Annotated in this window: 99 protein-coding genes, 2 rRNA genes and 3 pseudogenes (1 of these 104 running past the window's edge); 63 read left to right on the plus strand and 41 right to left on the minus strand. The window is 72.3% G+C overall.

What is annotated here, in order from left to right:
- Both DQ384_RS02665 and rrf read left to right on the plus strand, forming a co-directional pair.
- Positions 1-87, plus strand: a 23S ribosomal RNA gene (locus DQ384_RS02665); the annotation flags it as partial.
- A gap of 110 nt (positions 88-197) precedes the next feature.
- Positions 198-314, plus strand: a 5S ribosomal RNA gene (rrf, locus tag DQ384_RS02670).
- A gap of 652 nt (positions 315-966) precedes the next feature.
- On the opposite strand, the gene DQ384_RS02675 is transcribed toward rrf, so the two are convergent.
- The 4 genes from DQ384_RS02675 to DQ384_RS02690 all read right to left on the minus strand — a co-directional run bounded on the left by DQ384_RS02675 (position 967) and on the right by DQ384_RS02690 (position 6,732).
- Positions 967-2,523 carry a phosphodiester glycosidase family protein gene (locus DQ384_RS02675; protein WP_245966217.1) on the minus strand — a complete coding sequence of 519 codons (1,557 nt, stop codon included), beginning with the start codon at positions 2,521-2,523 and terminating at the stop codon, positions 967-969.
- Between the two features lie 496 nt (positions 2,524-3,019).
- The gene (locus DQ384_RS02680; RefSeq protein ID WP_220182747.1) at positions 3,020-4,138 is read right to left on the minus strand and encodes a DmpA family aminopeptidase; all 1,119 of its coding nucleotides are present in this window, start codon (positions 4,136-4,138) and stop codon (positions 3,020-3,022) included.
- A complete protein-coding gene (locus DQ384_RS02685; protein ID WP_114027072.1) occupies positions 4,135-5,745 on the minus strand; it encodes a PucR family transcriptional regulator in 1,611 nt (536 codons plus the stop codon). The genes DQ384_RS02680 and DQ384_RS02685 overlap by 4 nt, the downstream gene beginning before the upstream one ends.
- Before the next feature lie 174 nt (positions 5,746-5,919).
- On the minus strand, positions 5,920-6,732 hold the full coding sequence (locus DQ384_RS02690) for a TetR/AcrR family transcriptional regulator C-terminal domain-containing protein (protein WP_220182748.1): 813 nt from the start codon (positions 6,730-6,732) through the stop codon (positions 5,920-5,922).
- A gap of 73 nt (positions 6,733-6,805) precedes the next feature.
- Between DQ384_RS02690 and DQ384_RS02695 the strand changes: the two genes are divergently transcribed.
- The 5 genes from DQ384_RS02695 to DQ384_RS02715 all read left to right on the plus strand — a co-directional run bounded on the left by DQ384_RS02695 (position 6,806) and on the right by DQ384_RS02715 (position 14,413).
- Entirely contained in the window at positions 6,806-8,338 is a 1,533-nt protein-coding gene (locus DQ384_RS02695; protein ID WP_220182749.1) for an MFS transporter, read from the plus strand.
- A gap of 250 nt (positions 8,339-8,588) precedes the next feature.
- A complete protein-coding gene (locus DQ384_RS02700; RefSeq protein WP_114027073.1) occupies positions 8,589-9,887 on the plus strand; it encodes an aspartate aminotransferase family protein in 1,299 nt (432 codons plus the stop codon).
- An 8-nt stretch (positions 9,888-9,895) separates the two neighbouring features.
- Complete coding sequence (locus DQ384_RS02705; protein WP_114027470.1) at positions 9,896-11,407, plus strand: CoA-acylating methylmalonate-semialdehyde dehydrogenase; 1,512 nt, start codon at positions 9,896-9,898, stop codon at positions 11,405-11,407.
- A gap of 139 nt (positions 11,408-11,546) precedes the next feature.
- Positions 11,547-12,833, plus strand: a complete 1,287-nt coding sequence (locus tag DQ384_RS02710) for an extracellular solute-binding protein (RefSeq protein WP_147268609.1) — start codon at positions 11,547-11,549, stop codon at positions 12,831-12,833.
- A gap of 317 nt (positions 12,834-13,150) precedes the next feature.
- On the plus strand, positions 13,151-14,413 hold the full coding sequence (locus tag DQ384_RS02715) for a saccharopine dehydrogenase family protein (protein ID WP_114027075.1): 1,263 nt from the start codon (positions 13,151-13,153) through the stop codon (positions 14,411-14,413).
- A gap of 31 nt (positions 14,414-14,444) precedes the next feature.
- Here the strand turns inward: DQ384_RS02715 and DQ384_RS02720 are convergent, their stop codons facing one another.
- The 3 genes from DQ384_RS02720 to DQ384_RS02730 form a co-directional block, all read right to left on the minus strand.
- On the minus strand, positions 14,445-14,696 hold the full coding sequence (locus DQ384_RS02720) for a hypothetical protein (RefSeq protein WP_114027076.1): 252 nt from the start codon (positions 14,694-14,696) through the stop codon (positions 14,445-14,447).
- A gap of 87 nt (positions 14,697-14,783) precedes the next feature.
- A complete protein-coding gene (locus DQ384_RS02725; RefSeq protein ID WP_114027077.1) occupies positions 14,784-15,644 on the minus strand; it encodes a sensor histidine kinase in 861 nt (286 codons plus the stop codon).
- Between the two features lie 213 nt (positions 15,645-15,857).
- Entirely contained in the window at positions 15,858-16,523 is a 666-nt protein-coding gene (locus DQ384_RS02730) for a response regulator transcription factor (protein ID WP_114027078.1), read from the minus strand.
- A 270-nt stretch (positions 16,524-16,793) separates the two neighbouring features.
- Between DQ384_RS02730 and DQ384_RS42030 the strand changes: the two genes are divergently transcribed.
- The 3 genes from DQ384_RS42030 to DQ384_RS02745 are packed head-to-tail and all read left to right on the plus strand — an operon-like array spanning position 16,794 to position 19,612.
- Positions 16,794-17,093: a circadian clock KaiB family protein gene (locus tag DQ384_RS42030; protein ID WP_220182750.1), complete on the plus strand. Its 300-nt coding sequence runs from the start codon at positions 16,794-16,796 to the stop codon at positions 17,091-17,093.
- A gap of 2 nt (positions 17,094-17,095) precedes the next feature.
- Complete coding sequence (gene kaiC / locus DQ384_RS02740; protein WP_114027080.1) at positions 17,096-18,541, plus strand: circadian clock protein KaiC; 1,446 nt, start codon at positions 17,096-17,098, stop codon at positions 18,539-18,541.
- Positions 18,542-18,577: 36 nt separating this feature from the next.
- Positions 18,578-19,612 carry a PAS domain-containing sensor histidine kinase gene (locus DQ384_RS02745; protein WP_181870989.1) on the plus strand — a complete coding sequence of 345 codons (1,035 nt, stop codon included), beginning with the start codon at positions 18,578-18,580 and terminating at the stop codon, positions 19,610-19,612.
- On the opposite strand, the gene gabT is transcribed toward DQ384_RS02745, so the two are convergent.
- Positions 19,609-20,985: a 4-aminobutyrate--2-oxoglutarate transaminase gene (gene gabT, locus DQ384_RS02750; protein WP_114027082.1), complete on the minus strand. Its 1,377-nt coding sequence runs from the start codon at positions 20,983-20,985 to the stop codon at positions 19,609-19,611. The two genes, DQ384_RS02745 and gabT, sit on opposite strands and share 4 nt — an antisense overlap.
- Before the next feature lie 118 nt (positions 20,986-21,103).
- Here gabT and DQ384_RS02755 point away from each other — a divergent pair, with 118 nt between their 5' ends.
- A complete protein-coding gene (locus tag DQ384_RS02755) occupies positions 21,104-22,609 on the plus strand; it encodes a PucR family transcriptional regulator (protein ID WP_114027083.1) in 1,506 nt (501 codons plus the stop codon).
- Here DQ384_RS02755 and DQ384_RS02760 read toward each other — a convergent pair.
- A complete protein-coding gene (locus DQ384_RS02760; RefSeq protein WP_114027084.1) occupies positions 22,606-23,250 on the minus strand; it encodes a TetR/AcrR family transcriptional regulator in 645 nt (214 codons plus the stop codon). The two genes, DQ384_RS02755 and DQ384_RS02760, sit on opposite strands and share 4 nt — an antisense overlap.
- A gap of 230 nt (positions 23,251-23,480) precedes the next feature.
- On the opposite strand from DQ384_RS02760, the gene DQ384_RS02765 reads away from it, so the two are divergent.
- Positions 23,481-24,908: an aldehyde dehydrogenase family protein gene (locus tag DQ384_RS02765; protein WP_114027471.1), complete on the plus strand. Its 1,428-nt coding sequence runs from the start codon at positions 23,481-23,483 to the stop codon at positions 24,906-24,908.
- Positions 24,909-24,975: 67 nt separating this feature from the next.
- Here DQ384_RS02765 and DQ384_RS02770 read toward each other — a convergent pair whose 3' ends face one another.
- Together DQ384_RS02770 and DQ384_RS02775 are read right to left on the minus strand one after the other, a co-directional pair.
- Entirely contained in the window at positions 24,976-26,097 is a 1,122-nt protein-coding gene (locus DQ384_RS02770) for a trypsin-like serine peptidase (protein WP_114027085.1), read from the minus strand.
- Positions 26,098-26,148: 51 nt separating this feature from the next.
- Complete coding sequence (locus DQ384_RS02775; RefSeq protein WP_114027086.1) at positions 26,149-27,252, minus strand: trypsin-like serine peptidase; 1,104 nt, start codon at positions 27,250-27,252, stop codon at positions 26,149-26,151.
- Positions 27,253-27,543: 291 nt separating this feature from the next.
- Between DQ384_RS02775 and dxr the strand changes: the two genes are divergently transcribed.
- The 8 genes from dxr (at position 27,544) to DQ384_RS02815 (ending at position 36,188) form a co-directional block, all read left to right on the plus strand.
- Positions 27,544-28,767 (plus strand): 1-deoxy-D-xylulose-5-phosphate reductoisomerase, encoded by a 1,224-nt coding sequence (gene dxr / locus DQ384_RS02780; RefSeq protein WP_114027087.1) that lies wholly within the window; start codon positions 27,544-27,546, stop codon positions 28,765-28,767.
- 195 nt (positions 28,768-28,962) lie between these two features.
- On the plus strand, positions 28,963-30,132 hold the full coding sequence (gene ispG / locus DQ384_RS02785) for a flavodoxin-dependent (E)-4-hydroxy-3-methylbut-2-enyl-diphosphate synthase (RefSeq protein ID WP_114027088.1): 1,170 nt from the start codon (positions 28,963-28,965) through the stop codon (positions 30,130-30,132).
- A 185-nt stretch (positions 30,133-30,317) separates the two neighbouring features.
- Positions 30,318-31,367: a PP2C family protein-serine/threonine phosphatase gene (locus tag DQ384_RS02790; protein ID WP_114027089.1), complete on the plus strand. Its 1,050-nt coding sequence runs from the start codon at positions 30,318-30,320 to the stop codon at positions 31,365-31,367.
- Positions 31,368-31,542: 175 nt separating this feature from the next.
- Positions 31,543-33,132, plus strand: coding sequence for an alpha/beta hydrolase (locus DQ384_RS02795; protein WP_114027090.1), 1,590 nt, complete (start codon positions 31,543-31,545; stop codon positions 33,130-33,132).
- Between the two features lie 48 nt (positions 33,133-33,180).
- Positions 33,181-34,023, plus strand: a complete 843-nt coding sequence (locus tag DQ384_RS02800) for a GNAT family N-acetyltransferase (RefSeq protein WP_114027472.1) — start codon at positions 33,181-33,183, stop codon at positions 34,021-34,023.
- 96 nt (positions 34,024-34,119) lie between these two features.
- Positions 34,120-34,872, plus strand: a complete 753-nt coding sequence (locus DQ384_RS02805) for a HipA family kinase (RefSeq protein ID WP_114027091.1) — start codon at positions 34,120-34,122, stop codon at positions 34,870-34,872.
- Positions 34,869-35,258 (plus strand): DUF3037 domain-containing protein, encoded by a 390-nt coding sequence (locus DQ384_RS02810; RefSeq protein ID WP_114027092.1) that lies wholly within the window; start codon positions 34,869-34,871, stop codon positions 35,256-35,258. Before DQ384_RS02805 ends, DQ384_RS02810 begins: the two co-directional genes overlap by 4 nt.
- Before the next feature lie 105 nt (positions 35,259-35,363).
- The gene (locus tag DQ384_RS02815; protein WP_114027093.1) at positions 35,364-36,188 is read left to right on the plus strand and encodes an LLM class F420-dependent oxidoreductase; all 825 of its coding nucleotides are present in this window, start codon (positions 35,364-35,366) and stop codon (positions 36,186-36,188) included.
- Positions 36,189-36,278: 90 nt separating this feature from the next.
- Here DQ384_RS02815 and DQ384_RS02820 read toward each other — a convergent pair whose 3' ends face one another.
- The 3 genes from DQ384_RS02820 to DQ384_RS02830 form a co-directional block, all read right to left on the minus strand.
- A complete protein-coding gene (locus DQ384_RS02820) occupies positions 36,279-37,625 on the minus strand; it encodes an alkyl sulfatase dimerization domain-containing protein (protein ID WP_114027094.1) in 1,347 nt (448 codons plus the stop codon).
- Positions 37,626-37,715: 90 nt separating this feature from the next.
- Positions 37,716-40,349 (minus strand): LuxR C-terminal-related transcriptional regulator, encoded by a 2,634-nt coding sequence (locus tag DQ384_RS02825; protein WP_114027095.1) that lies wholly within the window; start codon positions 40,347-40,349, stop codon positions 37,716-37,718.
- A 240-nt stretch (positions 40,350-40,589) separates the two neighbouring features.
- Positions 40,590-41,354: a CHAP domain-containing protein gene (locus DQ384_RS02830; protein WP_114027096.1), complete on the minus strand. Its 765-nt coding sequence runs from the start codon at positions 41,352-41,354 to the stop codon at positions 40,590-40,592.
- Positions 41,355-41,640: 286 nt separating this feature from the next.
- Here DQ384_RS02830 and DQ384_RS02835 point away from each other — a divergent pair, with 286 nt between their 5' ends.
- A complete protein-coding gene (locus tag DQ384_RS02835; RefSeq protein ID WP_114027097.1) occupies positions 41,641-42,282 on the plus strand; it encodes a PaaI family thioesterase in 642 nt (213 codons plus the stop codon).
- 8 nt (positions 42,283-42,290) lie between these two features.
- Here the strand turns inward: DQ384_RS02835 and DQ384_RS02840 are convergent, their stop codons facing one another.
- Complete coding sequence (locus DQ384_RS02840; RefSeq protein ID WP_220182752.1) at positions 42,291-43,352, minus strand: alpha/beta hydrolase; 1,062 nt, start codon at positions 43,350-43,352, stop codon at positions 42,291-42,293.
- Positions 43,353-43,520: 168 nt separating this feature from the next.
- On the opposite strand from DQ384_RS02840, the gene DQ384_RS02845 reads away from it, so the two are divergent.
- Positions 43,521-45,434: a phosphatidylglycerol lysyltransferase domain-containing protein gene (locus DQ384_RS02845; protein ID WP_114027099.1), complete on the plus strand. Its 1,914-nt coding sequence runs from the start codon at positions 43,521-43,523 to the stop codon at positions 45,432-45,434.
- Between the two features lie 422 nt (positions 45,435-45,856).
- Positions 45,857-47,311: an MptA/MptB family glycosyltransferase gene (locus tag DQ384_RS02850; protein WP_114027100.1), complete on the plus strand. Its 1,455-nt coding sequence runs from the start codon at positions 45,857-45,859 to the stop codon at positions 47,309-47,311.
- On the opposite strand, the gene DQ384_RS02855 is transcribed toward DQ384_RS02850, so the two are convergent.
- A complete protein-coding gene (locus tag DQ384_RS02855) occupies positions 47,301-48,863 on the minus strand; it encodes an NsdA family TPR-like regulatory protein (protein WP_114027101.1) in 1,563 nt (520 codons plus the stop codon). The genes DQ384_RS02850 and DQ384_RS02855 overlap by 11 nt on opposite strands.
- A gap of 338 nt (positions 48,864-49,201) precedes the next feature.
- Here DQ384_RS02855 and DQ384_RS42625 point away from each other — a divergent pair.
- A pseudogene (locus DQ384_RS42625) lies at positions 49,202-49,525 on the plus strand (ATP-binding protein); the annotation flags it as partial.
- A gap of 131 nt (positions 49,526-49,656) precedes the next feature.
- Here DQ384_RS42625 and DQ384_RS02865 read toward each other — a convergent pair.
- The 4 genes from DQ384_RS02865 to DQ384_RS02880 form a co-directional block, all read right to left on the minus strand.
- Positions 49,657-50,010: a VOC family protein gene (locus tag DQ384_RS02865; RefSeq protein ID WP_181870990.1), complete on the minus strand. Its 354-nt coding sequence runs from the start codon at positions 50,008-50,010 to the stop codon at positions 49,657-49,659.
- Positions 50,011-50,130: 120 nt separating this feature from the next.
- On the minus strand, positions 50,131-52,497 hold the full coding sequence (locus tag DQ384_RS02870; protein ID WP_114027104.1) for a serine/threonine-protein kinase: 2,367 nt from the start codon (positions 52,495-52,497) through the stop codon (positions 50,131-50,133).
- A 384-nt stretch (positions 52,498-52,881) separates the two neighbouring features.
- A complete protein-coding gene (locus tag DQ384_RS02875) occupies positions 52,882-54,069 on the minus strand; it encodes a serine hydrolase domain-containing protein (protein ID WP_114027105.1) in 1,188 nt (395 codons plus the stop codon).
- 193 nt (positions 54,070-54,262) lie between these two features.
- Positions 54,263-54,784, minus strand: a complete 522-nt coding sequence (locus DQ384_RS02880) for a MarR family winged helix-turn-helix transcriptional regulator (RefSeq protein ID WP_220182754.1) — start codon at positions 54,782-54,784, stop codon at positions 54,263-54,265.
- Positions 54,785-54,845: 61 nt separating this feature from the next.
- Here DQ384_RS02880 and DQ384_RS02885 point away from each other — a divergent pair, with 61 nt between their 5' ends.
- A complete protein-coding gene (locus DQ384_RS02885; protein ID WP_114027106.1) occupies positions 54,846-56,138 on the plus strand; it encodes an amidohydrolase family protein in 1,293 nt (430 codons plus the stop codon).
- Positions 56,139-56,165: 27 nt separating this feature from the next.
- Here the strand turns inward: DQ384_RS02885 and DQ384_RS02890 are convergent, their stop codons facing one another.
- From DQ384_RS02890 to DQ384_RS02905, 4 genes are all read right to left on the minus strand, one after another.
- On the minus strand, positions 56,166-56,798 hold the full coding sequence (locus DQ384_RS02890; RefSeq protein WP_114027107.1) for a MerR family transcriptional regulator: 633 nt from the start codon (positions 56,796-56,798) through the stop codon (positions 56,166-56,168).
- A gap of 173 nt (positions 56,799-56,971) precedes the next feature.
- Complete coding sequence (locus tag DQ384_RS02895) at positions 56,972-57,781, minus strand: SAM-dependent methyltransferase (protein ID WP_114027108.1); 810 nt, start codon at positions 57,779-57,781, stop codon at positions 56,972-56,974.
- Between the two features lie 223 nt (positions 57,782-58,004).
- The gene (locus DQ384_RS02900; RefSeq protein ID WP_114027109.1) at positions 58,005-58,688 is read right to left on the minus strand and encodes a DNA alkylation repair protein; all 684 of its coding nucleotides are present in this window, start codon (positions 58,686-58,688) and stop codon (positions 58,005-58,007) included.
- Positions 58,685-59,422, minus strand: a complete 738-nt coding sequence (locus DQ384_RS02905; protein ID WP_114027110.1) for a TetR/AcrR family transcriptional regulator — start codon at positions 59,420-59,422, stop codon at positions 58,685-58,687. Before DQ384_RS02905 ends, DQ384_RS02900 begins: the two co-directional genes overlap by 4 nt.
- A 148-nt stretch (positions 59,423-59,570) precedes the next feature.
- On the opposite strand from DQ384_RS02905, the gene DQ384_RS02910 reads away from it, so the two are divergent.
- The 9 genes from DQ384_RS02910 to DQ384_RS40910 all read left to right on the plus strand — a co-directional run bounded on the left by DQ384_RS02910 (position 59,571) and on the right by DQ384_RS40910 (position 69,081).
- Positions 59,571-60,737, plus strand: a complete 1,167-nt coding sequence (locus DQ384_RS02910; RefSeq protein WP_114027111.1) for an acetyl-CoA C-acyltransferase — start codon at positions 59,571-59,573, stop codon at positions 60,735-60,737.
- Positions 60,738-61,016: 279 nt separating this feature from the next.
- Entirely contained in the window at positions 61,017-62,762 is a 1,746-nt protein-coding gene (locus tag DQ384_RS42630; RefSeq protein WP_181870991.1) for a glycoside hydrolase family 3 protein, read from the plus strand.
- Between the two features lie 141 nt (positions 62,763-62,903).
- Positions 62,904-63,818 (plus strand): SDR family oxidoreductase, encoded by a 915-nt coding sequence (locus DQ384_RS02920; RefSeq protein ID WP_114027112.1) that lies wholly within the window; start codon positions 62,904-62,906, stop codon positions 63,816-63,818.
- A gap of 267 nt (positions 63,819-64,085) precedes the next feature.
- Positions 64,086-65,546, plus strand: coding sequence for an MBOAT family O-acyltransferase (locus tag DQ384_RS02925; RefSeq protein WP_114027113.1), 1,461 nt, complete (start codon positions 64,086-64,088; stop codon positions 65,544-65,546).
- Positions 65,547-65,548: 2 nt separating this feature from the next.
- Positions 65,549-66,553: an alginate O-acetyltransferase AlgX-related protein gene (locus DQ384_RS02930; RefSeq protein WP_114027114.1), complete on the plus strand. Its 1,005-nt coding sequence runs from the start codon at positions 65,549-65,551 to the stop codon at positions 66,551-66,553.
- Positions 66,520-66,786, plus strand: coding sequence for a hypothetical protein (locus tag DQ384_RS02935; protein ID WP_114027115.1), 267 nt, complete (start codon positions 66,520-66,522; stop codon positions 66,784-66,786). The genes DQ384_RS02930 and DQ384_RS02935 overlap by 34 nt, the downstream gene beginning before the upstream one ends.
- A gap of 56 nt (positions 66,787-66,842) precedes the next feature.
- Positions 66,843-67,184 carry a PadR family transcriptional regulator gene (locus DQ384_RS02940; protein ID WP_114027473.1) on the plus strand — a complete coding sequence of 114 codons (342 nt, stop codon included), beginning with the start codon at positions 66,843-66,845 and terminating at the stop codon, positions 67,182-67,184.
- Complete coding sequence (locus tag DQ384_RS02945) at positions 67,181-68,125, plus strand: hypothetical protein (protein WP_114027116.1); 945 nt, start codon at positions 67,181-67,183, stop codon at positions 68,123-68,125. The genes DQ384_RS02940 and DQ384_RS02945 overlap by 4 nt, the downstream gene beginning before the upstream one ends.
- On the plus strand, positions 68,122-69,081 hold the full coding sequence (locus DQ384_RS40910) for a hypothetical protein (protein ID WP_181870992.1): 960 nt from the start codon (positions 68,122-68,124) through the stop codon (positions 69,079-69,081). The genes DQ384_RS02945 and DQ384_RS40910 overlap by 4 nt, the downstream gene beginning before the upstream one ends.
- Positions 69,082-69,171: 90 nt before the next feature.
- On the opposite strand, the gene DQ384_RS02955 is transcribed toward DQ384_RS40910, so the two are convergent.
- The 4 genes from DQ384_RS02955 to DQ384_RS02970 form a co-directional block, all read right to left on the minus strand.
- Positions 69,172-69,594, minus strand: coding sequence for a hypothetical protein (locus DQ384_RS02955; protein WP_114027118.1), 423 nt, complete (start codon positions 69,592-69,594; stop codon positions 69,172-69,174).
- Between the two features lie 76 nt (positions 69,595-69,670).
- Positions 69,671-71,065, minus strand: a complete 1,395-nt coding sequence (locus DQ384_RS02960) for an FAD-binding oxidoreductase (protein WP_114027119.1) — start codon at positions 71,063-71,065, stop codon at positions 69,671-69,673.
- Between the two features lie 519 nt (positions 71,066-71,584).
- Positions 71,585-71,785: a DUF397 domain-containing protein gene (locus tag DQ384_RS02965; RefSeq protein WP_114027120.1), complete on the minus strand. Its 201-nt coding sequence runs from the start codon at positions 71,783-71,785 to the stop codon at positions 71,585-71,587.
- Positions 71,776-72,597: a helix-turn-helix domain-containing protein gene (locus DQ384_RS02970; protein WP_181870993.1), complete on the minus strand. Its 822-nt coding sequence runs from the start codon at positions 72,595-72,597 to the stop codon at positions 71,776-71,778. The genes DQ384_RS02965 and DQ384_RS02970 overlap by 10 nt, the downstream gene beginning before the upstream one ends.
- Before the next feature lie 160 nt (positions 72,598-72,757).
- On the opposite strand from DQ384_RS02970, the gene DQ384_RS02975 reads away from it, so the two are divergent.
- From DQ384_RS02975 to DQ384_RS02990, 4 genes are all read left to right on the plus strand, one after another.
- Positions 72,758-73,324, plus strand: a complete 567-nt coding sequence (locus DQ384_RS02975; RefSeq protein WP_114027122.1) for an ATP-binding protein — start codon at positions 72,758-72,760, stop codon at positions 73,322-73,324.
- A gap of 142 nt (positions 73,325-73,466) precedes the next feature.
- A complete protein-coding gene (locus DQ384_RS02980) occupies positions 73,467-74,921 on the plus strand; it encodes a DHA2 family efflux MFS transporter permease subunit (protein ID WP_114027474.1) in 1,455 nt (484 codons plus the stop codon).
- Positions 74,922-74,996: 75 nt separating this feature from the next.
- On the plus strand, positions 74,997-75,668 hold the full coding sequence (locus tag DQ384_RS02985; protein ID WP_114027123.1) for a TetR/AcrR family transcriptional regulator: 672 nt from the start codon (positions 74,997-74,999) through the stop codon (positions 75,666-75,668).
- 96 nt (positions 75,669-75,764) lie between these two features.
- Positions 75,765-76,613 carry an ATP-grasp domain-containing protein gene (locus DQ384_RS02990; protein WP_245966220.1) on the plus strand — a complete coding sequence of 283 codons (849 nt, stop codon included), beginning with the start codon at positions 75,765-75,767 and terminating at the stop codon, positions 76,611-76,613.
- Positions 76,614-76,668: 55 nt separating this feature from the next.
- On the opposite strand, the gene DQ384_RS02995 is transcribed toward DQ384_RS02990, so the two are convergent.
- The 6 genes from DQ384_RS02995 to DQ384_RS03020 form a co-directional block, all read right to left on the minus strand.
- The gene (locus tag DQ384_RS02995) at positions 76,669-77,070 is read right to left on the minus strand and encodes a type II toxin-antitoxin system VapC family toxin (protein ID WP_114027124.1); all 402 of its coding nucleotides are present in this window, start codon (positions 77,068-77,070) and stop codon (positions 76,669-76,671) included.
- Positions 77,067-77,300: an antitoxin gene (locus DQ384_RS03000; RefSeq protein ID WP_147268610.1), complete on the minus strand. Its 234-nt coding sequence runs from the start codon at positions 77,298-77,300 to the stop codon at positions 77,067-77,069. The genes DQ384_RS02995 and DQ384_RS03000 overlap by 4 nt, the downstream gene beginning before the upstream one ends.
- Positions 77,301-77,454: 154 nt before the next feature.
- Entirely contained in the window at positions 77,455-79,980 is a 2,526-nt protein-coding gene (locus tag DQ384_RS03005) for a M14 family zinc carboxypeptidase (RefSeq protein ID WP_114027126.1), read from the minus strand.
- Positions 79,981-80,109: 129 nt separating this feature from the next.
- On the minus strand, positions 80,110-80,868 hold the full coding sequence (locus tag DQ384_RS03010; RefSeq protein WP_114027127.1) for an SDR family oxidoreductase: 759 nt from the start codon (positions 80,866-80,868) through the stop codon (positions 80,110-80,112).
- A gap of 33 nt (positions 80,869-80,901) precedes the next feature.
- Positions 80,902-81,516, minus strand: coding sequence for a flavin reductase family protein (locus tag DQ384_RS03015; RefSeq protein WP_114027476.1), 615 nt, complete (start codon positions 81,514-81,516; stop codon positions 80,902-80,904).
- Between the two features lie 627 nt (positions 81,517-82,143).
- On the minus strand, positions 82,144-82,488 hold the full coding sequence (locus DQ384_RS03020) for a hypothetical protein (RefSeq protein ID WP_114027128.1): 345 nt from the start codon (positions 82,486-82,488) through the stop codon (positions 82,144-82,146).
- 150 nt (positions 82,489-82,638) lie between these two features.
- On the opposite strand from DQ384_RS03020, the gene DQ384_RS03025 reads away from it, so the two are divergent.
- From DQ384_RS03025 to DQ384_RS03040, 4 genes are all read left to right on the plus strand, one after another.
- Positions 82,639-83,388: a GntR family transcriptional regulator gene (locus tag DQ384_RS03025; protein WP_114027129.1), complete on the plus strand. Its 750-nt coding sequence runs from the start codon at positions 82,639-82,641 to the stop codon at positions 83,386-83,388.
- A gap of 246 nt (positions 83,389-83,634) precedes the next feature.
- On the plus strand, positions 83,635-84,249 hold the full coding sequence (locus DQ384_RS03030; protein WP_114027130.1) for a GNAT family N-acetyltransferase: 615 nt from the start codon (positions 83,635-83,637) through the stop codon (positions 84,247-84,249).
- Between the two features lie 130 nt (positions 84,250-84,379).
- Positions 84,380-85,060: a copper homeostasis protein CutC gene (locus DQ384_RS03035; protein WP_114027131.1), complete on the plus strand. Its 681-nt coding sequence runs from the start codon at positions 84,380-84,382 to the stop codon at positions 85,058-85,060.
- Between the two features lies 1 nt (position 85,061).
- The gene (locus DQ384_RS03040) at positions 85,062-86,246 is read left to right on the plus strand and encodes a DUF6986 family protein (protein WP_114027132.1); all 1,185 of its coding nucleotides are present in this window, start codon (positions 85,062-85,064) and stop codon (positions 86,244-86,246) included.
- Between the two features lie 16 nt (positions 86,247-86,262).
- On the opposite strand, the gene DQ384_RS03045 is transcribed toward DQ384_RS03040, so the two are convergent.
- A complete protein-coding gene (locus DQ384_RS03045) occupies positions 86,263-87,603 on the minus strand; it encodes an FAD-dependent oxidoreductase (RefSeq protein ID WP_114027133.1) in 1,341 nt (446 codons plus the stop codon).
- A 325-nt stretch (positions 87,604-87,928) separates the two neighbouring features.
- On the opposite strand from DQ384_RS03045, the gene DQ384_RS03050 reads away from it, so the two are divergent.
- Positions 87,929-89,677 carry a proline--tRNA ligase gene (locus tag DQ384_RS03050; RefSeq protein ID WP_114027134.1) on the plus strand — a complete coding sequence of 583 codons (1,749 nt, stop codon included), beginning with the start codon at positions 87,929-87,931 and terminating at the stop codon, positions 89,675-89,677.
- 160 nt (positions 89,678-89,837) lie between these two features.
- Here the strand turns inward: DQ384_RS03050 and DQ384_RS03055 are convergent, their stop codons facing one another.
- From DQ384_RS03055 to DQ384_RS42045, 3 genes are all read right to left on the minus strand, one after another.
- On the minus strand, positions 89,838-90,032 hold the full coding sequence (locus DQ384_RS03055; protein WP_114027135.1) for a DUF4236 domain-containing protein: 195 nt from the start codon (positions 90,030-90,032) through the stop codon (positions 89,838-89,840).
- 62 nt (positions 90,033-90,094) lie between these two features.
- Positions 90,095-90,592 (minus strand): ferritin-like domain-containing protein, encoded by a 498-nt coding sequence (locus tag DQ384_RS42040; RefSeq protein WP_220182757.1) that lies wholly within the window; start codon positions 90,590-90,592, stop codon positions 90,095-90,097.
- Positions 90,589-91,104, minus strand: a complete 516-nt coding sequence (locus tag DQ384_RS42045) for a hypothetical protein (RefSeq protein ID WP_220182758.1) — start codon at positions 91,102-91,104, stop codon at positions 90,589-90,591. Before DQ384_RS42045 ends, DQ384_RS42040 begins: the two co-directional genes overlap by 4 nt.
- A gap of 182 nt (positions 91,105-91,286) precedes the next feature.
- On the opposite strand from DQ384_RS42045, the pseudogene rimP reads away from it, so the two are divergent.
- The 17 genes and pseudogenes from rimP to alc form a co-directional block, all read left to right on the plus strand.
- Positions 91,287-91,757: pseudogene (gene rimP, locus DQ384_RS03065) on the plus strand (ribosome maturation factor RimP); the annotation flags it as partial.
- 146 nt (positions 91,758-91,903) lie between these two features.
- On the plus strand, positions 91,904-92,953 hold the full coding sequence (gene nusA, locus DQ384_RS03070) for a transcription termination factor NusA (RefSeq protein WP_114027138.1): 1,050 nt from the start codon (positions 91,904-91,906) through the stop codon (positions 92,951-92,953).
- Positions 92,937-93,230 (plus strand): YlxR family protein, encoded by a 294-nt coding sequence (locus DQ384_RS03075; protein ID WP_114027477.1) that lies wholly within the window; start codon positions 92,937-92,939, stop codon positions 93,228-93,230. The genes nusA and DQ384_RS03075 overlap by 17 nt, the downstream gene beginning before the upstream one ends.
- A 211-nt stretch (positions 93,231-93,441) precedes the next feature.
- A complete protein-coding gene (gene infB / locus DQ384_RS03080; RefSeq protein ID WP_425451413.1) occupies positions 93,442-96,687 on the plus strand; it encodes a translation initiation factor IF-2 in 3,246 nt (1,081 codons plus the stop codon).
- A 101-nt stretch (positions 96,688-96,788) separates the two neighbouring features.
- The gene (locus DQ384_RS03085; RefSeq protein ID WP_114027140.1) at positions 96,789-97,088 is read left to right on the plus strand and encodes a DUF503 domain-containing protein; all 300 of its coding nucleotides are present in this window, start codon (positions 96,789-96,791) and stop codon (positions 97,086-97,088) included.
- A gap of 68 nt (positions 97,089-97,156) precedes the next feature.
- Positions 97,157-97,654 carry a 30S ribosome-binding factor RbfA gene (gene rbfA / locus DQ384_RS03090; protein ID WP_114027478.1) on the plus strand — a complete coding sequence of 166 codons (498 nt, stop codon included), beginning with the start codon at positions 97,157-97,159 and terminating at the stop codon, positions 97,652-97,654.
- Positions 97,651-98,691: a DHH family phosphoesterase gene (locus tag DQ384_RS03095; RefSeq protein ID WP_114027141.1), complete on the plus strand. Its 1,041-nt coding sequence runs from the start codon at positions 97,651-97,653 to the stop codon at positions 98,689-98,691. Before rbfA ends, DQ384_RS03095 begins: the two co-directional genes overlap by 4 nt.
- Before the next feature lie 36 nt (positions 98,692-98,727).
- Complete coding sequence (gene truB / locus DQ384_RS03100; protein WP_114027142.1) at positions 98,728-99,657, plus strand: tRNA pseudouridine(55) synthase TruB; 930 nt, start codon at positions 98,728-98,730, stop codon at positions 99,655-99,657.
- Between the two features lie 365 nt (positions 99,658-100,022).
- Entirely contained in the window at positions 100,023-100,958 is a 936-nt protein-coding gene (locus DQ384_RS03105; protein WP_114027143.1) for a GntR family transcriptional regulator, read from the plus strand.
- Positions 100,959-100,990: 32 nt separating this feature from the next.
- A complete protein-coding gene (locus DQ384_RS03110; protein ID WP_114027144.1) occupies positions 100,991-102,670 on the plus strand; it encodes an APC family permease in 1,680 nt (559 codons plus the stop codon).
- 73 nt (positions 102,671-102,743) lie between these two features.
- Positions 102,744-104,858 carry a PfkB family carbohydrate kinase gene (locus DQ384_RS03115; protein ID WP_114027145.1) on the plus strand — a complete coding sequence of 705 codons (2,115 nt, stop codon included), beginning with the start codon at positions 102,744-102,746 and terminating at the stop codon, positions 104,856-104,858.
- Positions 104,855-105,649, plus strand: coding sequence for a nucleotidyltransferase family protein (locus DQ384_RS40915; protein ID WP_181870995.1), 795 nt, complete (start codon positions 104,855-104,857; stop codon positions 105,647-105,649). Before DQ384_RS03115 ends, DQ384_RS40915 begins: the two co-directional genes overlap by 4 nt.
- Positions 105,636-106,595, plus strand: coding sequence for a metallophosphoesterase family protein (locus DQ384_RS03125; protein ID WP_114027146.1), 960 nt, complete (start codon positions 105,636-105,638; stop codon positions 106,593-106,595). The genes DQ384_RS40915 and DQ384_RS03125 overlap by 14 nt, the downstream gene beginning before the upstream one ends.
- Positions 106,570-107,178: an LOG family protein gene (locus tag DQ384_RS03130; protein WP_114027147.1), complete on the plus strand. Its 609-nt coding sequence runs from the start codon at positions 106,570-106,572 to the stop codon at positions 107,176-107,178. Before DQ384_RS03125 ends, DQ384_RS03130 begins: the two co-directional genes overlap by 26 nt.
- The gene (allB, locus tag DQ384_RS03135) at positions 107,175-108,566 is read left to right on the plus strand and encodes an allantoinase AllB (protein ID WP_114027148.1); all 1,392 of its coding nucleotides are present in this window, start codon (positions 107,175-107,177) and stop codon (positions 108,564-108,566) included. Before DQ384_RS03130 ends, allB begins: the two co-directional genes overlap by 4 nt.
- On the plus strand, positions 108,563-109,306 hold the full coding sequence (locus DQ384_RS03140) for an aspartate/glutamate racemase family protein (protein WP_114027149.1): 744 nt from the start codon (positions 108,563-108,565) through the stop codon (positions 109,304-109,306). The genes allB and DQ384_RS03140 overlap by 4 nt, the downstream gene beginning before the upstream one ends.
- Entirely contained in the window at positions 109,303-110,637 is a 1,335-nt protein-coding gene (gene alc / locus DQ384_RS03145) for an allantoicase (RefSeq protein WP_245966221.1), read from the plus strand. The genes DQ384_RS03140 and alc overlap by 4 nt, the downstream gene beginning before the upstream one ends.
- A gap of 78 nt (positions 110,638-110,715) precedes the next feature.
- Here alc and DQ384_RS03150 read toward each other — a convergent pair whose 3' ends face one another.
- Entirely contained in the window at positions 110,716-110,958 is a 243-nt protein-coding gene (locus DQ384_RS03150; protein WP_114027150.1) for a PPC domain-containing protein, read from the minus strand.
- Between the two features lie 21 nt (positions 110,959-110,979).
- A pseudogene (gene tnpA, locus DQ384_RS03155) lies at positions 110,980-111,427 on the minus strand (IS200/IS605 family transposase).
- A gap of 61 nt (positions 111,428-111,488) precedes the next feature.
- Here tnpA and DQ384_RS03160 point away from each other — a divergent pair.
- Entirely contained in the window at positions 111,489-112,631 is a 1,143-nt protein-coding gene (locus DQ384_RS03160; protein ID WP_245966222.1) for an RNA-guided endonuclease InsQ/TnpB family protein, read from the plus strand.
- A gap of 53 nt (positions 112,632-112,684) precedes the next feature.
- Here DQ384_RS03160 and DQ384_RS40225 read toward each other — a convergent pair whose 3' ends face one another.
- Complete coding sequence (locus DQ384_RS40225) at positions 112,685-113,056, minus strand: hypothetical protein (RefSeq protein ID WP_147268611.1); 372 nt, start codon at positions 113,054-113,056, stop codon at positions 112,685-112,687.
- A gap of 376 nt (positions 113,057-113,432) precedes the next feature.
- Here DQ384_RS40225 and DQ384_RS03165 point away from each other — a divergent pair, with 376 nt between their 5' ends.
- The gene (locus DQ384_RS03165) at positions 113,433-114,389 is read left to right on the plus strand and encodes a LysR family transcriptional regulator (protein WP_114027481.1); all 957 of its coding nucleotides are present in this window, start codon (positions 113,433-113,435) and stop codon (positions 114,387-114,389) included.
- Between the two features lie 163 nt (positions 114,390-114,552).
- On the plus strand, positions 114,553-115,343 hold the 5' portion of the coding sequence (locus tag DQ384_RS03170; RefSeq protein WP_114027152.1) for a bifunctional riboflavin kinase/FAD synthetase. It continues 160 nt past the right edge of the window; only the first 791 of its 951 coding nucleotides appear in the window; it begins with the start codon at positions 114,553-114,555; the stop codon falls past the right edge of the window.

Genomic DNA, 115,343 nt, shown 5'->3' on the forward strand with positions numbered 1-115,343 from the left:
CAGGTGATGACTGGGTTGATAGGCCGGGTGTGGAAGCATCGTAAGGTGTGGAGCTGACCGGTACTAATAGGCCGAGGACTTGACCACAGAGCATGCTCGCGTCCACTGTGTGATCTCAGAGACAGCAAACCTGAGACCCGCACCATTCCACGTCTGGCGTGGTGTTGTGTGTGCTTGGTTTGTGTGTTTCGCGGGGTTACGGCGGTTTTAGCGGAAGGGAAACACCCGGTTACATTCCGAACCCGGAAGTTAAGCTTTCCAGCGCCGATGGTACTGCACCGGGGACGGTGTGGGAGAGTAGGACACCGCCGGACAATCTTTGTATGACGCAGGAAGGCCATCCGAGGTTTCGGGTGGCCTTCCTGCGTTTCCGGGGAAGCTCGAAACCACCGCCCTCCGGCGCCCGCCGTGTTGCCGGTGTGCCGACGTCCACTGTGGCTGTGGCTGTGTGTGTCGTGTTCCCACGCTCCGGGTGCTGACGGTTTCCGCGTGCCGCGGGAGGATGGGTCTCCCCGTTTTCTTCCCCGTTCCCGTTCCGTGGGTTCTGGCTTATGGGTGTTTCCGGGGTGGCGGGTGCGGGCTGGGGTTTGGTGTCAGCCGGGTTCTGGAGGGGGGTGTCCCTTTTCCGGGGCCCGGCTTTTGCATGTCCGGGGCCGGCGCGGGGCCGGAGGAAGGCCGGCGGGTGGCGGGTGCCGGTGGCGGGTGCCGGTGGCGGGTTGCCGGTGGGCCGCCGTATCAGGCGCCGGGTTCGCCGACCCGCGTCCCGCCGCGCCGGCGCCAATGGAGACGAGCCCTACGGCGGAGACTCGAGACGGTCCCTCCATGGAGGGGGGAGGGTGGGCGGTCCTTCCCTGTAGAGGGAGGGTGGTCGCTCATGTGGAGAAGGGGAAGGCGATCTGCCCCGCAGTCCCCTTAGTGGAGAACCCGCGGTCTCCTTAGCGGAGGAGGGCATGGGGGTTGGTGGGGTCAGGGGGTTACTAGGAGGGCGTCGCCTACGCCACGTTCGGTGCCGTCGGAGGGGTGGTTCACTACCTTGCCGTTGACGACCATGGCGCTGGAGCCGCCGCCGTCGAGGTTGATGGCCTGGCGGGCGCCGAGCCAGAGCATGAGCTGGGCGGCTTCCACCATGGAGGCTCCGACGGTGACGCCGGGCTTGCGGCCGTCGACGACGGCGAGGATGAGCCGGCCGGACTTGGTGACGCCCGCGAGGGTACGCGGGTGGCGGCGCAGGATCATGTTGACGTTGGCGTGCCCGTCGGCCTTGGCGGTGACGTGCTCGGTGCCGTCGCGGACGAGTCCGACGCCGCCTCCGATGATGCTGGTCTCGGGGGTGAGGGGGATGGACTTGCCGGAGCGCAGGTCGGTCACCTTGGAGGTGATGTCGAGCGTCCACTGCTCCCAGGCGTGGGACCAGATCCAGTCGGACATGATGCCGGTGCCGTGCAGCACGCGGGTGCCGGGTTGGACGGGCCCGCCGGCGGGGCGGAGTTCCAGCACCTGGCCGTTGGCGTCGAGGACGGCCTCGGCCCCGTCGTCGGCAGGGGTGTCGGCGCCGAACTCCTCGGTGTAGAGGATCAGCTCGTCGGGTTTCGACGCCCGGTTGACGCCGGTGATTCCGGTGCGCTCGCCATCGGCGGAGGTGGCGGTGACGCTGGTGCTCACCTCGGTGATCCGCGCGGAGCGGCCCTTGAGGATGAGCGCGCTGCGGCCGGGAACGGCCTCGCTGAGCAGGCGGCCGTCCACCACGGAGATGCCGACGGGCTCGCCGCGCAGGTGCTTGTCGGTGTGGATGTTGAAGAACCCGCCGTTCACGGCGGCGATGGCCTTGGCCTGCTTGGCCATCGCGGAGGGCCTCTCCTGCTTGGCGACGTTCACGCCCACGCTGGAGTGGTAGGAGCCGCGGAAGTCGCGAGGGTCTATGGTGAGGACGCGGACGTCCCAGGGGCCGGTGGACTGGACGCCGTCGTCGCCGAGGAAGTCCACCTTCGCCGTGACGCCGGCCTCTTTGAGCTGCTTCACGACCTTGTCCGCTTCCTTGCGCTCCTTTACGGTCCACAACCCGGTACGGACCATGTAGCCGATGCTTGCCGGGTAGTCGGCGACCTCGGGACGCGTGAACTGCTGGACGCTGACCTCGAACCCGGCCGCGCGGACCGATTCCGCCGCCGCCTCCGCTTGGGCGCGGGTGCCGTAGTCCTTGCCCTTCATCAGGACCGACACCGTGTAGCCATCCGTGGCGCTGCCGTGGACGAGCGTGAACAGGTCGATGCCGGGGGCGACGGCCGTGTGCGTCTGGTCGGCGAGCCCGGGCGGGCCGAGCGGGAAGTCGGTCCTGGGGAGCTCCACGCGCGACGCGGGGGCCGCCGTCCCGGCGAGGGCCACGGACGGGGCGCCGGCCACGAGGAGGGACAGGGAGAGAAGGCCGGCGCGGAGGCGGCGTCGCGCCGGATGGGACGACCCCTGGGGGCGCGGCGTCAACGGCCCTTGGGGGCGCGGCGTCAGGCGCGGCATCGGACGTGGCATCAAGGGCTCCCGGGGGGTGATCGCATCCTTGCCGCACCATGGTCTTGGCTGGGACACGCCGAGCGCCCGGGAACACGCCGACGTCTATGAGAATGTAACCGACTGTTATCCGCCATCCGGAAATGTTCTATTAAGTGTTGAATTCCTCCTCTGTGCTGGGCTGTGAGCGTTACAACTGGTGAATGCGCTGCTAACCGGCACGCCGTGGCCCGTGTTCACCGACGCTCGGCTCCGGCGGGTCGTTGGGGTCTTCGGCGCCGTCGCCGCCTGGCCGCGGCGGGCCAGTGCGCTGTCCCGCGACGTTCACCGGGTGACGGACCATGCGGCGGCACCGGATTCGCCGTAACGGTCCCCGCCGACCGGGCGCCGAATGAGGCCGATTGAGAAGGACCGCAGCGAGAGGACGGGACCTGGGCGTCGTGACTAGACACCGCACCGGGGACGCGACGACCGGTCCCCGAGGCCGGTCACCTTACGAGACCGGTGGACGGCACGCTCACGTGAGCAGGGCGGCCAAGCGCTTGCCGTCCAGACCATGGGCGGTGACGCCGTCGGCGCCGGTCATGGTGCCGGCGGCCACCAGGGCGTTGACGATGGCCTCCTCGGTGGCCTCGATCACGGCGTAGAACAGCGGGTTGATGTGGTCGTCGGCGAGGACGGACACCTGGAAGGTGCGCGGCGGGTCGGCGTCCAGGGCGTTGGTGGGCAGGTCGCGGTTGCCGGTGGAGAAGCACAGGAACCCGTCGCCGCTGGAGTTCTCGCCCGCGCCGCCCGTGCGCCCGACGCCCAGCCCGGCACGCCGGGCGAGCCGCCGGCACTGGTGGGGGAGCAGCGGGGCGTCGGTGGCGACGATGCCGATGATGGACCCCGCGCCCTCGTAGGACGGGCGCGGCATCGCGGGGCGCGGCACGTCGTCCAGCTCGCGTCCGACCGGCACGCCGTTGACGGTGAGCCGGTCACGGATGCCGTGGTTGGCCTGGACGAGCACGCCCACGGTGTAGCCGCCGTCTCGCTCGGGGAGCACGCGCGAGGCGGTGCCGATGCCGCCCTTGAAGCCGTGGCAGATCATGCCGGTGCCGCCGCCGACCGCGCCCTCGGCCACCGGGCCGCCGGAGGCCGAGGCGTGGGCGGCCTTGACGTGCTCGGGCCTGACGTGCCGGCCGTCGATGTCGTTGAGGGTGCCGTCCCAGGTCTCGCCGACCACGGGCAGGGACCAGGCCTGACGCCCCTTGCCGAGGGAGGCGACCTCGATCTCGACGATGGTGTCGCGGACCACGCCCACGGAGGCGGTGTTGGTGATGCCGATCGGCGAACCGAGCAGGCCGAACTCGTCGAGGAACGCCATGCCGGTGATCTCGCCGTTGCCGTTCAGCCAGTGGTAGCCCGCGTACAGGGGCTCGTCGAAGGCGGAGCCGCCGTGCGGGAGCACCATCGTCACGCCCGTGCGCACGGGGCCGCGGCCGACGACGCGGGGTCCGTCGCCCTCGATGAGGGTGGTGTGGCCGACCTTGACGCCGGCGACGTCGGTGATCGCGTTGTACCGGCCTGGGGTGCCGGTGCCGATCACGATGCCGTGGTCACGTGCCCGCATGGCCGTCGTCTGGCCGTGGCTCACCGGATCTCCCTTCGGAACGACTCCAGCGCCAGCAGGGCGACGTGGAGGGACAGACAGGATTCGACGTCGTCGAGGTCGGTGTCGAGGATGCGTTCGAGGCGGCGCAGCCGGTCGTAGAAGGCGGGCCGCGACAGGTGGGCGCGCTGGGCGGCGACGGCCTTGTTGCGCCCGGCGTCGAGGTAGGTGCGCAGGATGCCGGTCAGGTCGCCGCCGCGGTGGGCGTCGTGGGCGAGCAGCGGGCCGAGCTCGCGCTCGGCGAAGGTCTGCAGCCGGGCGTCGTCGCGCAGTAGGTGGAGCAGGCCGCGCAGCCGGAGGTCGGGCAGGCGGTAGTACGGGCGGCGGTCGGGCTGGCGCGCGGCGGCCTCGGCGACCTGCTCGGCCTCCAGGAAGCTGCGGCGCACGTCCCGCACGGACTCGACGACGGAGCCGGCGGCGAGGACGAACGGCGTGGCGAACGCCGTGCGGAGGCGTTCGGCGAGCGAGGTGAGGGCGGTCTCGGCGGCGGTGCGCGGCGGCAAGGGGAGCAGGACGCCGACGCGGTTCTGGTCCAGGGCGCCGACCAGTGCGGGCAGCTTCGCGTCCCGGCAGGCCGCGGCGGTGGCCTCGGCGAGCTCGCCGAGCTGCGCCTGGAGGTTGAGCGCGGTGTCGGTCGGGTCGGTGAGCCGCAGCACCACGCTGATGAGCTTCCTGCCGGTGAGCGGGACGCCCACCGCGCGGGCGCGGGCGGCGGCCTCGTCGGGGTCGGAGTAGGCGTGGGTGAGGATGCCGGTGATGATCGTGCCGTGCGCCTGGCGCTCCAGGCTCTCCTGGTGCCGTTCGAGGAGGCGGCCGAGGGCGAGCGTCGTCGCGGCGCGTTCGGCGAGGACGATGTCGCGGGGGCCTGGCGGGGCCTCGCAAAGGAGGATGAGCCGCCCCCAGTCGTGGCCGCGCGCGCCGACCATGGTGACCAGCCAGCCGGAGGAGGGGTCGTACGCCGTGCGCTCGTGGGGGGCGACGGCGCGGGAGCGGGCCTCCCAGTTGGCGAGGAGCGCGCCGGTATCGCGACCGGCGGTCTCGCAGGCGAGCACCTGGTGGGCGAGGTTCTCCAGCAGCGCCGGCCGGGCGGACAGGCGGGAGACCTGGGTGAGCACCTCGGCGGGTGAGGCCCCCTCGACCGACAGCTCGGTGAACACCTCGTGGAGCTGCTCGGAGGCGCGCAGCTCTTCGAGCTGGATGTCGATGATGCGGGCGTGCACGGACTCGGTGATCTGCACGAACGGGGTCTCGCGGCTGAGCGTCACCAGGGGCAGACCATGGGTCTCCGCGGACTCGACGACCGCGCGGGGCAGCTCGCGGATGAACCTGCGGCCGAGTTCGACGATGAGGCCGGAGGCGCCGACGGCGGCGAGGTCGGCGATGTAGTCGGCCAGCTTGTCGGGTTCCTCGGGCAGGGCAACCCCCGTGGTGAGGATCAGCTCTCCGCCGCGCAGCAGGTGGGCGATGTCGCTGACCTCGCCGACGTGGACCCAGCGGACGCGGGTGTCCAGCCGGTCGGCGCCGGCGACGACGCGCGGGCTGCCTCGGCGGACGGCGTCCAGTGCGAGGACGTCGGCCAGGGTCGGTAGCATATGTCCGAGCGTAGCCGATCACGATGTAAGAACGACCGCCCACTACCTGACAGGGTGACGGTATCCGTGCACGTCAGCGCGCGTCCGCACGGTCACCGTACGTGCCGTCCGCCACCCCTGGCGGCCATCGTGATCACCGTGGGTGATCGCGAGCGCCGCAGGGGCCGCCGCGGTTCAGCCGCGTCCGGCGGCGTCGACGGCGGCGTCGACGGCGGGGGACGCCGATGACGGATCCGGTGGCTTGGACTCGTCCAGATGCCACCGTAGCCGGACCTCCAGGCCGTCGAGCATGGCGACCAGGCCGAAATCGAAGGTGAGGCTTTTGGCGACCCCCATGTCGCTGAAGTCCTCGGTGGAGTAGCGGGCCAGCATGTCGGGGTAGTCGGCCGCGGCGACCTCGACCTGCCGCATCAGGTTCGTCAGCCACTCGTCGGCGCCGGCCTCCGAGCGCGCGACCATGTTGAGCCAGGTCACCTCGGGCGTCGTGGCGCCGAGCGTGTAGGAGACCACGGCGCCGACGGCGTAGTCCAGGGTCTTGCCGGTGAAACCCGCTTCCTCGAACGCGGTCATCAGCGTGTTGTTGACCGCCAGGGCGTTCGGCCCGAAGCTGGGCAGCACGCCGAGCAGCGGCACCATCCAGGGATGCTTGAGCATCGCCTGGCGCATCCCGTAGGCGAACACGGCCGCCGCGTCCCGCCAGCTCGCCGGCTCGGTGAGTTCGGGGATCCTGACCTCGCCGTACACCTCGTCGAGAACCAGCTCCAGCAGCTCGTCCTTGTTGGACACGTGCCAGTAGATGCTGGTGGCGCCCGCGCCGAGCCTGGCGCCCAGCTTGCGCATGCTGAGCGCCTCCATGCCCTCGGCGTCGAGGAGCTCCAGCGCCGCCCGGACGATCTGCTCGCGGCTCAGGGCGGGATGCTCGCGCCCACGCCTGGGCGGCGGGGTCTCGCGGGCCCAGACCGAGATGAACGGGGGCTTGGTCGCCACGTATGAGCCTCCTTCGTTCGCTCAAGGATAAAACCACTCGCACACTGTCCGATCCTCATCGTACGCTGTGCGAGTGACTTCGAACACTGTACGAGAAGCCGGGCACGGCGGTGCCCCGGAGAAGAACCCCCGCCGCTGGTGGATCCTCGGCGTCCTGTGCCTCAGCCTGCTGGTGCTCGTCGTCGACAACACGGTGCTGAACCTGGCGATCCCGTCCCTCATCCGTGACCTGGGCGCGACGCCCTCGGACATCCAGTGGATCATCGACGCCTACATCCTGGTGTTCGCCGGCCTGTTGCTCACCGCGGGCAGCCTGTCCGACCGGTACGGCCGGAGGCGCTTCCTGATCATCGGGCTCGCCCTGTTCGGCGGCGCCTCGGTGGTGGCGATGCTGGCGCAGGAGCCGTGGCAGCTCGTCGGCGCGCGGGCGCTCATGGGCGTCGGCGGCTCGTTCCTGATGCCGAGCACGCTGTCCATCCTGATCACCGTCTTCGACGAGTCCGAGCGCCGCAAGGCGTTCGCCGCCTGGAGCGCGGTGGCCATGGTCGGCGTGATCGCCGGGCCGACGCTCGGCGGCTTCCTTCTCGAGCACTATTGGTGGGGCTCGGTCTTCCTGCTCAACGTGCCGATCGCGGCCCTCGCGATCGTGGCCGCGGTGCTGCTGATGCCGGAGTCCCGCGCGCCCGCCCGTCCCACCGACCCGTTCGGCGCGCTGCTGTCCACGGTGGGCATGACGGGCCTGGTCTACGCGGTCATCGCGGCTCCCCGCGCGGGCTGGACCTCGACGGGCACGCTGGTCGCGCTCGCGGTCGCCGTGGTCGCGCTCGGGATCTTCGTGTTCTGGGAGCGCAGGTCGGAGCACCCGATGCTCCCGCTGGAGCTGTTCCGCGACCGCAACTTCCGGGGCTCGTCGTTCTCCATCGTGCTGCTGTCGTTCGGCACCGGCGCGCTGCTGCTGATGCTCACGCAGTACCTGCAGTTCGTCCTCGGCTACGGGCCGATGCGGGCGGGCCTCGCACTGCTGCCGTACGCGGTGGCGGCGGCCCTGTTCAACGCCGTCGGCGCCGGGCTCGGTCAGCGGGTCAGCAACCGCCTGCTGATCGCGGGCGGCATGGTGATCATGGCCGTGGGCTTCGTGGTGATCGCCCTCATCGGCCCGGGCGATGGGTATGTCAAGCTCATCGCCGGCCTGCTGATCATGGGCGTCGGCGGCGGTCTCGCCGGGCCGGCCGCGTACACGACGCTGCTCGGCGCGGTGCCGCCGGAGCACGCGGGGGTGGGGTCGGCGCTCAACGACACCGTCCAGCAGGTCGGCATGGCGCTGAGCGTGGCGGTCCTCGGCAGCGTGCTCGCCGGGATCTACACCGCGCAGATGCCGGACGGCGCCCCGGCGGCGGCCAGGGACTCGATCGGCGCGGCGCTGGCGTCCGGCGACCCGGGGCTGGCGCGGGCGGCCAAGGATGCGTTCGTGTCCGCGATGTCCTTCGGCTCGTGGGTCGACGTCGCCCTGACGCTCGCCGCGGCCGTGCTGGCCTTCACCATGCTGCGGCCCCGGGCGACGCCCGCCGCCGCGGTCGCCGACCGCCAGACCGAGACCGTCGCCTGACCCTCCGCGACGGCACGCCTTCCAGCCGAGCCCCCGTCCCCGGCACGTGACGGCCCGCTGCGCGCGGGCCGCCGTCCGGGGGCGGGGGCCGTCACGTGTGCACGGAGGCCTGCGTCTGATATGTCAGGACATTATGTCCACAGGGTCACAGGACAATAGAAGCAACGGGTTGCCAGCATGTAATGTGAACTCGCGGTACGCCGACATGTTGGGGGTAATGCCCATGGCGATAAATCGACATAATCAGGCTATGTCCGACCTTCTTGCGCGCCATCGTGCGGTCATGCCCAACTGGTTGTCCATCTACTACGACGAGCCCATCGAGATCGTGCGGGGGAAGGGCAACCGCGTCGTCGACGCCGAAGGCCATACCTACCTGGACTTCTTCGCCGGCATCCTCACCAACATGATCGGGTACGACGTGCCCGAGGTGCGCGAGGCCGTGGAGCGCCAGATCGCCACGGGCGTGGTGCACACCAGCACCGTCTACCTGCTGCGCGGCCAGATCGAGCTCGCCGAGAAGATCGCCAGACTGTCGGGCATCGAGAACGCGAAGGTCTTCTTCACCAACTCCGGCACCGAGGCCAACGAGACGGCCCTGCTGCTCGCGACCTACGCCCGCAGGTCCGACCAGGTGCTCGCCATGCGGCAGAGCTACCACGGCCGCAGTTTCGGCGCGCTGTCGGTCACCAGCAACCGCTCCTGGAAGAACAACTCCCTGTCGCCGCTCAACGTGCACTTCCTGCACGGCGCCGACCGCCACCTTCCCCAGTTCCGCGGCCTCTCCGACGCCGAGTACATCGAGGTCTGCGTCGAGGACCTGCGGCACGTGCTCGCCACGGCCGTGTCCAACGACGTCGCCGCGCTGATCGCCGAGCCGATCCAGGGCGTGGGCGGCTTCACCATGGCCCCCGACGGCCTGTTCAAGGCGTACAAGGAGGTGCTGGACGAGGAGGGCATCCTCTTCATCTCCGACGAGGTGCAGACCGGATGGGGCCGCACGGGCTCGGCCTTCTTCGGCATCCAGAACCACGGCATGACGCCGGACATGATGACCTTCGCCAAGGGCCTCGGCAACGGGTTCGCGGTCGGCGGCGTCGTGGCCCGCGGCGACCTGATGGACGGCCCGCACGCGATCGGCCTGGCGACCTTCGGCGGCAACCCGATCTCCATGGCCGCCGCCAACGCGACGCTCGACTACGTCCTCGACCACGACCTGCAGAGCCGCGCCGCCGTCACCGGCAAGATCCTCATCGACGGCCTGCGCGAGGCCAAGGGCCGCCTGCCCATCGTGGGCGACGTCCGCGGCAAGGGGCTGATGTTCGCCGTCGAGCTCGTCGACCCCGCGACCGGCGCCCCCGCGCCCGCGCTGGCCGGCCGGTTCATGGAGGAGACCAAGAAGCTGGGCCTGCTCGCGGGCAAGGGCGGCCTGTACGGCAACGCGCTGCGCATGGCGCCCCCGCTGACGCTCACCGAGGACGAGGCGCGCGAGGGCCTGGGCATCATCCTCAGCGCGCTGGAGACGATCAACGAGGAGGCGGGCAAGTGACGGCCTCCGTGCCGAAGCGAGTCGGTCACTGGATCGGCGGCGCGCAGGCGGACGAGCCGTCCGTCCGCCGGGCGGAGATCTTCAACCCCGCGACCGGCGAGGTGAGCGGGCACGTCGATCTCGCCTCCGCGCAGGAGGTGGACGCGGCGGTCGCGACGGCGGCGGCGGCGTTCCCGGCGTGGCGGGACGCCTCGCTGGTCAAGCGCGCGCAGGTGCTGTTCCGCTTCCGCGAGCTGATGTACGCCCACCGGGACGAGCTGGCCGCGCTGATCAGCTCCGAGCACGGCAAGGTGCACTCCGACGCGCTCGGCGAGGTCGCCCGGGGCCTGGAGGTCGTGGAGTTCGCCTGCGGCATCCCGCACCTGCTCAAGGGCGGCTTCTCCGAGAACGTCTCCACGAACGTGGACTCCTTCTCCATCCGCCAGCCGCTCGGGGTGGTGGCCGGCATCACGCCGTTCAACTTCCCGGCGATGGTGCCGATGTGGATGTACCCGGTGGCGATCGCCTGCGGCAACACCTTCGTCCTCAAGCCGTCCGAGCGCGACCCGTCGGCGTCGCTGCTGATGGCGCGGCTGTGGAAGGAGGCCGGTCTGCCCGACGGCGTGTTCAACGTCGTGCAGGGCGACAAGGAGGCCGTCGACCGCCTGCTCGAGCACCCCGACGTGCGCGCCGTCTCGTTCGTCGGCTCCACGCCGATCGCCCGGTACGTGTACGAGACCGGCACCCGCAACGGCAAGCGGGTGCAGGCGCTCGGCGGCGCCAAGAACCACATGCTGGTGCTGCCGGACGCCGACCTGGACCTGGTGGCCGACGCCGCGGTCAACGCGGGGTTCGGGTCGGCGGGGGAGCGCTGCATGGCGATCTCGGTCGTGCTCGCGGTGGACCCGGTCGGCGACGAGCTGGTCGACAAGGTCGTCCAGCGGGTCGGCGAGCTGACGATCGGCCCCGGCGACGACCCGGAGTCGCAGATGGGGCCGCTGGTCACGCGGGTGCACCGGGACAAGGTCGCGTCCTACCTCGACACGGCGGTCGCCGAGGGCGCCAAGCTGGTGGTCGACGGGCGCGAGACCCAGGTCAAGGGCGGCACGACGGCCGCCGGGACGCCCGGCTTCTGGCTCGGGCCCACGGTCATCGACCAGGTGCGGCCGGGGTCGGTCGTCCACAGGGACGAGATCTTCGGCCCGGTCCTGTCGATCGTGCGGGTGTCCTCCTACGAGGAAGGGCTGAAGATCATCAACGACGTCGAGTACGGCAACGGCACGGCCATCTTCACCAACGACGGGGGCGCCGCCCGGCGCTTCCAGAACGAGGTCGAGGTGGGCATGGTCGGCATCAACGTGCCGATCCCCGTGCCGATGGCGTTCTACAGCTTCGGCGGCTGGAAGGCCTCGCTGTTCGGCGACACGCACGTGCACGGCACCGAGGGCGTCCACTTCTACACGCGCGGCAAGGTGGTCACGTCCCGCTGGCTCGACCCGAGCCACGGCGGCGTCAACCTCGGGTTCCCCACCAACAAGTGACGCGCTCCCCAGGCTGAGGCCTGGGATTCCGCCCGTGCCGCATGGCGATCATGCGGCACTTCGGTGTTTTCCTCGGCCGCGCCCGGCTAGGCTGCTCGCAACGACGGTGCGGACATACGGTGCGGACAAGGGGGCCCGCGTGACGAAGGTCAGAGGACGTCGTACCGGCCTGACGGCGGTGGCCGGGGCCGCCGCGATGCTGCTCGCCGGGTGCGGGGCCGTGAGCAGCGCGTCCGAGCGTACCGGGGTGGCGCCCTCGCGGACCGGCCCGACGTCCCCCGCCCCCTCCGCCTCGCCGAGCCCGGCGACGCCTGCTCCTGGCGCGTCCGCCACTCCGAGGCCCACGGCGCCCGGGCGCGGTGAGGGCGCGCTCACCGTCCTGGCCGGCCGTGGGTACGCCGAGTACGGCGCGAGCGACTCGGCGGTCAACTGGGTGGGGGAGTTCGAGCGCGGCTCCGGGTGCAAGGTGAACCTGCGCTACCCGCAGCCCGGCACCGACGGCATGGACAAGCTGGTGTCCCAGGGCGCGTTCGACGTCGTCTCGGCGCCTCCGGAGGTCGCGGGCCGGTTGATCGCCGAGAGGAAGGCCGCGCCGCTGACCACCTCGCTCCTCCCGTACTACCAGCAGATCCCCGAGTGGCTGCGCGACCAGCGCGCGTTCACCTCCGGCGGCAAGGTGTACGGGGTGCCGTACCTGTGGGGATACCACCTGACGCTGTACGACGCCGGCGCGCTGTCGCGGGCGCCACAGGACGCGCCGTACTCCGACCGCGGCCCCGTCATGCTGAGGGACAGCCCGATGTCCATCGCCGACGCCGCGCTCGTGCTGAAGAAGCGGCGGCCCGCGCTGGGCGTGGAGGACCCGTTCCAGCTCACCCGGCAGCAGTTCGACGCGGCCGTGTCGTTGCTCGCCGAGAAGAAGGACGCCGGGCGGTCGTACTGGACGAACCCCGTCGAGGCGGTGCAGGGCTTCACGGGAGGCGGCGTGCGGGTCGAGCGCGCACTGCCCTACACGCTCGCGGTCGCGGGCGGCGCCGGGCGGCAGGTGAAGGCCGTGGACGAGCGGGGGACGACGACCGGGTGGGTCGACTCGTGGATGATCTCGGCGCAGGCGGCGGCGCCCAACTGCGCCTACCGGTGGATCGACTGGGTCAGCTCGGCCAAGCCGCAGCAGCAGGCGGCCGCGTGGAACGGGCTCGCCCCCGCCAACCCCCGGGCCTGCTCCTACGACCCCAAGGGCACCGCGGGCCAGGCCGCGCGCGCCGCCCTGGCCGCCCGTGTGTGCGACGCCTACGGCGTGGACGACGACGCGCGGATCGCGAAGATCGACTTTGCCGTTCGCCCATCCAAGGATTGCGGCGGCCGGGACGGGGAATGCACCGACTATGCCGACTGGGCCGCGGCCTGGCAACGGCTCGTCGGATAGACGGGGTCATCTTGGACAACGCGTGAGAAGACCGCGGGCGCGCCCGTTCCCCCGCTGGGCGCCGCCCGCCCCTGGCGCTCCGGATCATCCCCCCGAGTCCGGAGCGCCTTCTCGCGGCGTGCCGTGTGCGCGTGGGTGCGCGGCTCTTCTCGACGTGTGATCCGTGCCCCGAAGGGCCCGTGACGGGCGTTCTCCCCGGTGGTCGCCGGGCCGTACGACGAAATCCGCATTGCCGGCCCGGCCGTCCGTAGTTCTTTGCTGACTGGTCGACCAGCCAGTATTGAATGGTCGACCAGTCAGTTGGTACCGTCGATGACATGCGCATTCTGCTCGTAGGCGCAGGTGGCGTGGGGTCCGCAGTGGTCCCCATCGCCGCGCGCCGGAAATTCTTCGAACACATCGTCGTCGCCGACTATGACCGCTCACGCGCCGAGGCAGTGGTCTCCAAACAGGTCCTTTCCGGGCCCGCTCCCGGACGAGACGCCCTTCGGTTCAGCGCCATCGGCCTGGACGCCTCCGACCAGGACGCGGTGGAGGCGGCCCTTCGCGAGCACGCGTGCGACGTGCTCTTCAACGCCGTCGACCCCCGGTTCGACATGCCCCTGTTCAGGGCCGCGCTGAACGCCGGCGCGCACTACCTCGACATGGCCATGTCCCTGTCCCGGCCGCACCCCAGCCGGCCGTACGAACTGCCCGGCGTCAAGCTCGGCGACGAGCAGTTCGCGCTGTCGGCGGCCTGGGAGGACAAGGGGCTGCTCGCCCTGGTCGGCATGGGCGTCGAGCCGGGCCTCGCCGACGTCTTCGCCCGGTACGCCGCCGACCACCTCTTCGAGAGCATCGACGAGATCGGTATCCGCGACGGGGCCAACCTGGTCGTCGAGGGCCCGGACGGGGAGGAGGCGTTCGCGCCCACCTTCTCCATCTGGACCACGATCGAGGAGTGCCTCAACCCGCCCGTCGTCTGGGAGGACGGCGGCTGGCACACCACCGAGCCGTTCAGCGAGCCCGAGGTCTTCGACTTCCCCGAGGGCATCGGCCCGGTGGAGTGCGTGAACGTCGAGCACGAGGAGGTGCTGCTCGTCCCCCGCTGGGTGAAGGTCCGCAAGGTGACGTTCAAGTACGGCCTCGGCGCGGAGTTCATCGACGTGCTGCGCACCCTGCACAAGCTCGGCCTGGACTCCACCGAGCCCGTGCGCGTGCGAGGCATTTCGGTGTCGCCCCGCGACGTCGTGGCGGCCTCGCTGCCCGACCCGGCGACGCTCGGCGAGCGGATGCGCGGCAAGACCTGCGCGGGCACCTGGATCAAGGGTGTCGGCAAGGACGGTGAGCCGCGCGAGGTCTACCTGTACCACGTGGTCGACAACGAATGGTCGATGCGCGAGTACGGCGCCCAGGCGGTGGTCTGGCAGACGGCGGTCCACCCCGTCGTCGCGCTGGAGCTACTCGCGCGCGGCGAGTGGAAGGGCGCCGGTGTCCTCGGCCCCGAGGCGTTCGAGCCCGAGCCGTTCCTGGCGCTGCTGAACGAGTACGGCTCTCCCTGGGGGATGCGCGAGGGGTCTCCGGGCGTGGCCGGCGGCTGACGCGGGCCGCGGGCGCGCCGCCGGGCGGTGATCAGGGGAGAGCGGCCCTCTTGGGCGAAGAGGGGCTGTGCCGAGGCGCGGGCGTGGCGGGGAGCAGGGCCTTCGCGCAGTCCTCGCACGCCATGACGGGGGCGCCGCCGGGTAGCCTGCCCACCCGGACCCGAGGCCGCGGCCACTTCTTGTGGCAGACGACGCAGGCGTCCCCGTCGCGCTGGGGGCCGGTGAGATCTTCTGGGTCGAACGTCAGGTTCAGCCGTGCCGTCGCGGTCGGATCCCGGCTCATCACGCTCCTGTGGATCGAGAAACATATACCCGAACCGTTATAGCGCCATTACCCTTAGTGATCGACTACGGCGACGTCAAGAATGGATCAAATCGGGGCTCTAGCCCGGATTCCGGCCGGCGGGAGTCTCTTGGCCGGCCAGCGGAAGCCGGAGCGTGAAACGCGCCCCGCCGATGGGCGCGTCCTCGACGGACAGGATCCCGTGGTGGCGTCGGCGATCTCGCGCGCGATGGCGAGGCCGAGGCCGGTGCCGCCGCGGTCCCGGCCGCGGGGGCCGCACAACCGGGTGAAGCGCTCGAAGACGCGTTCCCGGTCGGCCTCGGCGATGCCGCATCCGTCGTCGGAGACGGCCAGTTCCCCGGTGCCGTCGTGGCGGGTCACGTCGACCGCCACGACGCTCCTGGCGTACCGCTGGGCGTTGTCCAGCAGGTTGGTGAGCAGGCGGCCGATCTGGATGGGGACGATGTCGACGTGGACCTCCTGGTCGAGCCGCGTCCGCAGGGCGATCTTGTCCATCCGGCGGGAGACCTCCGCCTGGACCAGCAGCGCCAGGTTCACGGGCCTTCGCTCGGCCGGCGTGTTCCCGTTGAGCCGCGACAGCAGGAGCAGGTCGCCCATGACCGCCTCCATGCGGTCGATGTCGTCCAGCGCGTGCGTCAGGACCTCGTGCAGGTCCTGCTCACCGGGGTGGAGAAGGGCTTCTTCCAGTTGCGCGCGCAGTCCGGCCAAGGGGGTGCGCAGTTCGTGTGAGGCGTCGGAGGCGAAGTCACGCTGCCGGCGCAGTGCCCGGTTCAGCCCCCCCAGAGTGGAGGTGACGGTGCGGATGGTGCGGTCGATCTCGTCCTCGCCCGGATGCGCGGGCGTCATATCGGACGAACGCCGGGATTCTGCCGGCATGTCGATCGCGTCGATGTAGTCGCACAAACGTGTCAAGCGTCGCAGGTCCATGTCCTTCCTCCCTCGGCGCGCGCCCACCGGACACCGGGGCGTGTGGATCGCCGGTGAGGTGCATGTCGCGCGTGCCCGTCGGACACGGTGACGGCCCGCCGACGTCGTGCGACGGGGTCCTGTCCAGACATGTCGACCACGCTAGAGGTTCGGCCGATGGCCCGCGACCCTCATGTGGTCCGAACACACCCCTCAGATGGGCTGAACGTGGGCTCAGCGGGGGGAGTGCGGGCCGGGCATCAGGCCGGTGCGGATGGCCACGACGACCGCTTCGAGCTGGCTGTGCGCGCCCAGCTTCGTCATGAGGTTCTTGACATGGCCACGGGCCGTGTGCGGGCTGACGACGAGGCGTCCGGCGATCGACCGGGGATCGAGCCCCTCGCCCATCAGGCCGAGGACCTCCAGCTCGCGGTCGGTCAGCATGGCCCAGTTCCCCCGCACGGCCTGGTGCGGCCCGGCGGGGGCGAGGTGGGCGAGGAGCGCTTTGAGTGTCCGGCCCTCGACCATGATGATCTTCTCGTCGGCCGCGGCGCGGATCGCGCGGAGGATGTCGGGGAACGCGGCGTCCTTGGCCAGGAACCCGGCCGCGCCCGCCGCCGCCGCGGCCGTGAACAGGCCGGGGTCGACGTCGGCGGTCAGGATGAGCACACGGGCCCGCGGCCGTGACGCCTTGATCCGCCGGGTGCCCTCGATACCGTCGAGGTCGGGCAGATGCACGTCCATGAGCACGACGTCGGGGTGCCGTGCCTCCGTGAGGGCGAGCGCGTCCCCCACGGTCGGGACGGCGCCCACGCAGTCCATGTCGGGCTGCGCGCCGATCGCGATCTCCAGCGCTCCGGCCAGCGCCCGCTGGTCCTCGACGACGAGAACCCGGGTCATCGGCGGGCTCCGCTCGGTCCCATCGTGCGCCTCCGCTCCGCGGCCCTGTGGCCCACCATCGGGCTGACAAAAAGGATAAATAGCTTTAAATCGGGCATCTCCGCTTTGATGGGAGACGCCGGGGTGTCCGCACGCTTCGTCCAACGGTCCTGGTCACGACGTTACGCGCGGTACGTCGCGGCGATCGAGGCGGGCCGGTCGCAGAGGTCTTCGCGAGGTGGGGGTGTCGGTGGCGATGACGCATCCGGGGGCGGGACGGCGGGGGCTCGCGTGACCGTCTACTCCTTCCGGCTGTATGTGGCGGGCAAAACCGAGCGGTCCCAGACCGCGGAGGTCAACCTGCGCTTCCTGTGCGACTCAAGGCTTCCCGGCGGGTACGAGGTCGAGATCGTCGACGCCTCCGAACGCCCCGACCTGGCGGAGGACGGGCGCATCCTCGCCACGCCCACGGTGGTCCGGCTCGCGCCGCTCCCTCAGCGACGGGTGATCGGGGACCTGTCCGACCACGGCCGCGCCGCCGTCGCCCTCGGCCTGCCGGCCGCGGACGAGCTGCCCCCGGATAGGCGGTGACGATGACCGGCGGCGACGCGATCAAGCGGGTCCCCACGGGGATCAACGGATTCGACCAGATCGCCCTGGGCGGCCTCCCCGCGTGCAGGTCCACGCTGGTGAGCGGCACCACCGGCAGCGGCAAGACGCTGTTCGCCGTCGAATTCCTCGCGCGTGGCATCACGACCTTCGACGAGCCCGGGGTGTTCGTCACCTTCGAGGAGACCTCCGCCGACATCCGGCGCAACTCGGCCTCGCTGGGCTTCACGATCGACCGGTGGGAGGGCGCGGGGAAGTGGGCGTTCGTCGACGTGTCGGCGAGCCTCGGCGAGGAGGAATCGGCCGTCGGCGCCTACGACTTCGGCGCGCTGCTGTCGCGCGTCGGGCACGCCGTCCGCAGGACCGGAGCCCGTCGCGTCGCGGTCGACTCGCTGGGCTCGATCTTCCTGCGCTTCGCCGACGTCGGGATCGTCCGCCACGAGCTGGCCCGGATCGCCGGCGCGCTCGAGGAACTGGGAGTGACCTCGGTGGTCACCGCCGAGCGGCCCGAGGAGTACGACGGCGTCACCCGCTACGGGGTCGAGGAGTTCGTGTTCGACAACGTCATGATCCTGCGCAACGTCCTGCGGCGGCAGCGGCGCAGCCGCACCATCGAAATCGTCAAGTTCCGCGGCGCGCAGCACCGCACCGGCGAATGGGTCTTCACCATCGACGGGCGGGAGGGGATCGTTGTCGTCCCGATCGCGTTCCTCGCCTCTCGTGAGACCGCGTCATCGGCCCGCGTCTCCTCCGGCAACGCCGAACTGGACCGGATGTGCGGCGGCGGCTTCTTCCGGGACGGGATCGTGCTGGTCAGCGGGCCCTCCGGCGCGGGCAAGACGTTGACGGGGCTCGCCTTCACCGCCGCCGGGGTCGCCGCGGGGGAGCGCTGCCTGCACTGGAGCTTCGACGAGACGCGCGAGCAGCTCGTGCGCAACGCCGGCGGCTGGAACCTCGACCTCGCGGCCATGGAGGCGTCCGGTCTGCTCAGGATCGTGTCCGGGTACCCGGAGGCGGCGTCGCTCGAAGACCACTTCCTGGAGATCAGGCGGGCCGTCGAGGAGTTCGCGCCCGCCCGGCTCGTCGTCGACCCGCTGTCCGCGCTGGAGCGCGTCGCCAGCCCGAAGGCGCTGCTGGACTTCGTGCTCGCGCTGACGGCCATCCTGCGCCGCCGCGAGATCACGACGCTGTACGTGTCGGCGCCCGGCGGGCGGTTCACGCCGGTGGACCCTCCGGTGATCGCGGGTCTGGTGGACATCTCGATCATGTTCCGGTACACCGAACGCGACGACGAGATCCGGCGTGCCATCGCGGTCCTCCAGTCGCGAGGTTCCGCCCACGATCACCGCATCCGCGACGTCACCATCGACGGCACCGGCATGCACATCGGCGAGGGCATGCGAAACGGCACCCCGGACGGCGCGAAGTGAGGCCTGATGAAGGATCGCCGGCCTGACCGAAGGCCCGTGACGGACGCCGAGCCGGGAAGGGCCGGCGACGCGAGGTCCGGCGGCGACATCAGCCAGGTGATCGTCTCGGCCTCCGCCGACGGCATCGTCGCGGTCGACGAGCGGGGGATCATCCGGCTGTGCAACCCCGCCGCCGCCGACCTCTTCGCCCGCTCGACGCGCGAGCTCATCGGCACCCAGTTCGGCTTCCCCATCGTGGCGGGCGAGTCGGCCGAGATCGACCTGATGCTTCCCGGCGGGGGCAGGCGCGTGGTCGAGATGCGGGTCACCGCCACGATCCTGGAGGGCGAGCGGCTGTACGTCGCGGCGCTGCGCGACATCACGCGCCACACGCACGCCGAGCGGGAACTCGAGGCGGCCCTGGACCGCCAGAACATCGTGGTGGCCATCGCGGCCCACGAGCTGCACAACCCCCTGGCCACGATCAGCGTGCTGGTGGACGTGCTGCGCGACCGCGTGGCCGCGCTCGCCGAGGAGCAGCGGGCCGACATCGTCGACCGCATCGCCGGCCGCGTGGCCCGCCTGCAGAGCCTGGTCCGCAAGCTCCTCATCGCCTCGACCATCGACATCGGCGGCGTGTCCGGCGCCGCGGAGCGCGTGCCGGTGCTGGAGTTCATGCTCGAACAGCTCGGCGAACTGGACGGGGGGTCCCAGGACGTCCACCTGTCGTGCAGCCCCGACCTGGTGGCCCTCGTGGACCGCCAGGAGTTCTCCGCGATGCTCGGCAACTACCTGGAGAACGCCTTCGCCTACGGGCGCCCGCCGGTCGAGGTGTCGGCGGTCGAGCGGGCGGGCTGGGTGGAGGTCCGGGTGCGCGACCACGGCGCGGGCGTGCCCGAGGCGTTCGTGCCCTGGCTGTTCGAGCGTTTCAGCCGTGAGCCGGGGGTCGAACGGGAGACCGAGGGAACGGGGCTCGGCCTGTGGATCGTCCGCAGCCTCGCCCGGGCCAATGGCGGCGACGCCTGGTACGAACCCGACGCGGACGGCTGCTTCTGTCTCCGCCTGCGGCGCGGTGACGCCCGGTCCGCCTAGAGCGCCGAGAGCGCCTTCTCCAGGATCGACAGTCCTTCTTCGAGCAGGGCGTCGGAGATCGCGAGCGGGGGCAGGAAGCGCAGGACGTTGCCGTAGGTGCCCGCGGTGAGGACCACCAGGCCCTCGGCGTGGCAGCGGCGGGCGATCTCGCCGGTGACGGCCGCGTCCGGCTGCTTGGAGCCCGGCACGACCAGCTCGATCGCGATCATCGCGCCGCGCCCGCGCACGTCGCCGATGACGTCGAATCGCTCGGCCAGCGCGCGCAGCCGGGGCAGCATGACGGCCTCGACGCGCCGGGCCCGCTCCACCAGGCCCTCCGCCTCGATCGTCTCCAGCACGGCCAGCGCGGCCTCGCAGGCCAGCGGGTTGCCGCCGTAGGTGCCGCCGAGGCCGCCCACGTGGACGGCGTCCAGCAGCTCGGCCCTGCCGGTGACGGCGGCGAGGGGCAGGCCGCCCGCGATGCCCTTGGCGGTGCAGATGATGTCGGGGACGATGCCCTCGTCCTCGCAGGCGAACAGGTGGCCGGTGCGGGCGAAGCCGGTCTGCACCTCATCGGCGACGAACACGATGCCGTTGGCCTTGGCGTACTCGGCGAGCCTGGGCAGGAAGCCGCGGGCCGGCACGACGAAGCCGCCCTCGCCCTGGATCGGCTCGATCACGATCGCCGCGACGTTGGCCGCGCCGATCTGCTTGTCGATCGCGTCGATGGCCTGCGCCGCGGCCTCCTCGGCGCAGTTCTCCGGGCCGGTGGGCCAGCGGTACGGGTAGGCCATGGGCATGCGGTAGACCTCGGGGGCGTACGGGCCGAACCGGTGCTTGTACGGCATGTTCTTCGCCGTCAGCGTCATGGTCAGCAGCGTGCGGCCGTGGTAGCCGTGGTCGAACACCACGACGGCCTGGCGGCCGGTCGCGTGCCGGGCGACCTTCACGGCGTTCTCGACGGCCTCCGCGCCCGAGTTCAGCAGGAACGAGCGCTTCTCGTGGTCGCCGGGGGTGAGCCGGTTGAGCTTCTCGCACACCTCGACGTACGCCTCGTACGGCGTGACCATGAAGCAGGTGTGGGTGAAGTCGGCGACCTGCCGCTGGACCCGCTCGACCACGCGCGGCGCGGCGTTGCCGACCGTGGTGACGGCGATGCCGGAGCCGAAGTCGATGAGGGAGTTGCCGTCCGCGTCCACGACCACGCCGCCGCCCGCGTGGGTGACGAAGACCGGCAGGGTGGTCCCGATGCCCGGCGGCACGGCTGCCTGCTTGCGCGCGAACATCTCCCGCGACCTCGGGCCGGGGATCTCGGTGACCAGGCGGCGCTCCTGCGGGAGCGAGGGGCCGCCGTGCGCGAAGGGCTGCTCGTGTGCGTCACGCTCGGTGCTCATGCTCCGACCGTACGGCCACCGGCTCAGGATGCCGATCGGGCGACATGGCACAATAAGGCCATTCTCCTTATCCAAGTTGTACAAGCTTGTGCTGATTTCGAGGGGGTCGGGGGACTCGATGGCTCCGAGCTTGCGGCGGGTGACGGCGATGCCGCCGCTGCGCCTGCGGGTTCGCGCGGCGCAGGACGCGCTGGACCGGCCGGTGCGCTGGGTGGCCGTCAGCGAGCTGGAGGACCCGACGCCGTTCCTGGAAGGCGACGAGCTCCTTCTGACCACCGGGATGCGGCTCGGCCCTCACGACGCCGAGTCCTATATATCCAGGCTTGTCGTCCGGGGCGTGGCCGGGCTCGGGTTCGGCGTCGGCCTGGGTCACGAGGAGGTGCCCCCCGCGTTCGTCGAGGCCGCCGCCGGCGCCGGGCTGCCGCTCGTCGAGGTACCCCGGGAGACGCCGTTCATCGCGATCGGCAAGGCCGTCAGCGAGATGCTCGCGGCCGAGCGGTACGAGGAGCTGAGCGACGCCTTCGCCGCCCAGGGACGGCTCACCCGCGCCGCGCTGCGGGCCGGGGGCACGGACGCGGTGGTGGAGCGGCTCGCCAGGGAGATCCACGGCTGGGCCGTGCTGCTCGACGACGCCGGCGACGTGATGTGCGCGGCCGGTGAGGGCGCCGCCGCGGGGGCGGAGGCCGCCCGGGGGGAGGTGCGCAGGCTCCTGGCCCCCGGCGCGCCCTCCAGCCTGGCCGTCTCAGGGCCGTCCGAGCACGTGATCGTTCAGCCCCTCGGCGACCGGCCGCGCGTCAGGGGGTTCTTCGCCGTCGGCGCCGAGCGGCCGTTCTCGCCGGTCGGGTACACCGTCGTCAACACCGCGGGCTCCCTGCTCACCCTCGCGCTCGAACAGGAACGGGTGCGGCTCGCCGCCACGCGCCGGGTCCGCGCGGCCGCGCTGCGCCTGCTGCTCACCGGGGACCGGCGGTCGGCCGAGGAGGTCCTGGAGGCGGCGGGCGGCCCCGAGCCCCACCGGGCCGGGCGGCCCGGTCCGGGGACCGGCCTCCCGGACGGGCGGCTCGTGGTGCTGGCCTGCGAGCCGCGCGACGCCGAAGCGCTCCAGGACGCGCTGCCCGCCTTCGCCGCGCCGTGGGGAGACGACCTCGTCGTGGCGCTCGCCGCCCAGGACGACGCCGAGCCGGTCATCGCGCTTGCCTCGCAGCACGGCCGGGTGGGGGCGAGCGGGCCGGTCGCGGCGCCGGACGTCGCGGCCGGGCTCGACCAGGCCCGGCGGGCGCTGGCGTCCGCGGCCCCCGTCATGCGGTTTCCCGACCTCGCCGGCCAGGGGCTGCTGTCGCTGGTGGACCCCGGCATGCTCGCGGGCTACGCGTCCTCGCTGCTGGCCCCGCTGCGGGAGTACGGCTCGCGCGCCGACCTGGTGGAGTCGCTGCGCGCGTACCTCGCCTGCAACGGCCACTGGGACGCGGCGGCGCAGCGGCTCGGCGTCCACCGGCACACCCTGCGTTACCGCATGCGGCGGGTGCGCGAGCTGCTCGGCCGCGACCTGGACGAGCCCGCCGTGCGCGCCGAGCTGTGGATCGCCCTGTCCGCGCCGGAGCCGGGTACCGGCCGGCGGGGCTAGAGGGGGATCGGGAGGCTGTCCTTGTGGACGAGATAGCGGCTGATGGCGGCCAGCGTCACGGACAGGTAGACCCGTTCGTCCCTGAGGTGACCGGCACGTTCCAGGCTGACGGCCCCCTGCGCCGCGGCCCAGAGGCAGTCGGCGATCTTGCGCGGCTGGGTGGGGACCAGGTACCCGGCGGTGATGCAGTCGGCGATGGCGCGGTCGAGGGCGTTGACCGCGGCCCTGGCCAGCGTGCGCGCCCGCTCGCTCGGCTCGAAGCCCGGGATCGCCTTCTCGAACATGACGCTGTAGTAGCCCGGCTCGGCCAGGCACGCCTCGCGGTAGGCGGGGCCGAGCGAGGTGAGGTACTCCAGCGGGTCGGGGTGGCGCGGCACCGCGGCGAGCCGGCGCCGGAAACGTTCGAAGCCTTCGAGATAAAGCGCCTCGGCGAGCCCTTCCTTGTTGCCGAACATCGTGTAGACGACCGTGGTGGAGCAGCCGGCCTCGCTGGCGATGCGGCGTACGGTAAGGCTGTCGGCGCCATGGGTCAGAAGGAGGTCCCCCGCCACCTGGATGAGACGGTTGCGTAACTCGTCATGGGACGTCTGGTTGCCCAGTGCGTACGCCCCTTGGAGACCCAGCGGCGCCGGCGAACCCATGAGCGACCCAGACCCTTCTCACCAAGGGTCCCCGCGCGGACCCGCATGGGGACTTAACCACGTGTCAGAGGCTTCAAACCGACATGCAATAGAAAACATTCTGAAATTGCGGCATGTCTGTTACAGAAAGGGGAAGTACCGTGTCTTATGCGGATTGTAGCGGTCTCCCCGGCCGCTTGTCCGTAGTGGAGTGGGGGCTCCCTCCGGCTACGTGACATACGGTCATGGTCATGGACGTACGCCCCTTCTGGCTCGCCGGTTCGCCCGCCCGGGGCGAGGCGGAGCTCACGGTGACCAACCCCCACGACGGCCGCGTCGCCGGCATCGCCTCGGTGCCGACGCCCGAGCAGACCGAGCAGGCCCTGGCCGCCGCGCACGCGGTCCGCAAGGAGGCCGCGGGCCTGCCCATCCACGTACGCGCCGAAGCCCTCGCCCACGTGTCGCGGCGCCTGGCCGAGCGCGCCGAGGAGATCGCCGCGCTGATCAGCGCCGAGAACGGCAAGCCTATCTTCTGGGCGCGCGGCGAGGTCGGCCGCGCGGTCGCGACCTTCCGCGTCGCCGCCGAGGAGACCCGCCGCTTCAGCGGCGTCACCCAGCGCCTCGACACCGAGGCCGCCGCCACCGGCCGGCTCGCCTACATCACCCGGCAGCCGCACGGCCCGGTCCTGGCGATCACACCCTTCAACTTCCCGCTCAACCTGGTCGCCCACAAGGTGGCCCCGGCCATCGCCGTCGGCGCGCCGGTGATCGTCAAGCCCGCGCCCGCCACCCCGCTGTCGTCCCTGCTGCTCGGCGAGCTGCTCGCCGAGACCGGGCTGCCCGCGGGCATGTTCTCGGTCCTGCCGGTGCCCAACGACCGCGCCGGCGCCCTGGTCGAGGACCCGCGCCTGCCGGTGGTGTCGTTCACGGGCTCGGGGCCGGTCGGGTACGCCATCCAGGACCAGGTGCCGCGCAAGCACGTCACGCTGGAGCTCGGCGGCAACGCCGCGGCGGTCGTGCTCGCCGACGCCGACCTGGACTGGGCCGCGAGCCGCGTCGCCCTGTTCTCCAACTATCAGGCCGGCCAGAGCTGCATCGCCGTGCAGCGGGTGATCGTCGAGGAGTCCGTGCTGGAGGCGTTCACGCCCAAGCTGCTCGCCGCGGTCGACGCCCTGGTCGTCGGCGACCCGGCCGACGAGAAGACGCAGGTGGGGCCGCTGGTGTCGGTGCAGGCCGCCGAGCGGGTCGAGCAGTGGATCAACGAGGCCGTCGAGGGCGGCGCCCGCGTCCTGGCCGGCGGCGGCAGGGACGGGGCCACCGTCGCGCCGACCGTCCTCGCGGACGTGCCCGCGGGCGCCAAGGTCGTGTGCGAGGAGGTCTTCGGCCCGGTGCTGGTCATCCAGCCGGTCGCCTCGGCCGACGAGGCGTTCGCCGCCGTCAACGACTCGAGGTTCGGCCTGCAGGCCGGAGTGTTCACCCGCAGCCTCGACCTCGCCTTCCGCGCGAACAAGGAGCTGGAGGTCGGTGGGGTGATCATCGGCGACGTGCCGTCGTACCGCGCCGACCAGATGCCCTACGGCGGGGTCAAGGAGTCCGGCGTCGGGCGCGAGGGCGTGCGCTCGGCGATGGAGGACTTCACCTACGAGAAGGTGATGGTGCTCACCGGGCTGGTCCTCTAGGCATCTCGCGGCGGGGCCGCCGTCCGGGCGGCGGCCGCCGTGCCGCACTGAGATCTGTTCAGTTCGCTCAGGCGCGCTCGGCCGTATCGAACAGCCGCCGCGCCTCGTCGCCGAAGTACGGGCCGTACATCGTGCCCGGGTCGTCGCTGTACTTGAAGCTGCTGACCGAGGTGACCACCCCCTGGCCCGTCGCGGAGTCGAAGGAGCTCAGCCAGGGGCCGCCGCTGGAACCCGCCGTGAGGTCGCAGCGCATGCCCTGGTCCTTGGTCTGGTTGTGCGGGTCGCCGTGGAGGCCGCCCGAGCAGTAGACCAGGTGCTCGCCGTCGAAGGGCGGGTCGGCGGGGAAGCCGAAGCCGAACGCGCGCAGGCCGCGTGGCTGGTTGAACCCGATGTCCTGGCCGCCCACCACCTCGTTCAGGTGGCCGCGCTCCGAGGGGTTCAGCGCGACCATGGCGAGGTCGTGGCTGTCGTCGCCCCGCTGCGACCACGCCTCGGGCACGAACACGCGCCGGGCCGTGAAGACGCCGTACGGCCTGCGCCCCGACTCGTACCCGGGGACGAACGTCCAGTTCTCGGCCCAGACGCCCACGCCGTCCTTCACGCAGTGCCCGGCCGTGACCACGACGTCCAGGTTTCGGCTGCGCACCGCGCCCGCCGAGCAGACGTAGTCGACGCCGCGCATGGTGAGGAACACCCGGCCGGTCGTGCGCGTCACCGCGCCGCCGGCCGCCCACCGCGCGCCGGTGACGCCCACGCGCGCCCCCGTCGCGCCCATGCGGCGGTCGCCCGGCCTGGAGGGGACGCCCGGCGGCGGGCCGAGGAACGTAGGCGCCGACGCCAGGCGCAGCGGGGCGCCCCGGGGGACGGCGCCGGACGCCAGGGCGCCCAGCGTGGAGACCGGGCCCAGCAGGCCGGCGGGCAGCGCGCGGGCCATGCGCCGCGCGGTCCAGTACCCGAGCACGCGGCGCCGCTCGGCGGGGGTGCGCGCCGCCGCGTGCTCGACGACGCCGGAGGACCGCAGGGGCCCGGCGAGGGAAGCGGGGGGAGAGGCGGGCATCGGGGAGAGGGACGTCCGTTCGTTCCTCGTGACGGCGTCCCCGGCCGCGCGCGAGGCCGCCGGGCCGCCGGGCGGGGCGCCCAGGAGCCCGGCGGCGAGCACCGCGGCGATCAGGGGGAGGATCGGGGTCATGGCTCCCGAGTCTGAACCACCGTCCGTGCCCTCGCGGATACTTTCGGTAAATCAGGTGGCGTCGGCGTTCTGGGCGGCCGTGTAGACCGCCTGGGCCTCGGGGCCGAAGTACGGGCCGAACATCCAATAGGGCGCGAAGTTGTACTTGAAGCTGTTCACCGAGTTCAGCGTGCCCGTCCCCGTGCGCTCGTTGAAGCTCAGGAACCAGCCGCCGCCGCTGGAGCCGCCGGTCATGTCGCAGGTGAGCCCCTGGTCGGTCGAGATCAGGTAGTCCTCGAACACCCTGCCGCTGCAGTAGACCAGCCTCGACCCGTCGTACGGGCTCGCGGCCGGGTACCCGAAGGCGTACATCTGGCGGCCCCGGGCCTGGTTGAACGCCACGCCCTGCCCGCCGACGACGTCGGTGAGCGACTCGCCGTTCAGGGGGGCGACGACGGCGGCGGCCATGTCGTAGTTCATGTCCTCGCTCGCGTTCCACTGCGGGGTGGTGAGCAGGTTGGTGGCCACCCACGTGCCGTACGGGCGGGCGCCGGCGTTGTAGCCGGGGACGAAGACCCAGTTGGTGTGGAAGGCGCCGCCGAGCTTCACGCAGTGCCCCGCCGTGATCACGACGCTCTTGTTCGCGCTGGTGACGGCGGTGCCCGAGCAGGAGGCGCTGCGGCCCTGGTAGGTGAAGAAGACCCGTCCCTCGGTCTTCGCGATCGCGCCGCCCGCCGTCCACGAGGCCCCGGGGGAGCGGGCCGAGACCACCGAGGCGGCCGTGGGGCTGGGGCTGGGCGAGGCGGACGCGGAGGGGGTCGGCGACGCGGTCACCGGGGGCGGGGCAGTGGACGGCGCGGGGGACGGCTCGGCGTCCGCGCGCCTCGGGCCGGCGGAGCCGGGCGTGATGATCATGCCGGCGCCGCTGGGGGCGACGGTCGTGCGCCCGCCGCGCGTGCGGACGAGGTCGAGGGGCTTGGCGGCGGCCATCTTCGCCGGCGTCCAGAACTTCTTGACGACGCGCTGCTCGGGCGTGGTGTCGGCCGCGTCGTGGACGATGGGCCTAGGCGTGGCGGGCGGCCTGGCGGCGTCGGCGGCCGGGGCGGTCAGCACGATCCCCGCCGCCACGGGGGACAGGGCGAGAACGGGGATGAGACGTCGTGCCGTGCGGTGCATACGGGTCCTCCTGGTGGTCGCGCTCGCCGGGCGGGCGGAGGCGGGGCGGCGCGCCGGCCGGGGGCGGCATGGCGCGTGCTCCGTCGTGCCCGGCTTCCGCATTTTCGGGTGCCGTGTCTGACGCGGGACCGTAGTGCGGCTGATTGCCGCATTTCTCGTGATTCACCGAGACCGGTATGGCGGGATTCGGGCATTGAGCTGCTGTTTTCCCACCTGTCGCTCTGGTGACCGTTCGATGGCCATGCGGAGGGGACGGGGAGGGGACGCGGCGGGCGGGCCGATAATGGGGGCATGCAGACCCCAGTCGCGGTTCCGGACGGCCTCGCGGGCCCCGCCGACCTCCCTGGCCCGTACGAGCCCCGCTCGATCGTCGTGCTCGGCTCCACGGGGTCGGTGGGAAGCCAGGCGCTCGACGTGATCGAGCGCGAGCCCGGCCGCTTCCGGGTCGCCGGGCTGGTCGCGGGCGGCGGCAGGCCCGACCTCCTCGCGCGCCAGGTCGAGCGGTTCCGTCCCGAGGTCGTCGCCGTCGCCGACGAGCGCGCCGTCCGGGCGGTCCGCGAGGCCGTCGGCGGGGTGCCGGTGCTGGCGGGGGCCGAGGGCGTCGCCGAGGTCGCCGCCTGGCCCTGCGACATCGTGATGAACGGCATCACCGGCGCGGTCGGGCTCACCTCCACGCTGGCCGCGCTGGCGGCGGGGCGGGTGCTGGCGCTGGCCAACAAGGAGTCGCTGATCATCGGCGGCCCGCTGGTGAAGCGGGCGGCCGGCCCGGGGCGCATCCTGCCGGTCGACTCCGAGCACTCCGCGCTCGCCCAGTGCCTGTGGGCGGCCGGTCCGGACGGCTACGACCCCGGGGCGGTGCGGCGGCTGGTCGTGACGGCCAGCGGCGGGCCGTTCCGCGGCCGCACGCGCGCGGAGCTGAAGGACGTGACGCCCGAGCAGGCACTCAAGCACCCCACGTGGGACATGGGGACGGTGATCACGATCAACTCGGCCACGCTGGTGAACAAGGGCCTGGAGGTGATCGAGGCGAACCTGCTGTTCGACATCCCCTTCGACCGCATCACCGTCGTCGTCCACCCGCAGTCCGTCGTCCACTCGATGGTCGAGTTCGTGGACGGCTCGACGATCGCGCAGGCCAGCCCGCCGGACATGCGGCTGCCGATCTCCCTGACGCTCGGCTGGCCCGCCCGCGTCCCCGGCGCCGCGCGGCCGGTCGACTGGACCGCCGCCCACACCTGGACGTTCGAGCCCCTGGACGACGAGGCGTTCCCGGCCGTGGCGCTGGCCCGGCACGTCGGCGCCCTGGGCGGCACGGCGCCCGCCGTCTACAACGCGGCCAACGAGGTGTGCCTGGAGGCGTTCCTCGCCGGGCGGCTGCCGTTCCTCGGCATCGTCGACACGATCGAGGCGGTCGTGGGTGAGCACAGCGTCTCGGGGTCGGTGGAGTCGGTGGAGGAGGTCTTCGAGGCGGACGCCTGGGCACGTGCGCGGGCCCGCGAGCTGACGGGCGCGTAGGGACCACCAGGGGCGGGAGATCAGGGACAAGTCCGGACACCTCACGCCTAAAGCCGTGAGGTGGGGCGATGTAGCCTCTTGATCCTCGAAGGCCACTTATGTGGTTATCTCAGTGTCCGGAACCCTGTGGTGCGCCGGGTTACCTAGACTGGACGGGTCTGAGCGCGTAGCCGAGCGACCAAGGTGCTGGAAAAGATGACATCTGTTGATCTGGGCATTCCCGCGGTACGGAGCAAGCCGATCGCCACGCGGCGGGTGTCGCGGCAGATCATGGTGGGGTCCGTGCCCGTGGGCGGCGACGCGCCGGTTTCGGTGCAGTCGATGACCACCACGCTCACCGCCGACGTGAACTCCACCCTGCAGCAGATCGCCGAGCTCACGGCCTCGGGCTGCCAGATCGTCCGGGTCGCGGTCCCCTCGCAGGACGACGCGGACGCGCTGTCGGCCATCGCGCGCAAGTCGCAGATCCCGGTGATCGCCGACATCCACTTCCAGCCGAAGTACGTCTTCGCGGCGATCGACGCCGGGTGCGCGGCCGTCCGGGTGAACCCGGGCAACATCAAGAAGTTCGACGACAAGGTGGGCGAGATCGCCAAGGCGGCCGCCGACGCCGGGGTGTCCATCCGCATCGGCGTGAACGCCGGGTCGCTCGACCCCCGCCTGCTGGCCAAGTACGGCAAGGCGACGCCCGAGGCGCTGGTCGAGTCCGCGCTGTGGGAGTGCTCGCTGTTCGAGGAGCACGGCTTCCGCGATCTCAAGATCTCGGTCAAGCACCACGACCCGGTCGTGATGATCCAGGCCTACCGCCTGCTCGCCGCCAAGTGCGACTATCCGCTGCACCTCGGGGTCACCGAGGCCGGCCCCGCGTTCCAGGGCACGATCAAGTCGGCCGTCGCGTTCGGGGCCCTGCTGGCCGAGGGCATCGGCGACACCATCCGCGTGTCGCTCTCCGCCCCTCCGGTCGAGGAGGTCAAGGTCGGCATCGGCATCCTGGAGTCGCTGAACCTGCGCGAGCGCGGCCTCGAGATCGTCTCCTGCCCCTCGTGCGGCCGCGCCCAGGTCGACGTCTACACCCTGGCCGAGCAGGTGCACGCCGGGCTCGACGGGCTGAAGGTCCCGCTGCGGGTCGCCGTGATGGGCTGCGTCGTCAACGGCCCCGGCGAGGCCCGCGAGGCCGACCTCGGGGTCGCCTCCGGCAACGGCAAGGGCCAGATCTTCGTCAAGGGCGAGGTCGTCAAGACCGTCCCCGAGTCCCAGATCGTCGAGACCCTGATCGAGGAGGCCCTGCGCCTCGCCGAAGAGATGGGCGTCGACGTCGACCTGGACGACGAGGACGCGCCGGGCCCGGAGGTCGTCGTCCGCTGATCCGAGGCGCGCCCGCCCCCGCGCCGGGCGGGCGGTGCCCGTCGTATGCCGGGCCTGTCGGGGAGGTCCCAGCTTCGGATGGCCCAGCCGTCCTGAGCGGTCGCAGGCTGGTGTATGCAGGAAGGGTGCGGTTTCGGCAAAGGGCGTCGGATTTCTCCCGGACATGGCTGTCCGGCAGCACCCTGGTGGCCATTCCGCTCGCACTGATCGTGGTCATCGCGATCGCCGACATCATCACCCCGGCCACGATCCAGCTCAGTCCCTTGCTGGTCGCCGCCCCCGCGGTCACCGCCTCCTTCGCGGGGCCGAAGCCCACCGCGCTGATCGGCGCGGTCGCCGTCGCCGTCCAGGTCCTGCTCGACGTGCGCGCCGAGTCCCTCGGCTTCGGCGGCGCGCAGACGCAGCTCGCGGCACTGGCGCTGGTGTCGGCGTTCCTGGTGCTGTTCGCCACGGTCATCGACCGGCACCGCGAGGAACTCGTACGGGTCCGCTCGGTGTCGGAGGCCGCGCAGCGGGCGCTCCTGCGGCCTCTTCCCGCGCGGCTCGGGTCGCTGCGGGTGGCGTCCATGTACCTGGCCGCCCAGCGGGAGGCGCAGATCGGCGGCGACCTCTACGCCGCCGCCCGCTCGGGAACCGGATCCCGCCTGCTGATCGGGGACGTCCGGGGCAAGGGGCTGCCCTCGGTCTCGGACGCCGCCCTGCTGCTCGGCGCGTTCCGCGAGGCGGCCCGCCGTCAGGCCACGCTGCCGGAGATCGTGCAATACCTGGACGAGAGCGTCCGGACCGACCTGGAGGAGCACGCCGAGGAGTCCGGTGAGATCTCGGAGAACTTCATCACCGCCGCCATCCTGGAGATCCCCGAGGACAAGCCGGTGGTCCACCTGATCGACTGCGGGCACCCGCCGCCGTTGCTGATCCGCGACGGGCAGATAGCGACCCTGCAGGTCGCGGCGCCCGCGCCGCCGCTCGGCCTCGGTGAGCTCGGTGACAGGGCCTACCTCGCCGAGACCTTCGACTTCAAGCCGGGCGACACCCTCCTGCTCTACACCGACGGCGTCGTCGAGGCCCGCTGCCCCTCCGGGGGCTTCTACCAGCTCGCCGACCGGCTCGCCTCCTGGCCGTGCGGCGGTCCCGAGACGCTGGTCGCGCACGTCCGCGACGACCTGCTCGCCTACGTCGGCGGGCGGCTCGGGGACGACGCGGCCATGGTCGCCATCCAGCGCCTCCCCGTCTGAGGCGTCTCCTCGCGGGCCGCTGAAGCGCCGTCCTGCCCCGTCCCGGGGACCTGCTCCCGGCGGCTACAATGAGCAATCGCACGACTACGGATCGGTAAACTTCGGCTCGTGCGGACGGTCGGGGGGCGGTCCCATCGGGGAGCATCGCCTCTGTCCCAGGAGCGGAGGAGCAAGGGTGAGACGTGTTCTCGGAGTGGTCGTGGGCGTGGCGGTGCCGGTCGTGCTGGTCGCCGGCCTCACGACAGGGGCGCGGGGCGCGGCCGCCGCACCCCGCGACGCGGTGGCGTGGGGGTCCTGCCCCGGGTCGAAGACGGCGGCGACGGTCGAGTGCGCGACCGTGAACGTGCCACTGGACCCGTCCAAGCCGGACGGGCCCACCATCGCCCTCGCCGTCAACCGCATCAAGGGCTCGGCCTCGCACGACCACAACGGCCTCGGGGTGCTGCTGGTCAACCCCGGCGGCCCGGGGGCGTCGGGGGTGACGCTGGCGCGGTACGTAGCGGCCGCGTTGCCCAAGGACGTCGCCGCCCGCTACGACGTGATCGGTTTCGACCCGCGCGGCGTCGGGGCCAGCGAGCCGGCGCTGAGCTGCGTCGACCCCAAGAAGCACTTCGCCGCCCCCCGCCCCGACCAGGTGCCGCGCGACGACGCCGCGGCGGGGGCGCTGGTGGCCAAGGCGAAGGCGTACGCCGAGGCGTGCGGGGCCCGCTGGTCGTGGCTGCTGCCGCACCTGACCACCGAGAACTCCGCCCGCGACATGGACGCGATCCGCCAGGCGCTCGGCGAGCAGAAGATCAGCTACCTCGGCTACTCCTACGGCACCTACCTCGGGTCGGTGTACGCGACGCTGTTCCCGAACCGGGTGCGGCGGCTGGTGCTGGACAGCGTGGTCGACCCCCAGGGCGTGTGGTACGACGCGAACATCGCCCAGGACTACGCCTTCGACCGGCGCCACCGCGACTTCCTGGCCTGGGTCGCCCGCCACAACGACACCTACCACCTCGGCCGCACCCAGGCCGAGGTCTCGGCGGCCTACACCGCCATGCGCGACCGGCTCGCCGCCGGGCCGTCCGGCCCGGTGGGGCCGAGCGAGCTGGACGACATCTTCACCGTCGGCGGGTACACCGACATCGTCTGGCCGCAGCTCGGCGCCGCCTTCGCCGCCTACGCCAAGAAGGGGCAGGCCGACGGGCTGGTGACGGCCTACCGCCAGCACGTCGACCACGACGCGGCGGCCGAGAACAACTACGCCGTGTACCTCGCGGTCCAGTGCCGCGACGCCGAGTGGCCCCGCGACTGGGCGCGCTGGACGGCCGACACGGTCAAGGTGAACGCCAAGGCGCCGTTCATGGCCTGGGCGAACGCCTGGTACAACGCGCCGTGCGCCTTCTGGCCGGAGAAGGGCGGCACCCCCGTCCGCGTCGGCGACACCGCCGCGCACCTGCCGCCCATCCTGCTCGTCCAGTCCCGCCATGACGCCGCCACCCCGTACGCCGGCGCGCTGCGCGTGCGCGCCCGGTTCCCGAGCGCGCGGCTGCTCCAGGAGGGCGGCGGCAACCACGGCGTGTCGCTCGGCGGCAGCGCCTGCGTCGACCGCCACCTGGCCGCGTACCTGCGGGACGGAAGTGTCCCGGGAGGCGCCGCGCGGCAGGCGGGACGCAGGCCGGACGCCACGTGCGCCGCCGGGCCGGAGCCCCGGCCGCTGCCCTCGGCGGCGCGCGGGCGCGGCCACCTGCGGCTGACCAAGGTGATTGTCGGCCAGTAGGGTCGGTTCGTTCCAAAATCTGGCCCGTCGCGTAGGCTAATGCGCGTGATGCTGCGAACATCGGCGTCGCGCGTGCTCGACGACCAGGACCGCGACGAGGTGCTCACGATCCTCGACGCGGACCCCGTCGCCAACGTCTTCGTCGCCTCCCGGGTGCGGTCGGTCGGGCTCAGCCCGGCCCGTCTCGGTGGGCAGATGTGGGGGTTCGGCCCGCGCGGCGGGATGACGTCTCTGTGCTACTCCGGGGCCAACCTGGTGCCGGTCAACGCGGGGCCCGAAGCCGTCCAGGCGTTCGCGGACCGCGCCCGCAGGCAGGGCCGCCGGTGCTCCTCGATCGTCGGCCCCGCCGAGGCCGTGGAGAGGCTCTGGGAGCGTCTGGAGCCGTACTGGGGCCCGGCGCGGGCGATCCGCTGGGCCCAGCCGGTCATGGCGACCTCCTCGCCGTCCCCCGTGCCACCGGACCCGCTGGTACGCCGGGTCCGTCCCGATGAGTTCGCCACGCTGCTGCCCGCATGCGTGGCGATGTTCACCGAGGAGGTCGGCATCTCTCCCGACCTCGGGGACGGCGGCGCGCTCTACCGCTCCCGCGTGGCCGAGCTGATCCGCATCGGCCGCTCGTACGCCCGCATCGAGGACGGCCAGGTCGTCTTCAAGGCGGAGGTCGGGGCGGTGACGCCACAGGTGTGCCAGATCCAGGGCGTGTGGGTGCATCCGGACCGGCGGGGCCAGGGGCACGCGGTCGCGGGCATGGCGGCGGTCGTCGACCAGGCGCTGCGGCACTTCGCGCCGGTGGTCTCGCTGTACGTGAACGACTTCAACGTCGCCGCGCGGGCCGCGTACCGCAAGGTGGGCTTCAAAGAGGTCGACACCTTCATGTCCGTCCTGTTCTGAGGAGGTCGGTCCGGTGCCGAGCGGCCGCTTCCTTCCCCCGCGGTGGGGGGAGCGGCCGGGGACGGGCGGTCTCGCGGGCGCCGGTAATCTTGGCGGGTGCTCGAACTGGTGACCGCGACGCGGTACGTGACCCCGCTGCGGGAGGGCGGGTCACTGCCGGGCGTCGTCGAGGCGGATGACCTAGGCACCTATGTGGTGAAATTTCGCGGCGCCGGGCAGGGGCGCCGGGTGCTGGTCGCCGAGATCATCTGCGCCGAACTCGCCCGGCGGCTCGGCCTGCGCACCCCCGACCTCAGGATCGTCGACCTCGATCCGCAGATCGGCGCCCGGGAGCCCGACCAGGAGATCCAGGATCTGCTCAAGGCCAGCGAGGGGCACAACCTCGGCGTCGACTTCCTGCCCGGGGCCCTCGGCTTCGACCCCCTCGCCTGGACGCCCGACCGCGACTTCGCCTCCCGGGTGCTCTGGTTCGACGCCCTGATCCACAACGTGGACCGCAGCTGGCGCAACCCGAACCTGCTGGTCTGGCACGGCGGCACCTGGCTGATCGACCACGGCGCCGCCCTGTGGTTCCACCACAACTGGCGCACGGCCGACCCGAGGCGCGCGTTCGACGCCCGCGACCACGTGATGGCGCCGTTCGCCAAGCGGCTCGCACAGGCCGACGAGGAGATGCCCGGCCTCGTCACCGAGGACCTGCTGCGCACGGTGACGGCCCTGGTCCCGGACGAGTGGCTGGAGGACGAGCCCGGCTTCGACGACGACGCCGCCGTCCGCGACGCCTACGTCGACCACCTTCTCACCCGCGCCGCCGCCCCGCGCGCCTGGCTCCCCGAGGTGGGCGAATGAGGTTCGTCTACGAGTACGCGGTGATCCGGGTCGTGCCGTGCGTCGTGCGGGGCGAGCTGATCAACGCGGGCGTGATCCTCTACTGCCAGCCCCGCGACTTCCTGTGCGCCCGGACGGAGCTGGACGAGACGCGGCTGAGGACGCTCGACGAGAACGCCGACGTCGAGGGGGTGCGCAGGGCGCTCGTGGCGTACGAGCGGGCCTGCGCCGGAGAGTCCGAGGCGCTGCGCGCGCAGTCGCTGGGCAGCAGGTTCCGCTGGCTGACCGCGCCGCGCAGCACGATCGTCCAGGCGGGCCCCGTGCACGCCGGGCTGACCGCCGACCCCGATGCCGAGTTGGAGGATCTTCTCGACCGTCTGGTGCGCAGGGCCACCCGGACGCGATAGACATTCTGGGCAAGCTGTCCGGCGAGAACACCCCCGGCCGAGCACCTGCGCTCGGTCCGCGCGCCCTCCGCGCGCCCGGGTCACGTCAGGGAAAGGAACGGCCTCATGCGGCTGGGCGTCACCATGTTCGCCACCGACCAGGCGATGCCGATCACCGATCTGGCACGCGCGGCCGAGCAGCGCGGCTTCACCTCGCTGTACGTGCCCGAGCACACGCACATCCCCGTCTCCCGCCGGACGCCGCACCCGTCCGCGGAGGTGCTGCCGGAGGAGTACAAGCGCACCCACGACCCGCTGGTCGCCCTCGCGTACGCGGCGGCCGTCACCGAGCGCCTCACCGTCGGCACGGGCATCATGCTGCTCGCCCAGCGCGACCCGATCGTCACGGCGAAGGCCGTCGCCACGCTCGACCACCTGTCCGGCGGGAGGGTCGCGCTCGGCATCGGCTACGGCTGGAACGTCGAGGAGATGGAGGACCACGGCGTCCCCTACCGCGAGCGCCGCGAGGTCGTCCGCGAGCACGTCCTCGCGATGAGGGCCCTGTGGAGCCGGGAGGTGGCGGGCTTCGACGGCCGTCACGTCACGTTCGAGCCGTCCTGGTCATGGCCCAAGCCGGTCCGCGTGCCACCGGTGTACATCGGCGGCGGGGCCGGGCCGAAGACGTTCGCGGCCGTCGCCGAGTACGCCGACGGGTGGCTGCCCATCGGCGGCAGGGGCGTCAAGGACGCGCTGCCCGACCTGCGGGCCGCCTGCGAGCGGGCGGGACGCGACCCGGAGGAGGTCGCCGTCATCCCGTTCGGCACCGTGCCGACCGCGGGCAAGCTCGACTACTACGCCGGGCTCGGCATCGAGGAGGTCGTGTGCAGCCTGCCGAGCGCGCCGGCCGACGTCATCCTCCCGCTCCTCGACGACTACGCCACGCTGCTCTGAGCCGGTCGGACGCCGTCCAAGCGGTCCGAGCCGGTCCGCGCCGGTAGAAGCCGGTAGAAGCCGGTAGAGGTAGGTCCGGGCGCTCCGGGGTCACTCCGGGGCGGCCGGACCGGTGGCCGGGTCGGGCGGGGGCACCCACCACATCTGCCCGGCCGCGATCTCCTGGTACACGTCCAGCAGGTCCTTGGACGTGATCACGCTGCGCGACTCGGCCGCGGCCCAGGTGTAGACGCCGCGCGCCATGGCGGAGGTCTCCTGACGCACGCGCAGTGTGTAGACCCGCGCCCTGATCTCGTGCACCTTGTGGTCGTGCGGGTCGGCCTGCACGGCCAGCTCGGCGAGCTGGCAGGCCAGTCGCAGGTCGCCGTCCGCCGCGGCGGTGGCGGCCCGCGCGGCGAGGGCCGGGGCGCCGCCGGACAGCCCGGCCAGGGCGCGGGCGAGCACGTCGTCAGGGGCGGGCTTGAGGTGGGCCGGGTTGCCGTCGTACCAGCCGCCGTACAGCCGCCAGATGTTGCGCACGACGAACTCCGGCTCGTCGTAGTGAGGTCGCAGGTACGGCCGGCGGGCGAGCGCCTCCGGGGGCCGCACGGCCCGGACGATCTCGTCGAGCCGGGCTCCCGCGTTCATCAGCTCCAGCGTCTGCTCGACCAGGCTGTCCAGGTAGTCGGCGGTGTCGGTGAGCGCCTGGCGCACCCGGCCCGCCCCGGCGACGGGGAGCCCGTGGCCGGGCAGCAGCATCTCGGCGTCCAGGGCGGCCATCTTGCGCAGCGCGACCGCCCACTCGTCGGGGTAGCGCTGGGCCTTCTGCGGGTTGCCGGCGTTGGGCGTGACCCAGACGAACAGGTCGCCGGTCAGCAGCACGCCGCGCTCGGGCAGGAACGCCCAGGTGGCGTCGTCGGTCTCGCCGCGCGCGTGCCGCATCTCGAACGTCACGTCGCCGAGCGAGACGCTGATCTGGTCGCGGTAGGTGAGATCGGGCTGTCGGTAGGAGGTGGGCCATCTCAGGGTCGAGAAGCCGAACTGCCGCTGGTTGATCACCGTGTTATAGCCGGCGGTCCTGGCGTAGCGGGCGAACCGGGCGGTGACGCCCTCGTGGGCGATCACGAGCGGGCGCGGCCCGTCGTCGTGCTCGAACGGGCGCAGGCCCCCGACGTGGTCCAAGTGCCCGTGGGAGAAGATCGCGTAGCGGACTGGCTCGTCCGACCAGGCGCGCATGGCCGCGTGCATGGTGGGCGCGTCCACGTTGTTGCCCGTGTCGAACAGAGCCAGACCGCCATCGCCACTGATGCCGTACACGTTGCCGAAGGCGGGCCACATCACCACGCCCTCGGCGACCTCCTGCACCCCCCTCGAGCGCAGGTCCCGCAGTGGCACCTCCTGCGGGGTCACCGCCCCCCGCCAGACGGCGTCGGCATGGGCGAGGATCGGTGACGTCATGCCGACAAGCCTGACCCGGGTCGCCGCGCCGCCGCAGTAGGGAGGTCCCTACATCTGCGGATCCTTGCCGTTCCCGTGCCGTCCGTCGGCCTACAGCTCGCCGCGCTCGTAAGCGAGCGCCAGCTCCACGCGCGAGCGCAGCCCGGTCTTGGCGTACACCCGCGACAGGTAGACCTCCACGGTCTTGCGGCTGTAGTGCAGCTCCTCGGCGATCCGCGGGTTGGAGAGCCCGTCCGCGACCAGCTCGACGACCCGGCGTTCCGCGGCGGTGAGCGCGGTGGACCGCGCCGGGGCGAGCCCGGCCTCCCGGAGCCGGTAGGCGGCCCGGTCGCGCCAGGGCGCCGCGCCGAGGTCGCTGAAGATGCCGTGCGCCCGAACGAGCTGCCGGCCGTCCCCGAGCGCGCCGAGGATGAGCCGGGCTCGCGCCTCCTCGAACTTCAGGCCGTCGGCCCGCGCGACCTCCAGCGCGGCCTCCGCCCGGGAGGCGTCCTTGAACACCGCGGCCATGGCCAGCTCGCCCGCCAGCCGGGCGCGCGGCGTCCCCGTGCGGGCCGACTCGGCGAGCGTGACGGCGGCCGTGCGGGCGCCGTCGTCGTCCCCCGCGACGATGAGCATGACGACCCGGACCCCGAGCGCGCGGTGGACGACGTCGGCGGGCCCGTCACGGACGGCCTGGTCCAGCAGCCGCGCCGCGGTCGCCCGGTCGCCGAGGCCGAAGAACGCGCGCCTGGCCCTGAACATCTTCCGCAGCGACACCTGGAGCACGCAGCCGGGCGGCGGGCCGGCCAGCAGGGGCTCGGCCTCGTCGTAGCGTCCCTGGTCGAGCAGGATGTCCAGCTCGACGTTGCGCAGGAGCGCGGCGTTCTCCGACAGCCCGGCGTCGGCGAGCGTGACGGCGTCCGCGCGCAGGTCGCGCAGGGCGTGCTCCCACTCGCCGCCGAGCCTGCGCACCACCGCCATCGTGCGCACGTGCTGGCCGGCGATGTCGCGCCAGCCGAGCCCCTTGTAGATGCGCTCGGCCTCGGAGAGCAGGGCCAGCGTACGGGTGCGCACGCCGCCGCTCGCCAGGAGGTGCGCGGCCGATTCCAGCGCGGCCAGCCGTGCCCCGGGCGGCAGCGCCGCGGACGCCGACAGCAGGGTGTCCAGCGCGCGCTCGGTGCCTGGCCAGTCGCCTTTGATCATCGCGTCGCCCGCGAGCGCGCTGAGCGCGATGACCAGGTCCTCGGGCGGGCAGGTCCCCATCGCCTTCCACGCCTCGGCGACCAGCTCGGCCGAGTCGATGCCGAGCTGGGTGCTGATGACCGCGCGCTGGGCGAGCAGGGCCGCCCGGTCGTCGGCGAGCGGGAGCTGCTCGGCCGCGATCGACACGGCCAGCTCGTACCGGCCCATCGCGTGCGCGGCGTTCACCATCGTGTGGGCGGTGCGGGTGTGGCGGCGTCCCGGCGCGAGGACGGCGAGCGCCGCCTGCCCGGCGCGCAAGGCCTCCATGGGACGCGACCCCTTCCAGTACGACAGCGCCTGCCGGGCCAGCAGCACGCCGCGCTCGGCGGCGGGGGCGAGCGCGGCGGCCCTGCCGTACCAGTGCCCGGCCGACAGCGGAGCGGTCCAGCGGGTGACCTCGGCGGCGCGGAGCATGGCGGGCAGCGCCTCGGCGCTGCCGCCCTCCGCCAGGTGGGAGGCCCACTCCAGGACGCTGCGCGTCCCGCGGAGCCCCTGCCGGTGCAGCAGGGCGGCGATGCGGGCGTGCACGCGCCGGCGCTCGGCCGGTCCGAGGTCGGCGTACAGCGCCTCGGCGACCAGCGGATGGGCGAACTCGAAGGCGCCGTCGTCCAGCGGCAGGAGCAGACCGTCCCTGACCAGCCCGTCGAACGCGCGCTCGGCCTCGCCCACCTCCAGGCCGGCGATCTCGGCGAGGTCGGGGAGGTCGGTCGTGCGCGCGGGGCGGGTGCGGCGCAGCGCGGCCAGCACGCGGGCCAGGCCGCGCCCGCCGCGGTCGCGCTGGAACAGGCGGCCGAGGAGCGCGCCCCTGCGCGGGCCGGGATAGGCGGACCGCACCGCGCCGCCGTGCACGAGCGACAGCACGGCCTCGCGGACGAACCACGGGTTGCCCCGGCTCTCGTCGTGGACGTGCCGCACGATGGCGTCGCTCGGCGTGCGTCCGAGCAGCCCGGTCACCAGCTCGGCGACCTCGCCGAGCGACAGCGGGCTGAGCCCGGCCACGACGTCGGCGTCCATCGCCGGGAGCCGCCGCGCCGTCCCGGCGACCGCGAGCCCGGCCACGCGGCGGGGGAGCAGGGACAGCGCGCCGAGGGTGTCGGCGTCGGCGAGGTGCAGGTCGTCGATGGCGAGCAGGGTGCGGCCCGGGAGCCGCCGCAGCAGGTTGGCGGTGCGCACGGCAGGCGCGGCGCCGAGGACGCCGAGCGCGGCCTGGTCGATGGCGTCGACCAGCTCGGTGTACGCCTCCCGCGTGGCAGGGTCGTCGTGCAACGGGGCGAGGGCCTCGGTGAGCGACGCGTACGCCAGGCCGCTGCCGAAGTCGCGCGCCTGCCCGTGGAGCACGCGGTACCCCATGGACCCGGCCAGCTCCTCGGTCTCGGCCAGTAGGTGCGTCTTGCCGATGCCGGCCTCCCCGTGGAGGAGCAGGGTGACGGGCGGGGTGAGGAGCGCGGTCTCGAACCGGCGCAGGATCGCGGCCCGGCCGGCGCCTTCTAAGTGCTCGGTCACCCCTCACCGCCCCGGGCCGCCGTCCGCGGCGCTGTGCCGGTGATGGTCCCGGTGCCGGCGCGGGGGACGGCGGGCGCGGCGGGGAGGGTCCGGCGGGGGGTGTCATCGGCACGTGGGGGTGCGGTCATCGTCTCACTTCTCGGCGCATCGATTTGTCAGGGTATTCGCGCTCCACCGCGTCGTGGATGTTGAGAAGTGATGTTTCGCGCGGGCCTATCTGTTGCGCATGGTGCGAACGGCTTACGGCGTCCTCCGGGAGACCGCGTGACGGGCGCGCTCGGGGGAGGCCGCGTCCCGTCGGTGAGGGCCGGTCATCACGTGGGCGAGCCGGGTGGACAGGCGCGTGACCCTCAGGCAGGCGACCACGAGCAGGAGGGCCACCAGAAGGAGGGCGCCGGCGGCGCCGGGGCCCGGCTGGTGCGCGGTCTGGCCGGACGGGACGCCGGTGAGGGTGAGCGGGGTCTCGGCGGCGATGAGGGTCAGGGACTTGGCGTCGGTGAGGGAGGTCTTCTCCGTGTGCGCGCCCTGGCCCTGCATCGCGGTCTTGATCTTGTCGGGGTAGCCGTAGCCGACGACGTAGGTCTGGTCCCGGGTCTTCTCCCTGACGTACCCGCCGTCGACGTTGCCCTCGATCGTGTGGATGGTCCCGTCGTCGTCGGCCGAGATCACCATGCCGACGTGGTCGATGCCGTCCACGGTGCCCGAGCCGCTCCAGTCGTAGAACACGACCGCGCCGGGTTCGGGGTCGTGCCCCCAGGCGTCGTGGTCGACGAACCACCGGGCGTGGTTCGGGGTGAAGGCGAACTGGCCGAACCACTTCTCGTAGCCGAGCTTGTGGGCCGTCCACGACAGGAGCATGTCGCACCAGGGCTGGGCCGAGTAGTCCGAGTCGAACTCGACGGTCTTGCCGTACCAGTCTCCGTATTTCGTGTACCCGCCTCCCTGCTCGCCGTAGCCGAGCTGGGACTTCAGCAGGTCGATCATGTTCTGCAGTTCAGACGACATGGAAGTGAGGGACCTTCCGCTTGTTCCCCCCCGGCGCCGGGGCAGCGCCAGGTCTTCTGTGAGGCAGGACGTTAGTCAGGAAAAGCGCAGGTCAAAAGCGTGCCAACCGCGGGTGGCCCGCTCGCCGGGCCGTGGTCGCCGGGTGCGGGAGCCCTTGTGGCGCCGGGGTTTCCGTGCCCGCGACGGCCGCTCGCGGACCATTCCTCGAATCGGATTTCTTTACCCAAACATGACTCAAACGGTCAGATTAGAAACCCGTTCGGTCGCGCGCCCTACAATCGGCGGCATGATGCCCGATCTCGCGCAGCCCCAGGAGTCCGGCGACGGGACCCGGTTCGCCGCGCTCGCCGTCCTCGCCCAGCAGGTCCGGGACCTGGTGGACGCGGTCGTGCTGACGGACGTGCCCGAGGAGGAGCTCACGGCGGTGACGGCCGACCTCGTGGCGCTCACCGAGCGGCTGAAGGAGTCCCGCCGCGCCGCCCCGCTGCCGCACGAGTGGACGCCCGACGGCCGGTTCCGCCACCTCGGCAACGCCGTCACCGGAGAGTGCAACCCGCACGCGCTTCCCCTCGTCATCGAACGGACGCCCGAGGGCGGTTCACGGGCCGAGATCACCTTCCGGCCCACGCACGAGGGGCCGCCCGCGGCCGTGCACGGCGGCGTGATCGCGATGATCTTCGACCACCTGCTCGGGGACGCGGTGGCCGCCTCCGGGGCCGCCGGTCTCACGGGCACGCTGAGCGTCCGCTACCGGCGGCCCGTTCCGTACGGCCAGCCGATGACGGCGCACGCGGCCGTGTCGCGGGGCGAGGGCCGCAAGACCTGGGTCGAGGGCACGCTCACCTCGGCGGGCGGCACCGTGCTGGCCGAGGCCACGGCGCTGTTCATCACCCCGGCGCAGTGGGCGGAGGCCCTCGGAGCCCGCTGACCGCCGGGTCAGGAGGACGGGCTCGGCGCCGGCGCGGGGGAGCCCGGCGATGCGGGCGACGGCATGTGCAGTTGCTGCGCCAGCCAGGGCAGCGCCTGGGGCAGCTCGCGGATCCAGGTGTTGAAGTTGTGGCCCCCGCTCGGAAGGATCAGCGAGGCCGCCTGCATCGGCGGCTTCACGGCCCGCAGGAACGCCAGCGTGGACGGGTAGTTCGACTCGCCCTTCCTGCTGCTGGTCACCAGCACCGAGATCGGCGGGTGGGGCAGGTGGTCCAGGCGCCACATCATGTCGTTCTCGTTCCTGAGCTTGCGGCTGCCGCCGAACAGGTCGCCGGTGGTGGCGTCGATCGGGGGCTTGAAGTACCCCGAGAGCGAGACGGCGGCGGAGTACGCTTCCGGGTGCCGCATGGCGATCTTGAGCGCGCAGTAGCCGCCGGTGGAGGCGCCGAGGATGCCCCAGTTCGCGGCGTCGGTGCCCACGCGGAAGCTGCCCGCCATCGCCTCCTTGAGGTCCTTGGTGAAGTACGTCTCGGCCTGCGGGCCGCCGGGCACGTCCACGCACTCGGTGTCGCGGGGCGGCGCCACGGTCGGGCGCATCAGCACCATGATCGTGGGGATCATCTCGCGCCGGTCGATGGCCCTGGCCGCGACGGCCGGCATGTTCATGCGGGTCACCAGGTTGCGGGCGTCGCCCGGGTAGCCGGTCAGCGCGACGATCACCGGGAAGCGGGTGTTGGCGTACCGCTCCTCGAAGTACTGCGGCGGCAGATAGATGTACGCCGGGGAGCTGAGCCGCGAGGTGGCCCCCGAGATGACGACCTGCTGGAGCCTGCCCCCGGCGTCGCCGTTCCTGCCGGAGATCAGCGGGACCCGGGTGGTGCCGATGACCTGGACCCCGCCGGTGACCTCGGCGGGTGGGACCCCGGGACCCTGGTCGGCGACGATGGGCGCCGACTGCGAGGTGTCGGTGCCGAGCAGATCCGCCCAACTGCCATAAAAGCCGAAATAGTTGTTAAGCGCGAGCCCGAGCAAGGCCAGGGTGAGGATCTGATTCAGGAGGAGCACCCCCACACGTCCGAGAATGGATGGAAATGTGCGCGCGCTGAGCCGCGGCCATATCCACCACACCGTCGTGACGAGGCCCGCTACGGCGAGCAGGCCCACCAGAAGCTCCAGCTTTATAGCGGTGAGTCCCAATGTTGCTTCCCCCGGTCTTGGTCTCACTCCATGGCGTCTTTTATGGTAGTGCCAGTAAAAGTCACTGAAGCGATAGAGGGCCAGGGTAACGATGTATCACTTCTCGGACGCCCGAAGCACGGACCACACCCTCTAGTGTGTCCTGATGTGAAGGACCGGACACGCCTTTCGCGTTTCGTGGCATCGCGTTCCTGGGTGCCCGCCGCGGCGGGATACGCCGCGCTCGTCGTCGGGATAATCGACATCATTCGCGGAGTGTTCCCGCATTTCCGGCGAAGCCGGGTCGGGGTTATCGCGGGTGTGCTGCCGGGCACGGCCACCACGCTGGCCGCCGCCGCCTCGCTGCTGGTCGGCGTCCTGCTCGTGATGCTCGCCCATGCCCTGCGCCGGCGCAAGGTGCGGGCGTGGCGCGCGGTGGTCGTGCTGCTCCCGCTCGGCGCCGTGGTCGAGGCCCTGCGGTGGAGGCACTCCGCGACGGCGGTCATCGGCCTGCTGCTGTTCATCGTGCTCCTGGTCAACCGGCGTGAGTTCCATGCCCTGTCCGACCCGCGGTCACGCTGGCGCGCGCTGTGGAACTTCCTGGCCCTCGCCGTCCTCGACCTGGGCATCGGCTGGGTGATCGTCAGCGTCCACCCGGCGACGATCGTCGGCGACCCGTCCCCCGGCGAACGCCTCCAGCACGTCCTGCTCGGCCTGTTCGGCATGGAGGGCCCGGTCCAGTACTCCCTCGACCGCACCGCCGATCTCGTGTACTTCTCGCTGGCCGGGCTCGGGGCGCTCACCGCCATCACGACGCTCTACCTGGCGCTGCGCCCCGAGCGGCCGGTGTCCGCGCTGAGCCCCGAGGACGAGCGCCGCGTCCGCGCCCTGCTCGACCGGCACGGCGCCAACGACTCGCTGGGGTACTTCGCCCTGCGGCGCGACAAAAGCGCCATCTTCTCGCCGAGCGGCAAGGCCGTGATCGCCTACCGCGTGGTCGCCGGCGTGGCCCTGGCCAGCGGCGACCCGATCGGCGACGTCGAGGCCTGGCCGGGCGCCATCAAACGGTTCATGGAGGAGGTCAGGCGGCACGCCTGGGTGCCGGCGGTGATCGGCTGCAGCGAGACCGGCGGCGAGGTATGGGCGCGCGAGGCGGGCCTGTGCGCGCTGGAGATCGGCGACGAGGCGGTCGTCGAGGTCGGCGACTTCACGCTGGAGGGCCGGGCCATGCGCAACGTCCGCCAGATGGTCAACCGCACCGAGCGGGCCGGCTACAAGTGCGTGGTGCGGCGCGTCCGCGACCTGGGCGAGGCCGAGAAGCTGCAGATCCGCGCCGCCGCCGGGTTCTGGCGTGGCACCGAGACCGAGCGCGGCTTCTCCATGGCGCTCGGCCGCTTCGGCGACCCCTCCGACGGCGACTGCGTCGTGGTCACGGCGCACAAGCCGGGCGAGGACGGCCGCGACCTGCCCGGCGGCGACATCCGCGCGGTCCTGCACTTCGTCCCGTGGGGCGCGGGCGGCATCTCGCTGGACCTGATGCGCCGCGACCGCGACGCCGACCCGGGGCTGAACGAGCTGCTGATCGTCAAGACGTTGCAGGCGGCCCCGCTGCTCGGCGTGACGAGGGTCTCGCTGAACTTCGCCATGTTCCGCTCGGCGCTGGCGCGCGGGGAGCGGCTCGGGGCGGGGCCGGTGCTGCGGGCCTGGCGCGGCGTCCTGGTGTTCCTGTCGCGCTGGTTCCAGATCGAGTCGCTGTACAAGTTCAACGCCAAGTTCAGGCCCTTCTGGGAGCCGCGGTTCCTGCTGTACCCGACGGCACGCGACCTGCCGCGCATCGGCGTCTCGGCGCTGCAGGCCGAGGCGTTCCTGACCGTCGGCGTCCCCAAGCTGTCCTGGCCGAGGCGGCGGCACCGCAGCTCCGGCTCCACACCCTCGGGCTCCGCGCCGCCGCCCGGCCCGCTTCCGATCTCCCCCTGAGCGCGCCGCTCGGGTGGTTTATGCCCTGCTTAGCGCCTGCGGCCTAGCATCTCATTTCAATCGCGGGAGAACGGGTCTGTTCGTGCACTGCTCCCCCAGTACGGAGCATTTTCCGGGCGCTCGCCGGGTATCGGTGTTGTATGTCCGGATAGGTGTACCAAAACAGGGCTGAGTGTGATTAGCGCACTCAATGCCCGTCGCCTATCGTGACCGCGCGAAACCTCTCCGTTCTCGTTGTGACTCGGGCCTCATCGGTCATCGACTCGCCCATATCCGGCCGTTCCCGGAACACCCCGCAATTACCCCTTCCGGGTGATCATATCCTAGGATGAACGTCACACTAAATCCGTGTAAGTCGCCCAAGACGCGGCCGCCTTCGCCGCCGGAGAAGGCGGCCGCCCGCGTTTTCCGAGGAGCCGACGATGAGGCAGGTCCGGGTCGCCGGGCTCGCGGGGCTGGGGACGATCGGCGGCGCCGTGGTCGTCATGGCGGTGATCGCGCTGCTCGGTCCCTCGGCGGCGGTGCCCGACCTCGGCGGCGGCGCCCCGCCGTGGTCCTTCCACGCCGCGCCCGGCGACACGACGGTGATCGTGCTCGGCTGGCTCGCGATGATCACGGGCGCGGCCGGCGTCGGCGCCGCTCTGTACGCGCTGCGCCGGGGGTGGCGACCGCCGGTCGGTGTGCTGCTCGGCGGCGCCATCGCCGCCGTCCTCCTGCTCGCCGTCGTGCCGCCCGCCGGGTCCACCGACGTGCTGAACTACGCGATCTACGGGCGGATCGCCGCCCTCGGCCACGACCCGTACGTCACCACGCCCGCCTGGCTGCACGAGATCGGCGACCCGGTCGGCCGGATGGCCCCCCTGGCCTGGCGCGACACCCCGTCGGTGTACGGGCCGCTGGCCACCTGGGCGCAGTTCGCCTGCGCCCGCCTGGGCGGCGCCTCCATGGCGGGCATCGTGTTCACGATCAAGCTCGCCACGGCGCTCGCGTTCCTGCTGTCGGCCCTCGTGCTGGACCGGCTGGCAGGTCCGGACCGCGAGCGGCGGATCCGCGTCCACCTGCTGTGGAGCCTGAACCCGCTGATGCTCTGGCACGTCGTCCTCGGCGGCCACGTCGACGGGCTCGGCGTCGCGCTCCTGGTCGCTTCGCTGCTCGCGCTGCGGCGGGGAGGAGTGGCGGCGGGCCTGGTCGCGGGCGCCCTGCTCGGCGCGGCCGCGGCCGTCAAGGCGCCGTTCATCCTCGCCGGAGCCGGCCTGGCGTGGGCGGCACGCCGGTCGTGGGCCACCCTGGCTGCCCTGCTCATGGGCGTGTCCGCCGCCCTGCTCGGCGCGTACGCCACGCAGGGGCCCGAGGCGATCGACAACCTGGCGGGCAAGCTCGGGGCCCGGTCCCTGGCCGACCCCTGGCGGCCGGTCGTCGAGCTCCTGGCCCCTGGCACGACGGGACCGGGCGCGGCGGACTCCCCGCTGGAGGGCCGCCTGGCGCTCGGCGCCGCCTTGCTGATCGGGCTGCTGCTCTGCCGGCGGCTCCCCGAGGGGCCGCCGGACGTCGCCTCCGCGCGCCCCGCGCTGGCGTGGTGCCTGGGCTGGCTGCTGACGTCCCCCGTGCAGCACCCGTGGTACGACGCCATGCTCTTCCCGCTGCTGGCGCTCATGCCGGCCGGCCGCCTGGACGGTCTGGTGCTGACCCGCGGGGTCGTCACGAGCCTGATCTACCTGCCCGGCGCCGTGGGACTGCTCCGGCTCCAGGGCCCGGCGCCGTGGATCGCCGAGACCTACCGGCCCTGGGTGGCCCCGCTGGCAGAGGACCTTCTCATCATCGCCGTGATCGCGCTGGGCCTGGCCGGCGCCCTGCGCGCCCGCCCGCTCAGGCGATGAGCCGGGCGGTGTACAGGCGCTCGTCCAGCGCGGCCACGCTGCGGGTGCGGTTCCACGGGCTGAGCTTCTCGCGGGTCTCCACGACCGACCGCGCCAGACGCGGCGAGGTGTTGCGCTCGGCCAGGCGCGCGGCCTCCCCGAGCTCCTCGCACGCCTGGTCGATGTCGCGCAGGTCGAGGTGGGCCTGCGCGGTCTTCAGGCGGATGTAGGCCACGTTGCGGACGAAGGTCGGGTCGATGCCCGCCGTCGCGGCCCCGGCGACCTCCAGCGCCCGCGCCGGGTCGCCGGTGTCGAGCAGGCAGCCCGTCTTCGTCGACAGGTACTGCCCCTGGCCGTAGAACGGGACGAGCCGCGCCCCCGGATCGCCCTCGTCGGCTCCGTGCAGCTCGCGTTCGGCCTGGTCCACCGACCGGAAGCAGCGGGAGTGGTCCTTGCGGCGCTCCGCCTTGGCCGACCGCCTGACCACCGCGGCGTACGCGCGGGCGCCGACGTCGCAGGCGTAGGCGGTCAGCATCTTGCTGCCCGCGCGGCGTCCCCAGGCCAGCGCCCCGAGGGCGTGCTCGACGCCGAGCCGCGGGTCGCCGCGCCAGGTGGCGAGCTGGCTCCAGTTGGCCAGCACCATGCCGCACATCGCGTCGTCGTCGGCCTGGTGGGCCGCGTCTCGCGCCTGCGCGTAGTAGTAGTCGGCTCCCCGGAAGTCGTTGAGGTTGAACAGCATCCAGCCGGTGCAGCGGTGGATGTCGGCCAGCAGCGACAGTACCCGGCCGCGCATGTGCGCGGACACCCCGGCCGACAGCAGCGAGAGGACCAGGTTCTGCTGGGCCAGGACGGTCGCCACGGTGGCCTGCGGGCCGAGCACGTCCTCCTGGCGCATGCTGTGGCGCAGGATCGCCTGGATGTGGGCGATCGTCGCGTCGTCCACGCGGTTCGGATCGGTGATCGCCATCCTGAGGCGCTGCGACTCCTCGGCGTCGAGCCGGTCCAGGAGCGGGGAGACGTAGGCGGAGGTGGCGGCCGCCCCGATCAGGGCGAGAACGTCACGTCGATTCATCTGCGTTGCCCAATCCGTGAAGGCGTGGACGAGCTGCTCGAACTCCCGGTCACGCGGTTCGCCTGGCGACGTCGGCCCGGGGAGTGGTTGAGTCGGCAGGATGTCCTGTATGTCGCTAAAAGTGAGGGTAAGCTTGCCCGGCGTGGTCGGGATATCCCGTCTGCGGGGCACATTCGCGTTCTGGTCGGAGCCGGTGTGATCCTCGCCGTCGACGAGGTCGCACGCCCGGCATCCGTAGATGCGGGCGAGCCGGTTGAGCCCGGCGACCGGGGGTTCGTTTCCGGTGAGGCCGGGCCATGCCTCCCACGAGCCGAGCTTGCGCACGCTGAACGGCTCGGAGGGCCACAGCTCCCTCCACTGCTCGACCACACGCTCCTGGGTGAGGCGGTGGGCCTCGCGGAACGCCTGCCGGGCGTTCAGCCGGTAGCGCCGCCGGTACTCCTCCGCGACCTCGATCCAGGTCGAGCCCCGTTCGCGAAGTTCGGCGGTGAGGCGGTCCATCTCCTCTTTGATACTGCGTGGCTTGCGTGGCATCGCGTACCCTCCGACCCCCGTGGATGCGTATCGCCGACACCGAGAGTAGCCAAAGGCTTCATTCCGCTACGCAGTGTTGTCAGGAATCGGCGATCAGGCCGCCGGTTTCTGCCACCGGAATCCGCCCTCGCGCCGGATCAGGGGTTCCCCGCTACAGACGCACCCCGTCTGAACGCCTGTTGACGCCCGTGCCGCCCACCGGAAGGTAAAGGTCCGGCCCCGTCGCCCGGATCCGCCTGGATCCGCGCGCGGGGCCGTCACGAAGCCGATGCACCGCGACGCGCGAAAGGCCAGGGAGATTCGTGATGACCGACATCCCGACCTGCCCCCGCGAGGCCCGCTGGGAACTGCCCGCAGACCCGAGCGTCACGGCGAAGTGCCGCGCGCTGGTCCGCGAGACGCTCGACGAGTGGGACCTGCGCGACCTGACCGACGACATGGTGGTCGTCGTCACCGAGTTACTGGGCAACGCGCTGATCCACGGCGCGCCCCCGATCCACCTGACGCTGCGGCTCGACTCCGGCACCCTCGCCGGCTCGGTGGCCGACCACGGCCCCGGACGGCCGAGGCTGCTCGCCGCAGGGACGGACCTGGAGCACGGGCGCGGCCTGCGCATCGTGGCCGCGCTCACCGACGGCTGGGGGGTCGAGCCCCTTCCCGGGGGAGTGGGCAAGGCCATCTGGTTCGCCCGCGCCGAGCCGCTGCGGGAGCCGGGCCTGCCGCCGCCCGACGAAGCCGAGACGCTGCCCGGCCATGGGCGTCAGAGGGAGGAGTACAGCACCAAGGTGTTGCCGGAGGGGTCGCGCAGCACGGCCCTGACCTCGTGCGGGCCGGTCTCGGGGCCGCTGACGAGCTCGGCCCCGGCCGCCGTCAGGTCCTCCACGGCCTCGGCGACGTCGCCGACCTTGTAGGACGGCGCGGTGACCGCGCCCGCGACCTGCTCGGCCGAGGCGGCCAGCGCGACGGTGACGCCGCCGCCGTCCAGCGCGGCGAAACGGTCGCCGTCCCGGAACTTCACCTTCAGGCCGAGGGTCTCCGAGTAGAAGGCGACCGCCTTGTCCAGATCGCTGACGGGGATCAGGACGTTGCCGACCTTCTGGGCATGCGCGCTCACGCTGGCCTCCACTGGGGTAGATCCTCTGCCCCGACGCTACCGGTGGGGGCGGCCCGGACGGCACCCCGATAGGGGGCACTCGGGGACACCGCGCCCTCCCGTGGGAGGGCGCGGCCCGGCTCACCGGATGACGGGCGGCCTCGGGGTGTCCTCGGGCTTGGGGCTCTCGGGCTGCGGGTCCTGCGGCTCGTCGGTGGTCGGGTCGGACGGCTCGGGAGTCGGCTCGGCGCACGGGTCGCCGCGTCCGGCCCACCGCGCGCTGTCGCTCGCCGTGCCGAGGTCGGAGCCGACGCTCACCGTGACCCGGCGCACGTCGCTGTAGCCGCAGTCCGGGGTGGCGAAGCGGACCGTGAACGTGCGGTCGTACACCGTGTCGCCGGACAACCGCGCCTGACGGCTCGACGTGCGGGTCACCGTGCGATCGCCCACGTCCAGCGTCTGGGTGAACTGCGCCGAGAGGCTGACCTGGTCCGGCGTCGCGTTCCTCACCCTGACCGTCAGCGTGCGGCCGTCGAAGGAGGCGATCGAGACCGACGGCGGGGCGCACTTCGGCCCGGCGACCCGGACCTCCTTGGCCTGCGCGCCGTTGGCGGCGGCCGGCTGCGTCGTCACCCGCACCCCGAAGTAGGCGGTCGTGCCGCAGGAGATCTCGCCGAGGTCGCCCGCCAGCGAGAGGCCGTAGGACGTGTCGCCGGAGAGCGTGCGGCTCGCCTGGTCGACGACCTTCGCCGCGCCGTCACCCTCCCTGCGGGTGAACTCCGCCGCGAGGCGCACGGCCCCGGGCCCGCCCGCGCGCACGGAGACGCGCGCGGTGCGGCCGTTCCACTCGACGGCGAGGTTGTCGACCGTCGGCGGCGGGCACGGCTCGCCCTTCACCGACACCACCTTGCCGGCCGTCCCGCCCCGCGCCTTGGGCGAGGTCGACACGCTGACCTGGCGGTAGACGGTGACGCCGCAGGCCGGGGGCGTGAACCCGGCGTCGATCGGGCGCGTGTAGGACGTCGCGCCGGCGAGCGTGAGCGTGCGCGTGCCGGCCGGGCTCAGGTCGGAGGCCGACGGGCCTTCGGCGAAGCGCGCGGTCAGGATGACGTTCTGCGGCGTGGACGTCCGTACCCGCACGGAGGCCGTCCGCCCGTCGAAGGAGACGACGCTCAGGTCGCTCACCGACAGGGTGGTGGGCGTCGGGGTCGGCGTCGGCTTGGGGGTCGGCTTGGGCGTGGGAGTGGGAGACGGTTCGTGGGTGGTGCCGGGCGTCGGCGTGACCTTCCCCGTGGCGGAGGGCTCGGGGGAGCTCTCCGGGCTGCGGGGGCTCGACGGCGGGGTGGCCGGCTCTTGGGACTCCGGCGTCAGCGTGACCGCCGGCTCAAGGCCGGAGTCGGCGGGCGAGGGCGACGCGGGGTCGGCCGTCCCCTCGCCGACGGCGGCCTTCACGGTCGGCGCCGTCAGGGCGACGTCCCGCACGGGCGTGTTGTCGCGGTTGGCGGCGAGCACGGCGATCACCACGCCGACGGCGAGGATGCCGGTGCCGACCAGCACGCGGGGGAGGTGGCGCAGCCGCGCGCGCCCCGGCCGTCCCAGCACCGACTCGGCCAGGCTGGAGCCCGCCTGCGCGGGCGGCTCGGCGAGGGGGAACAGCAGCGCGAGGAGCGCCGCCAGCTCGGCCAGGTGACGGCGGCCGCGCTGCTCCCACTCGGGCCCGTACGCGGCCAGGGCGGCGGCCTCCAGCTCGCCGATGAACGCCTGGGCGGACGTGGGACGGTCGGCGGGGTTCTTGGCCAGGCCGCGGGTCACCAGCGACCGGACGGAACCCGGCACGGCGTCGGCGGGGATCGGGGCCGTCTGGTGTTGGTGCCGCAGGGCGGCCATGTTCTCGGCGCGGTAGGGACGGCGCCCGGTCAGGCACTCGAAGAAGACGCAGGTCGCGGCGTACACGTCGGTGGCGGGGCCCGCGGGCGCGCCGTTCCACTGCTCGGGCGCCATGTAGGAGGGGGTGCCCGAGGGGCTGCCCGGCCGCCCGGCCGGGGTGGCGATGCCGAAATCGGCCAGCCTGCTGAAGCCGTCGGCCTGCACGAGGACGTTCTCGGGCTTGTAGTCGCGGTGGACGATGCCATGGGCGTGCGCGGCCGACAGCCCGGCGAGCGAGCCCTTGAGCACGACCAGCGCGGCCTCGGGGCTCGTGGAACCGTGCTCGTGGAGGATCCTGCGCAGGGCCACGCCGTCGACCAGTTCCATGACGATGGCCGCCCCGAGCGGGCTCTCGACGTACTCGTAGAAGCGCACGATGTTCGGGTCGTCGATCTCGACCATCGTGCGGGCCTCTTCGCGGAACGCCGCCAGGAAGCGGGGGTCGCCCCTCAGCTCGTCGCTCAGGTATTTGATCGCCACGTGGGCGCCGGTCTCGTTGTAGGTGGCCAGCACGACCCGGCCGCTCCCGCCGGAGCCGAGGATGCGTTCTTCCCTGTATCCCGGAACCGACCAGGTGTTCATCGCTTTCCCCTCAGAGGTGAAGATGCTCCCGTCTCCCCAGACGAAGGTCTCACCCGATACGCGAAATGTCACGGGATTGGTAGATCATCACGGTGACGATTTAATTACGCCTGGTATGCGGATTCAGCATACGTCAAGGTCAGGGCGGTATCCGGTCAAGGGTGGGGCAAAACGATCCCGACGAGGGCTGCTGGACCAGTGCTTATGGCCTCGCTCCGCTCGGCGGTTCGGGGCGCCTTAGAGTCGGCGTTCTTCCACCGTTGGGGGCAAGGGATCGTTCCTCACCCTTGCCCCCAACGGCTCCAGAACACCGCCGCGTCCCGAACAGTGCTTATGGCCTCGCTCCGCTCGGCTGGTTCGGGGCGCCGGGAGGCGGTGCCGGGCTCAGTCCAGGGAGTCGTACACGGCCGAGGCGAGGCGGTAGGCGCGCAGGACGCCCGGGCCGGCGGTCGTCATCCTGTTCATCGTGTACGCCATCGCGAGGCCGTGGTCCGGGTCGCCGAGCCCCAGCGACCCGCCGAGCCCGGTGTGGCCGAACGCCGTGTCGGCGGCCCGGCGCGGGGTGAGGAAGTTCATCGAGGAGCGCATGTAGCCGAGCCCGAACGAGCTGTCGATGATCAGCACGCGGTCGGGGCCGTGCGCGCGGCGGCGCATGGCGTCCCGCAGGGTGTCGTGCTTGAGGATCTCGCCCGCGATCAGGTCGCGGTAGAACCCGGCCAGGCCGCGTGCCGTGGCCACCAGGCCCATCGCCGGCCATCCTGTCCGCAGGATCACCGGGTGGTTGCCCCCGCCCTTCAGCTTGTTCGGGTTGGGGTTGCCGAGCGCGCGGTTCATCAGGCTCGTCTTGTCCAGCACCGCCCTGGCGAGCTGTTCCAGCGGCGTTCCCTCCCCTGGCGGCGGCGGGGGCGTGGCCATCCCGCCCGTGGATCCGGCGCGTTCGCCGGCCGACAGGCGGGCGGCGCGCGCGGCGACGTCGTCCGGGGCTCCGAGCCACAGGTCGAGCCCGCGCGGACCGGCGATCTCCTCGGCGACGACCTCACCGGTGCTCCTGCCCGTGACCCGGCGGACGATCTCCCCGGCCAGGAAGCCGTAGGTGAGCGCGTGGTAGCCGTGCGCGGTGCCCGGCTCCCAGATCGGGGCCTGCCCGGCGAGGCGGGCGGCGATGGCGGGGTGGTCCTCGAACTCCTCGACCGGGACCTCCTCGTCGATGGCGGGGAGCCCGGACTGGTGGCTGAGCACCTGCTCGACCGTGACGTCCTGCTTGCCGTGGGCCGCGAACTCCGGCCACACCTCGGCCACCGGCGCGGCGACGTCGACCAGCCCGCGCTCGGCGAGCATGAGCAGCGCGGTCGCGGTGACGGCCTTGGTACACGAGTAGGTGAGCACCGGGGTGTCGCGCTCCCAGGCGCGCCCTGTGTGGCGGTCGGCCACGCCGCCCCACAGGTCCACGACCGGCTCGCCGCCGAGGTACACGGCGAACGCCGCGCCGAGCTCCTCGCCGCCGGCGAAGCTCGTGTCGAACACCTCGCGCACCCGGGCGAACCGGGGATCGCAGTGACCCTGAACCGTCATGCGCGTCCTCTCCTGGGAAGTCCTCGCGGGAAGCCGTACCGCCTCGCCGAGCCTAACAACCGGCCGCGAGGCCGCCCAGACGATCAGTTGCGCACCTGGCCCGGGTTCACCGACCCGGCGGCGGCGCTCGCCTGTCGGCGGACGCGGCCGCGGCGCTCGCCCGTCGGCGGACGCGGCGGCGGCGCTCGGCCGGTCAGCGGACGCGGCGGCGGCCGACGACGAGCAGGACCTCGCGCAGCGCGTCGGCCGCGCGGCGCACGACGTCCTCGGGCACCGAGGCCATGACGTCGGAGTGGGCCCGGCTGGAGGCCGCGAGGGCGGTGGCGGTCACCCGCCGTCCCTCGTCGGTGAGCCGCACCCAGCGGCTACGGCCGTCCTCGGCGTCGGCCTCGCGCTCGACGTAGCCCGTGCGAGCGAGCCGTTGCAGGACGTTGCTGATGCCGCCGGAGGTCAGGAACAGCGCGCGGGCGAGCTCGCTCGGCTTCAGCCGGTGGGGCGGGCCCGCGCGGTGCAGCGCGGCGAGCACGTCGAACTCGGCGTACGTCAGGCCGAGTTCGGCCATCTCGGCGCGCGTGGCCTGCTCCAGCAGCCCGCCGATGCGCGAGATCCGCTTGCTGAGCTCCAGGACGGCCACCAGGGACGAGGGAAGCTCGGCCTCCCAGCCGGGGACCAGGGCGTCGACCTCGTCTCGCGCGTCGTCTCGTTCATGCTGCACCCGAAAAGCGTACCTTCATCTATATTGCTTTCTTAAAAGCTTTTGAGCTAAGTTTTCCGGCATGGCTACGTCGCTTTTGATCCGCAATGGGCTTCTCATCGACACAGATCCCACTCCGGTCGTCCGGAGCGGTGACATCCTCGTCGAGGACGGCCTGATCGCCGCCGTGGAAACCTCGCTGCCGGACGTACCCGGCGCGGAGGTGATCGACGCGATGGACCGCATCGTCATGCCCGGATTCGTGGACACCCACCGGCACACCTGGCAGGCCGCGATCCGGTCGGTGGCCCCCGACATCACCTTTCCCGGCTACATCGGCCGCGTGCTCGGCGAGCTGGCCCCCCGGTACCGCCCCGAGGACGTCCACATCGGCAACCTCGCCGGGGCGCTGGAGTGCCTCGACTCCGGCATCACGACGCTGCTGGACTGGTCGCACATCCAGTTCAGCCCGGCGCACACCGACGCGGTGGCCGACGCCCTGAAGCGGTCCGGCATCCGCGCCGTGCTCGGCTACTGCTACGGCGGCGACGGCGGACCCGCCGGGCTCGCCGCCGAGGGGCGCCGCGTCCACAAGGAACACTTCGACCGGACCGGTGGACTGCTGACGATGGCCGTCGCCGCGCTCGGCCCCGAGATCGCCGGCGAGGACCTGGCCCTGCACGAGTGGCGGCTCGCCCGCGATCTGGACCTGCCGCTGTCGGTGCACATGGGCGGGCACGGCGCCGAGAGCGCCGAGCGCGGCCTCGACTTCCTGGTGAGGAACGACCTGCTCGGCCCGCGCACCACCTACGTCCACCCCAACCACTACACCGACGAGGCGCTCAGGCGGATCGCCGACAGCGGCGGCTCAGCCTCGGTGTCGCCGTTCGTGGAGGCAGGGCTCGGCATCGGCTACCCCGCGACCGGCCGCGCCCTCGCCGCCGGAGTGCCCACCGCGCTCGGCGCGGACACCGTCGCGAGCGCCCCGGGCGACATGTTCAGCGTCATGCGGGCGGCGTACGCGCTGGAACGCGCGCGTCCCGGAGGCGCGGGCATGGGCTTCACCACCGCGGACGTGCTGCGCATGGCCACGATCGACGGCGCGCGGGTCGCGGGGCTCGGGGACGTCACCGGGTCGCTCACCCCGGGCAAGCAGGCCGACCTGATCCTGCTGCGCACCGACACGCTCGGGCTGGCCCCCGCGCACGACCCCGTCGGCGCGGTGGTGATGTCGGCGGACCGCGGTTCGGTGGACACCGTCCTGGTGGGCGGCCGTGTGGTCAAGCGGGACGGCGCGCTGTGCGGCCACGACGTGCCCGCGCTGATCGCGGCACTCACCGAGTCCGCCGGTCACCTCGCCGCCGCCGGGGCGTGAGCGGGGACGCGCGGGGTCCGGCGCCGCTCAGGTGCCGAGGATGCGGGCGGACTCCGACTCCTGGGCCAGCCTTCTGAGCACGTCGAACGCCTTCCCGTACAGCACCGTGCCGATCACCAGCGTCTCGACGGCGGTCTCGCGGGGGCCGTGGAACGGGATGAGCGCCATGTCGTACTCGGAGACCAGCCGCATCGTCACGTCGGCGTAGTCGCGCAGGCGCTCGTCGGTGGCGGGCATGCCGAGCTGGTCGAGCCGGACCAGGATCTCCGCCAGCTCGTCGCGGGTGGGCGCCTCGGGCTTCACGTCCCAGCCGAGGCCGGCGATCAGCGCCTCGACGCGTTCGCGCGCGCGGACGTGCTCGGCGTCGCCGGGGGAGGGCTCGGCGGGCGAGGCGAGGGCGTAGTGCGCGGTGCCCAGCATCGTGTGGACGGGCATGTCCTCGTCCTCGACGGCGGCGATGATCTTGGCGATCGTGGCGACCGGCACGCGGCCGACCTCCAGCAGCGCCCGGATGAGCCTGAGCCTGCGCAGGTGGGCCTCGTCGTACTCCGCGCGGGTGGCGGCCGTCTGCTCGCCCTGGGGGAGCAGCCCTTCGCGCAGGTAGTACTTGATCGTGGGGATCGGCACACCCGACGCGGCGCTGAGCTGGGATATCCGCATGAGCCGATGGTACCCCTTACCTGGATAGCATGACTATCCAATGCGGGTCTGTGTGTGCCGCCGGTCGCGACGCCCCGGCCTTCAGGACGGGCGGGCGATGTCCCCGATCTCCTCGATGTCCCCTGTATTCCCCGTGTCCCCGTCGTCCCCCGCTGGTCTGCTGCTCGCGTCGCCTAGGCCCGGGGGGCCAGCCCCACGCCCACCAGCGCGCCGGGCGCCGAGGGGTCGACCGGCACCTCGAAGTCGGGCCGCCACGCCTGCACGTACGTGAGACCCGGCTCCACCATGTCCAGGCCGGTGAAGTACTCGGCGATCGTCTCGCGGTCGCGCAGCTTGAGCGTTCCCCTCGTGCGCGTGTAGATCTCCTGTGCCTGCGCGACGGCGTCCACCGCGACCTCCCCCCTGTACCCGTGCGACAGGACCAGCGCCCCGCCGGGCACCAGCGACCGTCGCAGGTAGGACACGATGCTCGCGGCCTCGTCATCGTCGTCGACGAAGTGCACGATCGCGCAAAGGATCACCGCGAACGGCCGTTCCAGGTCCAGGTGGCCGCGCACGCGCGGGTGCTCCAGGATCGCCTTGGGGTCGCGCAGGTCCCCCTCGACCACGACGGTGCGGGGGCTGCCGGCCAGCAGGGCGCGGGCGTGCACGAGCACGATGGGGTCGTTGTCCACGTAGACGATGCGCGCGTCGGGCGCGGCTTCGAGGGCGACCTCGTGGACGTTCTCCTGGGTGGGAAGCCCGGCGCCGATGTCGATGAACTGGGTGATGCCGGACTCGGCGAGGAGCCGGACGGCCTTCTTCAGGAAGGCCCGGTTGTCGCGGGCGAAATCCCTGGCGTTCGGGAACAACTTGATGATCTTCTCCGCGGCTTCGCGGTCCGACGCGAAGTTGTCCTTTCCGCCAAGGTAGTAGTCGTACATGCGGGCCACGCTGGGGGTCCGGGGGTCGATCCCGGGGAACGTCTTTTCGCCTTCGCTCATCCGCGCCCTCGCCCTCGCCGAGACATCACGCCGTGTGATCAGTGCTTTATTGCGAATATAGACGAAAATCCAGATCATGTTGATCATGTGACGGTTTTTCGTCACAAGCTGACAACGTGGTCACGGGAGGCGGCCACGCGCCGTGTCCGGCGGATGAACGGCAGGGGAACGAAAGGGAAACGACGGCGGACCATACGGTGTGGTCGCGCCCTGGGGCATGGCCTCAGGTCACCGGGAGGTTCTTCAGCGCCTCGCGCCGGCTCAGGCCGTTCAGCCCCGTGTGGTCGACGTACCGGACGACCTCGCGCGGGTCGGTCTTGGCGTACTCGCGCAGCGCCCAGCCGATCGCCTTACGGGCGAAGAAGTCGGTGTCGGACAGGCTCGGCTCGATGCAGGCGTATAAGAGGCCGAGGTCGGTGCGCTCCTTGAAGGAGTTCTGGCAGAGGATCGCGGTGCGCCGCTTCCACAGGTCGGCGCCGGCGGCCCACTCCAGCATGAGGGGGCGCATCGTGTCGGGGTAGGCGCGCAGCAGCGCGCCCACGCGGTGGATCGCCAGATCGTCGACGTAGTCCCACCACGCGCCGGAGACGATCATCTCCTCGTACATCGGCACGGTGTAGAGGGTCTGGAAGCCTTTGTAGTAGCGGAACGCGCACAGCTCGATCGCGGCGTAGCGCTCCTCGCGGTACTCGGCGTCGCGCCAGAGCGCCAGCACGGCCCTGCGCCACTCGGGCGCCGTCTCCAGGCGGTGCTCGGCGAACACGCGCCTCACCGCGGCCCGCCTCGGCGTGGCCTGCACGCCGAGGAACGGCATGGCCGACTTCATGTACGCCTGCATGGCGGGTGCCTTGGCAGGGTCGGCGGCTTCGCTGAGGGCCAGCCGCACGGCCTTGTGGAGCGGGGTCATGCTTGGTGGCTGGTCCGTTCGCCCGTGGCGAGGCCGTCGAACAGGACGGTGATGAAGTGGTCGGCCAGCGCGTTGGTGTTGAGCCGCCCGCCGGGGCGGAACCAGCGCACGGCGACCCACATCGTGTCGCGGATCATGCGGTAGGTGAGCTTGACGTCGACGTCGGGGCGGAACAGGCCCTCGGTCTGGCCGCGCTTGATCTGGCCGATCCACATGCGCTCGACCTCGTCCTCGGCCTTGATGAGGTAGTCGAAGCGGTCGCCGGGCAGGGAGCGCAGATAGTTCCAGTCGTTCTGCATCACCGTGATGGCGGCGCGGTGGGGCTCCAGCGTGCCGAAGCCGATGCGCACCATCTCGGACAGCACCGCGCGGGCGTCGCCGTCGGTCTCCAGGGCCGCGCGGTAGCGCGCGATAAGGTCTCTGAGGAACGTCGACAGGACCTCGTCGACGATCGTCTCCTTGGAGTCGAAGTGGTGATAGAGGCTTCCCGAGAGGATGCCGGCCTCGTCGGCGATCTGCCGCACGGTGGTGGCCTGGAAGCCCTTGCGGGCGAAGAGCTCGGCGGCGATCTTCACCAGGTGGTCGCGGCGGTCGGAGGCGGAGCCCGAAGCGGCCGCCCGGCGTGTGGTGCCCTGGCGCTTGGCCGCGGAGCCGCCACGGGGGACCGCGCCCGTGGGGGTCGCGGCGACCGCGGACGCGCCGCCGGAGTTCTTTCGGGAGTTCACGTCCTCCATTATGGGCCTCCGTGCAATCGCTTGCTCGCCTAACGGGGATGGCGAGTCGGCTGCTCATCCCGCGTTCCTGTGAACACCAAGCGCTTGCTACACTCACGGCCGCGCCGGGCCGCCGTGAAGCCGGAGTACGGGAAGGACCACCCCCCGCATGACCCCTCGCACGGCCCCTCCGGCGACGGAGGCCTACATCATCGGCGCCGTGCGCACCCCCCTCGGCCGGGAGGGCGGCGGGCTCGCCGGGGCCCACCCCGCGGACCTCGGCGCCCACGTGATCCGGGCGCTGCTCGATCGTACCGGTGCCGATCCCGGTGCCGTGGACGAGGTCGTCTTCGGCTGCGTGGACGCGGTGGGGCCGCAGGCGGGGAACGTCGCGCGCACCTGCTGGCTGGCCGCCGGGCTGCCCGGCGAGGTACCCGGCGTGACCGTGGACCGGCAGGGCGGGTCCTCGCAGCAGGCCCTCCACTTCGCCGCGCACGCCGTGTGGAGCGGGAACGCCGGGCTGGTCGTCGTCGGCGGCGTGCAGAACGCGAGCATGGTGCCGTCCTCCCAGGTGGCGGCCGTGGGCAAGGCGCTCGGGTTCGCCACGCCGGTCGCGGGCTCCCGGGGCTGGCAGGCGCGGTACGGGGGACGGGAGCCGTCGTCGCTGCGGGGCGCGGAGATGATCGCCAAGAAGTGGGATATTTCGCGACAGCAGATGGAGGAGTTCGCGCTCGCCTCCCACCGGCGCGCCGTCCGCGCCACCGCCGAGTGGCGGTTCGAGCGCGAGGTCGTCCCCGTGGCCGGGCTGCTCGCCGACGAGGGCCCGCGGGACGTCACCCCGGGCGAGCTCGCCGCCCTGGAGCCGCTCGCCGAGGGCGGCAGGCTGACCGCCGGGCTGTCCGCGCAGGCCGCCGACGGCGCCGCCGCGCTGCTGGTCGCCTCGGAGCGGGCCGTGCGCGAGCACCGGCTGAGCCCGCGCGCCCGGGTCCACCACACCTCCGCGCGCGGCTCCGGCCCCGGCATGCCGTCCGCCGCCGTCGCCGCCACCGCGCGGGCTCTGAACCTCGCCGGGATGGCGATCGACCAGTTCGACGTCGTGGAGGTGGACGAGGCGTTCGCCTGCGTGCCCCTGGCCTGGACGCGCGAGACCGGCGCCGGCCCGGAGCGGGTCAACCCCAACGGCGGCGCCCTCGCCTTCGGGCATCCCGCCGGCGCGGCGGGCGCGCGGCTGATGACCTCGCTGCTGCACGAGCTCGAACGCACCGGCGGGCGCTACGGCCTGCAGGTGACGGGGGAGGGCGGCCAGGCCACCGTGACGGTCCTCGAACGCCTCTGACGGCGCCCGCAGGGGGGCGGCCCGGTCTGTGAGCCCTCTCCGCAACGGCCGGGCGGGCGACGCGGGAAAGGGGTGGTTATGGGCCGCACCGAAAATGAGAGCGTTCTCAACCAGCGAGATGCAATGGTCGTGGGTATGGAAAACAGGAAACTTTCCTATTAGATTGTCGAAAGTCCGAGACGGCGGCCGTGAGAGAGCCCTCTCCCGGGCGCCGCGCCCCGTACTGTCCTGGACGCTTCCGGCGCGAGCCGCCGACGAGCCACCAGGCGAGGAGAGTGCATGAAGCGCAGCCCCGAACTACTGCGTCTGGCCGATTCGGTCCTCCTCCCCGGGTTCGAAGGACGAACACCCCCCGACTGGCTCCGCCGCCGCCTCGGCGAGGGGTTGTCCGGAGTGGTGATCTTCTCCAGGAACGTCGGAACGCCGTCCGAGCTCGCCGAGCTGACCGCGGCCCTGCGCGCCGAGCGCCCCCAGGCCGTCATCGGCATCGACGAGGAGGCGGGGGACGTCACCCGGCTGGAGGCCCACACCGGCAGCTCACGCCCCGGCAACTACGCCCTCGGCGTGGTGGACGACGTCACGCTCACCGAGCGGATCGCCCACGATGTGGGCGTGGACCTCGCCGCCGTGGGGATCAACGTCAACTTCGCGCCGGCCGCCGACGTCAACTCGAATCCGCGCAACCCCGTCATCGGCCTGCGGTCCTTCGGCGCCGATCCCGACCTCGTGGCCCGGCACACCGCCGCCTGGGTGCGTGGGCTCCAGGCGGCGGGCGTCGCCGCGTGCGCCAAGCACTTCCCCGGACACGGCGACACGGCCGTGGACTCGCACCACGGGCTGCCGTCGGTCACCGCCTCTGCGCGGCAGCTCCACGACGTGGAGCTGCGTCCCTTCCGCGCGGCCGTCGCCGAGGGCGTCCGCATGATCATGACGGGACACCTGCTCGTCACCGCGTACGACCCCGAGCTGCCCGCGACCCTGAGCCGGCGCATCCTCACCGGCCTGCTCAGGAACGAGATGGGCTTCGACGGGGTGACCGTCACCGACGCCATGGAGATGGCGGCGATCGTCGAGCGGTACGGCATCGGCGGCGGCAGCGTGCGGGCGGTCGCGGCCGGGGCGGACCTGATCTGCGTGGGCGGCGAGAACGCCGACGACGCGGTGGTCGTGACGATCCGCGAGGCGATCGCCGATGCCGTGGCGGGCGGGATCCTGCCGGAGGAGCGGCTGGTGGAGGCCGCCCGCCGGGTCGGCGCGCTGACCGCCTGGACCAGCGCGTTCTCCACACCCGGGACCGCTTCGCCGGCCGACGGACGGGGCGTCGCGCTCCTCACCGTGGGCGGCGACGGGAACGGGGCCGCGGTGGACGGATACGGGCGGCTGGACGCGGCCGCGAGCGTGTCCGCCAACGGCGGCCCGGACGGCGTGACGCGCGACGGCGTGACGCGCGACGGCGCCTCGCGCGGCGGGGTGGCACCAGACGGGGGCGACCACGGGCCGGCCGTCCACGACGGCACCGCGAATGACGGGGGAGCGAGCGACGGCCACGTGCCGGTCGGGCTGGCCGCCGCGCGCCGGGCCATCCGGATCGCCGGCACCGACCCCGACGGGGTGCTGCCGCTCGCCTCCGCGCCGCACGTGGTCGAGCTGGCGCCCCAGATGAACCTCGCGATCGACAAGCACATGCCCTGGGGCGTCGGCGAGCCGCTGGGCAAGCTCCTTCCCGGCACCACGGTGACCCGCGTGGGCGAGGCAGAGGCGCGGACGGTGCTGGAGGACGTCCTGCTCGGCGCGGCCGCCGACCGGCCGCTGGTCGTGGTCGTCCGCGACGCGCACCGTCACGCGTGGCAGACCGACGCGCTCGTCCGCCTGCTGGACGCGCGGCCCGACGCGGTCGTGGTGGAGATGGGCCTGCCGGGGCGCACCGACCTCGGCGCGGTCCACATCGCCACGCACGGCGCCGCCCGCGTCTGCGGCCAGGCCGCCGCCGAGGTCCTCACGGGGCTGCTCACCGTCGCGCCCTGACGCCCGGCACCGCCGAAGTTCCCGTCCCGGCGGCCCCGACGCGGGGCCGCCGATGCCGGTTGGCGATAATCCCAGAAGTCCCAACATATATCGCCATTTCCAGGGAAAACTTCGGTGATCACGGCGGAAAAGGATCGGTGAATGAGCGGTATCTGTGAAGGGCGCGTCGTCGTGGTGACGGGCGGAGGCCGGGGCATCGGCCGGCAGCACGCCCTGGAGTTCGCCCGGCAGGGCGCGAAGGTCGTCGTCAACGACCTGGGGACCGACACGCGTGGCCGGGGACGCTCGGGAGGCCCGGCGCAGACGGTGGTCGAGGAGATCCGCGACCTCGGCGGGCAGGCGGTCGCCCACTGCGACGACGTCGCGGACTGGGACGGCGCGGGGCGGCTCGTGAAGACGGCCGTCAGCGCCTTCGGCCGGCTGGACGTCCTCGTCGGCAACGCGGGCTACGTGCGCGACCACATGATCGTCTCGATGACCGAGCAGGACTGGGACGACGTCATCCGGGTCCACCTCAAGGGGCACTTCCTGCCGCTGCGGCACGCCGCCGCGTACTGGCGCGAGCGCGCGAAGGCCGGGGAGCCCGTGGACGCGCGGGTCGTCACCACCACCTCCGGCGCGGGCCTGCTGGGCAGTGTCGGGCAGGCCAACTACGCCGCGGCCAAGGCCGGGATCGTCGCCCTCACCCACACGGCCGCCGCCGAGCTCGGGCGCTACGGCGTGACCGTGAACGCGGTCTCGCCGGCCGCGCGCACGCGCCTGACCGAGGAGTTCTTCGCCGACATGGTGGCCAGGCCCGAGACCGGCTTCGACATCATGGACCCGGCCAACGTGGCGCCGCTGGTCGTCTGGCTCGGCTCGGCCGAGTCCGCCGGGGTGACCGGGCGGGTGTTCGAGGTCGAGGGCGGCATGATCTCCATCGCCACCGGCTGGAGCCACGGCCCCGGCGTGGACAAGGGCTCCCGCTGGGAGCTCCACGAGATCGGCGAGGCCGTGAACAAACTCCTGGCCGAGGCACCCCTTCCCGGCCCCGTGTACGGCTTCGCCCAGTCGTAGAGGCGTCCGTGCCCAGCGGTGTGAATGCGCCGCCCGGCCATGTGAATGCCAGTCCGGCGGTGTCAATGCGCGCCCAGACGGTTGTGCGCGCACGTCCGGCGCTGTGAAGCCGCGCACGGCGGTTCGACTCCGCGCCCGGGGGCGGGAGGCCGTGCGGGAGACGTTGACCATACTTCGCGAGGCGATGTATGGTCGCCGGCATGCCCGACGCCCCCGCACGGCACGCGGACGCCGTCGTCCCCGGCCATCCGGCCTGACGGCGGGCCGATGTCCTTCGCCTCGCCACTGTTCCTCTGGTTCTTCATGCCGGCCACCCTGGCCGCGTACTGGCTCTCGCCCCGGCGCCTGCGCAACTGGATCGTCTCGGTGGCCAGCCTGGTCTTCTACACCTGGGGGGCAGGGGCGTACGCCGCCCTGCTGCTGTCGGCGATCCTGGTCAACTTCGCGGCGGGCATCGCGGTGGACTCCGCCCGACTGGCCGGCCGGACCCGGGCGCGCGCCACCGTGGCGGCCGCCGCGATCGTGTGGGACCTCGGCATCCTCGCCGTGTGGAAGTACGCCGGCTTCGCGAGCCGCCAGATCGACGCGCTGACGGCCACCCTCGGCCTCGGGCACAGCCCGATCGTGAGCCTCGCCCTGCCGATCGGGATCTCCTTCTTCACCTTCCACCACATCTCCTACGTGGTGGACGTGTACCGGCGCAGCAGGCCCGCGCAGCGCAGCCTGGTCGGGTTCGTCACCTATATCGCGATGTTCCCGCAGCTCGTCGCGGGGCCGATCGTCCGCTACCACGAGATCTCCGCCCAGCTCGCCGACACCGCGCGCGACCGGTTCGCCGACTTCGCCGCGGGCTTCCCCCGCTTCGCGCTGGGCCTGGCCAAGAAGGTGATCGTGGCGGACACCGTGGCCCCGGTCGCGGACGCCGCGTTCGCGTCCGGGCAGCCCAGTATGGCCACCGGCTGGATCGGCGCGCTCGCCTACACCGTGCAGATCTACTTCGACTTCTCCGGCTACTCGGACATGGCGGTCGGCCTCGGCATGATGTTCGGGTTCCGGCTGCCGGAGAACTTCGCCCGTCCGTACTCGGCCTTCTCCGTCACCGACTTCTGGAGGCGCTGGCACATCTCCCTGTCGCGCTGGTTCCGCGACTACGTGTACATCCCGCTCGGCGGCAACCGCCGCGGGACGCGGGCCACGTACCGCAACCTCGTGGTCATCTTCGTGCTGTGCGGCTTCTGGCACGGGGCGAACTGGACGTTCCTCTGCTGGGGCCTCTACCACGGTGGCCTGCTCGTGGCCGAGCGGCTGCTCGGCTGGGACCGGCCGCCCGGCGGCGTCCCGTCTCTGGTCCTGCGCCGCGCCGCGACCTTCCTGCTGGTGGTGGTCGGCTGGGTCGTGTTCCGGTCGGCCGACATGACACAGGCGTTCGGCATGCTCGGGGCGATGGCGGGCGCGCGGGGCGGCGAGCTGGATGAGTTCGTCCTGTTCGCCCTCGACCATCGGCGGACGCTCGTGCTCGTCCTCGCGGTCGGCGTGGTGCTGCTGCCCGCCTCGCCCGGCTTCGGGCGAATTCTGGAGCGCGGGGGCATCCTGGAACGCGGCCGGGGCCGGGCCGCGCGGTGGGCGGTGGGCGCGGCGCGGGCCTCGGTGACCTGGGTGGCCGCGCCGTACGCCGCCGTGCTGGTCGCCGCCGGGACGTTCAGCCCGTTCCTCTACTACCAGTTCTGATCATGGAAACCACCTCGGAATCGCGTGGGCGTCCCTCGCCCCTGGGCCGCCGGGTCGCCGTGCTCGGCGCGAGCCTGTTCTTCTTCGGTCCCGCCCTGGCGTTCGCCGCCGGTGACCGGGCCACCGAGATCGAGAACCGCAGGCTGGCCGGTTTCCCCGCGCTGTCGCCCGCCGGGGACTTCCCGTCGCGGTTCGAGGCGTGGGCCGTCGACCACCTTCCGCTGCGCGGGCACGCCGTGCGGGCGCAGGCCATGCTGTCGGAGGAGCTGTTCGGCGAGCCGCCCTCGTACGCGGCGGGCAAGGCGCTGACCTATCCCCGGGTCGTCGAGGGGCGCGAGGGCTGGCTGTATTTCGGCGACGACGTGGCCGAGGCGTGCCGGCCGGTGGGGACGACGGCCGGCGTCCTCGCCCGGGTGCGGCGGCTGGGGGAGATCGTGCGCGCGTCCGGGCGGAGGTTCGTGTTCACCGTGGCCCCCGACAAGACCACGATTTATCCGGACAAACTGCCGGACAGGTTCCTGGGCGAGCGCTGCCTGGCCCGCCGCAAGGAGGAGTTCTGGAAGGCGCTGGACGCCGCGCGGGTTCCGGGCTACCTGGACCTGCGGGGCCCGTTGGAGCGGCTGCAACGCGCGACCGGCGAGCCCGCCTACTTCCGGACCGACAGTCACTGGAGCGAGCGCTCCGCCGCCCTGTACGGCGCCGAGCTGGCCCGGACGCTCCAGCCGGATCTGTCCCGGGGGACGCGGCTCGTCCCCCTCGGGTCCTATGTCCGGGAAGGGGATCTGGGCCGGCTGCTCGGCGCGTCCCGGTCCGAGACCACCGGCCACTGGGGGCTCGTCCGGACGGGGTGCGCGCGCTCGGGCACGACGACCGTGACGCGCCGACCGCCGTACGCGTCACCAACGCCACCTCCGGCGCCGCGCTGTTCGGGCCGGACACGCTGCTCATCGGGGACTCGTTCACCCGGGAGTCGATGCCGTGGATCACGCCGTACTTCTCCGACCTGACCGTCCTGCGCAGCGACGCCCCCGCCAAGGCCGGTCCCGAGCGCGTCGGGCGGTACGTGCGCGACAGCGAGGTGGTGGTGTTCGAGATGGTCGAGCGCTACTGGGCGGGCGGCCACGGGGAGATGCTCACCGACGCCATGCTCACCGCTCTCGAAAGGGCGCTCCTGCCCGCGCGGCGGACGGGGGAGGCGCTGCCCGGCCGGGGCCCGCACCAGGGTGCCGGGAGGAGGTGAGGCCCCGGCGTCCGCCGGGTTGACCATACTTCCGGGAGCGAAGTATGGTCTCGGCCATGGCCACCGGATCATCCTCGGTGAGCGAGCCGACCTACTTCATCCTCGCCGCCCTTCTCGACGGCCCGCTGCACGGCCACGGCGTCATCAAGCGCGTCCTCGACCTGTCCGAGGGCCGCATCAAGCTCCCCGTCGGCACCCTGTACGGCGCGCTCGACCGTCTGGCGGCGAACGGCCTGATCACCGTCGACCACGAGGAGGTCGTGGACGGCCGCCCCCGCCGCTACTTCCGCCTCACCGACGACGGCACCGGCCTGGTGCTCGCCGAGGCCCGCCGCATGCAGCACGCCGCCTCGATCGTCACGAACCGCGCCCAAACCCCGAAAGCCTCCCCGGCGTGAGGAACTCCGCCGTCGTGACGGGACCGGAGCGGTGGTATCGGTGGCTTCTGTGGGCTTATCCCCGTGAGTACAGGGCCGCTCATGGGGAGGAGCTGATCGCCACGCTGCTGGAGGCGGGCGAGGGCGGTCGTGCCGTGCCGCAGGCGCGTGAGGCGCTGGCGCTGGTCGCCGGAGGGGCGCGGGCGCGTGCTCTCGGTGCCGGGCACGGGCCGGCGTGGGCGGACGGGGTTCACCTCGGGGTCACCGTCCTGGCGGTGCTCAATCTGGGGGTGCTCGTGCCGTACGCCGGGTCCGTCCCGGTGTGGACGGCCCTCGCGGCGGTGACCCTTTTCGCCGTCATGCGGGGATGGGTGCGCGTGGCGCTCGGGCTGGTGGCGCTCGTCGGCGGCAAGGTGGTCGCCGTGGTGCTGGGGCATCCCTGGCTCGACCAGACCCTGCTGCCGGTCTTCTCCGACGGAGTGTGGAACGCGCCCGCGCTGTACTCCCGGGGAGGCCCGGTCGCCCCCATCGCCGCGTACGCGCTGGCCTTCCTTGGCCTGGCGGCGCTCGCGTCCCGGCGCGGGCCGCTCAGGAGGCGTACCTGGCGGTGGTGGCTCGCCGTGCCGCTGACGGCGGGCGTCGACCCGGCCTCCTGGCTGACGGTCGAGTCCGGGTCGCCGCGCGCGGCCACGAGAGTCGGCCTGGAACTCGCGCTGCTGTGCCTGGCCGTCTGGGCCGGTCGCGTCGCGGCCGACCCGCGCTGGGCCCTGGCCGCGGCCCTCGCGCTGCTGCCCGCCGTGATCGCCTGCCTGGAAGGACTCGCCGTCCAGGGGGCCGCCTACGCGTCCTTCTATGGGTTCTCGTCCGGACGGCAGGAGTTGTCCCATCTGGGCATGCTCGTGCTGCTGACCGTCGCCGCGGCGGCCGTGCCCCTGCACGTCCGGCGTCACGCGTTGCTGTGACGCCGCCCCCGCGCCGCCCCACCGGCCCGCGTACGGTACGCGCCGCCGTACGGGCCGCGGCCGCCGTGCTGACCGCTCTCGCCGCGGTGGCGGCGGTGGACATGTGGGGGGTCGCCCAGGCACGCGGCGGTCCCCAGGAGCCCTTGCTCCGCGGACCCGCGCGGCTCGCTCAGGCGCGGGAGGAGATACGGACGGAGTGCATGAGGCGGCGCGGGTTCCGCTACGTGCCGTACCTCTCCGCGTACGTCACCCCCATCCGCCGGGACGCCGAGGAGGCGCGGGCACGGGACGCGGGCGAGTACCCGGCCATGCGCAGATTTCGTGAGAAATACGGGTTCGGGGTCTTCGCCCTCTACGCCTATCCCCGGGAGTTCGGGAACCCCGAGGTCGAGACCGACGCCCCGGTGAACCCGAACAACAAGATCACCATGTCGCTGTCCCGCACCCAGCTCGCCGCGTATTGGAAGGCCGGCGACGCCTGCTACAGCCAGGCGGTCAAGATGACGACGGGCAAGGACGTCACGTCGTTCGCCGACCACATGTCCCGGGCCGAGGAGCGCGTCGACCGGCTCGTCGCGCGCGAGCTGGACGGCGACCGCCGCCTGGCCGCGCTCGGCGCCGACATGGCGCGCTGCCTGAGAAGGAAGGGGTATCCCGTCCGGTCCGCCACGCCGTCCGCGCTGGCCCGCCGGGGTCCGGAAGTCTTCCACGCTGAGGAGAAGGCGCTGGGGCGCGCGATGGCCCGCCCCGCCATCGAGGCCGGCGACCTGCCCGACCACGACTACGCGCCGTCCCTGACCCCCGCCGACGCCACCCCGTACCTTACCCGCGAGATCAGGGCGGCCCTGGACGACCTCGAATGCGGCCGGCGGTTCTACCGGGCCTACGAACCGGGCCACACCGCGATCGTCCGGCGGGGGTACGTGGAGTACGGCCTGGACGAGTGGCTGTGGTGACGACCGGCGGTGACCGCGCCGCCCGCTCGTGAGGACCCCCGGGACCCGTGAGCGGGTCCCCCGTGCCCGTCAGCGGCCCGTCGGCGTCCATCAAGAGAACGCGTAGCACTCCACTTCGGCGCGGCGGTAGGTCAGGCCGCCGGCCACGGACTGGTCCACGCACCGCTGCTGGCGCGGGCTGAGCGCCAGCGTGCCGCAGACGGTCACGCCCGAGTACGTCCGGCAGTCGAGGTTCGTGGCCGCCTCGCCGATCACGTACCTTCTCACGACCTCCGCCCGGCACTCCTGGCGGCGCCCGGCCGTCTCGGCGTATTCGCACTGACGTTTCAGGATCCGGTACTGCTCCAGGCTGACGGACTGCCTGACCTCGGGAGTCGGCGGCCCACCGCCCGCGGCCACGCGCGACCCGGCGTACCGGGCCGTCACGGTCGGGACGGCGGAGGCGGCGGACGCGATGAACATGGCGAACAGGGCTGTGGTCGCGAAGGCGACACCCTTCGTGATCTTCCTCATGGCGCCCCCCTGTCATGACTTTCGTACCCCCCGCACACATCCCCGAAGAACACCCGAGGTAAAGCGCGGCCCCCTCTCAGGCCAGTACGGGGTGGTTCGCCCGGAAGATCCCGTGCGGGTCGTAGCGCCGCTTGACCTGCCGAAGCCGGGCGAGCGTCTCCTCCGGGAACGCGGCCGAGGCGGGTTCGTCCTGCAGGAGGTACGTGAACGGCTTGCTGCCGCTCGTGTGCCCGGCCAGCGCCCGGCACACGCTCGCCTGCCGTGCCTTGATGGCGCTGACGTCCGCGGGGACCCGGGGGATCCCGAGCATTCCGATCAGGTACGGCTCGGCGAGGTGCCCGCAGGCCCCGGCGTCGGGCACGGGACGGGCCAGCGCGCCTCCCAGATGACGGATCTGCGCCGTCACGAGCGGAGCGACCGGGCCCGGCGCCGCGGCGGCGAGGAACGCCGAGGCCGCCGCGTCGTCGAACCAGTCGAGGAGCTCGCCGTGCAGGATCGCCGGGGTGGGCGCGGTCGGCTCGGCGCAGATCGCGCCCAGCTCGGGGACGGCCATCGTGCCCCGCGTGTCGAAGACCAGGCCGGGAATCCGGTCGAACCGGTGGAGCAGGCGGCGGGCGTCCGCGCCGTCGCCGAGGAACGTCAGATCGACGGTCACCGCGGACAGCCCGCGCAGCGGCTCGGGCAGTTCGGGGAAGGGCGGGAAGTCGATCAGCGTGAACCAGACCGTCAGCTCCTCCGGCGCGACCGTCGTCGTGTCCCGGAACGCGGTGAGGACCTCGGCGGCCCGCGCGGCCGGCCACACCATCCTGCCCCCGTACAGCTCGGGAGCGGGGTGGAGCTCGATCTCCATGGAGGTGACCAGCGCGAAGTCCCCGCCGCCACCCCGCAGCGCCCAGAACAGCTCCGGGTCGGACGTCGCGCTCACCGTCCGGGACGCGCCCTCGGCGTCCACCACGTCGAACGACCGGACGCCGTTGGCCGCCAGGCCGTGCCGCCTGCCGAACCAGCTCAGCCCGCCGCCGAGGGTGTAGCCGACCGCGCTGACGGCGGGGGAGCTGCCGCACAGGCCGGTCAGGCCGTACTTGGCCGCCTCCGCGAGCACCTCGCCCCAGGAGGCGCCCGCCGCCACGCGCGCGGTCCGCTCGTCCGGACGGACCTCCACGCGCCGCATCCGCCCGGTGCGCACCAGGATCTCGCCGTCGAGGCCGTCGGCGGCGCCGTGGCCGTTCGGCTGGACCGCCAGGGCCAGGCCCGCCCCGGCCGCGTACCGGACCAGCGCGGACGCGTCGGCGGCGTCCTCGATCTCGACCACCGCACGCACCCTCTGATCGACGGTCAGCTTCCACGGCGTCCGCGCCGCCTCGAAACCCGCGTCCCCGGGCACGGACACCGGGCCGCGTACGGCCCGCCGCAGGTCCCTGGCCAGCCCGGTCCCCCGGTCTTCGCCGGCTCGCGTGTCGTCCGCACTCATGATCTTCTCCTCCTCGGGATCCCCGCCGTAGGTCTGTCCACGACGGAGCCTCACTGCGTAGGCCCGCGCCGGCGGGTCCTGACCACGGTGCACGAGGCGGTTTGGAGCCGACTGCACACCGACTGGGGGGCGACTTGTCTCCGGGAGCTTGCCCTCCGAGGTGTGGTGGTTGGGGCGCCTTCTCCGAGAGGCGCTTTGCTCTCCGCCCCACAAACCGGAGAGCAAGCCCCAAGCACCACAGTCCGAGGAAGCCCCAATCGCCACGTCTCTTTGGAGCCTGTTCTCCAAGCGTGGTTGCTGGGGCTGGTACGCGGCTTGCGGTGTTTGGGGCGCTGTGGCGGTTGGGGCTTGCTCTCCAAGGGGTGCCGAGTTCGGCTTCCTCTCCCGGAGGGGGTGCTGAATCCGGCGCCGCGTCGGTGAGGAGTGGCGACGGTGAAGCCGGCGCCTCTTGCGGCGAGGCGCCGGGCGAAGTGTTGTGGCCTGGCCTGCTATTCCAGAGTGATGCGCTGCGGTTTCAGATCACCTGACCGCGTGCGCGCTTTTCAGACTTCCGGTGAATGCGCGCCACTCGTCCGCCGCAACCGTAAGGGCGGGGCCGTGGGGGATCTTCGAGTCACGGACGGCGATGATGCCGGGGAGGTTGGTGGCCACCTCGACGCACTGACCTCCGTCCGGCCCTGACCGCGTTGACTTGCGCCAGTGCGCGCCACTTAGATCCATTGTTTCCTCACGTCCTCGATGAGCTGGAGTGACAGATATCGCGCATGAGCCTCGGCGCGTATGGCCTCGTACCTGGCGGTGATTTGCATAAGCGTCGCGCGATCGTCGAGTACCTGACCGCGAGCTGAGGACTCCACGTACACGATATGTGGTGAACCCTGTAGTTCCGCAAGGGTGAATGCGCTGAGCATGCCGGAGGTGGACTCGGCGCTGTACGGCACTACCTGGATCGTCACTTTTGGAGATTGGGACAGCTCCAGTAGGTAGTCGAGCTGCTTTCGCATCGCTTCGCGACCTCCGAGAGGCCGATGCAGGACGCTTTCATCTATGAGGCTGATGACGACGGGTGGCTTTTCCCGAGTGAGTATTGATTTCCGGCGCAATCGGCTGGCGACGTGTTGGTCCCGCTGCTCAGAGGTCAGTCCGGGCTCGCCTTCGATCACTCGTCGTGCATACTCTTCGATCTGGAAGAGGCCCGGGATCAGCAGCGGGTCCCAACTGCGCAGGACCGTCGCGTCCTGTTCGACTTCCATCCAGTCGCGGAAATGCTCGGGGACGGTCTCCCATCTCGCGATCGCGCACAGGCGGGTCATGACGCCGTCCAGCCCGAGCGCCCGGTCGCACAGTTCGGCGAAGCGCTTGGCCGGGGAACGCCGGGCCGTCTCGATCATGCCCACCATGCTGGTCGTGTATCCGATTCTCTCGGCGAGTTCGGACTGTTTGAGCCCCGCTTCGACGCGATATCGGCGCAGCTCGTAGGCGAACAGGGCCCGGGGGGACTCCTCGGGGTTGACCTCGACGGGCTTGGACACTGATCCCCTCCTCGCATTCGGCCGGACGCTCGCACCCAACTGCGGATCTCACGACAACTGTGTCGTCAGTGTCGGACCGTTCCTCTGTCTTCCACGCCCCCGGATGGGCACGCTGTGAAGCCATGTACTCACTATCCGTGAAAACCGAGTGCGAGGAGGCATGTTGACCTCACAACCACCTAACAAAGCGGTGTGTGGTGTCGAGCACCAGGGCGTCGGGACGGCGCGGGTCAAGGAGGGGCTTCTCGGGGCGATCGAGCTCCCCGGCGTACCCCAATCGGTTTCGCGGGCTCGGCGGTTCGTGGCCGAGGTGCTGGGGAGCGGGCATCCCGTGCGGGACGAAGTGGTGCTGCTCGTGTCCGAGCTGGTCACGAACAGTGTCACGCACTCCGACTCGCGTGACGGCGGGCTGGTGACGCTCGCGTTGAGCGAGTGTGAGGGCAGCATCCACGTCGAGGTCCTGGACGCGGGGTCCGAGGGGGAGCCGCAGGTCCGGGAGGACCCTTACGGCGACGGCGGGCGAGGGCTCTTCCTCGTGGACGCCATCTCCGAGCGCTGGGGGATGTACCGGGACGGCGCCGGCCGGGTCGTCTGGTTCGCCGTCCGCTTCAAGGGCTTGGGCCCGGCGTCGTCCCAGGGCCCCGAGCCGACGTCGTCCAAGGGCTCCCGCTCGGGCTCGTTCGAGGGCTCGGAACCGAGGGCGGGGTCGCGCGTGGCGCGTGCGTGAACACGCTCGCCTTCGTCGCGGCTTCTCGTCCGGCGTCCCCGCCTCTCGTCATCGGGCCGCTCTCGTGCTACCGTCACGTTCGCTGATATGAACTCATGAGTTCAAAAATACATCCCAATCGGTTGTGACGGAGAAGGAATCCATGGACGTACGGAGCGATCGGCTCGATGCCGCCTTGCTGCGGCTGGTCGGGGTCATGGTGGTGGGCGGGATGCTGTCCTACCTGGACGCGACCGTCGTCAACGTCGGCATCAAGACGCTGACCGGGGCGTTCGACGCCTCCCTGAGCACCATGGGCTGGGTGGCCACGGGCTACCTGCTCGCCCAGGCGGCGGCGATCCCTCTCGCGGGCTGGGCCGTCGAACGCTACGGCGCCAAGCGCATGTGGCTCGTCGGCCTGACCGTCCTGCTCGTCGGCTCGGCGCTGTGCGCGGTCGCGTGGAACCCGGGCAGCCTCATCGCCTTCCGGGTCGTGCAGGGCTTCGGCGGCGGCATGGTGGACCCGATCATGATGACCGTCGTCGCCCAGGCCGCCGGGCCCGCGCGGATGGGGCGCGTGATGGGCATCATGTCCGTCCCCATCACCCTCGGCCCGGTCGTCGGCCCGGTGCTCGGCGGGCTCATCCTCGGGAGTCTGAGCTGGCAATGGCTGTTCCTCCTCAACGTGCCGATCGCCGCGCTGGCCCTGGCCCTCGCCGTGCGCACGATTCCCGCCGACCCTCCCGTCTTCGGGCGCCCCGCCCCGATCGACGCCCTCGGCGTCGTGCTGCTCTGCCCGGGAAGCGCCGCGCTCGTCTACGGCCTGTCGCAGGCGGGCGAGGCCGGTTTCGGCGCCCCCCGCGTCGTGATCGGCCTGGCGGCGGGCCTCGCGCTGGTCGCGGCGTACGTCGTGCACGCGCTGCGGACCAAGGTCACGCCGCTCATCGACCTGCGGCTGTTCGCCGGCAAGGGCTTCGCCGCGAGCTGCGTCATCATGTTCCTGGTCGGCGGCACGCTGTTCGCCCTGTTGTTCGTGCTGCCGCTGTACTACCAGGAGGTCCGCGTCCACGGCGTCCTGTCCGCCGGCCTGCTCGTCGTGCCGCTCGCGCTTGGCATGCCGTTCCTCGCGCCGTTCATGGGCAGGCTGGCGGACGGCATAGGCTCGAACATCCTGGTGCCCGTGGGCGGCGGGCTGGTGGCGGCGGGCATGTTCGTCTACTTCGTCGCCGGGCCTGGGACGTCGCAGATCCTGCTGACGGGCGCCCAGGTGGTAGCGGGCCTGGGGATGGCCGCCATCGGCCCGCCCACGATGAGCGCGCTGTACCGCACGGTGCCCGCCGCGAAGGTACCCACGGCCACAGGAGCGATCTTCATCGTGAACCTCATCGGCGCGTCGCTGGGCATCGCCGTCACCACGCTGATCATGCAGCACGGCGCGCGGAACGGCAGCCTCGCCGAGGCGGCCGGGCACGCGTTCCTGTGGCCGTTCGTCTGCGGCCTGGTCATTCTCGCCGCGGGGCTGCTGCTGCCGGGCCGCCCGTCCAAGGACGTCCCGCCCGGCCCCACGCCGGTCGGCGAGCCCGTGGACGCCGTGCCCGTCCCCCAAGAGGGCCGGTAACGCCGGGTCCGTGGCCGGTGCAGGCGGATGAACCGGTCAGGCCAGGTAACCGCGCCGGTTGGTAGGCTGGCACGCATGAGCCCGGCGGAGACGACCACCACCCCGCCCGCCGCTGTGCCCCCCGCCGCGTCCGCCCGTGGGCGCATCGACAAGCGCCGGGCGATCCTGGCGGCGGCCACCAAGGTGTTCGCCCGCGAGGGGTACGCGCAGGCGAGCGTCGACATGATCGCCGCCGAGGCGGGGGTCGCCAAGCCCACGATCTACAACCACCTCGGCGGCAAAGAGAACCTGTTCCGCGCGGTGATGGAGGAAGCGGCGCGCGACTCCTCCGAGAAGGTGCAGGCCGCCCTGCGGTCCTTCCCGGCCGACCCCGGCGATCTCCGCGCCGACCTGGTGGCCGTTGCCATGCGCCTCGTCGACTGCATGATCGGCGAGGACGCGTGGGCGCTGCAACGCCTGCTGTACGCCGAGGCGGGCCACTTCCCCGGGCTGTACGAGTCCGTCCTGGTCACCGGGGCGGACCGCACCGCCGACGCGCTGGCGGGCAGGCTCGCCCGGCTCGCCAACGCCGGCCACCTGGAGATCGCCGACCCGGTCCGCGCCGCCGCCCACTTCCAGGCCCTCATCGGCTCCGAGATTCCCTCCCTCACCGCCCTCGGCAGCCGCCCGATCGACGCCTCCACGCTGGAGCGGGCCGTCGCGGCGGGTGTCGACACCTTCCTGCGCGCGTTCAGGCCGTCCCGCTGACCCACGCCCGGGTAACGACCCGGTCAACTTCCTTGTGATGACATGTCCGTACGATGCTCGCGGTACTGACACGTCGGCCACGGGATGGAGCTGCGGGTGAAGATCGCGTATGTCACTTATGACGGTCCGGACGACGACAGGGAGGTCGTGCTCCCGTACTGGCGTGAGGCGGGCATCGACGGCGCGGCGGTGAGCTGGGACGATCCGTCCGCCGACTGGGCGTCGTTCGACGCCGCCGTGGTGCGGTCGACGTGGAACTACGTGGACCGGCGCCAGGAGTTCGTGGACTGGGCCCACCGGGTGGGGAGGCTGACGCGGCTGCTCAACCCCGCGTCCGTGCTGGAGCGGAACACCGACAAGACCTACCTGCGCGACCTTGAAGCGGGCGGCGTCCCGATCGTGCCCACCCACTGGGTCGGCCCGGATGACGACACGGACGTCTCGTCGTGGGCGGGGTGGCGGCCGGGGGAGGAGTACGTCGTCAAGCCGTCCGTCTCGGCGGGGGCGCGCGACACGATCCGCACCGGCGACGCCGCCGAGGCCACGCGTCAGGCCGAGATGATCGTCGCCACGGGCAAGGTCGCGATGGTGCAGCCCTACCTGCGCATGGTCGAGGAGGAAGGCGAGCTGTCGCTGCTGTACTTCGGCGGCCGGTTCAGCCACGCCGTACGCCGCACCGCGATGCTCGCCGACGGCACGGCGGCCCCCCGCGCCAACCACGTCGGAGCGGACCTGCGCGACCCCGCCCCCGACCAGGTGGCGGTCGCCGAGAAGACGCTCGGCGAGATCCCCGAAACCCTGCTGTACGCCCGCGTGGACCTCGTCCGCCTCCCCGACGGCACCCCGGCCCTCATGGAACTGGAACTCACCGAGCCGTACTTCTACCTGGCCTTCGCCCCCGGCAGCCCCGAACGCTTCACCAAGGCCCTGCGCGACCTCCTCTGAACAGCAATGGCCGGCGCCCCGAGTCTCGGGCGCCGGCCATTGGTGTGAGGTGACGTCACATGTCGGTGTTACGGGCAATCCGTACCTGGACGCCGAACTTCTGCGCCGTCTTCATCTTCACGTCGGCCGTGAGCAGGGGAGCGTTGAGGGCCTTGGCCAGCACGACGTAAGCGGCGTCGTACGTGGTGAAGTTGTCACGGAGGTCGAGCAGGTGCCGCAGCGCACCGTTCATCTGGTAGCGCCTGACACGTAGCGAGTTGAATTCGCCCAGGACGCCGTCGATCTGCGACTCGTTCAGCTTCTTGCCAAGGAGGTGACCTCGGATGGCGCTGGTGACCTCGAAGTCCAGAAGCGCGGGCGCGTGGAGTTCCTGCTCCGCGATCAAGTCCATGAGGTCCGTCTTGACCGGATAGTCCACGAGGGCGTCGACCATCGCCGACGAATCGATCACGATCACGACGCGTCCCTGACCCGTCGGATCAGGGCGACCGTCTCTTCGGTGGTCGGGCCTCCCGTGCGGTCACGACGCATCATGCGCTCCACGACGTGGGCGTTGGGAGAGATGCCGACGAGGCGGGAGAGTTCTCCGCGGAGGTACGCGGTGAGGGTGAGGCCGCGGTCGGCGGCTTGGGCCTTGAGGGCGTTCACCAGCTCATCGGGCACGTCGGGTATCTCTACCGTTGCCATACAGCAACTGTATGGCTCCATTGCAAGAGCAGACAAGGGGGATGTCGCCTTCCGTGTCGTCGTGACTACGAACGGTGAAATCCTCTCACGAACGCGGCCCGCGCCGCTGGGGTTTCGGCGGCGCGGGCCGGTTTGGGGCAGGGGTCGGAGGGGGTTACGGCAGGACGACCGCCACGGGGGTCACTCCGGCGGTGCGGAGGGTCGCGGGGAGGTGGGCGGCCCAGGGGTGCTCCTCGGCGGCGAGGCCCTCAGGGTTGTCGACGACGAAGCGGACGGAGCCGGAGGGGCCCGTCTGCTCGGTCCACTTCGCGCCGAGGCCGGTCAGGGCCGCGGCGACCTTGGCGCGGTCGGCCGCGGCCACGGTGACGCGGATCGCCGCCTCGTGGTCGGCCGGCACGACGGCCGCGGCCTTCGGGGCGGCGGCGAGCGTACGGGCGGCCGCGCCCGAGGGCAGGTCGGCGGTGATGGCGTTGACCACCAGCTGCGCGGTGCCGTCGGTGAGGGCGCGGAAGTTGGGGTCGGCGGCGAACAGCACCGCGTGCCCCGCGCCGACGGGCTCGTCCAGGACCGCCGCAGTGCCGCCCAGCTCCTCGGCGCCGACCTCGAAGCCGGAGACGAACCAGTCGGGGGAGGTCGCGGCCGGGTAGGAGGCGACGACCTGCGCCGGGTCGGAGGCCCGCATCAGCGAGTCGTAGGAGTAGAAGGACCACGCCGAGCGGCCGACCCCGGCGGCCAGCGGGCCGGAGGCCACGTTGACGCGGAACAGGGAGCCGGGGACGTCGGAGGTCGGCGCGGTGAAGGTGGCCGTGCTGACCCCGGCGAGTGCCGCGAGCTCGGCGCCGCCCGCCCAGCCGACGTACCGGCCGCCGCCGTTCACCCACGCCTTGAGCGCGTCACGCCCGGCCTGGCCGAGCGCGGTGGACGCCGAGGAGACCGGGCCGTCCGGGACGAGCAGCACCTGCACACCGGACAGCTTGCCGGACGCCACGTCCGCCGGAGTGAGCTTGGTGTACGGCAGCTTCCACTCGCGGTCCAGGCGCTGGCGCAGCCACCCGAGGGACTCGACGGTGGACGTCGAGGTGGCCGACAGTTCGAGCACGCCGACCGCCGGCTTCTTGGCCGGGGCCGGGGGTGAGACCACGGCGGGGATCTGCCTGGCCGGGATGCCGAGCGGGAGCAGCACGCTGCCGGAGGACCCGCCGGACACGTTGGCGAGCAGCGGCAGGCTCCACGCGGTCACGTCGTAGAAGTAGGGGAACGGCGTGTAGCTGTCCTCGCCGAGCATCGCCTGGATCCAGTGCTTCTGCCCCTGCGCCATGGGGATCCAGTACGTGCCCTTGGGCAGCGTGGCGCGGCCCGGGGCCCGCCCGTACTCCTTGTAGTCCGGGACGGTGATCGACTTGGCCAGCGTGAACACCTGGACGTCCATGCGCTGGAGGCGCCGCACGATCGACTCGACCGCGGCCTTCTTGGCCGGGTCGTCGGCGCGCAGGAAGTAGTGGCGGACGGGGCGGTCGGGCACCTGGGTGATGACCTCGTGGCCGGGGTTGTACACCTGGTTGGGCTCCAGCTTGCCGGCGAGGCCCTGCTTGAGCGCCTCGACGTACATGCCGTGCCAGGTGGTGAGGATGCTCTCCTTGTGGGAGGCGGCGGCCGACAGCGACACCCACTGGGTCAGGTACTGCTCGAAGGCGCGGACGGCGATGGGGGAGCTGCCGCCCTTCTCGAAGGTCATCCCGGCCGCGTTGAACCCGGCGGTCGGCACCGTGTCGCCGTACCCCATGTAGAACATGTCGTACACGTCGCGGTTGGTGAACGGGATGCCGCGCTTGGTGAACTCGTCGATCATCGACTGGCCGTACAGGTTGCTGATCCAGTCGTAGGCCGGCTCGGCGATGTCGTGGTGGATCGGGTCGGCGTTCGGCGGGAAGAAGTACTTGGTCCCGCCCTGCTCGTGCGCGTCGATGTAGAGCTGCGGCGGGTACTTGCGCAGGAGCTCCAGCTTGCCGTCGGTCTCCGGCTGGGTCCGCGCGAACCAGTCGCGGTTCATGTCGAAGCCGTACGCGTTGCGCCGGGTGTCCGCCTCGCGTCCGTCCGGGTTCTGGGTCGGCACGACGACCACGATCGCGTTGTCGAGGATCTTGCGCGCGGCGCAGTCGTCGCGGTCGGACAGGTCGTAGAGCGTCTTGAGGGCCGCGTCGGTGCCGCTCTCCTCGCCGCCGTGCACGTTGCCGGTGACCCACAGGATCGCCGGGGTGTGCTTGGCGAGCCGCGTGGCGAGGACGGAGGGCGTCAGCGGGTTGCGCAGTGCCTTGATCGCCAGCTCGGTCGTGGCGAGCCCGGCCTTGGTGACGTTGGCGGGGTCGCCGACGATGGCGTACCGCACGGGGCGGCCCTGGGCGGTGGTCGCCAGGGTGCCCGTGACGACGCGGTCGGTGGCCTTGTCGATGGTGTCCAGCAGGCTGTCGGACTGGGCCGAGGTGACCTCCTGCTGGCCGAGGTCGAAGCCGAGCACGGTCTTGGGGGCGGGCACCTTGTTGCGATATACGGGCGTGGTCCCGGTCGGGTCGCACGTGCCGGACGGTGGGGTGTGGGTGGGAGTCGCCTGGGCGGCCCCTGCGGGGAGAACGATCGCGGCCGCCGCGAGGGCGGACACGACCACCGTGAAACGGTTGATCATGCCGCAACCGTTTCATGACGATTTGTCCGTGACAAGAGAGGATTTTTAGGTCTACGTTACATTTGTGGTCTATGTCCGTGATCTAGCCGTTTCAGGCTGATCGCGGCCTTAGGGGTGCTCTCTGGTGGCTCAGGAAGCGGTGATCCCGCCGTCGACGGGGATGATCGCGCCGGTGAGGTACGCCCCCGCGCGCGACGCCAGGTAGATCGCCGCCCCGGCCATGTCGTCCGGCCGTCCGATGCGGCCCAGGGGGACCTGCGACTCCACCACGGCTCGCGTGCCCGGGTCGTCCAGCGCGTAGGCCATCATCTTGGACTCGAACGGGCCGGGCGCGATGGCGTTGACCGTGATGAACTCCGGCGCGAGCTTGATCGCCAGGTGACGGGTGAGCATGTGGAGGCCCGCCTTGGCGGCCGAGTACGCGTAGTTCTCGACGACCGGCACCCGCAGCCCGTCGACCGACCCGATGTTGACCACCCGCGCCGGGTCCTCCGCCGACGCGGACGCGCGCAGGAGCGGCAGGAACCGCGTGGTGAGGAAGAAGACGCCCTTGACGTTGATGCCCCAGAGCTTGTCGAAGGCGTGCTCCGGGTACTCCTCCAGCGGCGCGCCCCAGGTGGCCCCCGCGTTGTTCACCAGCACGTCCAGCCGGTCCTCGCGCCCGGCGACGGTCCCGACCAGGGTCTCGACGCCCTCGGGCGTCGACAGGTCGGCCGGCACGGCGACGCAGCCGAGCTCGGCTGCGGTCTTCTCGACCTCGGCCGCCTTGCGGGAGGAGATGTAGACGGACGCGCCCGCGGCCACGAACCCCGCGGCGATCATCTTCCCGATCCCCCGGGAGCCGCCGGTGACGACGACCGTCTTGCCTTCCACCGAGAACAGCGTCATGTAACCCGACTATGCCTCATGGCCGGTTTCGCGTCATCCGTCGAGCCGGTTGTAGGAGCCACGGAAGAAGACGAGGGGCCCCCGGTCGGCGTGCGCGCCGAGGTCGTGGACGCGGGCGACGACGATGATGTGGTCCCCGGCGACGTGCTCGGCCTCGACCGAGCAGTCGATCCACGCCAGGGTCTCGTCGATGAGGGGGTGCCCGCCGGGGGAGAAGGTCCAGGCGAGGCCGGCGAACTTGTCCGGCCCCCTGGCCGCGAGCTGCCTGCTGACGTCCTCGTGGTGGTCGGCCAGGACGTTCACGCACATGCGGCCGGCCGACCGCAGCCTCGGCCAGGTGGTGCTGGTGTGGGCGACGCAGAACGCGACCAGCGGCGGGTCGAGGGACACCGAGGTGAAGGAGTTGGCGGCGAGGCCGCAGGGCTCGCCGGTCGCGGGGTCGATGGCCGTGATCGCGACGACGCCGGTGGCGAAGCGGCCGAGCACGTTCCTGAAGTGGCGCGGGTCGACCGCCGCCGTGTCGCCCGCGTGCCTGTCGCCGGAAACGGGAGTCAGAAGGGAGGGCGGGTCCTCGCGTACGGTGCCGGGATGCCCGTGGGCGGTGACTGCCCCGCGCGGCGTGGCCAGCCGTGCCGCTGGGGTGCTCATCGTCGTACTCGCCTCCTTGGTCTCCGCGACCAGCATGCAACCTCAACGGTGGTTCAGGTCAAGGGCGGGATGACGGAGTGGAGCCCGCCGGGCCCGCGGGACGCGCCGGGGCCGCCGAGCCGAATCGACCAAGCACTTGCTTGCCTGGTCGACGTCGGAGGTGGTGTGATCAGCGCCGTTGGGGACGGGGTGGCGTCCGAAACGGACCCTAGGGGGGGTAGGGGTCGCGCCGGTACGACAGGGGGGCGGTGTCGGATATACCGCATTCTCCGAGAACTCCTCACGCGGACGTCCGCAACCCCCTACGGCCCGGTCCCGTCACCGGGCCGTCACGCCGATGGCACGCGGACGCGGCCAGGCGAAGGCGGCGCGGCGTGCGTCAGTCAGAAATGCCGAAATCGCATACCTGAGGGACCGATTTCCCCCGCCGACGGGTTGACGGTCACCGTAGTCCCGGACGACCGTGATGAGAGCGGCGGACACGTCCAGCCGGAGACGCGGGGCCCGGACGCCCGGACTCCCGGAGAAACGAAAACGTGTCCTGGCGGGCGTGGGGGACCCGCCAGGACACGTTCGCCCCGGCGCGACGTCCAGGACCCCGGCGAGGGTTGGGGTCCTGGCCGCCGTTCATCGCACGGAGTCTGTGGGAGGCTCCTCGCCGTGTTCGCGCGGCCCTGAGGCCTGGGCGCGTTCGTCGGCGGGCCTTCGCAGATGGCGCTTGACGAGCTGGGCCGCGCCGACCGGATCGGCCGCCGGATGCGTGACGGTGAGACCGTCCTCGCTCCAGACGAACGAGCCCTTCCTGCACCAGACGGTCAGCTCGGTCGTGACCGAGAGCACCGACATCCCGTTGCCGCTGCTCTGGTACGTGTGCGTGAACCCCTCGCGATGCAGCGCGTAGCGCAGTAGACGCGTCGCCTCGCGCGGATCATGCCAGGGCAGATATGGCGTGCCCGCTCGGACTGCCAGCACAGGCCCCTCACCCCCTCGCCGGCCCTTTGATGGATTTGTACCAACGTTTGGATAATGCGGGGTGGAGACGCTTGGGTCAAGGGGTTGTTTGCTGTCAGATCGAGATCGTCTAGATTCGTAGGTACAAAAGGACGGAACCGTAGGTGAGATTTGGCACGGTCGACGCTGTATCAGCAGGTGGCCGGCGAGCTGCGCAGGGCCATCTATTCCGGTGAGCTCGGGCCGGGCGCCCAGCTGCCGACGGAGATGGACCTCATGGACAGCCATGAGGTCAGCCGCAACACGGTACGCCTCGCGCTGGCCGAACTCGAGAACGAGGGTCTCATCACGCGGATGCGCCGCCGCGGCAGCTTCGTCCGCGACCGCCGCGCGCTGCTGATGCGCCCGCAGGACGAGCTCGGCGCCTCGCCCGGTGTGCTGCGCCGGGAGGCGTTCGCCGAGGCCGTCACCAAGGAGGGCCGCAAGCCGGGGCAGGAGATCCAGGTCTCCATCGTGCGGCCGCCCGAGGAGATCGCCGCCCGTCTCGAACTGGAGGAGCACGCCTTCGCGGTGGTGCGCCGCCGCCTGCGGTACGTCGACGACCAGCCGTACAACACCAACGATTCGTACTTCCCGCACGCGCTCGTCCGGGACTCGGAGATCGCGCGGCCCGCGGACATCACCCGCGGCGCCAACCGCGTCCTGGAGGAGCTGGGCCACCGGCAGGTCCGCGTTGTGGACGACATTTCCGCACGTATGCCGACTCCCGAGGAATCATCGCGCCTGCAGCTCGAACCGGGTACCCCCGTCGTCGTCTACGTCCGAGTCGGATACGACCGTGAGGACACCCCGGTCCGGGTCGCCGTGTCGGTCCTGCCCGCCGACAAGCATCTGATCAGGTACGAGCTCGAACTGAGCTGACCTCGCGCGCGCCGCTCTCCACGCGGTGACGCGGCCGCGCGGGCCCGCCGTGGGGGCGGGCAGGGGCCGCATTCCGGCTGACGCGCCGGCCGTGCGCGCCGGGCCCGTCGGGCACGGCTCGCCCGCCCGGTTCGCCCGCTTTGCGGCGAACGCCGTTCGCACCGGCCTTCACTGAGAAAGCCGCACGCCCCCGATCGGACACCCTCTGTGCCCGAGGCGTCACCCACGGCGACGAAAGGATCGACCATGTTCTCCGACACCCTCCAGCGTGCCGAGTCCCTCAGCTCCCTCACCCTCCGTACGGCCACCCTCGACGATCTTCCCGGCGTCCTCGCGCTCCTGGCGGAGACGGCGGGCTGGCTGAACGGCCGCGGCATCCGGCAGTGGCCGGCCGGCGGGTTCCCCGCCGCGCGGATCGAGCCGCTGATCACCGCGGGCACCCTGTACGTGCTGGACGGCGAGGACGGCGAGGACGGCACCGGCGGGCCGGCGGCCACCATGGCCCTGGACGACCACGCCGACCCCGAGTTCTGGCGGCGCTCGGACCACCCGGAGACGGGCCTGTACGTCCACAAGCTCGCGGTGCGGCGGGCGTTCTCGGGCCGGGGCCTCGGAGAGACGCTGCTCGACTGGGCGGCGCTGCGCGTGGCCGCCAGCGGCAGGCGGTGGCTGCGGCTGGACTGCTCCAAGGACAACCCCGACCTGCAGGGCTACTACAGCAAGCTCGGTTTCCGCCACGTCCGGACGGTCGACCTGCCCCACCGGGCCTCCGGCGCCCTGTTCCAGCGGGCCGCCGACCCGACCGCGCACGCCGCCCCGCGCGCACGCCGGCGGGTTCCCTCGCACGTGCGCGCCCGATGAGATCCGGTCATGCCAAACGCCCTCGCCGACCTGGGAAAGATCCTTTATGACCGTCCAATCCCGGACAGGTGAGGGCCTGTGGGTGGTAGCGGTCCAACTCCGGACATGAGGGTCCGATAGCCTCTGGCCCATGACCGGATCGCTGCTTGAGGTGATCGCGCTGGACGTGCGCGACGCCGTGGCCGCAGAGGAGGGCGGCGCGGACCGCTTGGAGATCGTGGCCGACATCTCGGTGGGCGGGCTCACCCCCGCGGCCGAGACCGTCGCGGCGATCGCCAAGGAGTCCGCGCTGCCCCAGATGGTGATGCTCCGCTGCAACGCGGGCTTCACCGTCGGTCCAGAGGAGCTGGAAGGTCTGGAACGCGACGTGCGCGCCCTCGCGGAGGCGGGCGCGGCCGGGTTCGTCTTCGGCTTCCTCGACCAGGAGGGCGCGGTCGACCTCGCCGCCACCGAGGCCCTCATCCAGGCGGTCACTCCGCTGCCCTGGACGTTCCACCGCGCGGTGGACAACGCCGCCGACGTGCAGGCGAGCTGGCGTGCCGTGCGGCTCCTGCCGAACCTCGCCACCGTGCTGACCTCCGGCGCGCCCTCGGGCATCGCCGCCGGGCTGCCCGTGCTGCGCTCGCGGGCCGAGGCGGGCGACGCCCCGATCATCCTGGCCGGGGGCGGGCTCGAACCCCACCTGGTGCCCCCGCTGCTGGACTACGGCGTCCGGGCCTTCCACGTGGGCGGCGCCGTGCGCGAGTCCTGGTCCCATCCCGTCGACGCCGAGCGGGTACGGCGCTGGCGGCACCTGGTGGACACGGTCTGACGTGCGATTCACCCTCGGCGACCAGCCGCGCGTGGTCCCCGGGTTCACCGCGGCCCTCGCCGAGCAGGAGGAGCGCCACCCCGGCCCGCCGTCCGCCTGGCAGCCCGTGCACACCGTGTACGTGCCCGCCGACCGCTTCGGCCGCGGCACCGTCCGCGCCTGGGGAGAGACGGCCCTGGAGCTGCTGGAGGCACACCTCCCCGGCGACGCCGCGCTCACGGACGTCTTCGGCGTGCCGCCCGGCGACCTCGCCGCCGACGTGCGCCGCCGCGTGGCGCGCAAGCTGGCGGCCGAGCCCGTCGAGGACCTGCGCGTCGACTTCGAGGACGGGTACGGCGTCCGTCCCGGCGAGGAGGACGCCCACGCGGACGCCGCCGCGGAGGCCGTGGCCGCCATGAGCGCCGAGGGGACGCTGCCGCGCCGCTGGGGCCTGCGGATCAAGTCCTTCGCGGACGGCGACCCCGCGCGCGCTGTGCGGACCCTGGACGGCTTCCTGACGGGCGTGACGGACCGGGCCGGGCACCTGCCGCCCGGTTTCACGGTCACCTTCCCCAAAGTCCTTATGGAGGCGTATCTGGGGCAGTTTGTCGCGGTCCTTGCCGTCCTGGAGGGCGGCCTGGGGCTCGCGGCGGGAACGCTGCGGTTCGAGATGCAGGTCGAGGCGCCGCAGACCGTCCAGTTCCTGGCCCGCTCGCCCGGCCTTGTCCCCGCGCTGGGCGGTCGCCTCGCGGCGGCGCACTTCGGGGTGTTCGACTACACCGCCGCCTGCGGCCTCCCGCCCGGGGAGCAGCGCCTGGACCACCCGGTGTGCGACCACGCCCGCGAGGTCATGCGGGTCGCGCTCGCGGGCACCGGGGTGGAGTTGTCGGACGGCTCGCTCGCCGCCTCGCCCGCCTCCGGTGACACGCGCGACGTCCACGCCCTGTGGCGCGCGCACGCCGCGATGGTGCGCCACTCGCTGCGCCATGGCTTCTACCAGGGCTGGGACATGCACCCCTCCCACCTGGTCAGCCGGTACGCGACCGTGTACGCCTTCCACCTGGCCCACCGCGACGCCTACGCGGGCCGTGTGCGCGCGTGGGAGGCGCGGCGGGACGCGGACGGCGGCGTGATGGACGAGCCCGCGACGATCAAGACGCTGGCCGCTGCGCTGCGCCGCGCCCGCCTCGCCCTGGGCGACGACTGAGCGCGGCGCGGGGCGCTCAGCCGATGGGCACGGCCGGGGGAGTGCGCCCGCAGGCCGCGAACATGGCGGGCCGTCCGACCAGCTTGACGTGCTCGCCGCGCCCCAGCGCCGCGGCCAGCGCCGCCTCGGCGCCCTCGATCGCCAGCCAGTCGTCGTAGGTGATCGGCGAGACCCCGCGCGCCGCCAGCACATCGTCCAGCCGGACCGCCGGGCCCGAGCGGTCGGGGCGCGCGGCCAGGTCGGCCAGCAGCGTGCGGACGGTCTCGGCGGCGTCGGACTTGTTGGTGCCGATGACCCCCGTGGGCCCGCGCTTGAGCCACCCGGCGACGTACTGCCCCTCGCCGACCCGTCCGGCGACGTTCGGCACGGTCATGGTCGCCGTGTCGAACGGCACGCCCGGCAGCGGGACGCTCTGGTAGCCCACCGAGCGCAGCACCATGCCCACCGGGATCGTCTCGTACTCGCCGGTGCCGGTGACCCGTCCGTCCACCAGGCGGGTGCGCTCCAGCCGCAGCGCCTCCACCCGGGAGGCGCCGAGGATCTCGACCGGGCGCAGCCAGAACCGCACCTCCAGGCGGCGGGGACGCCCCTCGGCCGCGCGCGCCGACCAGGAGCGCAGCACCTCGACGTTGCCCCGGATCTGCCGCGGCAGCCCGTCGAGCCCGCCCGCGCCGGCCTCCTCGGGGCGGACCAGCACGTCGCAGTTGGCGAGCTCGCCCAGCTCGCGCAACTCCTTGAGCGTGAACTTGGCGTGCTCGGGGCCGCGCCTGCCGATCATGTGGATGCCCGTCACCTGGCTCTTGGCCAGCCGGTCGAGCACCTCCTGGGGCACGTCGGTCGGGCGCAGCTCGTCGGCGGCCTTGGCCAGGACGCGCACGACGTCCACGGCGACGTTGCCGACGCCGATCACCGCCACCTCGGGGTTGCCGAGCGAGTCCAGGGAGAAGGCGTCCGGCGGCACGTCGGGGTGGCCGCAGTACCAGTTCACGAAGTCGGTCGCGGCCACGCTGCCCGGCAGGTCCTCGCCGGGGATGCCCAGGTGCCGGTCCACCATGGCGCCGGTGCAGTAGACCACCGCGTCGTAGCTCGCGGTCAGCTCCTCGACGGTGACGTCCGACCCGAGCTCCACCCCGCCGAGGAACCGCACTGCATCCAGCTCCAGCACCCGCCGCAGGTAGCCGGCGATCGACTTGATCGAGGTGTGGTCGGGGGCGACGCCGTACCTCACCAGGCCGTACGGGGTCGGGAGGCGGTCCAGCACGTCGATCTCCACGGGCTCGCCCGCCTGCTTCGTCAGCGCCTCGGCCGTGTAGATGCCGGCCGGGCCCGATCCAACGATCGCCACGCGCAGGGACATGTGGCCTCCTAAGCGGGGCATCTCACCCCACATCGTCTTGGAGCGATTCTCGCGGAACACGATCGTCCCGGCCAGACTCGCGTGCCGGAGGTCGTCGAGACAACTGAGATAACGCGGTCCGGTCACCCCCGAGGCACGGAGCGTCCGGGGGAGGGAGCCGCGTGCTCACATGCCCAGCCTATGGACGGCAGGGGGCGCATGGAGGCGTGGCGCGCCGGAATGTGTGGTCGTGGGCAGGGGCGCGCGTGGGGTCGTTATCGGGGCGAGGAGGGGCGCCGGACTCGATAGCCTGTATACCTGTCAAACCCGCGACCGAGGAGTAGCCGTGCTGCTGCGTATGTCCACCCTGTTCCTGCGCACCCTGCGTGAGGATCCGGCGGACGCGGAGGTGCCGAGCCACAAACTGCTCGTCCGCGCCGGCTACGTCCGCCGCGTCGCCCCGGGCATCTACTCCTGGCTGCCCCTCGGCAAGATCGTCCTGGAGAACGTCGCGCGCGTGGTGCGCGAGGAGATGGACGCGATGGGCGGCCAGGAGGTGCTGTTCCCCGCGCTGCTGCCCCGCGAGTACTACGAGGCCACCGGCCGCTGGACCGAGTACGGCGACACGCTGTTCCGGCTGAAGGACCGCAAGGGCGGCGACTACCTCCTCGGCCCCACCCACGAGGAGCTGTTCACCGACATGGTCAAGGGGGAGTACTCCTCCTATAAGGACTATCCGGTCATCCTTTATCAAATCCAGACAAAGTACCGTGACGAGGCGCGCCCCCGGGCCGGCATCCTGCGCGGCCGCGAGTTCCTCATGAAGGACTCCTACTCCTTCGACCTCGATGACGACGGGCTCAAGCGCTCCTACGAGCTCCATCGCGAGGCGTACATCAAGCTGTTCGACCGGCTCGGCATCGACTACAAGATCGTCTTCGCGGTGTCCGGCGCCATGGGCGGCTCGGCGTCCGAGGAGTTCCTCGCCCCCTGCGAGACCGGCGAGGACACGTTCGTCGCCTGCCACAACTGCGGGTACGCCGCCAACGCCGAGGCCGTCGTCACCCCCGCGCCCCCGGCCGTCACCGCCGGGCACCCCGCTCTGGAGGTGCTCGACACGCCGGACACCCCGACCATCGAGTCGCTGGTCTCCCTGGTCAACGAGCGGTACGGCCTCGGCATCACCGCCGCCGACACGCTCAAGAACATCGTGGTCAAGGTGCGCACCCCCGGCTCCGACCAGACCGAGACGCTGATCGTCGGCCTGCCCGGCGACCGCGAGGTCGACTTCAAGCGCCTGGAGGCCTCCCTCTCCCCGGGCATTCCCGAGATCTTCGAGGCCGCCGACTTCGAGCGCCACCCCGGCCTGGTGCGCGGCTACATCGGCCCGCAGGTCCTCAAGGAGCTGGGCATCCGCTACCTGGTCGACCCGCGCGTCGTCGCGGGCTCCGCCTGGGTCACCGGCGCCAACGAGGCCGGCAGGCACGCGGCGCACGTCGTGGCCGGGCGCGACTTCGAGGCCGACGGCACGATCGAGGCGGCCGAGGTCCGCGCGGGCGACGACTGCCCCCGCTGCGGCCACCGGCTCTCCATCGACCGGGGCATCGAGATCGGCCACATCTTCCAGCTCGGCCGCAAGTACGCCGACGCCGCCTCCCTCGACGCGCTCGGCCCCGACGGCAAGCCGATCCGCGTCACCATGGGCTCCTACGGCGTGGGCGTCTCGCGGGCGGTGGCCGTCCTCGCCGAGCAGAAGCACGACGAGCTCGGCCTGGTCTGGCCGCGCGAGGTCGCGCCCGCCGACGTCCACATCGTCGGCACCGGCAAGGAGAACCAGGTCGAGGTCGCGGTGCGGCTGGCCGAGGAGCTCCAGGCCAAGGGCCTTCGCGTGCTGGTGGACGACCGCGCCGGGGTCTCGCCCGGGGTGAAGTTCAAGGACGCCGAGCTGCTGGGCGTCCCGACGATCCTGATCATCGGCCGCGGCCTCGCGCAGGGGGTCGCCGAGCTGCGCGACCGCGCGAGCGGGGTCAAGGAGGAGATCCCTCTCTCCGAGGCCGCCGCCCGGGTGCTGGCCGCGGCGGTACCGGAGGCCTGAGCCTGTCGCGTTGGCGAGGAGCTCGCCGCCCGCGGCCCGGGCGGCGAGCCCCTTTCACAGCGCACCGTGCCGGGTCGGCGGTACGGCGCGCCGGTCATATGCCGCCACCGGGCCCGGCCGGCTGCTCCGCGTGTGAGAGCGCCCGGGGCCCGGGGCAGGGTCATCCTCGGCTGCCGCTGCCGAGCGTCTTGCGCCAGTGGAAGCCGCCGGGCAGGTTCACGGTGATCGTGCGGCGCCCGTCGGCCGTCTTGGTGACCCGGAATCCGCGCCCGCCGTAGCTGTGGCCGACGCCGCTGCGCGAGAGGTTGAGCCTGAACGGCCCCATCTTTATCGACTTCCGGTAACTCCAGCCCATGTGTCCCTCCGTGCTGTCCGATGGACGGGCAACTACCCGGGACGTGATCGACAAACGTGGAGTTATCGCGACAAGTCCTGCCGGCCAAGGGAAACCGGCGGAGGAGTGATCGGCTGCGGGGGCGGCGAGGCGCCCACCGGAGCGGTCCAACCGGGCAGGTCCGCGATGGCCGGACGCCAGCCGTACCCCCGGACCGCCGACTCCTGCATGGCCAGGGCGGCCAGCCGGCGCAGCGAGGCGTCCTCGACCGCGGCCAGCTCCAGGTAGGCGGCGGTGACGCGGTCCTCCACCAGGGCGGCCAGGCGCGCGGCGTCGGAGGCGGCGTTCACCGGGAACGGGAGATCGTAGGCCGCACCCGACTCCGAGGGGGTGCCGCCCCTGGCGGCGATCAGCCCCCGGAGCTGGTCGCGGCGGGCGCGGTGGGCGTTGAAGCCGTCCGTCGCGGAGGACCGGTGCCCGCCGCTCGTGCGCGCGCCCACGATGCCGTACGCGTACACGGCGGCGTGCTCGGCGTCCAGCACCTTGTTCAGGGCGCTGAGCGGCTGCGGCGCGCCGGTCACGACACCCTCGCCAGGGCGGCGACGTGCGCGGCCTCGCAGGCGCCGATGCAGGCCAGGAGCTGGGCCAGGGCGGGGGAGACGTCGCCGATCTGGCGCGGCCGGGTGGCCGCCGCCTTGCGCTCGGCCTCGCGCAGCCTGCCGATCGAGACCTTGCCCGATGACGCCGAACCCGACGCCGAGGGCGTGGGCGCCGACGGGGCCGGAGTGGCGGGCCTCGGCGTCCTCGGCAGGCGGCGGCGCAGCTCGGCGATGTGGGCCTCGTGGCGCCGCTGGAACGGCAGCAGCGCGGCGGCGGCCTTGGACCCGGGCGCGGCGGCCTGCCGATAGAGGGCGACGATGCGCTCCTTGTCGGCGATGACCTTGGTGACCAGGACGGTCTCGGGGTCTGGCGGGGCAGGAGTGGACGGGGAGGTGACCTCCCGCCCGGTGGAACAGCCGGCGACGGCCGCGGCGACCGCCCCTGCGGCGGTGCCGCGCAGCACCGCGCGCCGGGACACGGCACGCTGACGCACGGCGCCTCCCGTGGATGACGGCTTTTGCTGGCTTGGCACATAGCATCGTACGGCGCGGGAAGCGGTGGGTGACCGAGTGGCGCTCTTTCCGCGTCGTGGTGTCGATAGGCTGGTGAACCGTTGGGGCGAGGTACGCCTTCGGCCGCCGTGTTCGGACGGCCGATAATCAATGGGAGGTCAGCATGGGCGCCGATGCTCGACGTGACCGCCTGATCAAGCTTCTCGAACCCGTCGTCGCCGTCGAGGGCCTCGATCTCGAGGACGTCACGGTGACGCCCGCCGGCAAGCGGCGGCTCCTGCGCATCATCGTCGACGGCGACGGCGGCGTGAGCCTCGACAAGGTCGCCGACGTCAGCCAGCTCGTCTCCAAGGCGCTCGACGAGAGCGACGCGATGGGCGGCAGCCCGTACGTCCTCGAAGTCACCTCGCCCGGGGTCGACCGCCCGCTCACCGAGCCGCGCCACTGGCGCAGGGCCAAGGGCAGGCTGGTGAAGGCCGACCTGCGCGACGGCACCTCGGTCGAGGGTCGCGTCCTGTCGGCCCTGGACGCCGGGGTCGAGCTGTCCGTGGAGGGCGCGACGCGCCTGCTCGCCTGGGACGAGCTCGCCAAGGGGCGGGTCCAGGTCGAGTTCAGCCGGCCGGACGGCGCGGAGGACCTGGAAGAAGACGTGGACGACCTGGACATGAACGACACCGACGACACCGACGACACCGACGACGTGGAAGACACGGACGACGAAGACGAAGACGAAGAACACGACGCCGGCGGCGACGGCGCCAAGGGCTAAGGGGGAGCCTTGTGGACATTGACATGAGCGTCCTGCGCAGCCTGGAGCGGGAGAAGGACATCTCCTTCGACCTGGTCGTCAAGGCGATCGAGGACGCGTTGCTCATCGCCTACCACCGCACCGAGGGCGCGGCGGGCAAGGCGCGTGCCGAGCTGGACCGCGCCTCCGGGCACGTGAGCATCTGGGCCTCCGAGCTCGACGAGGAAGGCCAGGTGATCCGGGAGTACGACGACACCCCCGGCAACTTCAGCCGCATCGCCGCGACCACGGCCAAGCAGGTCATCCTGCAGCAGCTCAGGAACGCCGAGGACGAGATCAACTTCGGCGAGTTCGCGAGCCGCGAGGGCGAGCTGGTGGCGGGCGTCATCCAGCAGGGCAAGGACCCCCGCGTGGTGCTGGTGGACCTCGGCAAGATCGAGGCGATCCTCCCGCACAACGAGCAGGTCCCCGGTGAGGAGTACGTCCACGGCGAGCGGCTGCGCTGCTACGTCGTGCAGGTGAAGAAGGGGCACAAGGGGCCGTCGGTCACGCTCTCGCGCACCCACCCGAACCTGGTCAAGAAGCTGTTCGCCCTGGAGGTCCCCGAGATCGCCGACGGCACCGTCGAGATCGCGGCCATCGCCCGGGAGGCCGGCCACCGCACCAAGATCGCGGTCCGCTCGCGGCGGGGCGGCGTCAACGCCAAGGGCGCGTGCATCGGCCCGATGGGGTCGCGCGTCCGCAACGTGATGACCGAACTGCACGGTGAGAAGATCGACATCATCGACTGGTCAGAGGATCCCGCCGAGTTCGTCGGGAATGCCCTGTCGCCCGCGCGGGTTTCCCATGTCGAGGTAATCGATCTGGACGGGCGGGTGGCGCGGGTCACCGTGCCCGACTACCAGCTCTCGCTCGCGATCGGCAAGGAGGGGCAGAACGCCCGCCTCGCCGCTCGCCTTACCGGCTGGCGCATCGACATCCGCCCCGACACCCAGGCCGCCGCGCCCGGGGACGTCCGGGATTCCGGAGATGCGGGGAATACGGGGAATGCCGTCGGTCCCGCCGATGCCTCCACAAGGTAAGCTTGAATACGGTGGCCGGGCGGCCCCTCTCAGAACATGTGTGGGCTGCCGGGTTCGCACGGTAAAGTCCGAGCTGCTCCGCCTGGTGGTGGTCGAGAACGAGATCGTTCCCGACCAGCGAGGCCGGTCGCGGGGCCGGGGTGCCTACGTGCATCCGGCTCTGCGATGCCTGGAGCTCGCCGAACGTCGCCGGGCGTTCCCGCGTGCGTTCCGCACAGCGGGGCCGCTCGACGCGGCGTGCGTGCGGGCTTGTCTCGCGGGGCTTGACGCCGAGTAGGACCGGGTGAATGGTTACCAACTGTCATGTAGGACGCCGAGTCGATAGGCGGGTCAGATAGCGATGAGCGCCTGATGAGCATGCGGCGATGAGTACGTCTAGGTAGCGACGGTCCGGCGGCACAGCCTCCCGGGCCGAGTTAGGGAGTGCAGTGGCGAAGGTCCGAGTCTACGAGCTCGCCAAGGAGTTCGGAGTCGAGAGCAAGGTCGTGATGGCCAAGCTCCAAGAAATGGGCGAGTTCGTGCGATCGGCGTCTTCAACGATAGAGGCGCCGGTGGTCCGCAAGCTTACGGAGGCGCTCAAGGGCTCCTCCGATTCCAGGGGCGGCGACAGGTCGTCCAGGGCGCCGAAGGCGTCCCCCCGTCCGGGTCCGAGCCCGGCCGGCAACGGTGCGACATCCGGCCAGGGGGCTCCGCGCCCCGGCCCGCGTCCCGGTCCCGGGCCGCGCCCGGGTCCCGGTAACGCCGGTCCCGGCAACGTCGCGCCGCGTCCGCCCGTTCCGATGCCCCACGTGAACCAGCAGCCGGCGCAGGAGGCTCCTCGCCCGGCGCCGCGTCCCGAGGCTTCTCGGCCGGCGGCGCCGCGCCCGGAGGTCCCGCGGTCGGAGGCTCCGAGGTTCGAGGCCCCGCGTCCGGAGGCGGCACGTTCCGAAGCGCCGCGCTCGGAAGCGCCGCGTTCCGAGGCGCCGCGTTCCGACGCCCCGCGTTCCGAGGCGCCCCGTTCGGCGTCCCCGGGCGCCCGGCCCGGCCCCGGTCCGAAGCCCGGTCCCCGTCCCGGCCCCGCGCAGCGTCCGGCGGCGTCCTCCGCTCCCGGCGGCGGCGCCCCTGGTGGCGCGCCCGCCGGCCCGAGGTCCGGTGCCCCGTCGTCCGGTGGCGCGCCGCGTCCCGGCGGCCCGAAGCCGGGCCCGCGCGGCCCGCGTCCGGGCAACAACCCGTTCTCGTCCACCGCGAGCGGCATGGGCCAGCGCCCGCCGCGTCCGGGCCGCGAGGGCGGTGGCCCTCCCGGTCGTGACGGTGGTCCCCGTGAGGGCGGCCCCCGTGAGCCGCGCCGCGACGGCCGTGACGGTCCTCGCGAGCCGCGTCGCGAAGGCGGCCCCCGCGACGGCGCGATGCCGCGTCCGCCCGGCGCCCGTCCCGGCGCGCCCGGTGCGGGTGGCCCGCGTCCGGGCCCGGTGCCCGGTCCGCGTCCCGGCGGCGGTCCCGGTGCGGGCGGTCCCCGTCCCGGTGGTCCGCGTCCGAACCCGATGATGATGCCCTCGCGTCCGCTCGGCCCCGGTGGGGGCGGCGGTGGCGGTGGCGGCGGCGGTCGTCCCGGTGGCGGTGGCGGCGGCGGTCGTCCCGGCGGTGGCGGCGGTGGCCGTCCCGGCGGTGGCGGCGGCGGTCCTCGTCCCGGTGGCGGCGGCGGTTTCGCCGGTCCGCGCACGGGTGCGGGCGGTCGTCCCGGCGGCGCGGGAGCCGGTGCCGGCGGTGGTGGCGGCGGCGGTGGTTTCGCCGGTCGTCCCGGTGGTGGCGGCGGTCGTGGCCGTGGCGGCACGGCGGGCGCCTTCGGGCGTCCCGGCGGGCGCCCCACGCGTGGCCGCAAGTCCAAGCGCCAGAGGCGTCAAGAGTTCGACAACATGCAGGCGCCGTCGATCGGCGGCGTGCAGGTTCCCCGTGGCACCGGCCAGACCCTGCGCCTTCCGCGCGGAGCCTCGCTGTCCGACTTCGCCGACAAGATCGGCGCGAACCCGGCGTCGCTGGTGCAGATCATGCTGCACCTCGGCGAGATGGTGACCGCCACCCAGTCGGTGAACGAGGAGACCCTGCAGCTCCTGGGCGCCGAGCTCAACTACGCCATCCAGGTCGTCAGCCCGGAGGAGGAGGACCGCGAGCTTCTCGAGTCCTTCGACATCGAGTTCGGCGAGGACGAGGGCGACGAGGCCGACCTCGCGCCGCGTCCGCCGGTCGTGACCGTCATGGGTCACGTCGACCACGGTAAGACGAAGCTGCTGGACGCGATCCGCAACACCAACGTGGTGGCCCGCGAGGCCGGCGGCATCACCCAGCACATCGGCGCGTACCAGGTGGCGACCGAGCACGAGGGCAACGAGCGGAAGATCACCTTCATCGACACCCCGGGTCACGAGGCGTTCACCGCCATGCGTGCCCGTGGTGCCCAGGCGACCGACATCGCCGTGCTGGTGGTCGCCGCCGACGACGGTGTGAAGCCGCAGACCATCGAGGCGCTCAACCACGCCCACGCGGCCAACGTGCCGGTCGTGGTCGCGGTGAACAAGATCGACAAGGAGGGCGCGGACCCGACGAAGGTGCGGGCCCAGCTCACCGAGTACGGCCTGGTCGCCGAAGAGTACGGCGGCTCGACGATGTTCGTGGACATCTCCGCCAAGCAGGGTCTCGGCATCGACGACCTGCTGGAGGCGATCCTGCTCACGGCGGACGCCGAGCTCGACCTGCGGGCGAACCCGACGATGGACGCCCAGGGCATCGCGATCGAGGCGCACCTCGACAAGGGCCGTGGTCCCGTGGCCACCGTGCTGGTCCAGCGCGGCACGCTGCGGGTCGGCGACTCCATCGTCTGTGGCGAGGCCTACGGCCGCGTCCGGGCGCTGCTCGACGACAACATGCAGCCGGTCAGCGAGGCCGACCCCTCGCGTCCGGTCCTGGTGCTCGGCCTGACGGCCGTCCCCGGCGCCGGCGACAACTTCATCGTCGTCAGCGACGACCGGATGGCCAGGCAGATCGCCCAGCAGCGGGTGGCCCGGCAGCGCATCGCCGACATGGCGAAGTCCAGCCGCCGCCGCACGCTCGAAGAGCTGTTCCAGGACATGGAGAAGGGCAACACCGACGAGCTCAAGCTCATCATCAAGGGTGACGTCTCCGGTTCGGTGGAAGCTCTCGAGGACGCGCTGCTCAAGATCGACGTCGGCGAGGAGGTCCGGCTGCGGGTGCTGCACCGCGCGGTCGGCGCCATCACCGAGTACGACGTCAACCTGGCGATCGCGGACGACAACGCCGTCATCATCGGCTTCAACGTGCGCCCCGAGGTGCGGGCGCGCGACCTGGCCGAGCGCGAGGGCGTCGACATCCGCTACTACTCGGTCATCTACCAGGCGATCGAGGAGATCGAGGCGGCCCTGAAGGGCATGCTGAAGCCGGAGTTCGAGGAGACCCAGACCGGCACCGCCGAGGTCCGCGAGGTCTTCAAGGTTCCGAAGATCGGCAACGTCGCGGGCTGTCTGGTCCGCTCGGGCACGATCACCCGCAACAGCAAGGCCCGGATCATCCGCGACGGTGTCGTCGTGGCCGACAACCTCACGGTGTCGTCCCTGCGCAGGTTCAAGGACGACGCGACCGAGGTCCGCGAGGGCTTCGAGTGCGGTATCGGCCTCGGATACAACGACATCAAGATCGACGACGTCATCGAGACGTTCGAGATGCGGGAGAAGCCGCGCGTCTGACGGTGTCGAGGTAGTACGGCGGCGGGCGTCCGCGGGGTTCCCCTCGCGGGCCTCCGCGGACGCCCCGCCGTGCCCTCACCCGGGACAAGCGGCGCCTGGCCATGTACATAGGTGCTCTGACTCTGGACATCCTGCTGGGCGACGTTCATTCGCTGAAGCAGAAGCGCTCCGTGGTGCGCCCGCTGATCGCCGAGGTGCGCCGGCGGTTCCCCGCGGTCGCGGTCGCCGAGACCGGCCACCTCGACCTGCACCGCCGCAGCGAGATCGGCGTCGCCGTCGTCTCCGCCACCGCCGCCAACTGCGGCGAGGTCATGGAGGCGTGCGAGCGGCTGGTCGCGTTCCACCCGGAGATCGAGGTGCTGTCCGCGAGACAACGGCTCTTCAACGAGGACGAAGATTAGAGGCCCGCGGGAAGTCATGCTTCCCGCGGGCCGTTAAGCGAGTAAAGCGAGCAAAGAGGGGGAGCGCGATCGTGGACGCAGCACGCGCCCGTAAACTTGCGGACCGCATTCAGCAGGTCGTGGCCGAGATGCTGGAGCGGCGGATCAAGGATCCCCGCCTCGGCTTCGTCACCGTGACCGACACCCGCATCACCCCCGACCTCCGTGACGCGACGGTCTACTACACCGTGTTCGGCTCGGAGGCCGAACGGGCGGACACCGCCGCCGCCCTGGAAAGCGCCAAGGGGATCATCCGCTCGGAGGTCGGCCGCCAGACCGGCGTCCGGCACACCCCGACGCTGACCTTCAGCCACGACCCGCTCCCCGACAGCGCGCGCCACCTGGACGAGCTCCTCGCCGAGGCCCGCGCCCGCGACGAGGAGATCGCCAAGAAGGCCGAGGGAGCGGTCCACGCCGGCGAGGCGGACCCCTACCGCAAGCCCGGCGAGGAGGACGAGGAGGCCGACGACGACTTCGGCGGCACGGCCGAGCCGTCCGCGGACAGGGCGAGGCGTTCCGCGCTGTGACCACCGGCACCTCCTCCCACACCCCGTCCCGCACAGGGCCCGCGCACGTCGTCCACGAGGGCGACTGGCGGCGGGCGGCCGAGCTCGTCCGGGGGGCCGGCGAGATCGCGCTGGTCTGCCACGTCTCCCCCGACGGAGACGCGCTCGGCTCCATGCTGGGCATGGGGCTGGCCCTGCGCGCCGCCGGCAAGCGGGTGGCCGCGTCGTTCGGCGAGCGGCGGTTCTCGGTGCCACGGCTGCTGCGTTACCTCCCCGGACAGGACCTGCTGGTGGAGCCCGGCGACTACCCGGCCGAGCCCGAGCTGATGATCAGCTTCGACGTCCCCAGCCTCGACCGTCTCGGCCTGCTCGCCCCCAACGCCGGCAAGGCCCGCGAGCTGATCGTGATCGACCACCACCCGTCCAACACGGGCTTCGGCAGCGTCCCGCTCGTCGACCCCGCGGCGGCGTCCACGTCCATGCTCGTGGAGGAGCTGCTCGACCGGCTCGGCTGCCCGGTGGACCGCGACATCGCCACCTGCCTGTACACGGGACTGGTCACCGACACCGGGTCCTTCCGGCACTCCTGCACCACTCCCGCGGCGCACCGCATGGCGGCCCGCCTGGTGGCGGCCGGCCTGCGCACCGACGAGATCGCGCGCGAGCTGTGGGACCGTTCCCCGTTCGCCTACCTCAAGGTGCTCGGCGCGGCCCTCGGCCGGGTCACCCTCGACCAGGGCGCGGCGGGCGGGCTCGGCCTGGTGTGGACGTACGTCGACCGCGCCGACCGCGCCGCGTACTGCCTGCCGTACGAGGAGTGCGAGGGCATCATCGACGTGATCCGCCGCACCGACGAGCCCGACGTGGCCGTGGTGCTCAAGGAGGACGACGACGGCGCCTGGCAGGTGTCCACCCGCTCCAAGGGGCGGGTCGACGTCGGCAGGGCCTGCACGGCCATGGGCGGCGGCGGCCACGTCCGGGCGGCGGGTTTCACCTCGCACGACTCCCCGGAGGAGACCGTCGCGAGGTTCCGTTCCCTTCTGCGCCCCTCGGTCTGAGGCACGCGCCGGTTTCTCGGTAAGGACAGGTCTGGGATGAGCACGACGGGCGGCACCGGAGCGGGCGAGGGCACGGCGCGGGCCAGGCGTACCGCGCCGCCCAGCGGTCTGATCATCGTGGACAAGCCCGCCGGCTGGACGTCCCACGACGTCGTCGGCAAGATGCGGCGCCTGGCCGGCACGCGCCGGGTCGGGCACGCGGGCACCCTGGACCCGATGGCGACCGGCGTGCTCGTGGTCGGCGTCGAGAAGGCCACCCGCCTTCTCGGCCACCTCGCGCTGACCGAGAAGGGGTACGACGCGACGATCCGCCTCGGGGTCACGACGAACACCGACGACGCCGAGGGCGAGGTGCTCGCCGAGACCTCCGCCGCCGGCGTGGCCGACGAGGCGGTCCACGCGGGCGTCGCCGCGCTCACCGGGCCGATCCTCCAGGTCCCGCCGCAGGTCAGCGCCATCAAGGTGAACGGCGAGCGCGCCTACAAGCGGGCCAGGGCGGGCGAGGAGGTCGCGCTGGCGGCCCGGCCGGTGACCGTCCACGCGTTCGAGGTCACCGCCGTGCGGCGCGAGGGGGACGCCGTGGAGGTGGACGCGTCGGTGAGCTGCTCGAGCGGCACCTACATCCGCTCGCTGGCCCGCGACCTGGGGGAGGCGCTGGGCGTCGGCGGCCACCTGACGAGCCTTCGCCGCACGCGCGTGGGGCCGTACGACCTGTCGGTGGCCAGGACCATCGACCAGCTCGCGCAGGACTGCGCGATCCTGCCGATGGCCGAGGCGGTGGCGGCGGCCTTCCCGCGCATGGACGTCTCGGAGGAGCAGGCCCGTATGATCGGCCACGGCGGGCGGCTTCCCTCGGCGGGCCTCGGGGGCGGCCCGATCGGCGTCTTCGGCCCCGACGGCGCCCTGCTCGCCCTGGTCGAGGAGCACGGCAGAACGGTGAAACCCCTCGCCGTCTTCGTCCCCTGACCTCACCCGCGCCGGCCGTGCCGCCTGACCTCGCCTGGGCTCCCCGCGTTCCCCGACCCGCCCGGACTGCCCGCGTTCCCTGACCTCACCCAGGCCATACGCGTTCCCTGACGTCGCTGGGGCTGTACGCGTCCACTTACGCCGTCCGGTCCGACGCCGACGTCTTCCGCGCCGTCTTCGTCCCCTGACGTCGTCCGCGCTCCCGCCGACGGCGGGCCTCGCCGTGCCCTCGTCACGGCGGTAAACGTTTGCGGTCCATCAGGGGTCGCGTCATCCCAGGTCAAGACCGCGCGTTTGACCATCTCGCGTCCGAAACGCAACATTCGGGTAATAACTTAGAAACTTATAATCTTTACGTTCGTCGCATGAGGCCGTCCGACACACCCCCCGAGCTCCCGGTCGAGATCGACCGGGCGTCCCCCGTCCCCTACCACGAGCAGATCTACCGCCTGCTGCTCGACATGATCGTGTCCGGGCGCCTCGCCCCCGGCCAGAAGCTGCTCCAGGAGAAGGAGTACGCGGCCCGCCTCGGCGTCAGCCTCGCCCCCGTGCGGCAGGCCATCCTCGCCCTCGCCAAGGACGGCTACCTGACCAGGACGCGCGGCCGGGGCACCTACGTCCGCGAGATGAAGGTCGGCACCGACATCCAGTTGCTGTCGAGCTTCACCGCGACGCTGAACGCCACCGGCCTGCCGGCCTCGATGCGCGTGCTGGCCGCCGAGACCGTCCCGGCCGCCGAGCACGTGGCGCAGAGCCTCGGCCTCGCGCCCGGCGCCGAGGTCTTCAGTCTGCGGCGCGTCGCGTACCTCGCCGGTGAGCCCGTGGTGCTGCTGTCGGCCTCGTTACCGGTCGCGCTGTTCCCCGGCCTGGCCGAGGCCGACCTGGGCGGCTCGCTGTACGAGCTCCTGCACCGGCGCTACGGCACGGTGATGACCTCCGCCCGCAACGTCATCGAGGTGGTCCGGGCGCTGCCCGAGCACGCCTCCCACCTCCAGGTCCCCGTCGGGGAGGCCCTGCTGCGCGTGGACTCCGTGACCCGCGACCAGCACGGCACCCCGGTGGAGTTCTCACAGGTCCTCTACCAGGCCGACCGGTTCAGGTTCGAGATCGAGAGCCACCCCCAGCAGGGCGTGGGCCTGCCGTCCGGCCCGCCTCCGTCCTTCGCGGTCCACCCCACCATTCCCGCTCAGACGCCACCCTCTCCGATCCCGCCTCCGACGACACCGCTCTCCCCGACACCCCCGACGGCATCTCACGACGGGCGGGCGGCCGCGCGGCCGCCCGGCGCGTCGGCACCATAGCTCCACCCGCTCCATAGAGAGGGGCCATTGCCGTGGCCATACCGAGTCAAATCCCGGCGTCCTCCTCCGACAGGCAGGCCGGCGTCTTCGTCCGGAACGCCACCGGACTGATCCGCGAGGTGTCGTTCTTCGACGCCTTCGTGATGAACACCTTCGGCATGAACGTCGCGGTCGGCGGCGTCTTCCTCTTCCTCCAGGCCCAGACGGCGTTCTCCGGCGGCAACATGCTGCTCGCCGTGGTCATCGGCACCCTTCTGATGGCGTTCACCCTGCTGCGGGTGTACGCCGAGTTCTCCGCCGCCATGCCCCGCTCGGGCGGGGACTACGTGTTCGTCAGCCGCACCCTGCACCCGATCGCCGGGTTCCTGCTCTCCTGGAGCCAGGGACTGTGGATGATCTTCTTCTGGATCGGCTTCAACGCCTACTTCGCGCTCACCTTCGCGGTCCCGGCCGCGCTCGCCACGCTGTCCTCCGTCACCGGCCAGTCCGTCTGGCTGGACATGAGCAACGGCCTGCTGGCCAAGCACGACCTGCTCGGCATCACGACCCAGTGGTGGGTGCTCGGGCTCGGCACGGTCATCACCGTCGGGTTCGGCGTGCTGATCGCTCTCGGCGGCCAGCGGTACTGGCGCTGGCAGAAGGTCCTGTTCGCGGTCGCCGGGATCAGCCTGCTGGTGTCGTTCGCGCTGCTGCTCTTCAGCGGCGGGCACATCTCCGCCGGGTGGGACGACTTCGCCGCGCGCAACCACGGCCTGACCTTCGACCAGATCATCCCCGCCGCCGAGAAGGCCGGGTACACCGGTAACGGCGCCGCGTTCAGCCTCGTCGACACCCTGCTCATGCTGCCGTGGGTGTTCTTCGTGGTCGGCTACGCGCAGGGGTCGGCGCAGATCGGCGGCGAGATCAAGCGGGCGTCCAAGACGCAGTACCGCGCCATGGTCGGCGGGGTGCTGATCAACGGCCTGGTGCTCGCGCTGCTCACGATCGTGCTGACCTCCCACGTGACGCCGGAATGGCTCGGTAGCCTCGGCTACCTCGCGAGCGCCGCCCCCGACACCCTGGGGCTGCCCGCGGGCCTGCCGCCCGGCTTCAACTTCCTGGCCGCGCTGCTCACGCACAATGTGTTCCTGTTGCTGATCATCGGCATCGGGTTCGTCATCTGGGCCGTGATGGGCACCCCGCTGTCGACCATGCAGTCCACCCGGTACATGCTCGCCTGGGCCCTGGACCGCACGGTGCCGCAGAAGCTCGGTGACGTCAGCGAGCGGTTCCACACGCCGGTGAAGGCCATCGTCCTGTGCGTGATCACCGGCGAGATCGCGCTCGTGGCGCTGGTCAACTGGTCGGACGCGAGCCTGCTCGGCGCCCTGCTGGCGCAGATCCTGGCGTTCATCGTGGTCTCGCTGGCGGGCGCGGTGTTTCCGTACCGGCTGCGGGACGTGTGGGAGTCGGCGGGCGGCCGGCGCGTGCTCGGCGTCCCGGCGGTCACGCTGGCCGGCGCGGGCGGCGTGCTGGCGCTCGGCGCCCTCATGATCACCTTCATCGCGGACGACACCATCAACTCGGCATTCGCCGTGACCCGGCAGATCTCGCTGTGGTTCATGGCCGGCGTGGTGGTCAGCGGCGTGATCTGGTACGTCGCCGCCCGCCTCGTCAACCGCAGCCGCGGCGTCGACCTCAGCCTGGTCTACCGCGAGATCCCTCCCGAGTGATCGGCACGTGACCGGCACAGCCCGGGTGAGTCGGCCCAGGCCCACCAGAGATCCCCAGCAAGGAGTTGTCCGAATGCCTCCGACCGGTACCGAGGGCGCGCGCCGCGTGCTCGTCATCGGCAACCTCACCATCGACGACGTCGTGCGCCCCGACGGCACGGTGCGCATGGCCAGCCCCGGCGGCAACGTCGTGTACGCGGCGCTGGCCGCCCGGCTGTGGAACCCGGTGACTGCCGTCGTCACCCGGCGCGGCGACGACCTGCCGCCCGGCATCCTGGAGACGCTCGGCGGGCGGGGCGTGGACACCTCCGCGGTCCGCGCCGTCGAGGGGCCGACCGTCCGCAACTGGGTGGTCTACGAGGACGACGGGCGGCGCCACTGGATCTACCGGACGCCGCGCGAGCGCTCGGCGCAGGTCGCGGTGCGTCCCGGGGACCTCCCCGAGGAGTGGCTGCGGGACGGCCCGGTGGTGCACGTCGCGGCCATGCCCCTGCCGGCGGCGGCCGCGCTGGTCGAGCACGTCCGGGCGCACGCCCCCGGCGCGCTGATCACGCTGGACACCCACGAGGACTGGGCGGACAGGGACGCCGTCATGGAGCTGGCCGCGCGGTGCGACGTGTTCGTCCCCAGCCGGGAGGAACTGGCCGCGCTCGCCGGGTTCGACGACCCCGTCCGGGCCGTCGCGCTGCTGCGGGAACGCGGCGTGCCGGCCGTCGTGGTGAAGCTGGGCGGGGACGGCGCGCTGGTCGGCGCGGACGGCATGCCCGCGCCCGAGGCGATCCCCGCCCGCCCGGCGCGGGTGGCCGACACCACGGGCGCCGGCGACACCTTCTGCGGGGCCCTGGCCGCGGCCCTCGCCTCCGGGCTCTCCCTGCCCGAGGCGGCGCGCCGGGGCGTCGCCACCGCCGCGTGGGCGGTCGAGGACTACGGCTCGCTCGCCCTGGCCGGCCTCACCCCCGAGGACGCCCGCCGCCGCTACGCCGCGGAGGGCGGGGAGGCGGCGGTCACGGGCATGGACGCCGCGTCCGAGCCCGCGGGAGACGCGGCGCCCGGGCTCCCGGCCGCCGTTAACCCCGTGACGTCGGAGGAGGCGCCGTACGACATCGACGTGATGCGCCGCGAGATCGCCATGATCCCGGAGGTGATCGCCCAGCACCTGGACGACCCGGGCGGGCACGTCGCGCGCGTCGCCCGGGCCCTCGGCGACTGGGGGATCGAGCACGTCTTCCTGGTCGGATGCGGGGACTCCCACTTCGCCGGGCTGGCCACCGCGCTGGCCTTCCAGCGGCACACCGGCGTGCACGCGCGCGCCGTCCACGCCCTCGACTTCGCCCGGTACCAGGTGAGATACCTGCCCGAGCGCAGCGCGGTCGTGTGCGTGTCGTTCTCCGGCAAGGTGGGCCGCACCACGGAGGCGGCGATCCAGGCGCGCCGGTTCGGTCACCTGGCCGTCGCGCTCACCAACAACGAGAGCGGCGCGCTGGCCGAGGCCTGCGACCTGGTGCTGCCCATCAGCGTGCCGACCCTCGGCTTCTCGCCGGGCACCAGCACCTACCTCGGCATGGTGGCGACCCTGGACGACCTGGCGCTGCGCTGGGCCGGTGTCCGGCGGCGCGACACGACCGAGGCGCGTGCCGCCCTGCGCACCGCGCCCGGCCTGGCCGAGCGGACGCTACGGGAGAACGCGGGCCCGGCGGACAAGGCCGCGCGGGTGCTCGCGGAGCACGAGTGGATCACCTTCCTCGGCGCCGGCCCCAACGAGTCGTCGGCGAAGTTCGGCGCGGCGAAGCTGTTCGAGGGCCCGCAGCTCGTCGGGGTGAGCACCAACCTCGAGGAGTGGGCCCACGAGGAGTACTTCGTGACCGGCCAGGGCACTCCGGTCGTGCTGGTGGCCCCCTCGGGAGCGGGCGCCGACCGGGCGGCGGAGATCCTCGACGAGATCGGCTTCATCGGGGCCCACCCGATCGTCGTCAGCGACGCCGTCCCCCGGCTGCCCGCGGTGCACCTGCCGCTGGCCGCCGGGCTGCCCGAGGAGTTCTCACCGCTGCTCGCCGCGCTGCCGCTGAGCCTGATCGGTTTCCACCTCGCCGAGGTGCTGGGCAAGAAGAGCTACAACTTCCCCAGCGAGGCCGCCAGGACCGAGCACTACGACACGATCCACCGCGTCGTGATCGGAGAACCCGCGTGACCGCATCCCCGCCGGTGCCCCTGGCCGACATCGAAGCCGAGGCCGCCCGCCTCACCACCGCGTTCGCCGATCTCGGGCTGACCGTGCGGCTGATCGGCGGCCTCGCCATCGCCCGGCACCGCCACCGCGACGTGCCGGACGCGCTGCGCCGCGAGTACGGCGACATCGATGTGGTCATCCTCCCCAAGCAGGGCAAGGCGTTCCGCGCCGCCATGGCCGCCCTCGGGTACGCGGCGAACGTCCGGTTCAACAACATGCGCGGCGACCGGCGGATGCTGTTCGCCGACGAGCCGAACGGCCGCAAGCTGGACGTCTTCGTCGGAGGGTTCCAGATGTGCCACAGCATGGACCTGTCCGACCGGCTGGGCCTGCACCCCGAGACGCTGGCCCCCGCCGACCTGCTGCTCACCAAGCTCCAGGTGGTGGAGGTCAACCGCAAGGACCTGACCGACGCCCTCACCATCCTGCTCACCCACGACGTCGAGGCGGTGGACGCGCCCGGGGAGGCCCGCGACCACGTCAGCACCGACCGGCTCGTGAGGATCACCAGCGCCGACTGGGGCTGGTACACCACGTTCACCGACAACCTCGCCCGGCTGCCCGGCCTGGCCGCCGAGCTGCTCGCGCCCGCCGAGGCCGAGATCGTCGCCGGCCGCGCGCGCCGGATCGGCGAGGTGCTCGAAACCGCCCCGAAGTCCCTGAAGTGGCGCGCCCGCGGCACGGTGGGCCGGCGGATCCCCTGGTACGACCTCCCCGACGAGATCGGAGGGCCCATCGATGCGCGGGCATGACGTCAAGATCTTCTTCGCCACCGACATCCACGGATCGGACCGCTGCTTCCGCAAGTTCGTCAACGCCGGCAAGTTCTACGGCGCCGACGTGCTGATCATGGGCGGGGACATCACCGGGAAGATGCTCGTGCCGATCGTCCAGGCCCCCGGCGGGCGCTACCGGTCCCACCTGTTCGGCCGGGACCGCGAGGTCGGGGAGGCCGAGCTGCCCGCGCTGCGCAAGACCATCGCCGACGCCGGCTTCTACGCCTACGACACCACCCCGGACGAGATCGCCGAGTTCCGCGAGCGTCCCGAGCTGGTGGAGGAGACCTTTCGCAAGCACATGCACGGCACCCTGGCGGCCTGGATGTCGCTCGCCGAGGAACGTCTGGCCGGCACGGGCATCATGTGCCTGCTGGCGCCCGGCAACGACGACCCGCTGTTCGTGGACGACGTGCTCGGCTCCTCCGACATGCTGGTCAACCCGGACGGGCGGCTGGTGGAGCTGCCCGGCGGCTTCACGATGATCTCGGTGGGCTACTCCAACCCGACCCCGTGGGACTCGCCCCGCGAGCTGCCGGAGGACCGGCTGGCCGAGCGCATCGACCGCGAGGCGGCCAAGGTGCCCGACATGTCCAAGGCGATCTTCAACCTGCACGTCCCGCCCAAGGACACCCCGATCGACCAGGCCATGGCCCTGGACGCGGAGTTCCGCCCGGTGCTGAAGTCCGGCAGCCCGGTGATCACCGGGGTGGGGTCCCAGGCCGTGCGCGACGCGATGGCGACCTACCAGCCCCTGCTCGGCCTGCACGGTCACATCCACGAGTCGCGCGGCGAGGCCGTCATCGGCCGCTCCCGCTCGATCAACCCGGGCAGCGAGTACTCCGAGGGCGTGCTGCGCGGCGCCCTGATCACCCTGTCCACCAGGAAGGGCGTCCGTGGGTACCAGCTCGTCGCCGGCTGACCCCGGCCCGGGGGGCGCGGCGCGGCGCGGCAGGCTCGTCGCCGTCATCGGGTCGGCGCGGCTGGAGGAGCCGGACCCGGCGTGGCACCAGGCGCTCGCCCTCGGCGCGGCGCTCGGCGGCCGCGGCTGGGACGTGATGACCGGCGGGTACGGCGGGTTGATGGGCGCCGCCGCCCAGGGGGCGCGCGAGGCGGGCGCCGTCGTGATCGGGCTGCCGATGCGGACGTGGGCCGCGCTCGCCCCCAGCCCGTGGTGCACGGAGCTGCGCTGGGCGGAGGACTACGCCGGGCGGCTGCGCCACCTGCTGGCCGCCGACGCCGTCGTGGCCCTGCCCGGCGGGGTGGGCACGCTCGGCGAGGCGGCGATGGTCTGGTCCGCCGCGCAGACCGAGCCCGGCGCCGCCCGGCTGGTGCTGCTCGGCCCGCGGTGGCGCCGCCTGCGCGAGGCGTTCGCCGCCGACCTGGTGATCGGGCCCGCCGACCTGCGGCTGGCCCCCGTCGCCGAGGACGTCGCCGAGGCCGTCACGCTGCTCGACCAGGTCTTGGCCGCCGCGCCCGCCCCGGCCCCGGGGCCGCGCGGATGACCGGGTCTCCCGAAGGCCAGGCGGACGTGGTGGCCGGAGGCCAGGTGGACCTGGTGATCCGCGCCGCCCGTGCGGTCGTGGGCGGCGGTGAGGTGGCGGCGGCGGTGTGCGTGCGCGACGGCGTGATCACCGCGGTCCTGCCGTACGACGCGCCCGCGCCGGAGACGGACGAGGTGGTCGAGCTGGGCCCCGACGTGGTGCTGCTGCCCGGCCTGGTGGACTCCCACGTGCACGTCAACGAGCCGGGGCACGCCGACTGGGAGGGGTTCGCCACCGCCACGCGGGCCGCCGCCGCGGGCGGGATCACCACGCTCGTCGACATGCCGCTGGACAGCGTCCCGGCCACCGTGCGGGCCGAGGCGCTGGAGGCCAAGCGCGCCGCCGCCTCCGGGCGCTGCCTCGTGGACGTCGGCTTCTGGGGCGGGGCGATCCCCGGCAACCTGGGCGGGCTGGCGGCGCTGCGGCGCGCCGGGGTGCTGGGTTTCAAGTGCTTCCTGGCCGACTCGGGCGCCCCGGACTTCCCCCCGCTGAGGCCGGACCAGCTCGTGGCGGCCATGCGCGAGGTGCGCGCCTTCGACGGCGTCCTGCTCGTGCACGCCGAGAGCGCCGCCGCGCTCGCGGGCCGCCCGCCGGCGCGGGGGCCGGGCTACGCGGGCTTCCTCGCCTCCCGGCCGGACCAAGTCGAGGAGGAGGCCGTCGCCACCGTCATAGAGGCCGCGCGGCTGACCGGCGCGCGGGCCCACATCGTGCACGTGTCCAGCGCCCGCGTGCTGCCCGCGATCGGCGCGGCGCGGCGCGCGGGCGTCCGCCTCACCGCCGAGACCTGCCCGCACTACCTGGCGCTCACCGCCGAGGAGGTCCCCGAGGGCGCCACCGAGTACGCCTGCTGCCCGCCGATCCGGGCCGCCGTCAACCGGGAGCCGCTGTGGTCCGCGCTGTCGGGCGGTGTCCTCGACCTGGTGGTCTCCGACCACTCGCCCTGCGCGCCCGAGCTCAAGCACCCCGGTGACTTCGGCGCCGCCTGGGGCGGCATCGCGTCCCTCCAGCTCTCGCTGCCGGTCGTGTGGACCGAGGCCCGGCTCCGCGGGGTCGCCCTGCCCGAGGTCGTGCGGTGGATGAGCGAGGCCCCGGCCCGCCTCGCCGGCCTGCCCGCCAAGGGCGCGATCGCCCCCGGCCGGGACGCCGACCTGTGCGCCTTCGCCCCCGACGAGGGCTTCGTCGTACGCGCCGGGGACCTGCACCACCGTCATCCCGTCACCCCGTACGCGGGCCGCCGCCTGTACGGGCGGGTCCGCCGCACCTGGCTGCGCGGGCGCCGCGTCGACCCCGCTCGCCCCGCCGGACGCCTGCTGGCGGCCCCGGCGAACCACCTGGAGGGCATCCGATGAGGATCCTGGTCGTCAACCCCAACACCTCCGAATCCATGACGCGCGCCATCGGCGAGACGGCCCGCCGCGCCGCCTCGCCCGGCACCGAGATCCTCGCCGTCCAGCCCCTGTACGGCCCCGAGGCGATCGACTGCGCGATGGAGAGCCACCTGTCCGCGGTCGCGGTGATGGACCGCGTCCTGACGTTCGGCGAGCCTTACGACGCGGTGGTGATGGCCGGGTTCGGCGAGCACGGGCGCGAGGGCGTCCAGGAGATCGTCGACGTCCCCGTGCTGGACATCGCCGAGTGCTCGGCACACGTCGCCCAGTTGATCGGCCGCAGCTACTCGGTGGTCACGACGCTCCCGCGCTCGGTCGCCGCCATCGAGGACCGGCTGCGGCTGGCCGGGCTCGCCGACCGCTGCGCCTCGGTCCGGTCCTGCGGGCTGTCCACGCTGGACGTCGACCGCGACCCGGCCGCCGCGATGGAGGCGATCGTCGCGGAGGCCGCGCGGGCGGTGCGCGAGGACCGCGCCGAGGTGATCTGCCTGGGCTGCGGCGGCATGGCCGGGCTGGACGAGGCCATCACCGCGCGGCTGGGCGTGCCGGTGGTGGACGGCGTGGCGGCGGCCGTGCGGCTGGCGGAGGCCCTGGTGGGGCTCGGCCTGAGCACCAGCAAGGTCTGCACCTACGCGCCCCCCGACCCCAAGGAGATCACCGGCTGGCCGCTCTCCCGGCACCTCGGGGCGGAGGTCCGATGAGCGACGCCACGACCGGCGGCACGAGCGCTGGCACGACGGGAGGCATGATGAACGCGACGGGTCGTCCAGGGGCGGCGGGGCCGCCCGGCGTCGATCTGGCGTCCCGATGGCTCGGCGGCGGGGTGGTCGCCGCCAGCGACGAGTCCTTCGGCTTCAAGGAGAACCTGCTGGTCCCGGAGGCCGCCGACTTCACGCCCGGCCGCTACGACCACCGCGGGGAGATCGTCGACGGATGGGAGACCCGGCGGCGGCGCGGGGATCCCGGCCACGACTGGGCGATCGTCCGGCTGGGCGTCCCGGGCGTGATCACCGGCGTGGACGTCGACACCAGCTTCTTCACCGGCAACTACCCGCCGTACTGCCGGGTCGAGGCGTGCGGCCTGGAGGGATACCCCGGACCGGACGAGCTGGCCGCCGCCGCGTGGGCCGAGATCGTGCCCACGAGCCCGCTGAAGGGGGACGGCCACAACCTGTTCGCGGTGTCCGATCCGCACCGGTTCACCCACGTCCGGCTGTCCATCGACCCGGACGGGGGAGTGGCCCGGCTGCGGATCCACGGCGAACCGGTCCCCGACCCCCGGCACTGGGACGGTGTCACGGTCGACCTGGCGTCCCAGGAGGAGGGCGGCCGGGTCGTGGACAGCAGCGGCGGCTTCTACACCTCCGCCGAGCTGCTCAACCGCCCCGACCGGGCCCGCACGATGGGGGAGGGCTGGGAGACCGCCCGCCGCAGGGACGACGGCCACGACTTCGCCGTGATCAGGCTGGCCGCCGCGGGCCGCGTGCGCCGGATCGAGATCGACACCAGCCACTTCAAGTACAACGCCAGCGCCGAGGTCGCACTGTACGGCCACCCGGGGCAGGACGGCGCGTCCGGCCACCCGGGGCAGGACGGCGCGTCCGGCCACCCGGGGCAGGACGGCGCGTCCGGCCGCCTCGGGCAGGACGGCGCGCCGCCCGCCACGGGCCCCGGCTGGGTCCCGCTGCTGCCGCGCACCCGGATCCGGCCGGACACCAGGCACGTCTTCACGCTTCGCGAGCCGGGCGAGGCGGTGACGGCCGTCCGCCTGGACGCGTTCCCCGACGGCGGAATCTCGCGCGTCCGGCTGGTGGGGACGGTGGAGCCGCGCGCCCGGCTGCGGGCGGGCCTGCGCTGGTTCGGCGCGCTCCCGGCCGGCCAGGCGGCGGCCTGCCTGGCGGACGCCGGGCTGTCGTCGGCCGACATCGCCCGCACCGTGGCGGCCAGGCCGCTCACCGAGGACTTCCCGGCGTCCCTCCCCGAGGGCGGCGCCTGGGATGTGCTGAGGGCCTGGATCGCGGGCGCTCCCTGAGCCCACCGCCGGGCCGGCGATCGTGCGCCCGGCCCGGCGGTCGGTCAGAGAGGCGGGGGAATCAGTGAGGCGGGGGAATCAGTACTGAACCTTCACGGAGGCACCGGCGAAGGCCTGGCTCCCGTAGAGGCTGATGTAGTTGTACCCGGCCGGCGGGTTCGCGACGGTCAGCGTCTCGGCGTTGCCCGTGCCGGTGGATCGCTGCGTGGAGGACGTGGTGGTCGCCCACGTCGTGGGGCTGTAGTAGAGGTCGGCGTTCCCGGTGCCTCCCGAGGCGGTGATCGTCAGCGTCCGGGTGCCCGCGGGGACGTTCAGCCTCATCTAGCGAGGAACCCCGGGCGTTTACGCCCGGGAGGAATCGCTTCCCTGACTTGGGTTTCTGTCCGGACGTTGGCCCGGACGCTTCTGGTTCTCGATGTACTCCTTGATGATCGTCAGGGGGGCTCGGCCACAGGAGGCGACGAAGTAGGAGGGTGACCGGAAGTGGCCACCCCACAGGTATTTGCGGATGTGGGCCGGGTACTCCTTGCGTGGCAGCCGGGCCGAGACGCCCTTAAGGGAGTTGACGAGGGTGGACAGCGCGACCTTGGGCGGGTGATGGACCAGGAGGTGGACGTGATCGTGTTCACCGTTGAACTCGGCCAGCGTGGCCTCGAAGCTGTCGCAAATCTCGATCATGATGGCTTCGCAGCGGCGCAGGATCTCGTCGGTGAACACCTTGCGCCGGTGCTGGGGGCGTGAAGACCAGATGGGCGTGCAGACTGCAGACCACACTGCGGCCTCGGCGGATATCGGGGTCCGGTTCCCTGTTCCGATCGAGGTGACATGGGCCAGACGTTAGTGTGTTCGATGTGAGGCTGGTGGTGCAGGTGAAACTCCTGCCGACGCCCGAGCAGGCGGCGGCGCTGGAGGCGACCCTGCATGCGGCCAACCGGGCCGCTGATCTGGTATCGCGGATCGCGTTCACCCAGCGCTGCTTCCGTAACTACGATCTGCGCAAGCACACCTACGATCGGATCAAGGCCGAGTTCGGGCTGGCCGCACAGGCCGCCCAGCATGTGATCAAGAAGGTTGCCGACGCCTACCGCACCCTGCACGCAGGCCTGGCCGCCGGGAACCTGGGCAAGCCGGGGTCGGCGCGGCGGGTCAAAGCCGGGAGCAAACCGATCACCTTCCGCGTCGGCGCGGCCCAGCCCTACGATGACCGGTGCCTGTCCTGGCAGCTGCAGGAGCGTACGGTGTCGATCTGGACCGTGGCCGGGCGGCTGCGCCAGATCGCCTTCACCGGCTCGGCCGGTCAGGTGGCGATGCTGGCCGCTCACCGGCGTGGTGAGTCGGACCTGGTCTGCCGCGACGGCTGCTGGTACCTGATCGCGACCTGCGTGCTGCCCGATGTCCCGGTCACCGCCCCGGATGGCTTCCTGGGGGTGGACCTGGGCATCGCCGACATCGCCACCACCAGCGACGCGGTTCGCCACAGCGGTAAGGGCCTGAACGCGGTCCGCCACCGGCATCGCCGGTTGCGTCGCCGGTTGCAGGCCAGGCAGACCAAATCCGCCAAGCGGCTGCTCAAACGCCGGGCCCGCAAGGAGGCCCGGTTCGCCGCGAATGTCAATCACGTGATCGCCAAGCAGATCGTGACCGAGGCAGAACGCACCTGTCGTGGCATCGCCCTGGAAGACCTCCAGGGCATCCGCGAGAGGGTACGGCTTCGCAAGCCCCAGCGGGTCACGCTGCACGCGTGGAGCTTCCACCAGCTGGGAGGCTTCATCGCCTACAAGGCGGCCCGCCGGGGAGTCGCGGTGATCCATGTGGATCCGGCCTATACCTCCCAGCAGTGCTCGGCCTGCGGGCACGTGGACAAGAAGAACCGGCCGGACCGGGAAACGTTCTGCTGTACGTCGTGCGGCTTCGCTGAGCACGCCGACGTCAACGCAGCCCGCAACATCGCCTCACGCGGTGCGGCGGGCTGGGCAGTGAGTCACGCTGCCTGACGCGGACCAGACCGTCGAGGCCATCGACGGCGAGGAGTTGCAAGCTCGGTCGTTTACGGCCGAGAAGCTGACGTACAGGTAGGCGTAGTTTCCGGCGCCGGCGGACAGTCCGCTCCTGCGGCAGTTGTTCCGGCGCTCGCGCGGGCCATGGACGGCCTCGGGTGCTCGGGCGCGGCGGCAGTGGCCCGTCCGGGGTCGCGGCGCAGGGCGTCCTTGGCGGCGGGTACCGGCGGGCGGTCCGCGACCGGCAGGGGAGCCCGCTGGACGTGCCCGGCGCCCACGCCGGTTTGAGTGGTCGCGGGCGGGGGCTTGCGGGCCGCCGACGCCGATGAGGCGGTCACCGGCTGGAGGAGCAGGCCGAGGGCGAGCGCGAGCGGGACGGCGAGCCGCCGTATCGGCACGCGCAGGGCAGGGGTGATCGTCACGTACGACCTCCGGGGGATGCGGCGCGGGGGGCGCGCCGGAGACGGGGGGTGGGTCCGCGCCGCCTGGGTGGGTGGGCGCGGGCCGGGCGGTTCCGGGGAGATCAGTCCCGGGGACCGGAAGTGGTGCGGTGCCCGGAGTCTGGCCGCCGCTTCCGGCGAACGGTCATAAAGCCACCCATAGATTGCGGCTATGGCCCGCCGCGCCCCGGTCAGAGCAGGGGAAGTGACTGGTGAGGGCTGGGGAAGCCCCTGGTGCGCACCGGAAAGCCCCTGATGAGGACCGGGTGACCCCCTGGCGGGGAACGTGGTGAGGGAGGTTCGGCCGACCCCGGCAAGATCCCCTCAAAGGTCATCAACTACCACATAATCAGTGGTCGTGGACCTTGAGATCAGGCACCTCCGCATGATCTGCGCCCTTGCCGAGACGGGCAGCGTGACGCGGGCCGCCGCCCGGCTCGGGCTGTCCCAGCCGGCCGTCACCAGCCGTCTGCGTCACCTCGAAACCCTCGTCGGCGCGACGCTGTTCGTCCGCAGCCGCTCCGGCGTCGAGCCCACCGCTCTCGGCGCACAGGTGGTCGCCCGCGCCCGCATCGTCCTCGCCGAGGTGGACGCCCTGCTCGGCGACCTTCGCGTGCCCACCGGCTTCGACGGGGTGCTGCGCCTGGGGTCGGTCCACGTGGCGTGCGTCGCGAGCATCGTGGGCCGGGTCGCCGAGGCGCTGCCGGGGCGCGAGCTCTCCCTGCGCATCGAGCCGTCCACGGCGCTGCTGGCCGAGGCGCTGTCGCGGGGGCGCCTGGACGCTGCGCTGCTCGGCGTGATCGAAGGGTTCGACGTCACGCTGGTCGCCCCGGTGGTCAGCCGCACGCTCGTGCCCCGGTACCCCATCTTCGTCGCCCTGTCGGCCGCGCACCGGCTGGCGGGCCAGGAGGAGATCAGGCTGTCGGACCTGCGGGAGGAGGCGTGGATCAGCCCGCCCGGCGCCGACGACGGGTCGCTCGCCGCGCTGCGGGCGTCCTGCCGCGCCGCCGGGTTCGAGCCCCGGGTGCTGTACGACGCCCCGAGCGGGGGCGCACGCCCGCTGGTGGTCGAGGGCCACGGCGTGCGCCTGGTGGACCCCTCCTGGCCCGCGCCCCGGGGCACGGTGGTCCGTCCGCTCGCGGGGGAGCCGCAGGTGGCCCGCCTGGTCATGGCGTGGCGGCGCGACCGCCTGAGCGCCGAGACCGCCTCCGCGCTCTACCGGGGGCTGGCGGACGCCTACCGCGACCACGTGGACGGCAACCCGGCCTTCAGCCGGTGGTGGCGCGGCCACCCCGAGGTGCACCCGCTCACCTGAGGCGCGCCGCGCGTGTGCGAAGGCCCTGTAGTACCGGCGGTGTACGGCTCCGGGCTCAAGCCGCCGGCCCGAGTGGGCTACTCTCGACCCCGTGTGGAGAAAACCATCTCGCACGGCGGGCGTGGTGAACGGGTACGAAGATCAGCACAGGAACGGGGTAGAGGTGCAGGGCTGGCACGGACTCGAAGACGTGCCCGGAGACTGGGGCAGGTCCGTCATCACGATCGGGGTGTTCGACGGCGTGCACCGGGGGCATCAGCGCATGGTCACCCGGGCTGTGGACCTGGCGGCCGATCTCGGCCTTCCCTCCGTGGTGATCACGTTCGACCCCCATCCGGACGAGGTGGTGAGGCCGGGCGCGCACCCGACCCGCCTCACGACGCCTCGGCACCGCGCCGAGTTGCTGGCCGCGCTCGGCGTGGACGCGGTCTGCGTGCTGCCGTTCACGCTGGAGTTCTCCCGGATGACCCCCGACGAGTTCGTCCAGGCGGTGCTCGTCGACCGCCTGCACGCGGCGGGGGTGGTCGTGGGCGAGAACTTCCGGTTCGGCCACAAGGCCGCGGGCGACGTCGAGACGCTGCGCGAGCTCGGCGAGAAGTACGACTTCGTCGCCGAGGGGGTCCCCCTGGTGACCGACGGCGAGGCGATCTCCTCCAGCTCCATCAGAGAGAGCCTGGCCTCCGGGGACGTCGCGGCGGCGGCCGAGGCGCTCGGCCGTCCCCACCGGGTGGAGGGCGTGGTCGTCCGGGGGCACCAGCGGGGCCGGGCGCTGCTCGGGTTCCCCACGGCCAACGTCGAGTCGCCTCCGTTCACGGCGATCCCGGCCGACGGCGTCTACGCGGGCTGGCTCCAGTGCGTCCAGTCGCCCTCGCCGTACGACGGGCACCGCTGGCCGGCGGCGATCTCGATCGGCACCAACCCGACGTTCGAGGGCGTCGAGCGCACGGTGGAGGC

The sequence above is a fragment of the Sphaerisporangium album genome, from assembly GCF_003323745.1.
In the GTDB taxonomy this organism is placed as follows: domain Bacteria; phylum Actinomycetota; class Actinomycetes; order Streptosporangiales; family Streptosporangiaceae; genus Sphaerisporangium; species Sphaerisporangium album.

Bases quoted from the DNA above. Each gene is read 5' to 3' on its own strand.
- DQ384_RS02675 (WP_245966217.1), bottom strand. From the start codon at position 2,523: ATGCCACGTCCGATGCCGCGCCTGACGCCGCGCCCCCAAGGGCCGTTG.
- DQ384_RS02685 (WP_114027072.1), bottom strand. From the start codon at position 5,745: ATGCTACCGACCCTGGCCGACGTCCTCGCACTGGACGCCGTCCGCCGA.
- DQ384_RS02700 (WP_114027073.1), top strand. From the start codon at position 8,589: ATGTCCGACCTTCTTGCGCGCCATCGTGCGGTCATGCCCAACTGGTTG.
- DQ384_RS02715 (WP_114027075.1), top strand. From the start codon at position 13,151: ATGCGCATTCTGCTCGTAGGCGCAGGTGGCGTGGGGTCCGCAGTGGTC.
- DQ384_RS02720 (WP_114027076.1), bottom strand. From the start codon at position 14,696: ATGAGCCGGGATCCGACCGCGACGGCACGGCTGAACCTGACGTTCGAC.
- DQ384_RS02725 (WP_114027077.1), bottom strand. From the start codon at position 15,644: ATGGACCTGCGACGCTTGACACGTTTGTGCGACTACATCGACGCGATC.
- DQ384_RS02730 (WP_114027078.1), bottom strand. From the start codon at position 16,523: ATGACCCGGGTTCTCGTCGTCGAGGACCAGCGGGCGCTGGCCGGAGCG.
- kaiC (WP_114027080.1), top strand. From the start codon at position 17,096: ATGACCGGCGGCGACGCGATCAAGCGGGTCCCCACGGGGATCAACGGA.
- gabT (WP_114027082.1), bottom strand. From the start codon at position 20,985: ATGAGCACCGAGCGTGACGCACACGAGCAGCCCTTCGCGCACGGCGGC.
- DQ384_RS02755 (WP_114027083.1), top strand. From the start codon at position 21,104: ATGGCTCCGAGCTTGCGGCGGGTGACGGCGATGCCGCCGCTGCGCCTG.
- DQ384_RS02760 (WP_114027084.1), bottom strand. From the start codon at position 23,250: ATGGGTTCGCCGGCGCCGCTGGGTCTCCAAGGGGCGTACGCACTGGGC.
- DQ384_RS02765 (WP_114027471.1), top strand. From the start codon at position 23,481: ATGGACGTACGCCCCTTCTGGCTCGCCGGTTCGCCCGCCCGGGGCGAG.
- DQ384_RS02770 (WP_114027085.1), bottom strand. From the start codon at position 26,097: ATGACCCCGATCCTCCCCCTGATCGCCGCGGTGCTCGCCGCCGGGCTC.
- DQ384_RS02775 (WP_114027086.1), bottom strand. From the start codon at position 27,252: ATGCACCGCACGGCACGACGTCTCATCCCCGTTCTCGCCCTGTCCCCC.
- dxr (WP_114027087.1), top strand. From the start codon at position 27,544: ATGCAGACCCCAGTCGCGGTTCCGGACGGCCTCGCGGGCCCCGCCGAC.
- ispG (WP_114027088.1), top strand. From the start codon at position 28,963: ATGACATCTGTTGATCTGGGCATTCCCGCGGTACGGAGCAAGCCGATC.
- DQ384_RS02800 (WP_114027472.1), top strand. From the start codon at position 33,181: ATGCTGCGAACATCGGCGTCGCGCGTGCTCGACGACCAGGACCGCGAC.
- DQ384_RS02810 (WP_114027092.1), top strand. From the start codon at position 34,869: ATGAGGTTCGTCTACGAGTACGCGGTGATCCGGGTCGTGCCGTGCGTC.
- DQ384_RS02815 (WP_114027093.1), top strand. From the start codon at position 35,364: ATGCGGCTGGGCGTCACCATGTTCGCCACCGACCAGGCGATGCCGATC.
- DQ384_RS02820 (WP_114027094.1), bottom strand. From the start codon at position 37,625: ATGACGTCACCGATCCTCGCCCATGCCGACGCCGTCTGGCGGGGGGCG.
- DQ384_RS02830 (WP_114027096.1), bottom strand. From the start codon at position 41,354: ATGTCGTCTGAACTGCAGAACATGATCGACCTGCTGAAGTCCCAGCTC.
- DQ384_RS02835 (WP_114027097.1), top strand. From the start codon at position 41,641: ATGATGCCCGATCTCGCGCAGCCCCAGGAGTCCGGCGACGGGACCCGG.
- DQ384_RS02845 (WP_114027099.1), top strand. From the start codon at position 43,521: ATGGTAGTGCCAGTAAAAGTCACTGAAGCGATAGAGGGCCAGGGTAAC.
- DQ384_RS02850 (WP_114027100.1), top strand. From the start codon at position 45,857: ATGAGGCAGGTCCGGGTCGCCGGGCTCGCGGGGCTGGGGACGATCGGC.
- DQ384_RS02855 (WP_114027101.1), bottom strand. From the start codon at position 48,863: ATGGACCGCCTCACCGCCGAACTTCGCGAACGGGGCTCGACCTGGATC.
- DQ384_RS02870 (WP_114027104.1), bottom strand. From the start codon at position 52,497: ATGAACACCTGGTCGGTTCCGGGATACAGGGAAGAACGCATCCTCGGC.
- DQ384_RS02875 (WP_114027105.1), bottom strand. From the start codon at position 54,069: ATGACGGTTCAGGGTCACTGCGATCCCCGGTTCGCCCGGGTGCGCGAG.
- DQ384_RS02885 (WP_114027106.1), top strand. From the start codon at position 54,846: ATGGCTACGTCGCTTTTGATCCGCAATGGGCTTCTCATCGACACAGAT.
- DQ384_RS02890 (WP_114027107.1), bottom strand. From the start codon at position 56,798: ATGCGGATATCCCAGCTCAGCGCCGCGTCGGGTGTGCCGATCCCCACG.
- DQ384_RS02895 (WP_114027108.1), bottom strand. From the start codon at position 57,781: ATGAGCGAAGGCGAAAAGACGTTCCCCGGGATCGACCCCCGGACCCCC.
- DQ384_RS02900 (WP_114027109.1), bottom strand. From the start codon at position 58,688: ATGACCCCGCTCCACAAGGCCGTGCGGCTGGCCCTCAGCGAAGCCGCC.
- DQ384_RS02905 (WP_114027110.1), bottom strand. From the start codon at position 59,422: ATGGAGGACGTGAACTCCCGAAAGAACTCCGGCGGCGCGTCCGCGGTC.
- DQ384_RS02910 (WP_114027111.1), top strand. From the start codon at position 59,571: ATGACCCCTCGCACGGCCCCTCCGGCGACGGAGGCCTACATCATCGGC.
- DQ384_RS42630 (WP_181870991.1), top strand. From the start codon at position 61,017: ATGAAGCGCAGCCCCGAACTACTGCGTCTGGCCGATTCGGTCCTCCTC.
- DQ384_RS02920 (WP_114027112.1), top strand. From the start codon at position 62,904: ATGAGCGGTATCTGTGAAGGGCGCGTCGTCGTGGTGACGGGCGGAGGC.
- DQ384_RS02925 (WP_114027113.1), top strand. From the start codon at position 64,086: ATGTCCTTCGCCTCGCCACTGTTCCTCTGGTTCTTCATGCCGGCCACC.
- DQ384_RS02930 (WP_114027114.1), top strand. From the start codon at position 65,549: ATGGAAACCACCTCGGAATCGCGTGGGCGTCCCTCGCCCCTGGGCCGC.
- DQ384_RS02935 (WP_114027115.1), top strand. From the start codon at position 66,520: ATGCCGTGGATCACGCCGTACTTCTCCGACCTGACCGTCCTGCGCAGC.
- DQ384_RS02940 (WP_114027473.1), top strand. From the start codon at position 66,843: ATGGCCACCGGATCATCCTCGGTGAGCGAGCCGACCTACTTCATCCTC.
- DQ384_RS02955 (WP_114027118.1), bottom strand. From the start codon at position 69,594: ATGAGGAAGATCACGAAGGGTGTCGCCTTCGCGACCACAGCCCTGTTC.
- DQ384_RS02960 (WP_114027119.1), bottom strand. From the start codon at position 71,065: ATGAGTGCGGACGACACGCGAGCCGGCGAAGACCGGGGGACCGGGCTG.
- DQ384_RS02965 (WP_114027120.1), bottom strand. From the start codon at position 71,785: ATGGATCTAAGTGGCGCGCACTGGCGCAAGTCAACGCGGTCAGGGCCG.
- DQ384_RS02975 (WP_114027122.1), top strand. From the start codon at position 72,758: ATGTTGACCTCACAACCACCTAACAAAGCGGTGTGTGGTGTCGAGCAC.
- DQ384_RS02980 (WP_114027474.1), top strand. From the start codon at position 73,467: ATGGACGTACGGAGCGATCGGCTCGATGCCGCCTTGCTGCGGCTGGTC.
- DQ384_RS02985 (WP_114027123.1), top strand. From the start codon at position 74,997: ATGAGCCCGGCGGAGACGACCACCACCCCGCCCGCCGCTGTGCCCCCC.
- DQ384_RS03000 (WP_147268610.1), bottom strand. From the start codon at position 77,300: ATGGCAACGGTAGAGATACCCGACGTGCCCGATGAGCTGGTGAACGCC.
- DQ384_RS03005 (WP_114027126.1), bottom strand. From the start codon at position 79,980: ATGATCAACCGTTTCACGGTGGTCGTGTCCGCCCTCGCGGCGGCCGCG.
- DQ384_RS03010 (WP_114027127.1), bottom strand. From the start codon at position 80,868: ATGACGCTGTTCTCGGTGGAAGGCAAGACGGTCGTCGTCACCGGCGGC.
- DQ384_RS03015 (WP_114027476.1), bottom strand. From the start codon at position 81,516: ATGAGCACCCCAGCGGCACGGCTGGCCACGCCGCGCGGGGCAGTCACC.
- DQ384_RS03030 (WP_114027130.1), top strand. From the start codon at position 83,635: ATGTTCTCCGACACCCTCCAGCGTGCCGAGTCCCTCAGCTCCCTCACC.
- DQ384_RS03035 (WP_114027131.1), top strand. From the start codon at position 84,380: ATGACCGGATCGCTGCTTGAGGTGATCGCGCTGGACGTGCGCGACGCC.
- DQ384_RS03045 (WP_114027133.1), bottom strand. From the start codon at position 87,603: ATGTCCCTGCGCGTGGCGATCGTTGGATCGGGCCCGGCCGGCATCTAC.
- DQ384_RS03055 (WP_114027135.1), bottom strand. From the start codon at position 90,032: ATGGGCTGGAGTTACCGGAAGTCGATAAAGATGGGGCCGTTCAGGCTC.
- DQ384_RS03075 (WP_114027477.1), top strand. From the start codon at position 92,937: ATGCCTCCACAAGGTAAGCTTGAATACGGTGGCCGGGCGGCCCCTCTC.
- infB (WP_425451413.1), top strand. From the start codon at position 93,442: ATGGCCAAGCTCCAAGAAATGGGCGAGTTCGTGCGATCGGCGTCTTCA.
- DQ384_RS03085 (WP_114027140.1), top strand. From the start codon at position 96,789: ATGTACATAGGTGCTCTGACTCTGGACATCCTGCTGGGCGACGTTCAT.
- truB (WP_114027142.1), top strand. From the start codon at position 98,728: ATGAGCACGACGGGCGGCACCGGAGCGGGCGAGGGCACGGCGCGGGCC.
- DQ384_RS03105 (WP_114027143.1), top strand. From the start codon at position 100,023: ATGAGGCCGTCCGACACACCCCCCGAGCTCCCGGTCGAGATCGACCGG.
- DQ384_RS03115 (WP_114027145.1), top strand. From the start codon at position 102,744: ATGCCTCCGACCGGTACCGAGGGCGCGCGCCGCGTGCTCGTCATCGGC.
- DQ384_RS03125 (WP_114027146.1), top strand. From the start codon at position 105,636: ATGCGCGGGCATGACGTCAAGATCTTCTTCGCCACCGACATCCACGGA.
- allB (WP_114027148.1), top strand. From the start codon at position 107,175: ATGACCGGGTCTCCCGAAGGCCAGGCGGACGTGGTGGCCGGAGGCCAG.
- DQ384_RS03140 (WP_114027149.1), top strand. From the start codon at position 108,563: ATGAGGATCCTGGTCGTCAACCCCAACACCTCCGAATCCATGACGCGC.
- alc (WP_245966221.1), top strand. From the start codon at position 109,303: ATGAGCGACGCCACGACCGGCGGCACGAGCGCTGGCACGACGGGAGGC.
- DQ384_RS03150 (WP_114027150.1), bottom strand. From the start codon at position 110,958: ATGAGGCTGAACGTCCCCGCGGGCACCCGGACGCTGACGATCACCGCC.